At 68.0% G+C, this 113781-nt stretch carries 113 protein-coding genes and 1 pseudogene (2 of these 114 only partly in view); 44 read left to right on the forward strand and 70 right to left on the reverse strand.

Annotated elements, in window-relative coordinates; genetic code table 11:
• From VMT65_RS14270 to VMT65_RS14280, 3 genes are all read right to left on the reverse strand, one after another.
• Positions 1-449: the 5' portion of a Crp/Fnr family transcriptional regulator gene (locus tag VMT65_RS14270; protein WP_326308670.1), read on the reverse strand. It extends 214 nt beyond the left edge of the window; only the first 449 of its 663 coding nucleotides appear in the window; its start codon is at positions 447-449; its stop codon lies beyond the left edge, outside the window.
• The gene (locus tag VMT65_RS14275; protein ID WP_326308671.1) at positions 446-2080 is read right to left on the reverse strand and encodes an adenylate/guanylate cyclase domain-containing protein; all 1635 of its coding nucleotides are present in this window, start codon (positions 2078-2080) and stop codon (positions 446-448) included. The genes VMT65_RS14270 and VMT65_RS14275 overlap by 4 nt, the downstream gene beginning before the upstream one ends.
• Before the next feature lie 124 nt (positions 2081-2204).
• Entirely contained in the window at positions 2205-2636 is a 432-nt protein-coding gene (locus tag VMT65_RS14280) for a hypothetical protein (RefSeq protein WP_326308672.1), read from the reverse strand.
• Between the two features lie 233 nt (positions 2637-2869).
• Here VMT65_RS14280 and VMT65_RS14285 point away from each other — a divergent pair, with 233 nt between their 5' ends.
• Entirely contained in the window at positions 2870-3760 is an 891-nt protein-coding gene (locus VMT65_RS14285) for a DUF5995 family protein (protein ID WP_326308673.1), read from the forward strand.
• A gap of 5 nt (positions 3761-3765) precedes the next feature.
• On the opposite strand, the gene VMT65_RS14290 is transcribed toward VMT65_RS14285, so the two are convergent.
• Together VMT65_RS14290 and VMT65_RS14295 are read right to left on the reverse strand one after the other, a co-directional pair.
• On the reverse strand, positions 3766-4986 hold the full coding sequence (locus VMT65_RS14290) for an acyl-CoA dehydrogenase family protein (RefSeq protein WP_326308674.1): 1221 nt from the start codon (positions 4984-4986) through the stop codon (positions 3766-3768).
• Positions 4987-5040: 54 nt separating this feature from the next.
• Positions 5041-5283 (reverse strand): annotated as a pseudogene (locus VMT65_RS14295) (lysine 2,3-aminomutase); the annotation flags it as partial.
• A 522-nt stretch (positions 5284-5805) separates the two neighbouring features.
• Here VMT65_RS14295 and VMT65_RS14300 point away from each other — a divergent pair.
• Positions 5806-6684, forward strand: coding sequence for an ABC transporter ATP-binding protein (locus tag VMT65_RS14300; RefSeq protein WP_326308675.1), 879 nt, complete (start codon positions 5806-5808; stop codon positions 6682-6684).
• The gene (locus VMT65_RS14305) at positions 6681-7883 is read left to right on the forward strand and encodes an ABC transporter permease (protein WP_326308676.1); all 1203 of its coding nucleotides are present in this window, start codon (positions 6681-6683) and stop codon (positions 7881-7883) included. The genes VMT65_RS14300 and VMT65_RS14305 overlap by 4 nt, the downstream gene beginning before the upstream one ends.
• Before the next feature lie 3 nt (positions 7884-7886).
• Here VMT65_RS14305 and VMT65_RS14310 read toward each other — a convergent pair whose 3' ends face one another.
• The 3 genes from VMT65_RS14310 to VMT65_RS14320 form a co-directional block, all read right to left on the reverse strand.
• Positions 7887-10502, reverse strand: a complete 2616-nt coding sequence (locus VMT65_RS14310) for a DNA translocase FtsK (RefSeq protein WP_326308677.1) — start codon at positions 10500-10502, stop codon at positions 7887-7889.
• A gap of 187 nt (positions 10503-10689) precedes the next feature.
• The gene (locus VMT65_RS14315; protein WP_326308678.1) at positions 10690-13551 is read right to left on the reverse strand and encodes an AfsR/SARP family transcriptional regulator; all 2862 of its coding nucleotides are present in this window, start codon (positions 13549-13551) and stop codon (positions 10690-10692) included.
• Between the two features lie 126 nt (positions 13552-13677).
• A complete protein-coding gene (locus VMT65_RS14320; RefSeq protein WP_326308679.1) occupies positions 13678-14295 on the reverse strand; it encodes a TIGR03085 family metal-binding protein in 618 nt (205 codons plus the stop codon).
• Between the two features lie 188 nt (positions 14296-14483).
• On the opposite strand from VMT65_RS14320, the gene VMT65_RS14325 reads away from it, so the two are divergent.
• Positions 14484-14873 carry a DUF4189 domain-containing protein gene (locus tag VMT65_RS14325; RefSeq protein WP_326308680.1) on the forward strand — a complete coding sequence of 130 codons (390 nt, stop codon included), beginning with the start codon at positions 14484-14486 and terminating at the stop codon, positions 14871-14873.
• 13 nt (positions 14874-14886) lie between these two features.
• Entirely contained in the window at positions 14887-15450 is a 564-nt protein-coding gene (locus VMT65_RS14330; protein ID WP_326308681.1) for a hypothetical protein, read from the forward strand.
• Between the two features lie 64 nt (positions 15451-15514).
• Here the strand turns inward: VMT65_RS14330 and VMT65_RS14335 are convergent, their stop codons facing one another.
• Positions 15515-17569 (reverse strand): ribonuclease J, encoded by a 2055-nt coding sequence (locus tag VMT65_RS14335; protein ID WP_326308682.1) that lies wholly within the window; start codon positions 17567-17569, stop codon positions 15515-15517.
• The gene (gene dapA / locus VMT65_RS14340) at positions 17566-18474 is read right to left on the reverse strand and encodes a 4-hydroxy-tetrahydrodipicolinate synthase (RefSeq protein WP_326308683.1); all 909 of its coding nucleotides are present in this window, start codon (positions 18472-18474) and stop codon (positions 17566-17568) included. Before dapA ends, VMT65_RS14335 begins: the two co-directional genes overlap by 4 nt.
• Positions 18475-18621: 147 nt before the next feature.
• On the opposite strand from dapA, the gene VMT65_RS14345 reads away from it, so the two are divergent.
• Positions 18622-19071 carry a hypothetical protein gene (locus tag VMT65_RS14345; RefSeq protein ID WP_326308684.1) on the forward strand — a complete coding sequence of 150 codons (450 nt, stop codon included), beginning with the start codon at positions 18622-18624 and terminating at the stop codon, positions 19069-19071.
• Positions 19072-19083: 12 nt separating this feature from the next.
• Here the strand turns inward: VMT65_RS14345 and VMT65_RS14350 are convergent, their stop codons facing one another.
• The 4 genes from VMT65_RS14350 to VMT65_RS14365 form a co-directional block, all read right to left on the reverse strand.
• Entirely contained in the window at positions 19084-20133 is a 1050-nt protein-coding gene (locus VMT65_RS14350; protein ID WP_326308685.1) for a hypothetical protein, read from the reverse strand.
• A complete protein-coding gene (locus tag VMT65_RS14355; protein WP_326308686.1) occupies positions 20120-21406 on the reverse strand; it encodes a sensor histidine kinase in 1287 nt (428 codons plus the stop codon). The genes VMT65_RS14350 and VMT65_RS14355 overlap by 14 nt, the downstream gene beginning before the upstream one ends.
• The gene (locus VMT65_RS14360; protein WP_326308687.1) at positions 21403-22071 is read right to left on the reverse strand and encodes a response regulator transcription factor; all 669 of its coding nucleotides are present in this window, start codon (positions 22069-22071) and stop codon (positions 21403-21405) included. The genes VMT65_RS14355 and VMT65_RS14360 overlap by 4 nt, the downstream gene beginning before the upstream one ends.
• A 115-nt stretch (positions 22072-22186) precedes the next feature.
• Positions 22187-22639 carry a flavodoxin family protein gene (locus VMT65_RS14365; protein WP_326308688.1) on the reverse strand — a complete coding sequence of 151 codons (453 nt, stop codon included), beginning with the start codon at positions 22637-22639 and terminating at the stop codon, positions 22187-22189.
• A gap of 188 nt (positions 22640-22827) precedes the next feature.
• Between VMT65_RS14365 and VMT65_RS14370 the strand changes: the two genes are divergently transcribed.
• Positions 22828-24051: an alpha/beta hydrolase gene (locus tag VMT65_RS14370; RefSeq protein ID WP_326308689.1), complete on the forward strand. Its 1224-nt coding sequence runs from the start codon at positions 22828-22830 to the stop codon at positions 24049-24051.
• 575 nt (positions 24052-24626) lie between these two features.
• Positions 24627-24914 carry a MerR family transcriptional regulator gene (locus VMT65_RS14375; protein ID WP_326309177.1) on the forward strand — a complete coding sequence of 96 codons (288 nt, stop codon included), beginning with the start codon at positions 24627-24629 and terminating at the stop codon, positions 24912-24914.
• Between the two features lie 303 nt (positions 24915-25217).
• Here VMT65_RS14375 and VMT65_RS14380 read toward each other — a convergent pair whose 3' ends face one another.
• The gene (locus VMT65_RS14380; protein ID WP_326308690.1) at positions 25218-25421 is read right to left on the reverse strand and encodes a hypothetical protein; all 204 of its coding nucleotides are present in this window, start codon (positions 25419-25421) and stop codon (positions 25218-25220) included.
• A gap of 74 nt (positions 25422-25495) precedes the next feature.
• On the opposite strand from VMT65_RS14380, the gene VMT65_RS14385 reads away from it, so the two are divergent.
• Positions 25496-27085 (forward strand): alpha-amylase family glycosyl hydrolase, encoded by a 1590-nt coding sequence (locus VMT65_RS14385; RefSeq protein WP_326308691.1) that lies wholly within the window; start codon positions 25496-25498, stop codon positions 27083-27085.
• A gap of 13 nt (positions 27086-27098) precedes the next feature.
• Here the strand turns inward: VMT65_RS14385 and VMT65_RS14390 are convergent, their stop codons facing one another.
• Positions 27099-27935: an enoyl-CoA hydratase/isomerase family protein gene (locus VMT65_RS14390; RefSeq protein ID WP_326308692.1), complete on the reverse strand. Its 837-nt coding sequence runs from the start codon at positions 27933-27935 to the stop codon at positions 27099-27101.
• Positions 27936-28370: 435 nt separating this feature from the next.
• Between VMT65_RS14390 and VMT65_RS14395 the strand changes: the two genes are divergently transcribed.
• Entirely contained in the window at positions 28371-29726 is a 1356-nt protein-coding gene (locus VMT65_RS14395; protein ID WP_326308693.1) for an MFS transporter, read from the forward strand.
• On the opposite strand, the gene VMT65_RS14400 is transcribed toward VMT65_RS14395, so the two are convergent.
• Genes VMT65_RS14400 through VMT65_RS14415 form a run of 4 tightly spaced genes read right to left on the reverse strand, consistent with a single transcriptional unit; the run spans position 29683 to position 32615 of the window.
• Positions 29683-30177: a J-domain-containing protein gene (locus tag VMT65_RS14400; protein ID WP_326308694.1), complete on the reverse strand. Its 495-nt coding sequence runs from the start codon at positions 30175-30177 to the stop codon at positions 29683-29685. The two genes, VMT65_RS14395 and VMT65_RS14400, sit on opposite strands and share 44 nt — an antisense overlap.
• The gene (locus VMT65_RS14405) at positions 30174-30548 is read right to left on the reverse strand and encodes a hypothetical protein (RefSeq protein ID WP_326308695.1); all 375 of its coding nucleotides are present in this window, start codon (positions 30546-30548) and stop codon (positions 30174-30176) included. Before VMT65_RS14405 ends, VMT65_RS14400 begins: the two co-directional genes overlap by 4 nt.
• On the reverse strand, positions 30545-31114 hold the full coding sequence (locus VMT65_RS14410) for a DUF6817 domain-containing protein (protein WP_326308696.1): 570 nt from the start codon (positions 31112-31114) through the stop codon (positions 30545-30547). The genes VMT65_RS14405 and VMT65_RS14410 overlap by 4 nt, the downstream gene beginning before the upstream one ends.
• Positions 31115-31166: 52 nt before the next feature.
• Positions 31167-32615 carry an MDR family MFS transporter gene (locus VMT65_RS14415; RefSeq protein WP_326308697.1) on the reverse strand — a complete coding sequence of 483 codons (1449 nt, stop codon included), beginning with the start codon at positions 32613-32615 and terminating at the stop codon, positions 31167-31169.
• A gap of 85 nt (positions 32616-32700) precedes the next feature.
• On the opposite strand from VMT65_RS14415, the gene VMT65_RS14420 reads away from it, so the two are divergent.
• The 6 genes from VMT65_RS14420 to puuE all read left to right on the forward strand — a co-directional run bounded on the left by VMT65_RS14420 (position 32701) and on the right by puuE (position 37936).
• Positions 32701-33150, forward strand: a complete 450-nt coding sequence (locus VMT65_RS14420) for a MarR family winged helix-turn-helix transcriptional regulator (RefSeq protein ID WP_326308698.1) — start codon at positions 32701-32703, stop codon at positions 33148-33150.
• 76 nt (positions 33151-33226) lie between these two features.
• Entirely contained in the window at positions 33227-33961 is a 735-nt protein-coding gene (locus tag VMT65_RS14425; protein WP_442790222.1) for a GntR family transcriptional regulator, read from the forward strand.
• Positions 33962-34036: 75 nt separating this feature from the next.
• Positions 34037-34783: an aspartate/glutamate racemase family protein gene (locus tag VMT65_RS14430; protein ID WP_326308699.1), complete on the forward strand. Its 747-nt coding sequence runs from the start codon at positions 34037-34039 to the stop codon at positions 34781-34783.
• The gene (locus tag VMT65_RS14435; RefSeq protein WP_326308700.1) at positions 34780-35994 is read left to right on the forward strand and encodes a DUF6986 family protein; all 1215 of its coding nucleotides are present in this window, start codon (positions 34780-34782) and stop codon (positions 35992-35994) included. Before VMT65_RS14430 ends, VMT65_RS14435 begins: the two co-directional genes overlap by 4 nt.
• Positions 35991-37019 (forward strand): allantoicase, encoded by a 1029-nt coding sequence (gene alc / locus VMT65_RS14440; RefSeq protein WP_326308701.1) that lies wholly within the window; start codon positions 35991-35993, stop codon positions 37017-37019. The genes VMT65_RS14435 and alc overlap by 4 nt, the downstream gene beginning before the upstream one ends.
• Positions 37016-37936 (forward strand): allantoinase PuuE, encoded by a 921-nt coding sequence (puuE, locus tag VMT65_RS14445; RefSeq protein WP_326308702.1) that lies wholly within the window; start codon positions 37016-37018, stop codon positions 37934-37936. The genes alc and puuE overlap by 4 nt, the downstream gene beginning before the upstream one ends.
• Positions 37937-38207: 271 nt before the next feature.
• Here puuE and VMT65_RS14450 read toward each other — a convergent pair whose 3' ends face one another.
• The 3 genes from VMT65_RS14450 to dapB all read right to left on the reverse strand — a co-directional run bounded on the left by VMT65_RS14450 (position 38208) and on the right by dapB (position 40201).
• Positions 38208-38876, reverse strand: a complete 669-nt coding sequence (locus tag VMT65_RS14450) for a hypothetical protein (protein ID WP_326308703.1) — start codon at positions 38874-38876, stop codon at positions 38208-38210.
• 75 nt (positions 38877-38951) lie between these two features.
• Entirely contained in the window at positions 38952-39449 is a 498-nt protein-coding gene (locus VMT65_RS14455; protein WP_326308704.1) for a hypothetical protein, read from the reverse strand.
• Positions 39446-40201 carry a 4-hydroxy-tetrahydrodipicolinate reductase gene (dapB, locus tag VMT65_RS14460; RefSeq protein WP_442790223.1) on the reverse strand — a complete coding sequence of 252 codons (756 nt, stop codon included), beginning with the start codon at positions 40199-40201 and terminating at the stop codon, positions 39446-39448. The genes VMT65_RS14455 and dapB overlap by 4 nt, the downstream gene beginning before the upstream one ends.
• Before the next feature lie 196 nt (positions 40202-40397).
• Between dapB and VMT65_RS14465 the strand changes: the two genes are divergently transcribed.
• Positions 40398-41996 carry a peptide ABC transporter substrate-binding protein gene (locus VMT65_RS14465; RefSeq protein ID WP_326308705.1) on the forward strand — a complete coding sequence of 533 codons (1599 nt, stop codon included), beginning with the start codon at positions 40398-40400 and terminating at the stop codon, positions 41994-41996.
• Positions 41997-42057: 61 nt separating this feature from the next.
• On the opposite strand, the gene VMT65_RS14470 is transcribed toward VMT65_RS14465, so the two are convergent.
• From VMT65_RS14470 to VMT65_RS14490, 5 genes are all read right to left on the reverse strand, one after another.
• Entirely contained in the window at positions 42058-42714 is a 657-nt protein-coding gene (locus tag VMT65_RS14470; protein WP_326308706.1) for a maleylpyruvate isomerase N-terminal domain-containing protein, read from the reverse strand.
• Between the two features lie 62 nt (positions 42715-42776).
• On the reverse strand, positions 42777-44705 hold the full coding sequence (locus VMT65_RS14475) for a M3 family metallopeptidase (protein ID WP_326308707.1): 1929 nt from the start codon (positions 44703-44705) through the stop codon (positions 42777-42779).
• Positions 44706-44772: 67 nt separating this feature from the next.
• The gene (locus VMT65_RS14480; RefSeq protein ID WP_326308708.1) at positions 44773-45222 is read right to left on the reverse strand and encodes a type II toxin-antitoxin system VapC family toxin; all 450 of its coding nucleotides are present in this window, start codon (positions 45220-45222) and stop codon (positions 44773-44775) included.
• Positions 45212-45481: a type II toxin-antitoxin system Phd/YefM family antitoxin gene (locus tag VMT65_RS14485; protein ID WP_326308709.1), complete on the reverse strand. Its 270-nt coding sequence runs from the start codon at positions 45479-45481 to the stop codon at positions 45212-45214. The genes VMT65_RS14480 and VMT65_RS14485 overlap by 11 nt, the downstream gene beginning before the upstream one ends.
• A 98-nt stretch (positions 45482-45579) precedes the next feature.
• Positions 45580-45903, reverse strand: a complete 324-nt coding sequence (locus tag VMT65_RS14490; RefSeq protein WP_326308710.1) for an ArsR/SmtB family transcription factor — start codon at positions 45901-45903, stop codon at positions 45580-45582.
• A 93-nt stretch (positions 45904-45996) separates the two neighbouring features.
• Between VMT65_RS14490 and VMT65_RS14495 the strand changes: the two genes are divergently transcribed.
• Positions 45997-47235: an MFS transporter gene (locus tag VMT65_RS14495; RefSeq protein WP_326308711.1), complete on the forward strand. Its 1239-nt coding sequence runs from the start codon at positions 45997-45999 to the stop codon at positions 47233-47235.
• 168 nt (positions 47236-47403) lie between these two features.
• The gene (locus VMT65_RS14500) at positions 47404-48846 is read left to right on the forward strand and encodes a pentapeptide repeat-containing protein (RefSeq protein WP_326308712.1); all 1443 of its coding nucleotides are present in this window, start codon (positions 47404-47406) and stop codon (positions 48844-48846) included.
• Between the two features lie 34 nt (positions 48847-48880).
• On the opposite strand, the gene VMT65_RS14505 is transcribed toward VMT65_RS14500, so the two are convergent.
• Complete coding sequence (locus VMT65_RS14505) at positions 48881-49657, reverse strand: VOC family protein (RefSeq protein WP_326308713.1); 777 nt, start codon at positions 49655-49657, stop codon at positions 48881-48883.
• A 158-nt stretch (positions 49658-49815) separates the two neighbouring features.
• On the opposite strand from VMT65_RS14505, the gene VMT65_RS14510 reads away from it, so the two are divergent.
• On the forward strand, positions 49816-50565 hold the full coding sequence (locus tag VMT65_RS14510; protein ID WP_326308714.1) for a hypothetical protein: 750 nt from the start codon (positions 49816-49818) through the stop codon (positions 50563-50565).
• Here VMT65_RS14510 and VMT65_RS14515 read toward each other — a convergent pair whose 3' ends face one another.
• Positions 50566-51219, reverse strand: coding sequence for a class I SAM-dependent methyltransferase (locus VMT65_RS14515; RefSeq protein ID WP_326308715.1), 654 nt, complete (start codon positions 51217-51219; stop codon positions 50566-50568).
• 76 nt (positions 51220-51295) lie between these two features.
• On the opposite strand from VMT65_RS14515, the gene VMT65_RS14520 reads away from it, so the two are divergent.
• On the forward strand, positions 51296-52411 hold the full coding sequence (locus tag VMT65_RS14520) for an alcohol dehydrogenase catalytic domain-containing protein (protein ID WP_326308716.1): 1116 nt from the start codon (positions 51296-51298) through the stop codon (positions 52409-52411).
• A 37-nt stretch (positions 52412-52448) separates the two neighbouring features.
• Here VMT65_RS14520 and VMT65_RS14525 read toward each other — a convergent pair whose 3' ends face one another.
• The 6 genes from VMT65_RS14525 to VMT65_RS14550 form a co-directional block, all read right to left on the reverse strand.
• Positions 52449-53126: a pyridoxamine 5'-phosphate oxidase family protein gene (locus VMT65_RS14525; RefSeq protein ID WP_326308717.1), complete on the reverse strand. Its 678-nt coding sequence runs from the start codon at positions 53124-53126 to the stop codon at positions 52449-52451.
• A 75-nt stretch (positions 53127-53201) separates the two neighbouring features.
• The gene (locus VMT65_RS14530) at positions 53202-54920 is read right to left on the reverse strand and encodes a serine/threonine-protein kinase (RefSeq protein ID WP_326308718.1); all 1719 of its coding nucleotides are present in this window, start codon (positions 54918-54920) and stop codon (positions 53202-53204) included.
• A 107-nt stretch (positions 54921-55027) separates the two neighbouring features.
• Entirely contained in the window at positions 55028-56368 is a 1341-nt protein-coding gene (locus VMT65_RS14535) for a M16 family metallopeptidase (RefSeq protein ID WP_442790249.1), read from the reverse strand.
• Positions 56369-56453: 85 nt separating this feature from the next.
• The gene (locus tag VMT65_RS14540; protein WP_326308719.1) at positions 56454-58715 is read right to left on the reverse strand and encodes a polyribonucleotide nucleotidyltransferase; all 2262 of its coding nucleotides are present in this window, start codon (positions 58713-58715) and stop codon (positions 56454-56456) included.
• Between the two features lie 444 nt (positions 58716-59159).
• The gene (gene rpsO / locus VMT65_RS14545; protein ID WP_326308720.1) at positions 59160-59429 is read right to left on the reverse strand and encodes a 30S ribosomal protein S15; all 270 of its coding nucleotides are present in this window, start codon (positions 59427-59429) and stop codon (positions 59160-59162) included.
• A 138-nt stretch (positions 59430-59567) separates the two neighbouring features.
• On the reverse strand, positions 59568-60524 hold the full coding sequence (locus VMT65_RS14550; RefSeq protein ID WP_326308721.1) for a bifunctional riboflavin kinase/FAD synthetase: 957 nt from the start codon (positions 60522-60524) through the stop codon (positions 59568-59570).
• Positions 60525-60680: 156 nt separating this feature from the next.
• On the opposite strand from VMT65_RS14550, the gene VMT65_RS14555 reads away from it, so the two are divergent.
• A complete protein-coding gene (locus VMT65_RS14555) occupies positions 60681-61451 on the forward strand; it encodes a metal-dependent transcriptional regulator (protein WP_442790224.1) in 771 nt (256 codons plus the stop codon).
• 1 nt (position 61452) lies between these two features.
• On the opposite strand, the gene VMT65_RS14560 is transcribed toward VMT65_RS14555, so the two are convergent.
• Positions 61453-62352: an alpha/beta fold hydrolase gene (locus VMT65_RS14560; RefSeq protein ID WP_326308723.1), complete on the reverse strand. Its 900-nt coding sequence runs from the start codon at positions 62350-62352 to the stop codon at positions 61453-61455.
• A 102-nt stretch (positions 62353-62454) separates the two neighbouring features.
• Entirely contained in the window at positions 62455-63186 is a 732-nt protein-coding gene (locus tag VMT65_RS14565; protein ID WP_326308724.1) for an SDR family oxidoreductase, read from the reverse strand.
• 234 nt (positions 63187-63420) lie between these two features.
• Here VMT65_RS14565 and VMT65_RS14570 point away from each other — a divergent pair, with 234 nt between their 5' ends.
• From VMT65_RS14570 to VMT65_RS14615, 10 genes are all read left to right on the forward strand, one after another.
• Positions 63421-64611, forward strand: coding sequence for an ROK family transcriptional regulator (locus VMT65_RS14570; protein ID WP_326308725.1), 1191 nt, complete (start codon positions 63421-63423; stop codon positions 64609-64611).
• Positions 64612-64682: 71 nt separating this feature from the next.
• On the forward strand, positions 64683-66023 hold the full coding sequence (locus tag VMT65_RS14575; protein ID WP_326308726.1) for an extracellular solute-binding protein: 1341 nt from the start codon (positions 64683-64685) through the stop codon (positions 66021-66023).
• Positions 66020-66976, forward strand: a complete 957-nt coding sequence (locus VMT65_RS14580; RefSeq protein WP_326308727.1) for a carbohydrate ABC transporter permease — start codon at positions 66020-66022, stop codon at positions 66974-66976. Before VMT65_RS14575 ends, VMT65_RS14580 begins: the two co-directional genes overlap by 4 nt.
• A 2-nt stretch (positions 66977-66978) precedes the next feature.
• Positions 66979-67869: a carbohydrate ABC transporter permease gene (locus VMT65_RS14585; protein WP_326308728.1), complete on the forward strand. Its 891-nt coding sequence runs from the start codon at positions 66979-66981 to the stop codon at positions 67867-67869.
• Between the two features lie 20 nt (positions 67870-67889).
• Positions 67890-69155 (forward strand): 6-phospho-beta-glucosidase, encoded by a 1266-nt coding sequence (locus tag VMT65_RS14590; RefSeq protein ID WP_326308729.1) that lies wholly within the window; start codon positions 67890-67892, stop codon positions 69153-69155.
• The gene (locus VMT65_RS14595) at positions 69152-70228 is read left to right on the forward strand and encodes an N-acetylglucosamine kinase (protein WP_326308730.1); all 1077 of its coding nucleotides are present in this window, start codon (positions 69152-69154) and stop codon (positions 70226-70228) included. The genes VMT65_RS14590 and VMT65_RS14595 overlap by 4 nt, the downstream gene beginning before the upstream one ends.
• 99 nt (positions 70229-70327) lie before the next feature.
• Entirely contained in the window at positions 70328-71002 is a 675-nt protein-coding gene (gene npt, locus VMT65_RS14600; RefSeq protein ID WP_326309181.1) for a 4'-phosphopantetheinyl transferase Npt, read from the forward strand.
• Positions 71002-72030 carry a tRNA pseudouridine(55) synthase TruB gene (truB, locus tag VMT65_RS14605; protein WP_326308731.1) on the forward strand — a complete coding sequence of 343 codons (1029 nt, stop codon included), beginning with the start codon at positions 71002-71004 and terminating at the stop codon, positions 72028-72030. The genes npt and truB overlap by 1 nt, the downstream gene beginning before the upstream one ends.
• Positions 72031-72124: 94 nt before the next feature.
• Entirely contained in the window at positions 72125-72520 is a 396-nt protein-coding gene (locus VMT65_RS14610) for an ester cyclase (RefSeq protein WP_326308732.1), read from the forward strand.
• Between the two features lie 64 nt (positions 72521-72584).
• Entirely contained in the window at positions 72585-73478 is an 894-nt protein-coding gene (locus tag VMT65_RS14615) for a LysR substrate-binding domain-containing protein (protein WP_326308733.1), read from the forward strand.
• A 6-nt stretch (positions 73479-73484) separates the two neighbouring features.
• Here VMT65_RS14615 and VMT65_RS14620 read toward each other — a convergent pair whose 3' ends face one another.
• On the reverse strand, positions 73485-74660 hold the full coding sequence (locus VMT65_RS14620) for a family 1 glycosylhydrolase (protein ID WP_326308734.1): 1176 nt from the start codon (positions 74658-74660) through the stop codon (positions 73485-73487).
• On the opposite strand from VMT65_RS14620, the gene VMT65_RS14625 reads away from it, so the two are divergent.
• Positions 74659-74889 carry a hypothetical protein gene (locus VMT65_RS14625; RefSeq protein WP_326308735.1) on the forward strand — a complete coding sequence of 77 codons (231 nt, stop codon included), beginning with the start codon at positions 74659-74661 and terminating at the stop codon, positions 74887-74889. The two genes, VMT65_RS14620 and VMT65_RS14625, sit on opposite strands and share 2 nt — an antisense overlap.
• A gap of 90 nt (positions 74890-74979) precedes the next feature.
• Here VMT65_RS14625 and VMT65_RS14630 read toward each other — a convergent pair whose 3' ends face one another.
• From VMT65_RS14630 to VMT65_RS14645, 4 genes are all read right to left on the reverse strand, one after another.
• Positions 74980-75681, reverse strand: a complete 702-nt coding sequence (locus VMT65_RS14630; RefSeq protein ID WP_326308736.1) for an LmeA family phospholipid-binding protein — start codon at positions 75679-75681, stop codon at positions 74980-74982.
• A 104-nt stretch (positions 75682-75785) separates the two neighbouring features.
• On the reverse strand, positions 75786-76727 hold the full coding sequence (locus tag VMT65_RS14635; RefSeq protein ID WP_442790250.1) for a metallophosphoesterase family protein: 942 nt from the start codon (positions 76725-76727) through the stop codon (positions 75786-75788).
• Between the two features lie 239 nt (positions 76728-76966).
• Positions 76967-79144 (reverse strand): Ig-like domain repeat protein, encoded by a 2178-nt coding sequence (locus VMT65_RS14640; RefSeq protein WP_326308738.1) that lies wholly within the window; start codon positions 79142-79144, stop codon positions 76967-76969.
• Between the two features lie 26 nt (positions 79145-79170).
• Positions 79171-80853 carry an Hsp70 family protein gene (locus tag VMT65_RS14645; protein ID WP_326308739.1) on the reverse strand — a complete coding sequence of 561 codons (1683 nt, stop codon included), beginning with the start codon at positions 80851-80853 and terminating at the stop codon, positions 79171-79173.
• 49 nt (positions 80854-80902) lie between these two features.
• Between VMT65_RS14645 and grpE the strand changes: the two genes are divergently transcribed.
• Entirely contained in the window at positions 80903-81418 is a 516-nt protein-coding gene (gene grpE / locus VMT65_RS14650; protein WP_326308740.1) for a nucleotide exchange factor GrpE, read from the forward strand.
• An 87-nt stretch (positions 81419-81505) separates the two neighbouring features.
• The gene (locus tag VMT65_RS14655) at positions 81506-82651 is read left to right on the forward strand and encodes a Rieske 2Fe-2S domain-containing protein (protein ID WP_326308741.1); all 1146 of its coding nucleotides are present in this window, start codon (positions 81506-81508) and stop codon (positions 82649-82651) included.
• Here the strand turns inward: VMT65_RS14655 and VMT65_RS14660 are convergent.
• Together VMT65_RS14660 and VMT65_RS14665 are read right to left on the reverse strand one after the other, a co-directional pair.
• Entirely contained in the window at positions 82641-83342 is a 702-nt protein-coding gene (locus VMT65_RS14660) for an alpha/beta fold hydrolase (RefSeq protein ID WP_326308742.1), read from the reverse strand. The two genes, VMT65_RS14655 and VMT65_RS14660, sit on opposite strands and share 11 nt — an antisense overlap.
• Before the next feature lie 108 nt (positions 83343-83450).
• Positions 83451-84884: an MATE family efflux transporter gene (locus VMT65_RS14665; protein ID WP_326308743.1), complete on the reverse strand. Its 1434-nt coding sequence runs from the start codon at positions 84882-84884 to the stop codon at positions 83451-83453.
• A gap of 207 nt (positions 84885-85091) precedes the next feature.
• Between VMT65_RS14665 and VMT65_RS14670 the strand changes: the two genes are divergently transcribed.
• Complete coding sequence (locus VMT65_RS14670; protein WP_326308744.1) at positions 85092-86657, forward strand: mucoidy inhibitor MuiA family protein; 1566 nt, start codon at positions 85092-85094, stop codon at positions 86655-86657.
• 16 nt (positions 86658-86673) lie between these two features.
• On the opposite strand, the gene VMT65_RS14675 is transcribed toward VMT65_RS14670, so the two are convergent.
• The 8 genes from VMT65_RS14675 to rimP form a co-directional block, all read right to left on the reverse strand.
• On the reverse strand, positions 86674-87564 hold the full coding sequence (locus VMT65_RS14675; RefSeq protein WP_326308745.1) for a DUF5995 family protein: 891 nt from the start codon (positions 87562-87564) through the stop codon (positions 86674-86676).
• 199 nt (positions 87565-87763) lie between these two features.
• On the reverse strand, positions 87764-88753 hold the full coding sequence (locus VMT65_RS14680) for a DHH family phosphoesterase (protein ID WP_326308746.1): 990 nt from the start codon (positions 88751-88753) through the stop codon (positions 87764-87766).
• A gap of 6 nt (positions 88754-88759) precedes the next feature.
• A complete protein-coding gene (gene rbfA / locus VMT65_RS14685; RefSeq protein WP_326308747.1) occupies positions 88760-89212 on the reverse strand; it encodes a 30S ribosome-binding factor RbfA in 453 nt (150 codons plus the stop codon).
• A gap of 20 nt (positions 89213-89232) precedes the next feature.
• The gene (locus VMT65_RS14690; protein WP_326309182.1) at positions 89233-89523 is read right to left on the reverse strand and encodes a DUF503 domain-containing protein; all 291 of its coding nucleotides are present in this window, start codon (positions 89521-89523) and stop codon (positions 89233-89235) included.
• Positions 89524-89634: 111 nt separating this feature from the next.
• Positions 89635-92691, reverse strand: coding sequence for a translation initiation factor IF-2 (gene infB / locus VMT65_RS14695; RefSeq protein ID WP_326308748.1), 3057 nt, complete (start codon positions 92689-92691; stop codon positions 89635-89637).
• A 108-nt stretch (positions 92692-92799) separates the two neighbouring features.
• Positions 92800-93045, reverse strand: a complete 246-nt coding sequence (locus VMT65_RS14700) for a YlxR family protein (RefSeq protein ID WP_326308749.1) — start codon at positions 93043-93045, stop codon at positions 92800-92802.
• A 236-nt stretch (positions 93046-93281) separates the two neighbouring features.
• Positions 93282-94385: a transcription termination factor NusA gene (gene nusA / locus VMT65_RS14705; protein WP_326308750.1), complete on the reverse strand. Its 1104-nt coding sequence runs from the start codon at positions 94383-94385 to the stop codon at positions 93282-93284.
• Positions 94382-95014: a ribosome maturation factor RimP gene (rimP, locus tag VMT65_RS14710; protein ID WP_326308751.1), complete on the reverse strand. Its 633-nt coding sequence runs from the start codon at positions 95012-95014 to the stop codon at positions 94382-94384. The genes nusA and rimP overlap by 4 nt, the downstream gene beginning before the upstream one ends.
• A 259-nt stretch (positions 95015-95273) precedes the next feature.
• Here rimP and VMT65_RS14715 point away from each other — a divergent pair, with 259 nt between their 5' ends.
• The 3 genes from VMT65_RS14715 (at position 95274) to VMT65_RS14725 (ending at position 97861) form a co-directional block, all read left to right on the forward strand.
• A complete protein-coding gene (locus VMT65_RS14715; protein WP_326308752.1) occupies positions 95274-95846 on the forward strand; it encodes a hypothetical protein in 573 nt (190 codons plus the stop codon).
• On the forward strand, positions 95843-96277 hold the full coding sequence (locus tag VMT65_RS14720) for a ferritin-like domain-containing protein (RefSeq protein WP_326308753.1): 435 nt from the start codon (positions 95843-95845) through the stop codon (positions 96275-96277). The genes VMT65_RS14715 and VMT65_RS14720 overlap by 4 nt, the downstream gene beginning before the upstream one ends.
• 153 nt (positions 96278-96430) lie before the next feature.
• Complete coding sequence (locus VMT65_RS14725; protein ID WP_326308754.1) at positions 96431-97861, forward strand: three-helix bundle dimerization domain-containing protein; 1431 nt, start codon at positions 96431-96433, stop codon at positions 97859-97861.
• Here VMT65_RS14725 and VMT65_RS14730 read toward each other — a convergent pair.
• Both VMT65_RS14730 and VMT65_RS14735 read right to left on the reverse strand, forming a co-directional pair.
• Entirely contained in the window at positions 97852-98736 is an 885-nt protein-coding gene (locus VMT65_RS14730; protein ID WP_326308755.1) for an alpha/beta hydrolase, read from the reverse strand. The genes VMT65_RS14725 and VMT65_RS14730 overlap by 10 nt on opposite strands.
• A gap of 28 nt (positions 98737-98764) precedes the next feature.
• Positions 98765-99553: a TetR/AcrR family transcriptional regulator gene (locus tag VMT65_RS14735; RefSeq protein WP_326308756.1), complete on the reverse strand. Its 789-nt coding sequence runs from the start codon at positions 99551-99553 to the stop codon at positions 98765-98767.
• A gap of 116 nt (positions 99554-99669) precedes the next feature.
• Between VMT65_RS14735 and VMT65_RS14740 the strand changes: the two genes are divergently transcribed.
• Positions 99670-100218, forward strand: coding sequence for an anthrone oxygenase family protein (locus VMT65_RS14740; protein WP_326308757.1), 549 nt, complete (start codon positions 99670-99672; stop codon positions 100216-100218).
• An 83-nt stretch (positions 100219-100301) separates the two neighbouring features.
• Here VMT65_RS14740 and VMT65_RS14745 read toward each other — a convergent pair whose 3' ends face one another.
• Both VMT65_RS14745 and VMT65_RS14750 read right to left on the reverse strand, forming a co-directional pair.
• Positions 100302-100544 carry an Rdx family protein gene (locus VMT65_RS14745; RefSeq protein ID WP_326308758.1) on the reverse strand — a complete coding sequence of 81 codons (243 nt, stop codon included), beginning with the start codon at positions 100542-100544 and terminating at the stop codon, positions 100302-100304.
• A 35-nt stretch (positions 100545-100579) separates the two neighbouring features.
• Positions 100580-101065, reverse strand: coding sequence for a carboxymuconolactone decarboxylase family protein (locus tag VMT65_RS14750; protein WP_326308759.1), 486 nt, complete (start codon positions 101063-101065; stop codon positions 100580-100582).
• A 46-nt stretch (positions 101066-101111) separates the two neighbouring features.
• Here VMT65_RS14750 and pdxR point away from each other — a divergent pair, with 46 nt between their 5' ends.
• Positions 101112-102533, forward strand: a complete 1422-nt coding sequence (gene pdxR, locus VMT65_RS14755) for a MocR-like pyridoxine biosynthesis transcription factor PdxR (RefSeq protein WP_326308760.1) — start codon at positions 101112-101114, stop codon at positions 102531-102533.
• Between the two features lie 302 nt (positions 102534-102835).
• On the opposite strand, the gene VMT65_RS14760 is transcribed toward pdxR, so the two are convergent.
• Together VMT65_RS14760 and VMT65_RS14765 are read right to left on the reverse strand one after the other, a co-directional pair.
• Positions 102836-103648: a PIG-L family deacetylase gene (locus VMT65_RS14760; RefSeq protein ID WP_326308761.1), complete on the reverse strand. Its 813-nt coding sequence runs from the start codon at positions 103646-103648 to the stop codon at positions 102836-102838.
• Between the two features lie 79 nt (positions 103649-103727).
• A complete protein-coding gene (locus VMT65_RS14765; protein ID WP_326308762.1) occupies positions 103728-104111 on the reverse strand; it encodes a hypothetical protein in 384 nt (127 codons plus the stop codon).
• A 74-nt stretch (positions 104112-104185) separates the two neighbouring features.
• Between VMT65_RS14765 and VMT65_RS14770 the strand changes: the two genes are divergently transcribed.
• Positions 104186-104584: a VOC family protein gene (locus VMT65_RS14770; protein WP_326308763.1), complete on the forward strand. Its 399-nt coding sequence runs from the start codon at positions 104186-104188 to the stop codon at positions 104582-104584.
• A 99-nt stretch (positions 104585-104683) separates the two neighbouring features.
• Here the strand turns inward: VMT65_RS14770 and VMT65_RS14775 are convergent, their stop codons facing one another.
• The 3 genes from VMT65_RS14775 to VMT65_RS14780 form a co-directional block, all read right to left on the reverse strand.
• Complete coding sequence (locus VMT65_RS14775) at positions 104684-105010, reverse strand: hypothetical protein (RefSeq protein ID WP_326308764.1); 327 nt, start codon at positions 105008-105010, stop codon at positions 104684-104686.
• Positions 105011-105110: 100 nt separating this feature from the next.
• Positions 105111-105275, reverse strand: coding sequence for a DUF397 domain-containing protein (locus tag VMT65_RS38445; RefSeq protein ID WP_442790225.1), 165 nt, complete (start codon positions 105273-105275; stop codon positions 105111-105113).
• 23 nt (positions 105276-105298) lie between these two features.
• Positions 105299-107047, reverse strand: coding sequence for a proline--tRNA ligase (locus tag VMT65_RS14780; RefSeq protein WP_326308765.1), 1749 nt, complete (start codon positions 107045-107047; stop codon positions 105299-105301).
• Positions 107048-107105: 58 nt separating this feature from the next.
• Between VMT65_RS14780 and yaaA the strand changes: the two genes are divergently transcribed.
• Both yaaA and VMT65_RS14790 read left to right on the forward strand, forming a co-directional pair.
• Positions 107106-107852 (forward strand): peroxide stress protein YaaA, encoded by a 747-nt coding sequence (gene yaaA, locus VMT65_RS14785; protein WP_326308766.1) that lies wholly within the window; start codon positions 107106-107108, stop codon positions 107850-107852.
• Positions 107853-107915: 63 nt separating this feature from the next.
• On the forward strand, positions 107916-108308 hold the full coding sequence (locus tag VMT65_RS14790) for an ankyrin repeat domain-containing protein (RefSeq protein WP_326308767.1): 393 nt from the start codon (positions 107916-107918) through the stop codon (positions 108306-108308).
• A gap of 10 nt (positions 108309-108318) precedes the next feature.
• On the opposite strand, the gene VMT65_RS14795 is transcribed toward VMT65_RS14790, so the two are convergent.
• From VMT65_RS14795 to VMT65_RS14830, 8 genes are all read right to left on the reverse strand, one after another.
• Entirely contained in the window at positions 108319-108537 is a 219-nt protein-coding gene (locus tag VMT65_RS14795) for a hypothetical protein (RefSeq protein WP_326308768.1), read from the reverse strand.
• Positions 108538-108557: 20 nt separating this feature from the next.
• Positions 108558-109301, reverse strand: coding sequence for an SDR family NAD(P)-dependent oxidoreductase (locus VMT65_RS14800; RefSeq protein WP_326308769.1), 744 nt, complete (start codon positions 109299-109301; stop codon positions 108558-108560).
• Between the two features lie 183 nt (positions 109302-109484).
• On the reverse strand, positions 109485-110138 hold the full coding sequence (locus VMT65_RS14805) for a Uma2 family endonuclease (protein WP_326308770.1): 654 nt from the start codon (positions 110136-110138) through the stop codon (positions 109485-109487).
• Positions 110139-110327: 189 nt separating this feature from the next.
• The gene (locus VMT65_RS14810) at positions 110328-111146 is read right to left on the reverse strand and encodes an ABC transporter permease (protein WP_326308771.1); all 819 of its coding nucleotides are present in this window, start codon (positions 111144-111146) and stop codon (positions 110328-110330) included.
• Positions 111143-112165 (reverse strand): ABC transporter ATP-binding protein, encoded by a 1023-nt coding sequence (locus VMT65_RS14815; protein ID WP_326308772.1) that lies wholly within the window; start codon positions 112163-112165, stop codon positions 111143-111145. Before VMT65_RS14815 ends, VMT65_RS14810 begins: the two co-directional genes overlap by 4 nt.
• A 159-nt stretch (positions 112166-112324) precedes the next feature.
• Entirely contained in the window at positions 112325-113008 is a 684-nt protein-coding gene (locus VMT65_RS14820) for a PadR family transcriptional regulator (protein WP_326308773.1), read from the reverse strand.
• A 149-nt stretch (positions 113009-113157) separates the two neighbouring features.
• Positions 113158-113646, reverse strand: a complete 489-nt coding sequence (locus VMT65_RS14825) for a carboxymuconolactone decarboxylase family protein (RefSeq protein WP_326308774.1) — start codon at positions 113644-113646, stop codon at positions 113158-113160.
• 19 nt (positions 113647-113665) lie between these two features.
• Positions 113666-113781 carry the final stretch of an NAD(P)H-dependent amine dehydrogenase family protein gene (locus VMT65_RS14830; protein ID WP_326308775.1) on the reverse strand. It continues 952 nt past the right edge of the window, so only the last 116 of its 1068 coding nucleotides appear in the window; its start codon lies off the right edge, out of view — the gene reads right to left on this strand; it ends in the stop codon at positions 113666-113668.

Genomic DNA, 113781 nt, shown 5'->3' on the forward strand with positions numbered 1-113781 from the left:
CGGCGCACCACCCGCGTCTCGACCGGCAGATAGAGCGCCTCGAGCACGGTCGCCGAGAGCCGTCGGATCTGCTCGACCAGGGTCGTGGTGAGCATCTGGTCGATGCCCGGATTGGCGGCGCGCAGGGCCTGCAGGCGATCCCTGGTGATGCTGAGGGTTTCGGCGTTCTCGGCCGCCGCCACGGTCGCGGTCCGCCGCGCGTCGGGGCTGAGCACCGCGAGCTCGCCGAAGGAGTCGCCGGGCCCGATCATGGTCAGGGTGGCGGTGGAGCCGAGCGGGGTCGTGACCCGGATCAGCAGCAGACCCGACCGCACCAGATGCAGGGTGTCCCCGGGATCTCCCTCGTGGCACAGGATTTCGCGGCGTTTGAACCGGCGCAGCACGCACGAGGCGATGACCTCGCGGCGCTCGTCGGGCGTGAGACTGGCCAGTAGGGCGTATTCGGTCACCGCACACCTCGCAGGACGAAGCAGTTCACCGGCTCCCGGCGGCCCTTCACCGGGATCGCGTGCAGCGGTTGCACGAACGCGAGGGGCCCGAGCTGCGCGCGGGTCAGCGGCCCGATCACCACGTCGCCGGGCTGTGCGACGCCCTGCAATCGGGCGGCGGTATTCGTGGTGTCGCCGATGGCCGTGTAGTTGCGCATCTGTGCCGCACCGATATTCCCGACGAGGGCCGGACCGGTATTCACGCCGACCCGGAATCGCGGCCAGTCCGGTCGCCCCGCCGCGATGTGCGCGACGGCCTGCTGCAATCGCAACCCGGTCCGGGAGGCGCGCAGGGCGTGATCGGGTTGCGGTGTGGGCGCGTTGAACACCGCCATCACCGCGTCCCCGACGAACTGCACCACCACGCCGCCCTCCTCCAGAATCACCGGCACGATCGCGCCGTAGTAGGTGTTCAACATCTGCACCACCAGTGCCGGGTCGGTGCGTTCGGCGAAGGGCGTGAAACCGCTCAGATCCGCCATCAGCACACTGACTTCCGCGATCCGCCCGCCCAGGTCGGCCTCGGCCGGATTGGCGATCAACGCCGTCGCGACCTGCGGCGACATATACGAGCGGAACAACTGGTCGAGCTGACGGTACAGCCGCGCGTTCTGTTCCAGCACCGCGAGCTGACGTTCGGTGAGCCCGAATCGTTTCGACAACTCCACCCCGACCGCACCCAGCGGCTCGTCCACCGGCACGCCCACGGCCGCCCGCTGCCGCAGCACCTCCACCATCTCGGTGAGCGCCCGCGTGTAATCGCGCTCGAGCGTGGCCATGGTCTGATTCAGCGTGACGCTGTCGAACAGCCCCAGCGAGGAACCCTCTCGCCGGAACTGCACGTGACTGCTCACCGCGATCAACGCGAAGGCCGCCACCATCAGCGCATGCCATTCCCACCACGACGCCTGCCAGCTGCGCCCGTACCCGACGGCCAGTAGCGCCTCGATCAGCAGCAGGAACGCGGAAAGCACACTGAGCAGCAGCAATCCGCGACGGCGGTAGAACTGGCGGGCGTAGACGACCGCCGCGCCCAGATACGACAGCGACCCCGCGTAGGCGACCACGACCAGCGAGCGCGAGGTCTCGGTCGCGCTGGGCATGGCGTCGAAGGGCGGTAATCCGGTGAGCGACAGCATCGCCCACCCGAGCAGCAAGGTGACCGGCAGCGCCGAGAGCAGCCCGATGAGCCGGTTCATGCGTGCCGCGCCGACGGGACCGTATTCGAAAGCCGAGGCCAGGGCGGCGAAGCCACCCAAGGTCAAACCGACCGGCACCGCGTAGACGAATCCGGCATTGGGCATCTGGATGATGACACCGGGCGTGGCGAGGGCGTGCAGGCCCAGGAATCCGGCCGCGAACTGGAACATCAACGACACCAGGACAAGTCGCAGATCGTGGCGGGCGCGCGCGGCGCGGTAGAGCACGATCCCCAACGCCATGGCCAGCGCCGCCGCGGCCAGCACCAGCCAGAAATGCTCGGGATGATGCTCGTAGTGAACGTCCAACCGCGGATGCGAGAGCAGCAGCCACAGCCCGGCCACCGGCAGGCTGATCGCGGCGGCCCAGGTGAGGACGCTCAATTTCGACACTATTGAACCCTACCGACGCCATCGGGCGTCCGGGGGTCGCAAGCCCGGCCGGAGGATGCGTTCCGGCCGGGCGCGGTACTGGATGCTCAGTGCGCCACTGGATGCTCAGTGCCCCATTGGATGCTCAGTGCGCCGAGAGGCTGCTGAGCAGACCGGCCAGCGGGTTGGCGGCGGACGAGCCGGTGCCCCCGCCGCCACCGGTCGGGGTGCAGTCGACCACGGTCACGGTGGTGGACTTGGTGCTGATGATCTCCTGGACCGCCTTGAGGGTGTGCGAACCCGTGGTGGTCGGGGTCCAGGAGAAGGTGGCCACGCCGCTCGACGGCTTGGTGCTGCCGATCTGAGTGTCGTTGTCGCTCAGGCTGACATCGAACAGGAAGGACGTGGCGGTCACATTGACCGCGACGGTGTAGGTCGAATTGGCGCAGTACTTGTCGCTATTGGTCACGCTGATGCCCGTGACCAGCGCGCTGGCATCGGGTGCGGTCAGCAGCGCGACCGCCGCCGCGGCGCCGATCGCGGTCGCGCCGATACCGGCCCGCCGGGTGGTGTTCATGAATGTGCTCCTCTCGTGCCCACGTCAGCCGTGAGCGAAGAGAAACGATAATGCTTCACTGTCGCACTCGGAGGAAATTCACAGGAAAAGGCAGCGATGGTCGGTGCGGTGGCATATGGCGACCATCACAGTGTGTCGAATCACCCTCGCGGACAGCGCATTCCGAGCCGTTGCGCGCCCTCGAAGCCGCCGCCCGATCGGCGATCTTCGATCACTCCTGCTACCAATACATCGTGCTCGATGTATTCAGCCGTGCTGCCGTCGCGTTGTCGCTCACCGCCGCGGCCGTCTCCACACCGGCGACCGCACTCGCGGCACCCGCGCCGACTCCCGCCTGCGCGACAACGCTTTCCGCCGCCGAGAACGACGAGATCGCCCGACTATCGGATACGAGCACGCTCGCCGATACCGATGCGCTGGCCACGCTCGCGGACGCGGTGTCGCGCGAGCACGGCATCACCGAGATCTTCGAGCGGCACGCGGATCGCCGCGGCTCGTTCGCCACCGGGCTCGATATTGTCGAGGCCGCCGCGGTCATGCCATTGCAGCGCGATGCGGGTGCCTTCGCCGATCCGGAGTACGCGCACCGGCTCAGCTTCGATCTGCTGCGCCGCTTTCTCGACAATGTGCACGCCGAATTCAGCGGCGGCACACCGGAACCGCACTGGGTGAACTATTTCGCGCTGGCCGCCGATTGCGCGGTGTCCCCCGGCCGGGTCGCGCTCGCGGGCTACAACGCGCACCTCGTGGTCGATCTGCCGCGCGCGGTCGCCGCGGCGGGATCCACCCCGGCCGATGCCGGCGACTACTTCGAGATCGTCGCCAGCATCGCCCAGACCGGCGATCAGATCACCGAGCGCACCGACCGGATCTATCGCGCGAAAATGGGTCCGCTGTGGCGGTTCTACTTCTTCGGCGAGGGCCTCGATCGCGTGCTGGGCCAGGGCGTCGCCACCAAACCACTGCTGACGGGCGCGGATCTCACCGCCAATGTCACCATCTTCGCCAATGGCCTGGCCCTCGAGAATCCCGCGCTCGCCGACGCCACCGCCGCCGAAATCGGCTGGGAGCACGACACCGCCGAACGCGCCTTCGACATCCTGGCCCGCCTCGACGGAATCTGAGCGGGTCAGCCGCCGAGCAGTCCCTTGGCGATGTGGGTGACCTGGATTTCATTGCTGCCCGCGTAGATCATGAGCGATTTGGCGTCGCGCGCCAGCTGCTCGACCTTGTACTCGGCCATATAGCCATTGCCGCCGAAGAGCTGCACCGCCTCCATGGCCACCTCGGTCGCGGCGCGCGAGGAGTACAGCTTCATGGCCGACGCCTCGGCGAGCGAGACTTGCTCCCCCGCGGCCGTGCGCTCGATGGCGTTGAACACCATGTTCTGCACATTGATTCGCGCGATCTCCATCTCGGCCAGCTTCAGCTGGATGAGCTGGAACTGCGCGATCTCCTTACCCCACAGCTTGCGCGACTTGGCGTACTCGACGCTGAGCCGATGGCATTCATTGATGATGCCCAGCGCCAGCGACGCGATCCCGATCCGCTCGGCCGCGAAAGACTCCTTGGCGCTGTCCTTTCCATCGCCCTTGGCGGGATTCTCGGTCTCGCCCAGCAGCCGGTCCGGCGTGATGCGGACATTGTCGAAGAACAGCTCACCGGTCGGCGACGAGTTCATGCCCATCTTCTTGAACGGCGCGCTCTGCGTGAACCCCGGCATCCCCTTGTCGAGTACGAAGGTCAGCACCTTCCGATCGCGGCGATCGGTCCCGTCCTCCTCGTCGAGCTTGGCGTAGACGACGGTGACATCGGCGTACGGACCATTGGTAATGAACGTCTTCCGTCCATTGAGGAGGTAATCCTCCCCGTCCCGCCGGACATAGGACTTCATCCCGCCGAAAGCGTCCGAGCCCGAATCGGGTTCGGTGATGGCCCACGCCCCCACCTTCTCGAAGGTGACCAGTTCCGGCAGCCACCGCTTCTTCTGCGCGAGGGTGCCGCGACTGCGAATCGTGCCCACGGTCAGCCCGAGACTGACGCCCATCGAGGCCACCAAACCCAGACTGACCCCCGCCAGCTCGCTGTTGAGAATCACCCCCATGCTCCCCGACCCGCTGAATCCGCCACCCGACTTCCCGCTCGTCCCCCCTTCCTCCCGCGCGAGGGCCTTCTCCAGCCCCTCCTTCGCCATCTCATCCAGCCCGAAGGTGGCATACAGCTTCCGAATAATGTCGAACGGCGGCAGCGCCCCACTCTCCAACCGCTCGACATTGGGCGTGATCTCCTTGGCGATGAACCCACGCAGGGCATCGCGGAACATCAGGTCTTCCTCGGACCACTGGTACATGTCGTGCTCTCCCTGGGGCTCGCCGGATCGGTCACCCAAAATATAGAACACGTTCTAATGCGGCCGGTCCGCGGTCAACCGGGAACTCTCGTGCGCAAAGGTCGGCGCGAACGCCGGGGTGAGATCGTCGAGCCAGCGCGCGGTCTCGCTGTAATTCGCGAAGAACGGTGTGCCGACCAAGGATTCGTCGCGGGCCTGCAGGAAACGCAGGGCGAAGACGCGGCGCTCGGCGATGGTGGTGATGCCGTCGATGACGATCTTGCCCGGTGTCGCGGACATGACGGGTCCGCGCAGTGTAGAACGAAATCAGACATCGGTCGTCGGACCGATGCATGGTGACGGCGGGACCCGAATAGTAGAGCCGGACCTGGAAGTCCCCGCGCGACCCGCGCCCACCGTGGGTGCGCGCGAGTTCGCCCATCTCCCTGAACCGCCCGTAGTCGAGTTCCCGGTGCTCGCGCACCCGCGACTCCCCCACCCGCTGGATGATCGGCGTCAGCAGAAAGATGGTGAACACCGCGCCGATCAGGTCGGCCGCGGTGTTCAGTTCGAAATTCCGCCAGTAGTCCGGCAATCCGCGCGCCAGCGTCGACAGCACCAACACCGTCGCGACACCGCCCCCCAAGCCTGCGACCCACCGCGGCTCCGGCCACCGCCACCGCCGCATCCGCCGCCGCCACGAAACTCCCCCGCCTGCCACAGATTCAGGGTAAAGGCAGGCCCGCACACCTTCAAAGCCCGACCAAGGCACCACGTTCCGGCCGATACGGGTCCGGCAAGATGGGCGGTGCATGTGTCGGAGACAGTAGGGAGGGAACGATGCTCGAAGTCGCGCGATTACTACGAAGATTCGGCGACAAGGTTGCCGTGGACGAGGTGTCGTTCAGCGTGCCGCAGGGGACGCTGACGGGGTTCGTCGGCGGAAACGGAGCTGGGAAGACCACCACCATGCGGATGATCATGGGGGTGTTGGGGGCGCACGGTGGCGAGGTGCGCTGGGATGGACGCGGCGTGACGGCGGCCGATCGACGGCGATTCGGGTACATGCCCGAGGAACGCGGGCTCTACCCGAAGCAGCCGATCTTCGATCAGCTCGTCTACTTGGCGCGACTGCGCGGAATGCGTGCCGCCGCAGCGGCTTCGCGGGCCGACGGGCTGCTCGAGCGGTTCGACCTGGGCGCACGGCGCAAGGACAAGTTGGAGTCGCTGTCGCTGGGCAATCAGCAGCGGGTGCAGATCGCGGCGGCGGTGATCGCCGAGCCGGTCGCGCTGGTATTGGACGAGCCGTTCTCTGGATTGGATCCGGTGGCGGTGGATTCGATGGCCGCGCTGCTGCAGGAGTATGCGGCGCAAGGGGTTCCGATCCTGTTCTCGTCCCATCAGCTGGATCTGGTGGAGCGGCTGTGTGATCGGCTGGTCATTGTCGCGGACGGGCGGGTGGTGGCCGAGGGGTCGGCGGCGGAGCTGACCGAGGCGGGGCCGACGCGGCATCGACTGGTTCTGGGGTCCGACGCGGCATGGCTGCGCGACGTCACCGGGGTGACGGTGGTCGAAATCGACGGGGGAACAGCGATTGTGGAGTTGACCGACATGACGACGGACACGCTGCTCGGGGAGGCCCTGGCGCGCGGGTCCGTGCGGGAGCTGACCGAAGTGCGGGCCTCGGTGTCCGATATCTATCGGGAGGCGGTGGCATGACCGTCGATTCGAGGCCGACGGCGGTCGATCCGGCACCGCGCGGGGTCTGGCGGCTGGTCGCGCGGCGGGAGATCGCGGTGAAGCTGCGGGACCGGAATTTCCTGATCTCGACCGCGGTCACCATCATCGCCATTGTCGCCTCGCTGGCGATCAGCGGATTCCTCAGCGGCCGTAGCGAAACCATCGACGTGGCGACCGGGCCGGGCGCGAGCGAGGTGGTCGATCTGGCCGGGCAGCTGGCGCACGCCGCGAACGCCAAGGTCGATTTCGTCGCGCACGAGGCCGCCGACGCGACCGCGGTCGAGCAACGGGTGCGCGACGGCGGCGTGGACGCGGGCCTGGTGCCGCAACCGGGCGGGTGGCGGCTGGTCGGCAAGACCGCCAAGAACGACAAGGCCGCGACCTATGTCGCGGCGGCGGCGCAGCAGCTCGCGATCCAGCGAAACGCCGCTGCCGCAGGGATTTCCCCGCAACAGCTGGCCAGCGGCGGCGCGGTCACCGAAACCGTGCTCGAACCGGATGCCGTCGATCCCGGACTGGCCAAGGCGGCGGGATTCGTGATCGCGTTCCTGTTCTACCTCTCCTCGGTGCTGTTCGGACTCTCGATCGCCCAGAGCGTCGTAGAGGAGAAGCAGAATCGCATTGTCGAGATCCTGGCCAGCGCGATTCCCCTGCGGCAGTTGCTGATCGGGAAGGTGATCGGCAATACCGCCATGGCCCTGGCCCAACTCGCGCTGTTCGTGGGCGCGGGACTGATCGGGCTGGCGGCCATCGGCAAGGGCGATCAGATAGCCCGAATCGGCGGGGCCGCAGGCTGGTTCATCGTGTTCTTCGTCGTCGGCTTCCTGGCCCTGGCCAGCCTGTGGGCGGTGGCCGGTGCCCTCGCCACCCGCACCGAGGATCTGCAGGCCACCTCGACGCCGCTCACCATGACCATCATGATCGTGCTGTTCGCCGGAATCTTCCTGTCCGGTACCGCGCTTCGCATCGCGTCGTTCGTGCCGCTGGTGTCGGTGGTGGCCATGCCGGGTCGGCTGGCCGCCGGGAGCGCCGCGTGGTGGGAGCCGATCGTCGCCCTGGTGATCATGGCGTGCGCCGCCTACGGCACGGTCGTGGGCGCCGAGACGATCTACCGGCGCTCACTGCTGCAGACCCAGGGCAGGCTCACCATTCGGCAAGCCCTGGCCCTGGAGGACTGACCCTCAGAAGTCCTGCGGCTCGGCGTCATCCGAGGCGGGCGGTTCGCCACCGCCGCCTCGGATGGTCCAGAGGACGCCGTCGAGTTCGTCGGGCTTGATGAGGACGTCGCGGGCCTTGGAGCCCTCGGAGGGGCCGACCACTCCCCGGGTTTCCATCAGATCCATGAGGCGGCCCGCCTTGGCGAAGCCGACGCGGAGCTTGCGCTGCAGCATGGAGGTCGAACCGAATTGGGAGGTGACGACCAGTTCGATGGCCTGCACCAGCAGGTCCAGGTCGTCGCCGATATCGGGATCGACGTCCTTCTTCTCCCCGGCCTTGGCGGCGGTCACGCCCTCCTGGTAGTCGGGTTCGGCCTGCGTCTTGGCGAAGTCGACGACGCCCGCGATCTCCTCGTCGGAGATGAATGCGCCCTGCAGACGAGTCGGTTTGCTCGCCCCCATGGGCAGGAACAGACCGTCGCCCATGCCGATGAGCTTCTCCGCGCCCGGCTGATCGAGGATGACCCGGGAGTCGGTGAGCGAGGAGGTCGCGAAGGCCAGGCGGGACGGGACATTCGTCTTGATCAGACCCGTCACCACGTCCACCGACGGGCGCTGGGTGGCCAGCACCAGGTGAATGCCCGCGGCCCGGGCCTTCTGGGTGATGCGGACGATGGCGTCCTCGACATCGCGCGGGGCCGTCATCATGAGGTCGGCGAGCTCGTCGACGATCGCGAGAATGTACGGGTAAGGGCGATACACCCTTTCGCTGCCCAGCGGCGCGGTGATCTGCCCGGACTTCACCTTTCGGTTGAAGTCGTCGATGTGGCGGACCTTGTTGGCCTGCATGTCCTGATAGCGCTGCTCCATCTCCTCCACCAGCCAGGCCAGCGCGGCGGCGGCCTTCTTGGGCTGGGTGATGATGGGCGTGATCAGGTGCGGAATGCCCTCGTAGGGCGTCAGTTCCACCATCTTGGGGTCGATGAGGATCATGCGAACCTCTTCGGGGGTGGCCCGGCACAGCAGCGAGACCAGCATCGAGTTGACGAAGCTGGACTTACCCGAACCGGTGGAACCGGCCACCAGCAGGTGCGGCATCTTGGCCAGGTTCGCGGCCAGGTACTCGCCCTCGATGTTCTTGCCCAGACCGATCACCAGCGGGTGATGGTCGTTGCGGGTGCTCGGGGCCTTCAAAACGTCGGCCAGGCGCACCAATTCGCGGTCCGCGTTCGGCACCTCGATGCCGACCGCCGACTTGCCCGGAATCGGAGCCAGCAGGCGCACGTTCTCGGTGGCCACCGCGTAGGCGATATTGCGGGCCAGCGCGGTGATCTTCTCGACCTTCACGCCCGGACCCAGCTCGACCTCGTAGCGGGTGACCGTCGGGCCGCGCACGAAACCGGTGACCGCGGCGTCGATCTTGAACTGGACCAGGACCTCGGTAATGGCCTCGATCATGGATTCATTGGCCGCACTGCGCTTCTTGGGCGGATCGCCGTCGGTGAGCAGCGACAGCGACGGCAGCGTGTAATCGCCGTCGACCTCGCGGTCGGTGACGAACTCCAGCTGCTGCGGTTCCGGGGGCGGCGGAGTCTGGTCGACGACCTTCGGAGCGGGCTTGCGCGGCTTGGTCTTCTCCGCCGCGCCCGCCTTCGGCTTCTCCTCGGGCGCGGCGATGTCCTTGGCGTCCTGCAGCGGCGGCTCGCCGATGATCTCGGTGACGGCGTCCGAACCCCCGAACTCATCGGGCGGGTAATTCTCCGACGGCGTCTTGCCGCGGCGCTTGCGCACCTCGGGCCGGTGCAGCGGGAAGCCATCCGCGTCATAGTTGGCCGGGTCGTAGAGGCCGTGTTCCTCGGAGTAGCTCTCGTATTCGTCGCCGCCCGCGTCGGTGCCGAAGATCTCCCGCATGCGGGTGGGGATGTCCCGCACCTGGGTGCCGGTGAGCAGCAGGACACCGAAACCGATGGCCAGCATGAGCAATGGCACCGCCAGGAACGCGCTCAGCCCGTCCTGCAGCGGACCGCCGACCACATAGCCGACGAATCCCGCACCGTGCGCACGGCCGTGGTAGTCGGTCGGCGAACCCGCCGCCATGTGCCACAGGCCCAGAATCGGCAGACCCACCAGCAGTCCGCCCAGCACCAGCCGGGGGCGGATCTCCGGATTCGGTTCGGTCCGCATGAGAATCACCGCGACGGTCACCGCCACGAACGGCAGTCCCGCCGACGCGGATCCGGCCACCCAGCGCACCACGGCGTCGACCCAGTGCCCGACCGGCCCGCCCGCCGAGAGCCATACCGCCGCCGCGATGACGAAGGCGAAAGCGACCAGCCCCAGCGCGATTCCATCGCGCCGGTGCCCGTGCTCGATATCCCCCGCCCGACTCACCGCCCGCGTCGTGGCCCCGAGCCCGCGCGCGGTCATGGTCCAGGCGCTGGTGACGCCGCGGCGAACCACGGCCAGCGGCGCGGTATTCGACTGCCGCCGCACCGGCCGCCGCGCGGGCGCCTTCCGCGCCGGGGCTTTCCGGGCCCGCGTGGCCGTGCGCGGCCCGCGAGCGCGGGACTGCGCGGGGGCCTGACCCCGCGTGGTCCCGGCTCTCGTACGTGACGTTCCGCTGCGGGCCTTCCCTGCCATGCGTCCCAGGCTAGCCGCTCCCGCCCCACCCAGACCATCCGCAACACCCGACCCACCCATATCAGACATGTGGCGCTCACTACCCGAAACCGCCGCGTCACCGGCCGGAGTGGGGCCATTCAGGGCGCAGTCGGCGACCAACCACACCCGGCGCACCCCTCCGTGGCTGGCCGGAATGACGGAGTGGTCAGCGGCCCGCTCGGACTTGGGATTCGGGGGTCCAGGCCGTCAAGGCGGTGTCGAAGTCGGGGATCTGTGTGGTGGCGGTGCGATAACACTCGGCGGCGTCGAGGGTGCGGCCGAGGCGGCGGAGGGCGGTGTAGCGCACCAGGAGGTTGTGGGAATGAGACGCGGAACCGGAGGAGATTCGGGTGGATTCGGCGAGTTCGGCGTGCTCGACGGCCTGCGCGAAGTGCCCGGCGTCGAGGTGGGCGCGGGCGGCGCGGGCGTGGATGGCCGATTCGAAGCGGGTATTGCCGAAGCGGCGGGCCGTGACCAGAGCCGCCTCGAACAGGCGGGTGCTGCGGTCGGCGTCGCCTTCCCGGCTGAGGATCCAGGCGGCCTCGGTGAGACCCCAGACGATATTGCGGCGCACCCCGGACTGGTCGTCGCCCACGACCGCTCGGGCCGCGGCGGCCAGTGAGTCACGATTGCGACCGGCGGCCGAATAGGCGCGGGCGAGCAGGGAATACGCGACCCGCACGCATTCGGAACTGTCGGCGCGCCGGTAATAGGTGAGCGCCGTCGCGAAATGCGCTGTGGCCCGAGCCGGATCGCCATCGTGCAGGGCGAGCATGCCCGCGAAACCCTGAATGGCACCCGAGGTCCACGGGTCGATGTCCGGATCGTCGTCGGCGAGCAGCCCGCGCACGTGCACCGCCGCCTCGAGTGGTTGCTCCAATTCCGCGGCGAGCGCGAAGACCAGGGCCAACCGCGCGCGCCGCGCGACGACGATATCGCCGTCGGATTCGATGGCCCGCACCAATTCCTCGAGCACCTTGACCAGGTCGACGGTGGCGTCACAGGCCAAACCGGTCTCGGCGACCGTCAGCGCCAGATCCGCCGCCAACACCCGGTGCCGCGGCGATCCCGCGATCGCCAGCCGATACACGGCGGCCAGATTGCGCCGTTCGATCGCGAGGAAATCGCGGGTCGAATCCAGGTCCGACAGGCGTGTACCGGGATGCCCGGTCGCGGCGAGCCGCAGGCGCAACCCCGGATGACGCACGCGCAGTACCGTTTTCATGGTGGCCAGGTAGTAATCGAGCAGCCGTGCCGTCACGTCGGGTTCGTGCTCGCGGTCCGGGCAGCCGAGCGCGAACAGACGCATGAGGTCGTGATAGTGGTAGCGCCCGCGGCCGACGGATTCGAGCATGCCGCGATCCACCAGTTCCTCGCACAGGTCCTCGGCCACCGACTCGACGGTGTCGAGCACGGCGGCGGTGGCCGCCAGCGACAGGTCGGGCAGGTCGGCGACGGCGAGCAGGCGGAAGGCACGGGCGGCGTCCAACGGGAGTTGCTCGTAGCCCGCCCGGAAGGCAGCGGTCAAGGCCAGGTCGCCGACCCGAAACCGGTCCAGGTCATGGCGTTCGGCGGCGAGCCGGTCCGCCTCGGACACCACCGTCCAGCGCGGACGAGCGGCCACCCGGGCCGCGACAATGCGCACCGCCATGGGCAGCAGACCGCACAGTTCGACAATGCGGCGGGCCGCCTCCGGTTCCGCCGACACCCGCGCCGAACCCACGATCCGAGTGAAAAGGGTGACGGCCTCTTCCGGTTCGAGCACCTCGAGCGCCGCGGATCGCACGCCGGGCAGCGCGGTGAGCGGGCGGCGGGCCGTGATCAGCACGGCACAGCTGGACTCACCCGGCAGCAGCGGCGCGACTTGCGCGGCGTCACTGGCATTGTCGAGCACCATCAGCATCCGGCGACCACTGATCGCCGACCGGAACAGCGCCGCCCGCTCGGCGAGCCCGACCGGAATCTCCTTCTGCGCCACGCCAAGAGCGCGCAGGAACGCGCCCAATACGTGCCCGGGTTCCGCGGGCGTCGCACCCGCGCCGAAGAGGTCGACGTACAGCTGGCCGTCGGGGTAGATATCCCGAATCCGGTGCGCGACATGCAGTGCCAGCGCCGTCTTGCCGACACCGCCCATCCCGGAGATCGCCACGATCGTCCGACTCGCGCCGAGCACCCCGCACAACTCCCGCACCAGCTCCTCACGCCCGGTGAAATCGGCCGTGTCGGGCGGCAATTGGGCCGGGCGCGGGGCGACCACGGTGATCGGGGTGGTCGGGGCCTCCGCGGCGGGCATCTCGTCGGAGAGGATCTGGCGGTGCAGTTCGGCCAGGGCCGGGCCGGGTTCGATGCCCTGTTCGGAGACCAGCAGCTTGCGGATGCGCTGGTATTCGTCGAGGGCCTCGGTGCGGCGGCCCGCGCGGTAGAGGGCGGTCATCATGAGTCCGCGCAGGCGCTCGCTGTGCGGGTCGCCGGTGATCAGGGCCTCGAGATCGGCCATGGCATGGGAGAAATCGCCGCGCTGCACGGTGATCTCGATGAGGTCTTCCTCGAGCACCCGGTGCAGTCGCCGCAGGCGGGCGCGCTCGGCGGCGGCCCACGGGCCCGGCACACCGGTCAGCGGATCACCGCGCCACGCGCCCAGGGCGGTGCGCAGCGCGCGATCGGCGGTATCGAGGCAGCCGCCCGCGCGGGCGGCGTTCACCTCGGCGCGCAGTCGGTCGACGGCGTCGATATCCAATTCCATGGGGCCGTCGAGCCGGTATCCGCGCGATTCCGAGGACAGCAGCACGCTCTCCTGCGCCGACAGGTGTTTACGCAGCGACCACGCGTAATTGCGCAGCGCGCCCACCGCCGAGGACGGCCGGTCGGCACCCCAGATGCCGTCCACGAGTTCCTCGACCGACACCGTGCGCCCGCGCGCACACGCCAACATGACCAGCGCCGCCTGCTGTTTGGGTGGCATGGGTGGAATCGGCACGCCGTCGGACATCAACTCGACCGGTCCGAGAACCGCCAGTTGCCAAGACATTGCCTACCACCTCATCACACACGGGCCGCTGCCGAATACGGAAGCTACCGGCCACCGCGTGATCGTTTCATGACCGATGTGCGAGGTGCCAGTCCAGCCGACACACCGGTCCCAGCGGGTGGGACGTCACACACTGCGGTCGAGGGCGTGGACCAGCGCCACGTCCTCCGGCGCACCCGTCGCCTCGAGCCGAACGGCATTGCGGCCGAAGGCATGCAGCAGCAGCTCCGAGGGCGGACCGGCCAGCACGACCGTGCGATCACCGGCCTGGCGGGCGACGGTGCGGCGACCGTCGGGTGTGGTGAGCGCGACAGTAACCGGCGATTTGCGATAAGCCATGCGCGCCAAGCCCTGCAGCACCTTCCAGAGGCTGTCCTCGTCCTCGGCGGACAGGGTGCGCGGCTCCCAGCCGGGCGCACCGCGGCGCACGTCCTCGTGGTGGACGAACATCTCGGTGGTGTTCATCAGGGAGTCGACCGGGCGCAGGTAGAAGGGCGGGCCGCCGCGCACCTGGTCGAGCAGCTCGGCGAAGGGGCGGCGGGCGACCTTGGCCTGCACGCGCTCGAGGTACGGCGCGAAGGGCTTCAGCATGATGCCCGGGGCCGCGTCGGGACGGCGTTCGCGGACGATCAAGTGCGCGGCCAGATCTCGGGTGGTCCACTCCCCGCACAGGGTCGGGGCGTCCGGGCCCGCCTCGGCCATCGCCCGCACCAGCGCCTGGCGTTCCCGCTGAGCCAAAGTCATAAGGGCGACCTTAGTCGGCTATGTCCGGATGCGTATAGGGCGTTAAGCGAAACACCTGGTCCTTCGTAAGCGGGCTCGTTGATCTTTGACCACAGATCCGGGGGATTGGCGTCAACGTTTCCGCATCGGTAGCTTGATCGCTTGGTCCATAAGGGTCGTGGACTCGAAAGCACAAGAAGGGCAACACCTTGAAGAAGATCGTCAGCGGCGCAGCCGTGATGGTCGCGGCCGCCGGTTCCCTGCTGGTGGGTACCGCGGCTCCGGCCAATGCCTACCAGGACTACTACTACGGCGCGATCGCGCTGTCGGTGTCCACGGGCCATATCGGCTACTCCTACGACTACGACGACAGCCCCTCGGCGCAGAACGCCGCCATGAGCTCGTGCACCTACAACGACTGCAAGATCGTGGCCAAGTTCGCCAACGGCTGCGGCGCCATCGCCTACTCGAGCCGCAGCGGCTACTACACCTTCGGTGCGGCCTCCTCGCGGATCGCGGCCAAGAATCAGGCGCTGAGCCGGAACTCCGGCGACGCCACCATCATTCACTGGAACTGCACCACCGGCTACGAGCTGTAACGGGGAGAATTCGTTGAAGCACAACATCTTTCGCGCCACCGCCGCGCTGATGCTGGCCACCTCGGCGCTGGGCCTGGTGGCCTGCAGCAAGTCCGATGACTCGAGCAAGGCCGCCACCACCACGTCGGCCGCCGCCAAGCCCGCGGGTAAGTTCGACGGCAGCACCGACGGCGACGGCAAGCTCACCGGCGCGGCCCCGGCCCCCACCACCGTGGCCGATATCGCCAAGCCGTCGGTGGCCGACCTGAACGACAAGGTCGCCAAGGCCTTCGACCCGTCCATCGACTCCAAGACCAAGACCGATTGGATCGAGGACGCGGCCCTGGACCCGCAGCTGGCCCAGAAGCTGGTGGACGCGGCCAAGGCCAACAACGTCAAGATCAAGATCACCAATGTGGGCGACCCGTCCGACGGCAAGCTCAAGGCCGACGCCGACGTCACCATCGACGGCAAGCCGGTGCAGAACGCCACGGTCTCCTTCGTCGCCGACGGCAACGACTGGAAGATCGACCACAACTACGCCTGCTCGATCGTCAAGGCCGCCAAGCTGGATTCGGCCGCCTGCCAGGACAAGTAGGGCCACTGGGCAGAACGAAAACCGCCCGAACAGCGAAAGCTGTTCGGGCGGTTTCCTTTTGGTCTCAGACGCCGATGACCGTCGGGACGATCATCGGGCGGCGGCGGTAGGTCTCGGCGACCCAGCGACCGACCACCCGGCGCACCGACTGCGCGATGCGGTGGGTGTCGGTGACGCCCTCCACCGCCAGGCGGTGCAGTTCGGACTCGACGAGTTCCTGTGCGCCGGTGAGGGCTTCGGGATCGTCGGAGAAACCGCGGCCGGTGACCTCGGGGGTCGAGACGGCCTTGCCGGTGGCGGAGTCGATGGCGACATTGATGGAGATGAAGCCGCCCTCGCCCAGGACCAGACGATCCGAGAGGGTGGATTCGCCGACGTCGCCGACGGACAGGCCGTCGACATAGACCTGACCCACCGGCACCCGGCCGGTGATCGAGGCGATGCCGTCGACCAGATCGACCACAACGCCGTTCTCCGCCAGGATGACTCGATCCTCGGGCACCCCGGTCGCCACCGCCAGCGCGCCGTTCGCGCGCAGGTGCCGCCATTCGCCGTGCACCGGCATGGCATTGGTGGGCCGCACCGCGTTGTAGAGGTACAGCAGCTCACCGGCCGAAGCATGGCCCGAGACATGGACCTTCGCGTTCTGCTGGGTGACGACCGTCGCGCCCAGGCGGGCCAGGCCGTTCACGACCGCGAAGACCGCGTTCTCATTGCCCGGGATCAGCGAGGAGGCCAGCACGACCAGATCGTCGGCACGAATATTGATCTGGCGGTGATCGCCGCGCGCCATGCGCGACAGCGCCGAGAGCGGCTCGCCCTGCGAACCCGTCGAGATCAAGACCAGCTTGTGCACCGGCAGATTCGCGGCCTGATCCAGATCGACCACGATATTGTCCGGGATATCCAGGTAGCCGAGATCCTGGGCGATCTGCATATTGCGGACCATGGACCGGCCCACGAAGCACACCCGGCGGTCGTAGCGCTGCGCCACATCCACCACCTGCTGAATGCGGTGCACGTGAGAGGCGAAGGACGCCACGATGACTCGGCCTTTGGCCTTGCCGATGACGTTGTCGAGCACCGGGCCGATCTCGCGCTCGGGCGTCACGAAGCCCGGCACCTCGGCATTGGTGGAGTCGACCAGGAACAGGTCCACGCCCTCGTCACCCAGGCGGGAGAACCCGGCCAGGTCGGTGAGGCGGCCGTCGAGCGGCAGCTGATCCAGCTTGATGTCGCCGGTGTGCAGCGCGATGCCCGCGGGCGTGCGAATGGCCACCGCGATGGCGTCCGGAATCGAGTGGTTGACCGCGAAGTACTCGCAGCCGAACGGGCCGTGCGTGGTGTGCTCGCCCTCGGTCACCTCGATGAGGTGGGGTTGCAGGCGGTGTTCGCGGCACTTGGCCGCCACCAGCGCGAGGGTGAACTTGGCGCCGACGACCGGGATGTCGCGGCGCAGGCGCAGCAGGAACGGCACCGCGCCGATGTGGTCCTCGTGTCCGTGGGTCAGGATGACCGCGGCGATATCGTCCATGCGGTCCTCGATGGGACCGAAGTCGGGCAGGATCAGATCCACGCCGGGCTGCTGATCCTCCGGGAACAGCACACCGCAGTCGACGATGAGCAGACTGCCGTCGTACTCGAAAACCGTCATATTGCGGCCGATTTCGCCGATGCCGCCGAGCGCGAACACGCGCAGGCCGCCCTTGGGGGCCTTGGGCGGGGTGCCCATGGCGTGCGGGTCGCGCGGGGCGGGTGCCGGTTCGCGATCGCGGCCACCCTGGCGGGAACGACCGCCGCCGCGGCGGTTGCGGTCACCGCGGGAACGCGAATCGTCCTGGCGGGAGCGGGAATCGTCCTGGCGCGACTCCGCCGGTTTGCTCGCCGCGACCTTGGCGCGCTCGGTCGAGGCGGCGCGGCCGCGGCCATTGCGCTCGCGAACCGGTTCGGCCGCAACGGGTTCGGCGGCACTCACCTCGGTCCGCGCGGCAGCCGGAGCAGCGGATTCCGGCTGGGCCGCGGGCTGGGTCGGCTGGGCGGGCGGCTCGGGAGCCGGGGCGGGCGCACCGGCGGCACGGCTGGCACCGCGGCGCGGGCGACGAGCGACGGGGCCGCTCATGCAAGCACCCCGGCGGCGCGCAGGTCCACCGCTAGCGCATCGAGTTGGTCTTGGGAAGGCATGAGTTGTGGCAAACGGGGTTCTCCGGTCTCGACGCCCAGCAGTCGCAGAGCGCCCTTGGTCATGGCGACACCGCCGAGGCGGGCCATGGCCCGATTCAGCGGGGCCATGCTGACATTGATCTCGCGCGCCCGCTGTACGTCACCGGCGCGGTAGGCGTCGACGAGGGCACGCAGGCGGTCCGGCACCAGATGGCCGATGACGCTGATGAATCCGGTCGCACCGACCGACAGCCACGGCAGGTTGAGCACATCGTCACCGGAGTAGAAGTCCAGACCCGTCTCGGCGATGAGTTCCGCGCCCGCGCCCAGATCACCCTTGGCGTCCTTCACCGCGACGATGCGCGGGTGCTCGGCGAGACGGCGAATGGTGTCGGTGGCAATGGGCACCACCGAGCGCGGCGGAATGTCGTACAGCGTGATCGGCAGGTCGGTCGCGTCGGCGATCGCGGTGAAGTGCGCGAACAGCCCGTCCTGGTTGGGCTTCGAGTAGTACGGCGTCACCACCAGCAGCCCGTGCGCGCCCGCGCGCTGGGCATTGCGCGACAGCTCGATGCTGTGCGCGGTGTCGTAGGTGCCGGTGCCGGCGATGATGGTGGCGCGGTCACCGACGGCGTCCACGACGGCACGCAGCAGATCGAACTTCTCGGACTCGGTGGTGGTCGGCGATTCTCCGGTGGTGCCGGAGATCGCGAGCAAATCGACGCCACCGTCGATCAGACGGGCGGCGAGGGCGACACCGGCATCGACGTCGAGCTTGCCTTCGGCGGTAAAGGGGGTCACCATCGCGACACCTACTGTGCCGGACGCGCGCAGCTCGATTCGCGTCGATTCACCGTTCGTCATAGTCAGAAAGGCTACAGCCTCCCCCGAACGGGATTCGCATCGTTATACCCGAACCGCGCCCGGTGCGATGGCGATTCGTGTCAAGCGCCCGATTCTGGCGTCAAAACTCTCCTTGTATGACGTCACCGGTGACATCACACTGGTGTCATGGATCTCAATAAATACACCGCTCAGCTGCGCGAGAACCTGATCGCCGCGGCCGCCCTGGGCGATGAGAAGACACAGGCCACCGCCGCCGCCCTGGCCGCCGCGACCGAGAACTCCGCGCGGCTGGTCCTGCTGGCCGCGCTGTCCGAGCTGGCCGCCGAGGTGAGCGTGACGCTGCCCGATCGGACCGTGCACGTGTCCGTCGACGGGACGGACGCGCACATCGATGTGCGCAAGACCGCGAGCGAGGACGAGCCGCCCAGCTTCGAGGAGGTCACCGGGGATATCAGCCGGGTGACCCTGCGATTGGTCGAGCAGATCAAGGCGCGCGCCGAGGAGGCCGCCGCACAGAGCGGACAGTCGTTGAACGGTTGGCTCTCCTCGACCGTCCAGTCCGCGCTGCGGGACCAGATGAAGAAGGGCGGCCCGGGCCGCTGCGACAACCCGTAGTTACGGCTGCGACTAATCGTCGATGACGGTCACGTGGCCGTCGATGTCGACCTCGGTGCGGCGGTCCTGATCCGGGGCCGTGGCCAGCACCGTGGCCAGCACGTGACGACCCAGGGGTAGCACGCGGACCGTGATGCGGCCGGAGTTGATGGCGTCGAGTTCCCTTGTGGCCGCGTCGATCACGCGTTTGCGAACCCATTCGGGGACGCCCGCGAAACCGCCGTCGTCGAGGAGGATGACCTCCACCCCGCGCGCTCGGGCACCACGCGCCGCGCCGCTCAATTCGTCGGTGACGAGTTGCGGTGCGCGCAGGCCGTCACGCAATTCCGCTTCCAGCAGGCGGCATTCCTCGCGTTCGGCGGCGCTGAGTTCGGCGCCCTCGGCAATGCGTTCCAGGATCGGGCGGGCCACGCGGTCGAGTTTGGACAGCTGGCGGGTGCGTTCGCTGTCGGCGGCGGCCATGGTGGCCTCGGCGGCCGCGCGCATCATGGCGTCCTCGCGCAGGATGCGCAGGGAGCGCTGCATGGGTCGCATGACGGCGGTGAAAACCGAGATGGCGGTGACCGTTCCGACCGGGACCAGGGAGCCGACCAGGGTGCCGGGTTGCAGGTGGCCGCCGAGGAGTCCGAGCGCCACCAGGACCGCGGCGACGGCGGAGACGCCGACCCAGGCGGTGCGAATCCGGCCGCGCAGCACCAGGACCGCGAGCACATAGGACGAGGCGAACGCCGACCACACGGTCTCGTGCACCAGGTCGTGCTCGGGCGTCATGACGGTCAATGCGGTGGCCACCGGCGGTGCGGCGGCCGCGTACAGCGCCACCGGAATCGGCAGCGGGTCAACGGGAATCGCGGTGACCAGCGCGCCCGCGCTGAGCATGAGCACCATGCTGGCGAACGCCGCCCACAGCGGCGACTGGCCGAAGTTGCGCATCATGTAGAGCGCGATCACGGCTTCCAGGATCAGCAGGAACAGCCAGGCCGCGCTGCCGCGCAGACCGAGCAGGTCGCGCAGGCCGAAGCGCGGGTCGAGATCGAGCAGGCGGTCGTCAGCGGGAACCATCGCCACCCCACACGAGCGTCACCGTGGTGCCTTCCCCCGGTTGGGATTCCACGAAGGCCGAACCGCCCGCCAGCTGGCGCATGCGGCCCAGAATGCTCATGGACAGGCCCAGGCGATCGGCGGAGACGGCCGACAGGTCGAAACCCGCGCCGTCATCGGTGAAGACGATGCGAATGCTGCCCGCGCTGACCGTGGCGGTGACCGTGCGGCGCACCTCGCGACCGGGAACCGCGGCGTGGCGCAGGCTGTTTCGCACGGCCTCGGACAGGGCGGCGGCAATGGTGCTCGCCGAATGCACCGGCATGCGCAGATCGTCGTAGCCGGGCCAGGTGCGGGTGGCGAAGCGGACGCTCGGATTGATCTCGTGCACGGCCGCTCTCAGGAACAGCACGGCCGAGCGGGCGTCGAGCAGATCGGGATCGCGTTCCTCGCCGCGGTATTCCTCGAGCTGTTCGAGGGTGCGCTCGGCCTGCCGCTGCAGCACATCGGATTGCGTTCCGGCGCGGGAGGCTTCGAGCAGGGTGGAGAGCACGGCGTCGTGAATGAGCGCGGCGAACCGGGAGCGCTCGCGGTCGCGGGCCACGGCGGCGGCCTGGGCGGCGGCGCGGCGGCTGGCGATGGCCGATTCGCGGTCGACGCGGGCGGCGGCACCGGTGGCGGCGGTGCCGCACCACACGAACAGGGCCGCCAAACCCGCTGAGCGCAGGAAGTTCTCGGCCACGTGCTGGGTGGTGAGCGCGGGCACCGTGTACACCGTGGCGGCGGCGGCCGAGGTCGCCGCGACCAGCAGGTAGGCGACGGTCAGCCGGGTCGGCCAGGCCAGCACGGCCGCGGTCACCGCCAGCGCGGTCACCCGATAGGGCCAGACCGTCGTGGAATCGACCGTGTGCAGGTGCAGCCCGAACGGGATCGAGGCCAGCGCGCCGAGGAAACTCACCGCAGCGCAACCGCACACGAAGCGAATCGCGCGCGGCCCCGAGACCGCTGACACCACCGAGATGATCGGATACCAGCCGAAGGCCAGCACCACCGCCAGCACCGTCCACCACGCCGGGTTGGATCGACCCTGCTCGGCCACCTCCGGCAGTTCGACGCCGCCCACGATCACGCCCGCGATGCCGATGGAGATGCCCAGTCGCCGCATGATGCGGTCGTAGGCGGCGGTGGCCGGATCGTCGTTCATCATGCTGCCGCGCACCCGCTGCGTGAATGCCGCGAGGGAAGGCATCGGCCGGGCGGCGGCCGTGGATTCGAGGGTGCCCGACGCGGTCATGCCCGCGGATTCCGTTCGGGGACGGGCAGCCACCCGTCCTCGACGGCCCGCTTGTAGAGGTCGGTCTTGGTGGGGGCCGGGCGTCCGGCATCGGCGTACTTCTGGCGGATGCGGCCGAGATAATCGTTGACCGTCTGCTCGGACAGGCCCGTCATGCGCGCCACGCGCGAGGCCTTCTCCCCCGAGGCGTACAGCTGCAACACCTGCTGTTGACGCGGGCTCAGACCCACATCCGACAGCTGCGGGTCGCCGTCGATGGCGGCCGCCCAGTCGGTGGTCACCACCTGTTCGCCGTGCGCGGCGCGGCGCACCGCGGCCACCACGGTCGGCACGTCCTCGGACTTGCGGACCACACCGAGCACACCCGCCCGGGCCGCGGCCCGCACCATGAACGGATTGTCGGCGCCGGTGAACACCAGCACCTCGATCCCCCGCGCCCGCAAGGCCCGCACATTGTCTTCCGGCGAAGAACCGTCCGCCAGGCGCAGATCCAACACCACCAGATCCACCTTCGACCCCGAGGCCAGCAATTCGGCCACGGTCCCCGCGGTGATCACCAACTCCAGATCGGCCTCCGGGGCCAACATCGCCGACAGTCCGATCGCCACCGACTCATGGTCTTCGACCAGCCCGATCCGGCGTATCCCCGACTCTTGCGCCTCCACGGCGGCCGTCACCTCTTCCCACACTCCACTTCGACGTCCAGCGCGAACGTCCCATCGAGTATGACGGCACAGCCACCTGATGTGTCAGCCACCAGAATTCGGGGGAAGCCTCCCCTCATCCCATGAGCCGCGCGGCGACCGTGGCACCCAGCTCCCAGCAGCGCTCGATATCGGCCTTCTCCGGCTTGCCCGAAATGATCACCGGCGCAGCCGCTTTCTCCCACCCCAGCCCGGTCACCACGCTCTCGACACTGCGCTCCGCGCCCTCGGTGCCCTGATTGCCGTGGATATAGAGGCCGTACGGGCGGCCCTTCGTCGAATCCAGGCACGGGTAGTAGATGGTGTCGAAGGCGTGCTTGAGCGCCCCACTCATATAACCGAGATTGGCCGGGGTGCCGAGGACATAGCCGTCGGCTTCGAGGACATCGGTCGGCGTCACCGCCAGGGCTGCCCGCCGCACCACGTCCACACCCTCGATCTCCGGATCGGTGGCTCCGGCCAACACCGCCTCGAACATCTCCTGCAGGAAGGGCGACGGCGTGTGATGAATGATCAACAGCTTCGGCACCGCCCGAGCCTAACGCGCACGCCCCCGACAACCCCGCGTCCCAACGCGCCGCAAGTCCGCAAGGAGCGGAGCCCGGCGGGGCTCCGGGCCGGTCCGGAACGAAACGTCCACTCCCGCTTCATTGTTCGCGTCGGCACGGATATTTTCTGTTGGACCGAACGGTTGGATCGGTGATAAGACAGGACTCCATGAGTTCGACACCTCCTCTCTCTACCCCGCTACCTCACGAAGAACTGGACCGGCGGCTGGCCGCGCTTCCCATCGGCTATCACGACCTGCATCCCGATGCGAGTGTCAACTACCAGATGAACCGCTTCTACAGCTGGGTCGGTGACCCCACCATGCTGTCGGAGATGCGCGAGGCGGTCACGGACGTGGACGACTACCCGACCTTCGCCCGCATCTTCTTGGATCTGGGCGAGAAGGCCCTGTCGGCGGGCGAAAACCTGAAGGGGGCCGCCTACATCCGCATCGCGGAGTTCTTTCTCCCCACCGGCGATGATCGAAAACTTCCGACTCGTAACCGGTTCGTCCGGACCGTACTCGACCACTACGAGGTGCCCGCCGAGAGCCACAGCCGCATCCCGTTCCAGCAAGGCTGGCTGTCGGCCTACCGGTTCACTCCGGCCGAGCCGCTCGGCGCCATCGTGGTATTCGGCGGATTCGACTCCTATATCGAGGAGTGGCTGGCGGCCGGCTTGGCCCTGCGCGCCGCGGGTTACGACGTCGTGCTGTTCGAAGGGCCCGGCCAGGGCGCGACGCTCGAGGAGGCCCACCTGCCGTTCCGGGCCGACTGGCAGACACCGGTCGGGGCCGTGCTGGACTTCTACGATCTCGACGACGTCACCTTGATGGGCTTCTCGATGGGCGGCGGGCTCGTCCTGCGCGCCGCCGCGCACGAACCCCGCGTCCGCCGCACCATCAGCTACGGCGTGATGACCTCGTTCCTGGATGTCAATCTGCACATCTTCCCGGAATCGGTGCGCGCGCAGCTGCTCTCGTGGCTCGACAACGGCGACGCCGCTGAACTCGACGATTTCCTGGGCAAGGCCGCCGCGCAGAGCCTGCTGTTGGAATGGGCGATCGAGCAGGGCAAGCACACCACCGCCACCGACACCGCCTTCGAGATGTTCCAGGCCTACCGCGACTATGAGACGGCATCGGTCTCGGCGCGGGTGACCCAGGACGTACTGCTGTTGCACGGCAACGAGGACCACTACATCCCGAACCAGCACTTCGTCGACCAGGTCGCGCTGCTCACCGCCCCCAATTCGCTCACCACCCGCGTCTTCACCCGCCACGAGCAGGCCCAGAACCACTGCCAGGTAGGCAATTTCGGGCTCGCTCTGCGCACTATCGTCGACTGGCTCGACGGCCTGCGCCGACGGGACGACGCACTGGCGGCATCCTGAGCCAAGTCGGATTCCGCCGCATGCCGCGCTGACCGCCCGCGGCCGCACCGATTCCAGGAGGGATGGCTACGGGAAGACCGCAGGCCGCTGCTCCAAAAAATCTGTAGTGACTACTCTAGACATTCCGCGTGCGGGTGTGTAATTTCACTGTCGTTCAAGTGAGAGATCGAGAGACTGGGCAGGTGAACTGCCTGGTGTGCGGTACCCCCGCCCCCGCCGGGGCAGGCGAGAATCCGGCTGGCCCTCTGGCTGCCCGACCGCCGTCGGCAGGGGCGGGGCACAGCAAGACCTCACAGGTAGACGCGTAGACACGGAGGTGGTGGCCCACTGAGCAGTCGATATTCGGTTCCGCGACCCGAGCGGTTACGGGCGCGGTGTACGCCATCGGCCTTCGGAGGCCGGTGAACAGTCAGACCCTTTCGTATACGTAAGTCTCAGGCCCCGGCGCACCCGCGCCGGGGCCTCCCGTCGTTGGAAAATCCCTGAGAGGTGTTGTGCAGCAATCGGATATGACTCCCCCACCCGCCACGGGCGGCGTGGACCGACTCGATGACGAGGATTTCCCCGCCTACAGCATGGGCCGGGCCGCCGAGCTGCTCGGTGTCACCCAGGCGTTCCTGCGCAGCCTCGACGCCGCGCGCCTGCTGACCCCGCAGCGCTCCGACGGCGGCCACCGCCGCTACTCCCGCTACCAACTGCGGATCGCCGCCCGCGTGCGCGAGCTGATCGACGCCGGCAACTCCCTCGAAGGCGCCTGCCGCATCGTGATCCTGGAAGACCAACTCGCCGAGGCCCAGGCCCTCAACGCGACACTGCAGGACGCGCTCGACGCGCACGAAGCCCACGACTCGCAGCGCCCGTAATCACCGCACGAACTTCGCCGCCGACTACCGCCACCGGCCCGAGGCGCGATTGTCGCGCCGAACAGTGACCATCGGTGTCATGATCGGCGGCACCGAGCAGCGCGGGTGCGGGGAGGACGCCTTCGCGAATCGAGACCGGGTCGGTGAGGTTGGCGTCGTTGCCGATGACCAGCGACAGCTCGGCCAGTCTGGGCAGGCGGGCGAGTCGCTCGGTCAGCATCGTGTGCAGCGGTAGCGGTCCCCACCCGAGATGCATTGGCGCGAAAGCGAATCCATCGCTGCGCCGTACCGGCGAGGGCACCGCTACACCCGGCGTTTCGGCGGGTCGCCCGGTCGACGGTGATGACGCCCCGTGGTCAACTCGGCGAGCAGAAAGCCCATCACGCTGCGTCCGCAGCCGAGCCGTTCGGTGAGGGCGGCGCGGCTGGCGGTGCCACCGAGCAGATGCGGGTGGGTGATCAGCGCGGCAAGCGAATCTCGGCCACTGTCTTGCCGTTTCGGTGCCATGCGCCTAACCTACTTTGTGCAGTAGCTGTACAAATCGGGGAGGTCCGGTGGCCGGCCACAGTGAGGGAAACGCCGTGCCCCCTGCATCGGCCTGGTGGCAGCAGGCCATCGGATACGAGGTCTATCTACCGTCCTTCGCCGACGGCAATGGCGACGGCTGGGGCGACCTGCCCGGCTTGATCGACCATCTGGACCATCTGAGCTGGCTGGGAGTGGATCTGCTCTGGGTCAGTCCGTTCTTCGTCTCCCCGATGGCCGACCACGGATACGACATCGCCGACTACCTGAACGTCGACCCGAGCTTCGGCACTCTGGCCGACGTCGACCGACTGATCGCCACCGCGCGCTCACACGGCATCCGGGTCATCGCCGACCTCGTCGTCAACCACACCTCCAGCCGCCATCCGTGGTTCACCGCGTCGCGCGCCGATCGGAACAATCCCTATCGCGACTATTACCTGTGGCGTCCGGGTCGAGGAGACGCCCCGCCGAACAACTGGGTCGCCACCTTCGGCGGACCGGCCTGGACTCACGACCCGGCCACGGACGAGTGGTATCTACACCTGTTCACGCCCGACCAACCCGACCTCAACTGGTCCAATCCCAAAGTGGCCGACGAGATCGACGCCATCATGCGGTTCTGGCTGGACCGCGGTCTCGCGGGCTTCCGCGTGGACACCGCACATTATCTCGCCAAACATCCTGAGCTCCTGGACAATCCGCTGCTACCCGAGGACGAGGTGCCCGAAATGGGTGGCGCGGTGGCCGACTGGTATCGCTACGACCACCGGCACGACATCGGCCAGCCACAGCTGCGGGACATCCACCGCCGGTGGCGGACGCTGGCCGACGACTACGACGCCTTCCTGGTCGGCGAGACACATGTCCTGGATCCGCATCGGCTCGCCGAACACTTGAACGACCAGAGTGGTCTGCATTCGATCTTCTATTTCGGACTGGTGCAACAGGATCCGGCTCGGGCGGCCGAGCTGATTCGCACCGCGACGACCGCCAGCACCCGGCTGTCGTGGCCGCAGGGCAGCCACGACTGGTCCCGACCCGTCACCCGCTACGGGGGCGGCCCGACGGCGCAGCGGCGAGCGCTGGCGCTGACCGCGCTGACTCTCGGCCTGCCGGGCACGCCGTTTCTGTATCAGGGCGAAGAACTCGGACTCCCGGACGGTGTCGTCCCGCTCGCGGCCGCACGCGACCCGATGGTTCGCATCGGCGGCGCCGTGCACGCGTCCCGCGACCCGGTGCGCACCCCGATGCCGTGGCGGCCCGGTCCCGGCCTCGGGTTCACCACCGCGGCGGCGGGCTGGCTACCGGACGGCGAGCGGCTGCCCACCGATACCGTCGCGGTACAGCGCACCGACCCGAACTCACCCCTGCACGCCTACCGTCGGATGCTGCACCTGGCCCGGGACCTGCGCCGGACCGTGCGCGGCGAACCCGAATGGCTCGAAACCGGTGCCGAGGTCGTGGCCTACCGGCGTGACGATTTGCTGGTCGCCGCGAACCTCGGCACGACCGAAACAGCGCTTCCCACCGCCGATATGACGCCGCGGGTGTCCACCGTCCGGCCGTCGGTGTCCGGCCACACCGACACCCTGCTACCGGGCGAAGCGGTGATCTGCACCCCCAAGATCGCCATGCCGCGGTGAGGCGTGCGGCTGCTCACCCGGCGGTGCCGATGCCGAACATCTCGTGCGCCACGCCGAAGCCGAGATCTTGGACCAGGCGGCGTTTCCACGGCCGGACAGCGATGGCGTGGGTCAGCCGCCGAGTCGTGCGCGGTTGCTTCATGATCGTCTCGGCCAGTTCCCATGCCCGGGGAAGCAGTTCCGCCGCGGGAAGAACCTCGTTGACCAGGCCGAGTTGGAATGCCTGCCGGGCACCGATGGTCTGACCCGTGTAGAGGTGATAGGACGCGCGCTTGGTGCCGAGGACCTCCTGCAGGGTCAACTGCTGGCCGTCGCCGGGCGCGGTTCCCGCCAGGAAGTGCGGGTCGGTGATGGTCGCGGTCTCCGCCGCCAGGGTGATGTCGCACAGCAGCGCGAATTCGGTGTGCGCGATGCTGGGGCCGTTGATCGCCGAGATCGTCGGGATATCGATGCCGAATACGAAGTTCTCCACCAGCTTGGTCACGTCGTGATAGCCGTGCTCGTAACCGAACTGCGGCGGGAACGGTCCGGAGGTCATCCGTCGCGCCGACTCGGCGGGGTCCGCCGGGGCCGTGCCCGCGGCGCCGAGCCACCGGTCTCCGGTTCCGGTGAGGATCAGCACCTCGTTCTCCGGGTCGTTGCCGATCTCGAGCCACGCCTGCGCCCAGGCATTGTGGACCGCGAAATCGAACTGCGCGGGACCGCCATCGGTATGCATCCGCAGCTCGAGAATGCCGTCCCGGCGCCGCATGACGAAATATTTCGAGTACTTCTCCGCATAGTCGTCGAAGTCGGGCCGGGAGACGAAACCACCTGTGCGCGTATGCCACTCGTCCAGTTCTCGGGGCATGATAGGGACCTTTCCACAGAATCCGGGTTGGACAACCCGCAAACCGAGGCTACGAGTCCCCCACCCGGTCCGCCAGGTCCCCAAGCGGGTGGCAGTAACGAAACAGCCACCGCCACAACCGATATTCGCCTGAGCGCGGCTTGTCGCCGCCCGCCGCGAACGGATGCGCCCGAAACGAAATGATGGTCGAACCGCTTCATAGACCGTAACGAAAATGATGACGAAACCGCATTCACGAAGACCGCTGCCGCTGACCGTCGGTAGCGCGCGCCCATGCGAACAGCGCGCGGGCGTTCCCCGAGCCTGCCTCCGGCGAGAAATTCGTTTGTGATCACGATCACGAGGTGGGTTTAGGTACTGGTCGGGGCGGGCGTTGGTGCGGGGCCCGGAAGCGCTGCCGTTTGCGGATGGTGAGCGTGGGTATCGATTTCTGTCATGCAGGATTCGACGGAAACAAACCGGTCTGACTTCCCGCTGCGGCGGTCGGTCGCCGCGAGTGCCCTGGGCAATGCCACCGAGTGGTTCGACTACGGGGTGTACGCGGCCACGGCCGGGTACCTGACCTCGGCGTTCTTTCCGGGGCAGTGGGGGACGTTGGGCACGATGCTGGGTTTCGCGGTGTCGTTCGTGCTGCGGCCGCTGGGCGGGATGGTGTGGGGGCCGCTGGGTGACCGCATCGGGCGGAAGGCCGTGTTGGCGACCACGATTCTGCTCATGTCGGCGGCGACCGGGGCCATCGGCATTCTGCCGACCCACGCCAGTGCGGGGATGCTCGCGCCGATCCTGTTGATCCTGTTGCGGGTTGTGCAGGGGTTCTCCACCGGCGGCGAATACGGTGGTGCGGCAACCTATCTCGCGGAATGCGCGGCGGATCGCAAGCGCGGGTTCCTGGGCAGCTTCCTCGAATTCGGTACGCTCGCGGGCTTTGTCGGCGGTTCGGCGGTGGTACTGGCGTGTCAGGTGGCGCTGGGTTCGGACGCCATGCACGCCTGGGGCTGGCGCGTCCCATTCCTGTTGGCGGTGCCGCTGGGGCTGACCGGCTGGTATCTGCGCGCCAAACTCGATGAGTCGCCGGTGTTCACCGAGCTGTCGGAGCAGGATGATCGGGACACTCCGCCGGGCGGGTTGCGCGAGGTGCTCACCACCTATCGCCGTGAGCTGCTCACCCTCATCGGGCTGGTCGTGGCGCTCAATGTGGTGAACTACACGCTGCTCACCTATCAGCCCACCTACCTGCGCCACACCCTGGATCTGGGCGAATCCACCACCACCGCAATGATGTTGATCGGCCAGCTGGTGATGATGGTGTCGCTGCCGTTCTTCGGCCGTCTCTCCGACCGCGTCGGCCGCCGCCCGCTCTGGCTGGTCTCCCTGACCGGCCTCACCGTCCTGGCGGTCCCCATGTACTGGCTCATGGGCCGCGGCATCGTCTGGGCCGTCCTCGGATTCATCGTCCTGGGTCTGCTCTACGTCCCCCAGCTCTCGACGATCAGCTCGACCTTCCCGGCCATCTTCCCCACCCACGTCCGCTACGCGGGATTCGCCTTGGGCTACAACGTCTCCACCGCCATCTTCGGCGGCACCGCACCCCTGGTGAACGAGGCGGTCATCGAACGCACCGACTGGTCCCTGTTCCCCGCCGTCTACATGGTCGCCGCCTCCCTCATCGGCCTGGTCGCCTGCGCCTACCTCCGCGAGACGGCCGGAACCTCGCTGCACGGCACCGAGATTCCCGAGTCCCAGGTGTTCACGCCCCGAAAAGTCGACGCCACCAAGGCCGTTCAGGCGTAGTCCGAGCGACCGGAGTCGTTACCGCCGTGCCCGGGCTGCGCGCCGCGCGAGCGGCCGCACGCTCGGCACGCCAGGTTTCGACAACGTCCTCGACCTTCAGCGGCCCGATCGGCACATGAGGTTCGGTCGGCATGCGCAGCCATTGCACGATCCGGTCGTTGAGTTCCGACACCGCGGCGCGAACTTCCGCTTCGGAGACCATCTCCCGCACGGTCTCCGGCATGCGTTCCCGTTCTCGACGCAGCACGATCGATTCCGGCAGCAACGCGTCCGCGGAAGCCCCCTCCCGCTTCAAATACCCACGGATCCACCAATTCTCATCGGCCGCACCGGCCGGAATCGGCTTCCCCGCCCCCGGAAGATTGTCGAATTCGCCCCGCTCGGTCGCCTCCCGAACCTGTTTGTCGATCCAGGATTCGAAGGAGAGGCCGGGCGTTTTGCGCTCGGTCATGACTCCGAGTTTACCCGAGCATTACTTAGCGGGAAGGTGACGAGCAGAGCCGCCAGGGAGAGTGCGGTGAAGGCGATTTGGTGGATGTGGTCCTTGCCGGGCGGGAGGTTGGAGAAGAGGTGGGTGAGCCAGAAGATCGGGTAGAACCAGTGGGCCCACCAGGACCAGGTCTGGCGTTGTCGGAAGGCGAAGACGGTGATCAGGAGGCCGAACAGGCCGGTCCCGAGGGTGGCCAGGGAGTCGGCTCGCCAGAGAAGGCGGTCGCCGGCGGGTGGGGCGATCAGGGTGATGAGGCCGAAGGCGAGGATTGCGATGCCGTTGGCGGCCAGGGCTATCCAGGCCGCGCGGAAGAGTGGGGCGGGGGTGGTCATGGTTGGCGCAGTGGGGAGAGTTGGGCGTGGCAGGCGGACCACGCGGCGGGGGTCAGGTGGGGGCGGACTCGGGCGAAGAGGTCGTAGAGAGCCGCGCCGTGTTTGGTTGCCAGGTCGTCATTGTGGGCCATGACGTCGAGTTCGTTGGCGACCGTTAGTTCCAGGAAAGCTTGGAAATCGGATGGGGCGGGCTCGAATTCGTGGCCGGTGAAGCGGTCGCGGAAGAGGACCGGGGCGGCGTCGATTCGGGGGTAGACGGCCGAGCGGTCGCAGGAGGCGTACAGGTAGATGAGGGATTCGGTGTGGGGGCCGAGTAGGTCGACGACCGTTGGGCGGTCGGATAATTCGACCAGCCAGCGGTCGAAGCCGTCGGTGCCGTAGACGGCGTGGGCCAGACCCGCGAGTTGGAGGTCGGGGCCGTGGCCCCAGGCGGCGAGGGTGTCGGCCACTCGCCCGAGGTGGGCGAGGAGGGTGCCGCCGGGGTGCGGGATGGTGTCCGCGCCGCGATCCCGCAGGAAGCGCTCGACGCGGGTCCTGCGGGATGCGAGGGAGTCGGAAGCGTTCACCGTTCCAGTGTCACTCGGGAATCCCCGGTTGGAGCGGTTCCGTTGGCCACCTTCAGGGCTGGCGCTGATGGTTGCGCAGCACCGTGGAGAGCGCGGACGCCACGAGCGACATGGCGGCCAGACCCGCGAAGGCGAGGTGGTAGCCGGAGACCGGGGCCCACCCGGATGCCGTCGCGCGGGAGAGGATCACGGCCACCAGGGCCACGCCGACCGCACCGCCGACGCGCTGCAGGATATTGACGAAGGCGGTGGCGTCGGGCAGCTGCGCGCGCTCGACCGAGGCGTACGCGGCCGACACCAACGGCATGGCACCCACGCCGGTCGCCATTCCCGCCGCGAAGAGCAGGAATTGGATGAGGATGCCGTTCGCGTCGGCGGGCAGGAAGGCCAGCGGCAGCACCGCCGCGGCGATGAGCAGATTCCCGAGGACGGCGACCCGCCCGCCACCGAAGCGATCGGTCAGCCGCCCACCCAACGGCAGCATGACGATCCCGCCGAGCCCGTAGGCGAGCAGATCCACACCGGTGCGGATCAGCCCCGTGCCGTGCAGCACCTGAAAGTACAAGGGCAGCAACACCATCACCCCGAACATGGCCCCGCCGGCGAAGAAGCTCGCGGTGTTGGCGGCCCGGAAAGCCGGATTGGCGAAGAGCCGGATGTCGAGCAGCGGGCGCTCGGTTCGCAAGGCGCGGAACAGGAATCCGGCCAGTCCGGCGATTCCGAGCACGACCGGCAGCCACACCGACAGCGCGGCCACCGACCCGGTCACGCCGATCTCGGAGAGCCCGTACACGATCGCGGACACCCCGCCCCCGGCGAGCGCCACCCCGAGCACATCCAGCCGCGGCATCGGCACCCCCGCGGTCCGCGGCAGATACCGCAGCCCGAGCCCCAATCCGATCAGCCCGAACGGAATATTGATCAGGAACAGCCATTCCCAGCTCCAGTGCGCCAGCATGAGCCCGCCGATGGTCGGTCCAATGGCAGGCGCGCCCACCACCGCGATGCCGACCACGCCCATGACCCGCCCCATGCGCTGCGGCCCGGCCGCCTGCCCCAGGATGGTCTGCCCGGCCGGAATCATGAGCCCGGCCGCGAGCCCCTGTAGCACGCGCATGCCGATCAGCCATCCGGCCGTCGGCGCGAAGGCGCATGCCGTCGAGGTGAGGGTGAAGGCGACCAGCGCCCCCATCCACAGCCGGGTCACGCCGATCCGGCGGGCCAGCCACCCGCACACGGTCAGCGACACCCCGAGGGCCAGCAGATACGCGCTGGCCACCCATTGAATCGTGGCCAGCGAGGCCCCCAGGTCGGTCCCGATCGTGCGCAGCCCGATGTTCACCAGCGAGGTGTCGAGCATGCCCATGATCGCGCCGAACACGACCACCCCGGCGGTGCGCCAGACATGCGCGGGGATCTTGTCGGATTCGGCGGGTGGGGGCGAACCGGTGGCGACTCCCCCGGCATCGGATGTCCGTGTGTCCGAACGCATCCGCGTCATCGGACTCTCCTTCGATAGTTGATGAGCAACTCAATTGCAGAGAGTAACAATGATTGAGCTACTCAACAATAGATATAATCAGCAGGTGACCGACGAACCCTGTGCCGCACCGGGCGACATCCACCCCGCGGGCTTGCTGCGCCACCCCACCTACGCCCTGGGCAAGCTGCACAAGGCCATGCACGCCAAGCTCGAAACCCCCCTGCGCGAGCACTGGGTGCTCACCTATCTCGCCGAGCGCAGCGAGATCTCCCAGCAGGACATGGCCAAGGCCATGGACATCGACCGCAGTGAGGTCGTCCGGATCATCGACGGCATGGAGAAGGCGGGACTGGTCACCCGCAATCGCGATCCCGAGGACCGTCGGAAATACCGATTGACTATCACCGCCGCGGGCAATCGACTGCGCGCGGAGACCGACGCGAAGATCTTCGAAGCCACCGATGTCCTGCTCGCCCGCCTCACCCCGGCGGAACGCGAAACGCTGCACCGGCTTTCGCTCAAGGCCCTCGGCTACGACACCGACGAGAGCTGACCCACACCGCGCCGACCGAGCGGCCCCGACGGGTACGGTGTACGCACCACGGGGGCGACCAGCTACGATCGACCCCGTGCCTTCTCGCCCGCGCCTACCCCGCCTGCCCCAGCTCAACCCTCCGCTGGATGCCCGCCGCGGCTACTCCCAGCAGGAGATCCTCGGCGAACTGCGCCGCCTGATCCTGGAGGGGAACCTGCCGCCGGGCACCGGCCTACCCCTGGGCGAGATCGCGCGCATGTTCACGGTGAGCGCGATCCCGGTGCGCGAGTCGCTGCAGACCCTGATCGGCGAGGGCTTGGTCGAGCATCGCCCCAACTTCGGCTACCAGGTCACCATGCTGACCTCCGACGAGCTGCGCGAGCTCTACGTGGTGCGCGAGCGTCTGGAGTCGGTGGCCATGGCCGCGGCCGTGCACAATGCCACCGAGGCCGATCACGAGCAGGCCCGCGAGATCCACGCCCGCCTCGAGCAGGCGGTGCTGAGCGAGGACGCGGTGGCCTATCACCGCGAGACCCGCAACTTCCACCTCGCCCTGGTGCGCCCCTCGGGCATGCCGCGCGTGGTGCACATGCTCGAATACGCTTGGAACATCACCGAACCCGTGCAGCCCATGGTGCACGTGTCGACCATGGACCGCGTGGTGCTGCACGCCGACCACAGCAAGCAGCTGCAGGCCTTCCTCGCCAGGGATGCCGAAGGTTTGCTGGCGGCCAGCGAGGGACATCACGCACGCCTCAGCGGTGTTCTGGAACACCTGCCCACCGACACCGGTTTGTTCGCCGAACCCGCAGGTGAAGAAGATATATAACCCGTGAGCCAGGGGCTTTCGAACATATACGGTTCCAGCAACCCCGGAACCATTTCTGTTCGATAGCGTGGACCCATGCGGATCCGGGTCATCAATCCCAACACCACCGCCGCGATGACGGCCCTCATCGGGGAGAGCGCGCGTCTGGTCGCGGCCCCCGACACGGTGATCGAGGCCGTCAACCCCGAGATGGGCCCGGCGTCCATCGAGAGCCACTACGACGAGGCGCTGTCGGTGCCCGGCCTGCTCGCCGAGATCGCCAAGGGCGAGGCCGAGGGCGTGGACGGCTACGTCATCGCCTGCTTCGGCGATCCGGGCCTGGACGCGGCGCGCGAGCTGGCGCGCGGACCGGTCATCGGCATCGCCGAGGCGGCCATGCAGTACGCCAGCCACCTGGGCCGCAGCTTCAGCGTCGTCACCACCCTGGCCCGCACCGCGGGCCGCGCCTGGGAACTGGCGGAACGCTATGGCATGCAACGGTTTTGCGCCGACGTGCACGCCTGCGAGATCCCGGTGCTGGAGCTGGAGGATCCCAAGGCGCGCCAGGTGATCGCCGACGCCTGCCGCGAGGCGGTGGCCGCCGACAACTCCGATGCCATCGTGCTCGGCTGCGCCGGGATGGCGGATCTGTGTGAATTCCTGACCGACGAGGTCGGGGTACCCGTGGTCGACGGTGTCGCCGCCGCCACGCTGACCGTGCAATCGCTGGTCACCATGAAGTTGCGTAAGTCCGGCCGCGGGGAATTCGCGGCCCCACTACCGAAGAAGTACGTGGGATTGCTCGCCGATTTCGGCATCGAGGAACAGGAGGCCCAGGCGTGACGCTGCCACCGGAGACATGGAACGGGATCGAATCCCGTTTGCAGGCAATCGATTCGGAGCTGCTGCGGCGCTACCCGGGCGACCGTCCGGGCCAGCCGATTCACACCGCGTACGTGTCCGGCGCGGACGCCTCCGTCGACACCCCGCGCGAATGGGGTTCGGCCGCACTGGAACTCGCCGAGAGCCAGCGTGAGCTGCTGGTCGAACTGGCCGGGGAAGAGGTCGTGAACCGGGTCTTCGAGACCCTGCGCGAGCGCCCCATCCAGGACCTGCGCTTCGATTTCGAGGACGGCTACGGCACCCGCCCCGACGACGTCGAGGACGCCGCCGCCCTCAATGCCGGTGCGGTGCTCAAAGCCCTTCCGGCCGAGGTCCGTTCGCGCGGCATCCGCACCAAGGGCCTGACCACCCTGGAGTGGGCGCGCGCCGTGCGCACCCTGGAGAAGGTCCTCGAGGGCGCAGGCGGCGTGCCCGAGGGCTTCGTGTTCACCGTGCCGAAGATCCGCCACGTCGAGCAGGCCGATCTGACCGTGCGCGTGTGCGAGGCCATCGAGGCCGCGCACGGGCTGCCCGCCGGATCGCTGAAGTTCGAGCTGCAGATCGAGTCCCCGCAGGCCATCATCGCCGCCGACGGCAGCTCCCCGGTGTCGCAGCTGATCCAGCGTTCGGCCGGACGCGCCACCGGATTGCACTACGGCACTTACGATTACAGCGCAGCGCTGGGTATCGCCCCGAAGTTCCAGTCGCTCGAGCACCCGGTGGCCGATCACGCCAAGGCCGTCATGCAGGCCGCCGCGGCCACCACCGGCGTGTGGGTGTGCGACGGCTCCACCCAGGTCCTGCCGATCGGCACCGAAGCGGAAGTGCGCGCGGCGGTTTCGCGGCACTTCCGCCTGGTCACCCGGTCGCTCGAGCGCGGCTACTACCAGGGCTGGGACATGGGTGCGGGCCACCTGGTCACCCGCTGGCTGGCCACCTTCGCCTTCTTCCGCGAGGGCTTGGGCGTGGCGGCGCCGCGCATCGGCCGCTACCTGGATCGCCAGGGCGGCGCGGTGATGGACGAGCCCGCCACCGCGCAGGCGCTGGCGACCGTGGTGCTGCGCGGATTGGAGTGCGGCGCCTTCGATCCCGCCGACGTCACCGCCATCGCCCCCAAAGCCTCCGTCGACGTACTGCATCAACTGCGAGAAAGGAAGATTCCGGCGCTATGAGCGACGACTTCACGCTGCTTCCGGACCTGGCCGTGCGCACCCTGGGTGGCGCGGTGCTGTGGGCCAACGACGAGTCCTTCGCCGAGCGGGAGAACCTGATCCGCCCGCAGGCGGCGACCTACTCCCCCGCCACCTTCGGCCACAAGGGTCAGGTGTACGACGGCTGGGAGACCCGCCGTCGCCGCGGCGAGAACGGCGATCACCCCGCCGGTGACGACTGCGATTCGGCCATCATCCGCCTGGGCGTGCCCGGCGTGATCAAGGGCGTGGTCGTGGACACCGCCTGGTTCAAGGGCAACTACCCGCCCGAGGTTTCGGTGGAAGCCATTGCGGTGGAAGGCCATCCGTCGACCGAGGAGCTGGTCGCCGCCGAGGGCTGGACCACCATCGTGGAGCGCGCCAAGGTCAACGGCGATTCCAAGAACCCCTTCGCGGTGGACTCGCCCAAGCGCTGGACCCACGTGCGGCTGCGCATGTTCCCCGACGGCGGCATCGCCCGCCTGCGCGTGCACGGCATCGCCAAGCCGGATCTGGCGTGGCTGGAGTCGGGCCCGTTCGACCTGGCCGCGATCGAGAACGGCGGCCTGGTCGCCGACTGCTCGAACATCTTCTTCTCGCACCCGCAGAACATCCTGATGCCGGGCCGTGCCGCCAGCATGGGCGACGGCTGGGAGACCGCGCGCGGTCGCGACAAGTCCGTCAACGACTGGGTGCTGGTGCAGCTGGCCGCCGAGGGCGTCGTCACCGCCGCGGAGATCGACACCTCGTACTTCCTGTTCAACGCCCCGGGCGCGGGCGCGCTGACCGGTATCCGCGCCGACGGCTCCGAGGTGGAGCTGCTGCCGCGCACCCGCTTGCAGCCCGACACCCGACACCGCTTCCTCATCGATTCCGCCGAGGCGGTCGTGCGGGTGCGCTTCGACGCCTTCCCCGATGGCGGCATGGCGCGGCTGCGGCTGTTCGGCACCCTGACCGACGAGTCTCGCGCGCGCCTGCGCGCCGAGCTGGAAAATGAACTGGCATGAGTGATTTCGACCTGAACTACCCGCGGGACATGGTTGGGTACGGCCCCAACCCGCCGCATCCCCACTGGCCCGGCGAGGCGAACATCGCCATCAACTTCGTGCTCAACTACGAAGAGGGCGGCGAGAACAATCCGCTCGACGGCGACGAGGGCTCCGAGGCGTTCCTGACCCCGGATATCGTTCCGGGCGCGGCGTTCCCGAACCGCCACCAGAGCGTGGAGACCATGTACGAGTACGGCTCCCGGGCCGGACTGTGGCGGATCCTGCGGCTGTTCGAACAGCGCGACATCCCGCTCACCATCTTCGGTGTGGCGCGTGCGCTCGAGCGCAACCCGGAGGCCGTGGCGGCTTTCAAGCGCCTGGGCTACGACATCTGTTCGCACGGGCTGCGCTGGTTCACCTATCAGCTGGTGGACAAGGAGACCGAGCGCGCGCACATGGAAGAGGCCGTGCGCATCATCACCAAGCTCTTCGGTGAAGCGCCGAAGGGCTGGTACACCGGCCGAGACTCGCCCAACACCCGCGACCTGGTCGTGGAGCACGGCGGGTTCGTCTACGACTCGGACTCCTACGGCGACGACCTGCCCTACTGGGTGAAGGTCGGCGACAAGGACCAGCTGGTGCTGCCGTACACCCTGGAAACCAACGACATGCGGTTCGCGTCCCCCGCCGGGTTCGCCAACGGCGAGGAGTTCTTCTCCTACCTCAAGGACGCCTTCGACGTGCTCTACGCCGAGGGCGCCGCGGGTGCGCCGAAGATGCTGTCGATCGGCCTGCACAACCGCATCATCGGCAAGCCCGCCCGTTTCAAGTCCCTGGAACGCTTCGTGGACTACGTGCAGTCGCACGACAAGGTGTGGCTGGCGCGGCGCATCGATATCGCCGAGCACTGGGCCCGGGTACACCCCGCACCCTGAACCACCACCCCCGTCATTCCGGCGCGCTTCTTGGCCGGAATCCCGCCGGACCGCAATGGATCCCGGCCAAAAGCATGCCGGGATGACAGGGGTTGGGGCTGCCGGTTCATATGCCGCCTCTCGACCGGGTGCCATCCGTCACGCAGGCACCCGGGATTACCCTCCTAGGCGTGTGCCCCACCGGCAGCACGACTGTGGCCCGGAACCAGTAGGTTGGTTCCGGGCCACGGTCATGTCCGGGGGCAAGTCATGCCAGTATGGCGAAATCGCCTCAGAGATCGCCGTTTTCGATGTCGCGCTTGACGCCCTGCTGCGAGGCCAGGTGCGCGGCAACGCCATTGGTGGTCGTGAAGTCGATGAGGGTCTGGTCGGCCACGAAGGTCAGGTGCTCGTCGACCGTGGTGGTGCCGTCGCCGTTGTCGGTGAACGTGATCACCTGGTGCGTGGTGACATTGGGAACGTCCCAGCTCTCGGTGGTGTAGTAGTGCTCGTCCGGGTGCAGCCGGGTCTCGGCCTGGGTGTGACCCGGGAAGGTCCCCGAGCCCATCGGAATGTCTTCCAGCGCCGTGAAGTCGGTGATGGTCACCCCGTCCTCGTCGCAGGTGCGGTGCACGATGACGTCCTTGAGGAACGAGTGCCGTCCGATGCCGTTGCGGACATCGGTGTAGACCGACCACACCTTCTCCAGCGGGGCCGCGATGGTGATCGGCAGATCCACCTCGGTCACCGCGCGCCCGTCGTCCGGATTCCGCTGCTCGGCCTCGTAGATCGCCCAGCTGGCCTGCCACTCCAGCTTGTAGTCGTTCTCCGACTCCACACACGAGGGCGCGATATCCGCTCGCGCCACCGGGGAATCCGCCCGTGCCACAGCCGATCCCGGCGCGGGTGACCCCATTGTCGCGCAGGCGATGGCCAGCGCGTAACCCACCATGAACTTCACCGGGCGGACTTTACTCCCGCTAAGAGTTACCGGCCGGTTTCCCGCGAAAGCCGGGCCACCGGTCGCCCGACCCGCCTACCGCTGGTCGCCGGATCGCTCCGCGCGCTCCAATTCCACTGCGCGCTTCATCATTTCGCGCGCCCGTGACCGGTCCCCCGCGTAATCGTAGGCGCGGGCGGCGCGGTAGTTGCTGCGCCAGTTCTCCGGGTCGGCCTCGAACTCCTGCTTCACCTGCTCGAAAAGCCGGTCGGCGGCGGCCTTCTCGATGCGGCCGGAGGGGCGGCGCGGCAGCTCGGAGACATCCAGTTCGCCGCCCTCCTCGTGCATGCGGCGGGCCAGGCGCTGATGCGCGAGGGCGGCGCGGACGCTGCTCACGACCAGCCAGACGCCCAGCAGCGGCAGAATGAGCACGCCGATGCCGAGCCCGATGGCCGCCCCCTTGCCGGAGGCGATCAGATCGATCGCGATGCGGCCCAGCAACACGAAATAGAACCCGAGGACCAGCACCAGCGCGGCGATGAAGCCGACGCGCTTGTAGACCTCGCGCGAGTTGTTCTCGGCCGGGGTGCTCACAGGTCCAGCAGCGGGTCGATGCCCACGGTCAAGCCGGGACGCAGCGGCGTCTTGCGCACGCCCAGCAGCACACCCGGGACGAACGAGGTCCGATCCAGGGAGTCGTGGCGAATGGTGAGGGTCTCGCCCTGGGTGCCGAACAGCACCTCCTGGTGCGCGACCAGACCGGCGAGGCGGATCGAGTGCACGCGCACGCCGTCCACGTCCGCGCCGCGCGCGCCCTCGAGTTCCTGGCTGGTGGCGTCGGGGCTGCGGCCGACACCGGCCTTCTCCCGCGCGGCGGCGATGAGTCCGGCGGTGCGGAAGGCGGTGCCCGAGGGCGCGTCCGCCTTGTTCGGGTGGTGCAGCTCGATGACCTCGACCGAGTCGAAGAAGCGCGCGGCCTGCTCGGCGAATCGCATGCTCAGCACCGCGCCGATGGCGAAGTTCGGCGCGATCAGCACTCCGACCTCCGGCTTGGCCGCGAGCCAGCCCTTCACCTGATCGAGCCGCTCGGCGTCGAATCCGGTGGTGCCGACCACGGCGTGAATGCCGTTCTCCACCAGCCACTTCAGATTGGGCATCACCACATCGGGGTGGGTGAAGTCGACGACCACCTCGGTTCCGGCGGCGGTGAACGCCTCGAGCGAGTCGCCCTTGTCGACCTGCGCCACCAGCTCCAGATCCGCGGCCGCCTCGACACCCGCGCAGATGGCCTGCCCGACCTTGCCGCGCGCCCCGAGCACACCCACCCGGATCCGGTTCGTGGTCACCTGGTCTCCTTCACTACGCCTAGCTGGACTGCCTGTCTGGACTCTGGTCGAGCCTATCGGGTCGGCGAAACGCCAGGACAAAGGGCTGGCGTATCCGGCGGGACCGGTGGTTTCTCTTTAAATTCTTGTGTCAAACCCACTGGGGGAGAACAATTTCCCGTTACGCTCTGCCGACACGCTGGATTCGGGAGAGATCATGAAGAGACGGACGCTCACCGCCCTGTGTTTCGCGGCCCTATTGGCCGCCGGACCCGCCCTGGCGGGGTGCTCCTCCGGTGACGGAGGAGGAGACGACTATGTCGTCGTGAATGCCGGTGAACCGCAGAATCCGCTGGTTCCGACCAATACCAACGAGAATCAGGGTGGGCGGGTCGTCGACCGGCTGTTCGCGGGGTTGAAGTATTACGACGTCGACGGGAAGGCGTACAACGAGCTCGCGCAGTCCATCGAGTCGCCGGATCGCCAGCATTACAAGATCACGATCAAGCCGGACTGGACCTTCACCGATGGGACGGCGGTGACGGCGAAGTCGTTCGTGGACGCGTGGAACTTCGGGGCGCTGGGCACCAACGGGCAGCTGAGCAGCTGGGTGTTCTCCCCGATCGTCGGCTACGACGACGTCTCGGCGAATCCGCCGAAGGCGCAGACCATGAGTGGGCTGAAGGTCGTCGACGATCACACGTTCACCGTCGATCTCACCCAGCCGTCGATGGATTTCGAACTGTCCCTGGGCTTCTCGCCGTTCTATCCGCTACCCGAGGTGGCCTACAAGGACATCAAGGCATTCGGGGAACATCCGGTCGGCAACGGCCCCTACCAGCTGACCAGCTGGGAACACAATGTCAAGATCGAGGTGAAGCCGAATCCCGGCTATCACGGCGGGCGGCCCGCGAAGAACAAGGGGCTGCGGTTCATGATGTACCAGACCTTCGAGACCGCCTACGCCGATCTGCTCGCCGGTCATCTCGACGCCCTCGACACCGTGCCCGACGGCTCGCTCGCGCTCTACAAGAAGGAGCTCGGCGACCGCGCCATCGACCACCCCACCGCGCAGAACCTGCACATCGGTTTCCCGAAGGACCTGCCGCACTTCGGCGGCGCGGAGGGCGTGCTGCGCCGCAAGGCCATCTCCATGTCGATCAACCGGGAACAGATCTGCGCCAACATCTTCCACGGCGCGCGCCTGCCCGCCCGTGACTTCACCGCCTCCACCCTGCCCGGGTTCCGCGGCGATCTGCCCGGCGTGCAATGGCTGTCCTACAACCCCGACGAGGCCAAGAAGCTGTGGGCCCAGGCCGACGCCATGTCCCCGTGGTCGGGCGCACTGCAGATCGCCTACAACTCCGACGGCGGCCACCAGGCCGTCATCGAGGCCATCGCCAACAGCGTGAAGAACACCCTGGGCATCTCCGCCGAGCCCTTCCCGTACCCGACCTTCAAGAATCTGCGCGACGAGATCACCCATCGCACCGTCGGCAAGGCCTTCCGCTATGCCTGGCAGGGCGACTACCCGTCGATGTTCGAATTCCTCACCTCGCAGTATCTGACCGGTTCGGAAACCAACGACATCGATTACGCCAATCCGGAATTCGACCGCCTGCTCAAGGCCGCCCTGGCCGCCCCCTCCCCCGACCAGGCCTGGGCCCTGCTCGCCCAGGCCCAAACCCTGCTGCTCGCCGATATGGCCGACGTCCCGGTCCTGGAATACAACGCCGCCTCGGCCCGCTCGGACCGGGTCAAGGCGCAGGTCACCTGGGCCGGCCTGTTCGACTTCGAGAACATCGAGGTGAAATAGCGGCTGTGGTCAAGTGACACAACGGGGTTCGCGCCTGCCAGGCGCGGGCCCCGTTGCTCGTTCAGCCCAGCACGAACGGGAGTCTTCCGGCCAGGTCACCCAGCTCGTCCACCTGTGCGTCAGAGGGATCGCGCCGCCCGGTGCTGATCAAGAGGGCGTCCTCATCGGTCCACGAGGCGGGGAATGGATGTCCGGCAATGGTTTCCAGCATCGCGCGGGCGTGGGCGAGGCTCTCGGCGGGCGGGCGGTGGGCACCGGGGAGGTGGGCGATCAGATCGAGGTGGTGCAGGGTCCATTCCAGAACGTAGGCGGTGAGGTAGTCGTCGGCGGTGAGGACCTGGTCGCGGGTGCTGACGTGCATGGTGCGGTCGCATAGTCGGGCGGCGCGGCCCGCGGCCGAGCCGACGTCGTCGAGGTGGAACTCGAGGAGGCGGGGTTCGCCGTAGGCGCTGGCCAGGCGGACGATGAGGGCATCCAGGGGGTCGTCGCCGGTGGGTGGGGTGTCGGAGACCTGCCAGTAGGTCACGGCATTGCGGGTCGTCGGCACGTCGACGGGGGTGACGAGGGTGATCAGGACGTCCTGGGCGTCGATGATCAAGTGGCACACCAGATCCCGCACCAGCCAGCCGGTGCAGCCCGAGGGGCGCGCGAAGTCCTCGTCGGAGAGTTCGGCGACCGCCTCGAGCAATGCCGTCCACGACTGTGAGAAGAGATCCACGGTCGCAGGTTAATCGCAGGATGGGCCTGAACCCGCACCGGGACAGCGGAATTCCATCGAGCCTAGGATCGGGCTCGCGCCGGCAGCTCGTCGAGCCAGGCGGCGAAGGCGTCGAAGGTGAAGGGTCGGCCCAGGAATCCGGTGACGAGGTCCGCGGCGTCGCGGGAGCCGCCGGGGGCGAGGATGTGGTCGCGATAGCGTTGCGCCACAACCGGATCGAACAGATCGTCGGGATCGAAGGCGGAGAACAGGTCCTTGGCGATGACCAAACTCCACATATAGGTGTAGTAGGCTGAGGTATAGCCCGCCAGGTGCCCGAACGAGGTTTGGAAGTGGGTGCCCGGCAAGGCCCCGATCAGGCCGTAGTGATCCATCGCGGCGTGCACCGCCGCGGTGTGGTCGGCGGGACGGTCGCGGTGCAGCAGATAGGACACCGCGGAATAGGCGACCTGGGTCCGCACCCCGATGCCCTGGGCGAACAGCCGTGCGTCGCGCATGCGCTCGACGAGTTCCGCCGGGATGGCCGCACCGGTCTCGTCGATGGCGAAGGTGCCCAGAATGGTGGCGTCCCAAGCCCATTCCTCGAGCATCTGCGAGGGCGCTTCGACGAAATCCCATTCGGTGGCGACACCGGAGAACCGCGCCCACCGCTGTTGGCCGCCCAGGACGTGATGCAGCAGATGCCCGAACTCGTGGAACAGCGTGACGACGTCGCGGTGCTCCATGAGCCCGCGCGGGAAGTTGCAGACCAGCACGCCCTCGGGCAGCAGGCGGTCGGTGATCCCGCCGACCAGATCGAATTGCGCGGCGTGCTTGTACTTTCCGTCGCGCGGATGCAGATCGAGGTAGATCCGGCTGCAGCGCTCGTCCCCGGAGTACACGTCGTAGGCGGTGACGTCCTCGTGCCAGCGCGGCACCTCGACCGGCCGATAGTCGAGGCCGAACAGTCGACCGGTGACCTCGAGCAGTCCGGCCCGCACCCGCGTGAAGTCGAAGTAGCGGCGGACCTCTCGCGCGTCGACGTCGAATTGCTCGCCGCGCACCACCTCGGTGTAGTAGCCGATCTCGGAGCGGTCGATGCCGGTGGCGTCCGGATCGTCCGCGCGGCGGCGTGCCAGCAGGATCTCGAGATCGCGGCGGCCCGCGGCATCGGCGGCGACCGCGATCCGATCGATGAATTCGGCTATGGCCGAACCGGATCCGATCATCTTGACGTCGGCGTCGTAGTCCGGCCAGCTCTCGAACCCGAGCAGCCGCGCCTTCTCCGCCCGCAAGTCGAGCATCTCGTGCAGGACGGCGTCATTGGCGGGCCAGCCGCGCGTCTCGAACTCGACGGTCAGCGCCCGGCGGGCCTCGGCATCGCGGGCATAGGTCCGGAACGGGAGATAGTCCGGGTAATCGGTGTTGACCGTGACGGTGCCGTCCTCGCCGACCGGGTGCGCGGCAATGAAGTCGGCGGGCAGCCCCGCCAATTGCTCCGGCGTGAGCCGCAATTCGCGAACGTCCTCGCGAATGGCCCGTCCGAAGTCCTGATCCAAGACGACGAGCCGTTCGGAGATCTCCCGCAGCCGCTCCCGCGTCGCCTCGTCACGGTCCACACCGGTACGCCGGAAGTCGCGCAACACGTGCGCACGCATGCGCAGCGCCTGCTCGTCCAACCCGTCCGTCTCGGTCGCCGCCACAATGTCGTAGAGCGCACGGTCGAGATCACGATCGGTCCTGGCCCGGTCGATCCGCTGCGCCAACTCATCGGCCAGCGTCCGCACCTCGGAATCGGGATGCACCTCCGCGAACAGCCCGGCCACCGAGCCCGCGCCCCGCAGCGCGATATCGGCGTCGTTCCACGCCCCGAGCACCGCGACCGCATCCCCGCCCGGCCCCGCCTTCAACCCCGCCAAAGTGGCTGCGGCAGTGTGCAATCGCTCCTGCACATACCCGGACAACCAATCGGACCAGTCGGCCGAGGGCAGGGCAAGCGGTTCGAGACTCATCCCTCGACCCTAGCCCGCTGTCGATCGGACCTCGAGAGCACTTGTCAGTCGAAAACGAGCACCTAGCTCAGATGTTCGGACGGCGGACCGGAACGACGGTCAGCAGCCTGTCGAGACCGACGTAATCGTCAGGGTTGGTAGTGAATAGCGGGAGATCCTGGGCGATCGCGGTCGCGGCGATCATCAAGTCGGCGACCCGTCGACGTGGTTTGCGGCCGACGGCAATGACCGCTGCCGACACTCTGCCGTAGATGCGGGCAGCCTCCGCGTCAAATGGGATCGGATCGAACTCGCTTTCCGCTCGCTGCAGAGTCTCGAGTCTGCGGGCCCGCTCTTCGTACTCGTCGTAGGCGCTCTGTTCGACTTTGCTACGGACCTCATGGGGCCCAGAGGACAATTCAGCGAGCGTTATCGCGCTGATTGCCATCTGAGCGGGGAGTTCTGCCGGATCGATATGTCTGCGCAATATCAGGATGTTCGTGTCGAGCAACCCTGATTCGTGCCGCTCATCGGTCATACGGACTGCTCATCTCGGTGTCGACCGCCGCGTCCTGATCAGCCCGGAATGCCGCAAGGTCCATTGTGGGAGCGTTGCGAGACATGGCCACGAACTGGTCCCGGCTGACGAAGCGGCGTCGCCTGCGAAGCGGGATCAATTCCGCGATCTGGTGGCCATCGCGGACAACCGTAAACGACTGACCGTCCTGGACCGCATCCATGATCTCTTTCGACCTGTTGCGTAGGTCGCGCTGATTGATCTCGGGCTGACCGGTCATGTGTCCGAGGATACAGGCGTTGTGCCACATGGTGCTACATAGTGCTACGCCGTGTACGGGTTGGCGTGGAAACGGATCAAATTCTCGACTCGGCGCGGCTACTCGGGCGTGTCCGCGTCTGCGTTCGCCGCTCGCAACACGGCGTCGAGGAGGCCGGGGAATTCGGCGTTGAGGGCCTCCTCGCAGAGGCGGAGGTGGACGTTGCCGTCGATGGTGACACGTTCGGTGACGCCTGCTTCGCGGAGGATTTTGAAGTGGTGGGCGGCGGTGGATTTGCTGATGCCGTCGTAGGTGAGGGCGCAGCGCAGGGGCTGGCCGGCGTTGGCAAGGCGGCGGACCACCTCGAGGCGGACCGGGTCCTGGAGCGCGCCGAGGACCGTCGGCAGGGCGGCCACGGGCGCTGCGGCGTCGGTGTCGGACATGAGCTACCTCACTCGGTCGGCAGGTTTGATGATTATCGAACCTGATGTATCGTCAGGTTCGATAGTAGTCAAACTTACCTGATGGAGGGTTCGATGGTATCGGCAACGGCAGTTGCGACTCGAGCCGAGCAGGGCAGCCAGACCTGGGCGTACGCGCTCATTCTCGCGGCCAGCGGGGTCGCGCTGGGGGTGTCCGGCGCGCCCGCGCCGCTGTATGGGATTTATCAGCAGAGCTGGCATTTCTCGCCGCTCACAACGACTTTCGTGTTCGCCGCCTACGCGGTGGCGGCGCTGGGTGCGGTGCTCGTCTCTGGGCGCATCTCCGATGTGGTGGGGCGCAAGCCGGTGTTGCTGGGCGCTTTCGCGACCATGATCGTCGGGCTGGTGGTGTTCCTGCTGGCCGACAATGTGGCGATGTTGCTGGTCGCGCGGGCGCTGCACGGGGCGGCGGTCGGGGCGACCGTGGTGGCGGGCGCGGCGGCGCTGCTGGATCTGCGGCCGCAGCACGGCGCGCGGTCGGGGCAGCTGTCCGGGGTCGCCTTCAATGTCGGTATGGCCGTGGCGATTCTGGGTTCCGCGGTGCTGGCGCAGTACGCGCCGCATCCGCTCCGGACGCCGTACGTGGTGATCACGGTGGTGTGCGCGCTCATCGCGGCCGGTGTGCTGGCGCTGCGGGAGCCGCACGGGGCACGCAAGAAGCAGCGCATCACCATCGCGAAACCGGCTGTGCCGCAGGAGATCCGCAGTGACTTCTGGTTCTCGGCGCTGGGTGTGATGGCGGCCTGGTCGGTGCTGGGCGTGCTGCTGTCGCTGTACCCGTCGCTGGCCTCGGCCAAGACCGGGATCCACAATCTGGTGTTCGGCGGCGCGGTGGTGGCCTCCACCGCGACAGCCGGTGCGCTCGCCCAGGCCGTCGCCGGGGGGATTCCGGCGCGCCGGGCCGCCATCATCGGCGATATCGGCATGGCCATCGCGCTGGTGCTCACCATTCCGGCGCTGAACACCGGCAACTGGGTGTTGGTGCTGCTGGCCGGGTTCGCGCTGGGCGGCACCTTCGGGCTCGGCTTCGGCGGGTCGCTGCGGCACCTGTCCAATGTTGTGCCGCAACACAAGCGGGGCGAGACCATGTCGGCCTACTACCTGCTGGCCTACTCGGCCATGGCGATTCCGACGGTCGTCGCGGGCTGGGCCGCCACCACCTGGGGGCTGAGCACGGTGTTCCCGTGGTTCGTGGTCGTGGTGGCGCTGGCCTGCGTGGGTGCCGCGGCCATCGGCCTGCGGCGCGAGCAGGCTCCGGCCGAGGCGGCCGAGGCGGCCGTGGAGACCGTCTGATTCCTCCCGGATAGCCCGAATCGCGTCCGCCCGGTGATAGCGCGTCACCGGGCGGACCTGTCATTTCGGGCGAAAGGGATTGGTGTTACGCCGATTTCGGGGGTGCGAAGTCGCGGCGGAATTGCCGCATCCGATGCGTGACCGGGCGCGGGTCGCTATTGTTCGGCTATGCGGCGGTGGAGGTTCGGTGGGGTGGTGAGCCGGACGGTCCACCGGTCGGGTCTGATGTGGTCGGTGCTGGCGGCGGTCATCGGTGGGCTCGCGATCGCGGGGCTCACCTGGTGGGGGCTGTGGCATTTTCTCGGGGTCACGGCCGAGACGCCGAATCGGCTGGATCTGGGCAAGGTCGCACTGGCCGTGACGGCGGGCGTCGGCGGTGCGGTGGCGCTGGTGGTCGCCTACCGGCGGCAGCGCGATTCCGAACGCGGGCGCTTCGCCGATGTCTTCGGGGCCGCCGCGCGCCAGCTCGGCGATCCGGATGTGGCGGTCCGCCTGGCGGGCGTCTACGCCATGGCCGGGGTGGCCGACGAATTCTCCTCGCGCTGGCGGCGGCAGCAGTGCGTGGACGTGCTGTGCGGGTACCTGCGCCTGCCGTATCACCCCGAGGAGGGCAATAGCCACCTCGTCTCCAAGACCCAGCGCATCGAGGACCACGGCACCGCCGTCGAGCGTGTGTTCAACTACCGGCAGAACGACCGGCAGGTGCGCGACACCATTGTGCGGGTGATCGCCGAGCATCTCCGGCGCACCGCCGAAACCTCCTGGTCCGCCTGCGATTTCGACTTCTCCGACGCGGTGTTCGAGGATGTCGACTTCCGCCACGCGATCTTCGCGGGTCGCACCGTCCGCTTCACCAACACCCAGTTCCTCAGCGGCCGCACGGTCAGCTTCGAGGGGGCGCGCTTCCTCGGCGGGGAGGTCACCTTCCAGGGCGCGATGTTCCGCACCCCCGCCTCCTTCGACCGGGCCGTCTTCGCGCACACCGCCGCGGACAAGTCCGATCGAGTGGGCGCGCGGACCGTCTTCACCGAGGCCACCTTCGGCGGCGGCGTCAGCTTCGAGGGTGCGCGATTCCAGGGCGCGCGAACGGCTTTCGACCGCACCACCTTCGCCGGTGAGCGCGCCAGCTTCGCCAATGCCGAATTCGCCGCCGTCCTGACCAGCTTCGAGCGCGCGGTCTTCGACGGGGAGCGGGTCACCTTCACCGGGGCCGAATTCACCGGCGCGCGAGTCACCTTCGCCGATTCCCGCTTCTACACCGAGTCCAGCTCCTTCGACTGCGCCCAACTCGGCGCGCAGGTCCGCTGGCGCACCGGCCGCACCCAGGAGGTGTCCTTCGCCCGCGCCGAGTACCACGGCCGCGTCTCCTTCGCCGACGCCGTGTTCTCCGGACGTTCGGTGAGCTTCACCAATGGCGACTTCTTCGGCGACATCTCCTTCCGCCGAGCCGCTTTCGACGCCCGCGCCGTCAGCTTCGAACGACCCCGGGCGTGGGTGGGCGTCCACTTCGACTGGGACGCCAGCCCGAACACCAAACCGGCCAACATCACCCCGACGATGTGGCCGCCCGTATTGGCCGAATCCGAAACCGTGAAGGATCCGGCCGCCTGAGCGTCGCCCGCCGGGGTGACGTGACCGCCGGATGTCAGGCGGGCAGCTCCGGCTTCAGCATCGCGAACTGCGCCCCGAACGGATCGGCGAGAATGGCGAACCGGCCGACGGAGGGAATGTCCATGGGCGGCACGATGATCGAGCCGGAGGCGGAGGTGACCGCCGCCGCCCGGTCGTCGACATCCTCGACGCCGAAGTAGGGGAGCCAGTGCGGGCTCGGGCCCTCCATCAGCGGCATGATGCCGCCGAAGCTGGTGGCGTCCAGGTCGCCCTCGCTGGTGGACAGAATGGTGTAGGGCATGTCGGGCATGTCGGATTGGGCCGTCCGCCACCCGAATTGCGCGCTGTAGAACGCGGCCGCGGCCGCCGGATCGGCGACATGCAACTCCACCCAGCCCAGGGCGTTGGGCGCGCTGGCCAGTTCGAAGCCGACGAAGTCACCCGGCTGCCACACTGCGTACTGCGCGCCCTGCGGATCGGTCAGATTCGCCATCCGGCCCGCGCCCATGACATCGAAGGCGTCGGTGCGAATGGTCGCCCCGGCCTGTTCGGCCGCCTTGGCGGCAGCGTCGGCGTCGGGGGTTCGGAAGTACACCGTCCACGCCGAGCTCGCGCCCTCCTCGGTGAGCTGCCCGAGCCCGGCCACCGTCTTGCCCTCCACCTGCAGGAACCCGTAACCACCGGCGTCCGGTCCCGCCGACTGGAACTGCCAGCCGAAGACCGCCGCGTAGAAGGCGGCGGCCGCGCCCGGCTCGGGGCTGCCGAGGTCGAGCCAGTTGGGGGAGCCCGTGACGAATTCGGTTGTGAGCACTGGATATTCCTTTGCGAATAGGGATTGGCCGCCGGGAACGCCCCGGCGGCTCCAGCATTCCACCGCGCGCCCGGGTGGGTTGTCGGATTGCCCGGTTGTCGTCGGGTGCGATAGCTTGCAAACGATCGAGGTCTGGGTTGGTGGAGGGGACGCGGGGCGTGTGGGCTGTGGTCGGGATGGCGGTCGTGCTGCTGTCCGTGGCGGCCGCGCTCGGCATGCGGGCGGTCTCGCGTCAGGAGCGCGCGCCGCGGGAACCGATCGGACGGCGGCGGCGGATGGTGATCGTGGCGCTGGCGCTCACGGGCTGGTTTCTGGTCTACTCCGCGGTCGCCTCGACCCTGCCGTTCGTGCATCGCGACACGGTCGCGGGCACGGCCGTTGCCGCACCGCCGGAATTGGTGCAGGCCGGACAGCCCACCACCACTTCGGCGAAACCGCACGCCGACCCTATGGCGTCATTGAAGGTCGGCGATTGCGTCGAGGTGCCGATCCAGCAGGCCAAGGACGCCTCGGGCGCACCCAGCTGGAAGGCGGGCTCGCCGGAACCGTCGACCTGTAATTCCATCGACGCGAATTACCGTGTGCTGCAGGTCGGCCCGGAGCCGTGCACCGGTCCGCTCTACACCCTGGACTCCGCGCCGCGCGACAAGACCGGCAAGGTCCGCTACCACGTGTGCATGACCTTCGATTGGCGCGTCGGCGTCTGCTACGACACCACCAATATGGATGTCCCGTCGAAGGTGGACTGCGGTACGCCCGGTGAGCACATCGTCCAGGCGACCGCGGTGTTCGAGAACTCCACCTCGGGGGCGGGGTGTCCCCGGGACGGTCGCGGCGCGGTGTGGGTGGTCTGGAGTCAACTCCAGCTCACCGTGTGCTTCCGCGGCAGCGACAGTCCCGGGAAGTGATCAGCGGCTGCGGCCGACGGTAATGACGTCCGGAATCAGCCAGGACGGCAGCGGGCGGCTGATCTTGCGCTGATCGACCACCTCGAAACCGGCGTCTTCCAGCAGTTTTCGGATCTCGCGCGGGGAGGGCGCGTGCGCCGGGAACAGCGGGCTGCGAGTCAGCCGCTGAATCGGGCGCGCGGTCGGGCCCGAGGGGTGCACGGTCGCGATGGCCACCAGGCCGCCGGGGGACAGCACCCGGTGGAACTCGCGCAACGCCACCGGATGGTCGAAGAAGTGGAAGGCGCTGGTGGAGACGACCGCATCCAGCTCGCCGTCGCCGAAGGGCAGATGCTCGGCGGCCGACTGCCGCCACTGCACGGCCGCGGAGCGGGCGCGGGCCTGGGCCAGCATGCCCTCGGAGGCATCCACGCCGTACACCGCGTCCGGGTGCAGCTCACGCTGAATGCGAGAGGTGAGAATGCCGGTGCCGCAGCCGATATCGGCGATCCGGCGCGACCCGGCCCGGCGCAGCTCGGCCAGGACCTGATCCTGCGGCGGACGGTAGACGACCAGCTGCAGCGCGGCAGTGTCATAGGCACGGGCGACATTGCCGAAGAACTGCGTCACCACGTGGTTGAAGGCTCGGTTGCCGGTGGTCAGCGAAGTGCTCATGGATGCTCCTTGTCTGTCACCCATCGAAGCAGATATCCAGCTGTCTGGGAAGGTTGCGTGGAGTACCGTCTGGCTCATGAGGATTCGTGGTGCCGTCCTGGAAGTCATCGGAGCGCAGACCCCGTTCGCGGAGTCGAAGCCGATCACCGTCGATGAGCTGGAGCTGGGTGAACCCGGTCCCGGTGAGCTGCTGGTCAAGATCGAGGCCGCCGGGCTGTGCCATTCGGATCTGTCCGTGGTCGACGGCAACCGGGTGCGGCCGGTGCCCATGCTGCTCGGGCACGAGGCCGCGGGCCGCATCGAGGCCATCGGCCCGGGGGACAGCGATCTGCGGGTGGGGCAGCGCGTGGTCATGACCTTCCTGCCCCGCTGCGGGCAGTGCGCGGGCTGCGCCACCGACGGGCGCACCCCCTGCGAACCCGGCAGCCTGTCCAACAACGCGGGCGAATTGCTCAGCGGCGGACGGCGATTGCTGCGTGACGGCGCGGAAGTCCATCACCACCTGGGTGTTTCGGCCTTCGCCACCCACGCGGTGGTGGATCGCCGCTCGGTCGTTCCCGTCGACGACGATGTGCCGCCGGAGGTCGCCGCCGTACTCGGCTGCGCGGTGCTGACCGGCGGTGGGGCACTGTTGAATTCGGCGAAACCCGGTCCGGACGACCGCATCATGGTGGTCGGTCTGGGCGGTGTCGGCATGGCCGCGGTGCTGGTGGCGGCCGCGCTGCGGTCCGGCACCGACCGCGAGGTGATCGCCGTCGACACCGTGCCCGAGAAGCTGAAGATCGCCACGGAACTGGGCGCGACCGCCGCCTACACCCCGCAGGAGATCGCCGCCGAGAACATCCAGGCCGAGGCCGTCATCGAAGCCGCGGGCAATATCCGCGCCTTCGAAACGGCGGTCGCCGCGACCGCCCCGGGCGGCGTGACGGTTACCGTCGGCCTCCCGGCCCCCGATGCCCGCGCCAGCATTTCGCCGCTGGCCCTGGTCGCGCAGGGCCGGGCCATCATCGGCAGTTACCTCGGCTCCGCCGTCCCCTCCCGCGACATCCCCGAATTCGTCCGCATGTGGCGCGAGGGCAAACTTCCCGTCGAACGCCTCGTCTCCTCTCATATCCAGCTCGAGGACATCAACGCGGCCATGGACGAGCTCGCCGCCGGTCACGCCCTGCGCCAGGTGATCGTCTTCGACTGACAAGACTCCGCGAGTACCACGGGCTCGAGCGGGAGGGCTAGCGGGCCGCCATTTCGTCCAGTCGCGCTCGCAGCGCCTCGTTCTCGCGGCGCAGTTGGTCGATCTCGGCGGTGAGGCGGTCGTGGTCGGTGGCGGCGGTGCGGCGCTCGAGGGCTACGGCCTCGTCGAGGCGGGCCTTGGTGAAGCGGGGGCGGATGTATTTGACGCAGTTCCAGTTGGTGGCTTCGACGGTGATGAGGATGGCGCGTTCGGCGATCTTCTGGATCGCGCCGGTGTAGGCGCTGGCGACCCGGTCGACCAGGTCCGGGTCATCGGCGCGTTCGACCATGCGGGCGCGGCCGTAGAGCTTGAGGCGTTCGCGGAGCGGGTAGTCGATGAAGAAGAGGGTGACGCGGTCGTTGGTGGTGAGGTTACCGACGGTGACGTATTGCTGATTGCCGGACAGGTCGGCGAAGGCGATGGTCCGGTCGTCGAGAACCTGGACGAAACCCGGTGGGCCGCCACGGTGTTGGATGTAGGGCCAGCCGTCGGGTGTGGTGGTGCCGAGGAAGAAGGAGTCGGCGGCTCGAATGAATCCCCGCTCGCGCAGCTCGAGCTCCTGGGGCTCATCGCGACCGTTCTCGAGCTGCGCACCGTAGTCCCGATAGCTCCCCGCGATTCGCTGTCGCTCCCGCGCCGCCTCCGAGAAGGCGATCCGCGCATACCGATTCGACATTGCGCTCCCTTCCACATCCCCTGCGAACGCGTTTTACAGTACGCCCGTACTGGATGGGAGGAGGTGCGGCGTTCGTCACTGCGGAGTGAGCGGCAGGGTTTTCCACCAGTCGACGATGCCGCTGGGGGTGGTGGGGTTGCCTCGGGTGTAGAGGAGGAATTTCTCGCGGGCCGGATCGTCGAAGAAGGAGGTGGCGAAGGCGGTGGAGGGAACGTCGATGGGGGCGTCGAAGCGGTGGTTGGTGTATTGCTTTGCGCCGCAGAACTCCTTGAAGGCGAGGTCCTCCAAAGTGGTTCCGGCGGGACGGATTCGGTGCGTCGCCGCGCGGGCGACGGCGGCGGAGCTGTAGGCGAACACGATGTATTCACGGACGTCGTGGTCGGCCGAGTATTGGCAGTCCCAGGCCGCGGACCAGCCCTCGAAGGCGATGGGCGGCAGGAAATCCCGGGTGTCGTGGTCGACCACGCGGCAGCTGGCGGCCGCGTAGCCCGAACCCAGTTCGGGGTTGCGGGGAACCAATCCCGGAAAGGCCGCACTGATTTCGCCGATCTCGGCGGCGGGCGACTTGGGTTTGGCGGTATTGCCGGACGGCGTCACCAGAAACACCGCGAGCCCCAGTGCGGCCGCGAGACACACACCCAGCAGCACCACGGCCCGTAACCCCAGGATCCACCGCCGACCGGTCGACGGCCGCGTTTTCGATTCCGAGACAGTCGCTTTCGGAAACCGATCACTGGGCGGACCCATGAGCGCCGGAATATCGGTGAGCCGACCCGAGCGCAACGCCACCGACTGCTGCGCGGACCGGCGCTGGACATGGGCACCCGACTGCAACGCTCGCGGATCCTGCCGAGGCCGCGGCCCCGTCGCGGTCCCCCGCCGATTCGCCGCGGCCGAATCCGCCCGGCGCACCGGCTTGTCCGGGGTTCGCTCCCGAATCGAGATGGTCGCCGAACCCACCGGATCCCCGACCGTCAAGGCCCGCCGCGCCGCCGCCGCGAATTCCGAACACGACGGGTACCGCGCATCCGGATCCTTGGCCAGCGCCCGCGCGAACACCGGGTCCAGCGCCGCGGGCAACCCCGGCCGCCGACTCCGCACCGGCGGCGGATTGTCGTAGAGGTGCGATTTCACGATCGCACCGAGATCCGATGCCGGAAACAGCGTGAATCCGGTCAACAATCGAAACAGCGTGCAGGCCAACGAATATTGATCCGACCGCGGCCCCACCGGATAATTCTGCAATTGCTCGGGCGAGGCGTAGGCCAGCGTCGCCATCACCGAACCGGACCCGGTGAGTCCCCCGGTGTCCTCCTGTAATCGGGCGATTCCGAAGTCGGTGAGCAGCACTCCCTCCTGCTGTTCCCGCGTCTCGCGCGCCAGCAGGATATTGGCGGGCTTCACATCCCGGTGCAGCACGCCCACCCGGTGCGCGTAATCGAGCGCGTCGGCCGTGGCGGCGACGATTTCCACGGCCTGCTCGGCCGTCATATCCGTCACCGCCTCGGCCTCGACGCCGTCGACGTATTGCATGGCGATCCATAGTCGCCCGTCCTCGACCCCCCGGTCGTAGACGGTGACCACGCCCGGGTGATTCAACCGCGCCGCCAGATCGGCCTCGCGCTCGAATCGCGCGTGAGTCTGGTTGTCGCCGTGGAATTCCGCGTTCAATACCTTGAGCGCGATCCATCGCGGCAGCCTGGGATGACGCGCCAAGTACACGGCGCCCATTCCGCCACGCCCGAGCTCGCGTTCGATCACATACCCGGCGAAGTTCTCACCTGGAGAAAGCACTGACCCCTCCCATTCCGGCGAGGTGATCATAGCCACAAACGGGCATACCTCACCGGCAACGGAAAACTACCGCCGGGTAGCGAATTCGCGGGCGGACCCGCGAATTCTCAGGGAACCAAACGACGTACGGCGACCGGCAGGTCACGCGTGCGCCGATACGGGCCCGCCACCGCGACGCCGAACGGGCGGGCGAGGAGGGTCGCGGCGATCTTGGAGACCTCGTCGGTGGTGACCTCGTCGATGCGGAGCAGGGTGTCGGAAACACTGCGGTGATTGCCGTAGCTGAGTTCCGAGCGGCCGATGCGGTTCATGCGCGAGCCGGAATCCTCGAGACCGAGCACCAGGCCGCCGCGCAGCGACCCCTTGGCACGGGCGCATTCGGCATCGGTGATGCCGTTGGCCGCGACGTCCTCGAGCACCCCGCGCGCCAAAGTGGCGACGTGGCCGAGGTTTTCGGGCTGGCAGCCGATGTAGACCGAGAACGCGCCGGTGTCGGCGAAGGTGTCGACGCTGGAGTACACCGAGTACGCCAGGCCGCGCTCCTCCCGAATCCGCTGGAACAGCCGCGAGCTCAGGCCGCCGCCCAGCACGGTGTTGAGCACCGACAGCGGCCAGCGCTTCTCACCCTCGTGGCGGCCGAAGGCCCGGGTGCCGAAGACCAGATGCGCCTGCTCGCTGTCGCGCTGCATGCGCAGCAGCTCCGGATTGCCGCGCGGCCGGAACTTGCCCTCGCGCCGGGGCGCGGGCTCGAGCCCGGGTTCGAGGCGATCGGCGAAGGCGCGGTACACCAATTCGACCACGTGGTCGTGCTCGATATTGCCCGCCACGGCCACCACCATGCGGTCGGGGCGGTAGCGGCGCAGATGGAACGAACGCAGCTGGTTGGCCTGCATGGACTCGATGGTCTCGATGCTGCCGATCACCGGACGCCCCACCGGATGATCGCCGAACAGCGCGGTGAGGAAGGCGTCGCCGACCATGTCCTCGGCGTCGTCGTCGCGCATGGAGATCTCCTCCAGCACCACCTGACGCTCGACCGCGACATCCTCGGCCCGGCACAGGCCGTTGAGCACCACGTCGGAGACGAGATCCACCGCCAGCGGCAGATCCTCGTCCAGCACGTGCGCGTAGTAGCAGGTCTGCTCCTTGGCGGTGAACGCGTTCAGTTCGCCGCCAACGGCATCCATGGCCTGCGCGATGTCCAGGGCCGAACGCGTGGGCGTCGCCTTGAACAGCAGATGCTCGAGGAAGTGCGCGGCACCGGCGACCGTCGGCCCCTCGTCGCGCGAGCCGACCCCGACCCACACGCCGACCGACGCCGACCGCACGCCCGGCACATGTTCGGTGACCACTCGTAGGCCGCCCGGCAGTACCGTGCGGCGGACGCCGATGTCCGTGGCGGGTGCCTCTTTTCGGTCGATCACCAGTGAAGAGCCCCCTTGCTCCAGATTCCGGAGCAAGGGGGCGGTGTCTGTCGCGGTGCGCGCGGACCCCGCGCGCACCGCGGACTGCTTCTTCGTCACAGAGAAATAATTACTCTGCGTTGGCCTCGACCGCAGCCGAGGCTTCGGAGTTGTCCGAATCCTCGTCGATCGGCACCAGCGAGATCTTGCCGCGGTTGTCGATATCGGCGATCTCGACGCGGATCTTGTCGCCCACGTTGACCACATCCTCGACCTTGGCGACGCGCTTGCCGTTGCCCAGCTTCGAGATGTGGACCAGACCGTCGCGGCCCGGCAGCAGCGAGACGAACGCGCCGAAGGCGGTGGTCTTGACGACCGTGCCCAGGAAGCGCTCGCCGACCTTCGGCAGCTGCGGGTTGGCGATGGCGTTGATCGCGTCGATCGCGGCCTGCGCCGACGGGCCGTCGGTCGCGCCGACGAACACGGTGCCGTCGTCCTCGATGGAGATGTTGGCGCCGGTGTCCTCGGTGATCTGGTTGATGACCTTGCCCTTGGGCCCGATCACCTCGCCGATCTTGTCGACCGGGATCTTGATGGCGGTGACACGCGGAGCGTAGGGGCTCATCTCGTCCGGGGTGGCGATGGCCTCGGCCATCACGTCCAGGATGGTGTAGCGAGCGTCCTTGGCCTGGTTCAGCGCACCGGCCAGCACCTGCGACGGGATGCCGTCGAGCTTGGTGTCCAGCTGCAGCGCGGTCACGAACTCGCGGGTGCCGGCGACCTTGAAGTCCATGTCGCCGAAGGCATCCTCGGCGCCCAGGATGTCGGTGAGGGCCACGTAGCGGACCTCGTCCTCACCCTTGTCGTTCTTCACGGTGTCGGACACCAGGCCCATGGCGATACCGGCGACGGGGGCCTTGAGCGGCACACCGGCGTTCAGCAGCGACAGGGTCGAGGCGCAGACCGAGCCCATCGAGGTGGAACCGTTGGAGCCCAACGCCTCCGAGACCTGACGGATGGCGTAGGGGAACTCCTCCTGCGACGGCAGCACCGGCACCAGCGCACGCTCGGCGAGCGCGCCGTGGCCGATCTCGCGGCGCTTGGGCGAGCCCACGCGGCCGGTCTCACCGGTGGAGAACGGCGGGAAGTTGTAGTGGTGCATGTAGCGCTTGGAGGTCTCCGGGCCGAGCGAGTCGACCTGCTGCGCCATCTTCACCATGTCGAGGGTGGTGACGCCCAGGATCTGGGTCTCGCCACGCTCGAACAGCGCCGAACCGTGGGCGCGGGGAACCACCGCGACCTCGGCGGACAGCGCGCGAATGTCGGCCAGGCCGCGGCCGTCGATGCGGAAGCTGTCGGTCAGAATGCGCTGGCGCACCAGCTTCTTGGTGACCGAGCGGAAGGCCGCGCCGATCTCCTTCTCGCGGCCCTCGAAGGACTCCGCGAGCTCGGAGAGCACCGAGAGCTTGATCTCGTCGATCTTCGCCTCGCGCTCCTGCTTGTCGGCGATGGACAGCGCCTCGTTCAGCTCACGCTTGGCGGTGCCCTCGACGGTCTCGTAGGCGTCCTGCTGGTACGGCAGGAAGATCGGGAACTCCTCGGTCGGCTTGGCGGCCAGGGTCGCCAGGTCCGACTGCGCCTTGCACAGGCGGGCGATGAACGGCTTGGCGGCCTCGAGGCCCTGCGCCACAACGGCTTCGGTCGGGGCCTGGGCGCCGTCGGCGACCAGCTCGATGACCTTCTCGGTGGCCTCGGCCTCGACCATCATGATGGCGACGTCACCGTCGACCACGCGGCCCGCGACGACCATGTCGAAGACAGCTCCTTCGAGCTGCTCGACGGTCGGGAACGCGACCCACTGGCCCTCGATCAGCGCGACGCGCACGCCGCCGACCGGGCCGGAGAACGGCAGACCCGCGATCTGGGTGGACGCCGAGGCGGCGTTGATCGCGACCACGTCGTAGAGATCCTTGGGATCCAGCGACATGACGGTCACGACGACCTGGATCTCGTTGCGCAGACCGTCGACGAACGACGGGCGCAGCGGCCGGTCGATCAGGCGGCAGGTCAGGATGGCGTCGGTGGAGGGGCGGCCCTCGCGACGGAAGAACGAGCCGGGGATGCGGCCCGCGGCGTACATGCGCTCTTCGACATCCACCGTGAGCGGGAAGAAGTCGAACTGGTCCTTGGGCTGCTTGGAGGCGGTGGTCGCCGACAGCAGCATGGTCTCGTCATCGAGGTAGGCGACCACGGAACCCGCGGCCTGCTTGGCCAGACGGCCGGTCTCGAAACGGATGGTGCGAGTTCCGTAGCTGCCGTTGTCGATCAGGGCGACGGACTCGAAAACGCCGGGCTCGACCTCGGCGGCGGAACTGGTCTGGGTGTCAGACATGTGTTTTATCTCAACCTCTCGTCTTCGCCGGTTGCTCGCACATTCCTCTCGTGCGATCCGGCTCGTCGGCCGTACCCGGCATGGGCGCGCGACAGCCCTCGTGGCTGCGGCACGCACACCCGGCCGGTACCCCCTTGGGTACGGCGACGCGGAGGCGGTCATCGATCGAAGCCCTCCGGGCGCGCATGGTTCATCTCAATCTCGCGCCCCGAAAAGCCACTACCGAAGACCGACGCCACGCGACGGGTGCATACGGCTTCTGTTGGCGTATACACGTCTCGACCTCCCCCTCGTGGGGATTTCGGACACATATACGAAAGGCCAACGAGGAGATTCTATGCCTCCTCGTTGGCCGGTTCGTCAACTACCTCTGCTGTACGAGGTGTGTCACCTCGGTCACTGAGGTTCCCGCGCCCTCTGCTGGCAGAGGTTTCGGCACTGAAATCAGCGACGCAGGCCGAGACGCTCGATCAGCGAACGGTAACGCTCGATGTCCTTCTCCTGGAGGTACTTCGAGAGCCGCTTGCGACGACCGATCAGCGCCATCAGACCGTGGCGGGTGTGGTGGTCGTGCTTGTGCTTCTTGAGGTGCTCGGTGATGTCGGCGATGCGCTTGGACAGCAGCGCGATCTGGGCCTCCGGGGAACCGGTGTCCTTCTCGTGCACGCCGTACTCGGCGAGGATCGCCTTCTTCTGCTCAGTGGTCAGAGCCACGAATCACTCCTGTGTTTCAGTCCGCGCTCCAAAAGGTGGGTCCCAACTCTCGGGACTCTCAGGGGCAAGCCCCTGAAACCCCGAATGAGAGGTTGGGATGGGCGCCGCCGCGGACCGCAGCAAACCCGACGGACCAGCTTACAGGTCCTCGGAGGTGAGGACTTTTCGGGCCTGGTCCACGTCCTTGCCGATGGCCTCGACCAGGTCGTCGATGGATTCGAATTTGCGCATGCCGCGCAGCTGTTCGACGAAGTCGACGGCCACCCGCTTGCCGTAGAGGTCGCCGTCGAAATCGAGCAGGTGCGGCTCGACGGTGCGGTTGCGGCCGTCGAAGGTGGGGTTGGTGCCGACGGAGATGGCGGCCATATGGCGCTGGCCGGTGAATTCGTCGCCGGGTTCGAGGACGGTGAACCAGCCCGCGTAGACGCCGTCGGCGGGAATCGCGGCGTGCATGGTCGGGGCCACATTGGCGGTCGGGAAGCCCAGGCCCTTGCCGCGGCCGTCGCCGTGTACGACCACGCCCTCGACGCGGTGCGGGCGGCCCAGCGCCTCGGCGGCCGCGCTCACATCGCCCTCGCTCAGGCAGCCGCGAATATAGGTGGAGGAGAAGGTGACGGCGTGCTCGCCGAGCAGCTGCACACCGTCGACGTCGAAGCCGTACTGGGCGCCGAGCTCGCGCATGGTGTCGAGGGTGCCCGCGGCCTGCTTGCCGAAGGTGAAGTTGTCGCCGACGACGACCTCGGACACGTGCAGGCGGTCGACGAGCAGGTTCTGGACGTATTCCTCGGGGGTGAGCTTCATGAACTCGCGCGTGAACGGCATGACCACGAACACGTCGATGCCGAGTTCCTCGACCAGTTCCGCGCGCCGGTCCAGCGTGGACAGCTGGGCGGGATGCGAACCCGGCCGCACCACCTCGAGCGGGTGCGGGTCGAAGGTCATGAGCACCGACGGAACACCGCGCACCGCAGCCGATTTCACCGCGCGGCTGATCAGCTGGGCATGCCCGCGGTGCACGCCGTCGAACACCCCGATCGTGAGGACACACCGGCCCCAGTCCGCGGGCATCTCCTCGAGGCTTCGCCATCTCTGCACACCGGAAGCCTACTGAAAGCGCGGATCGGACAATATTCGGCGGTGCGGATCTTCACGGGCGGAAGCACGCCCGTCACCGTGCGTTCACCGGGCCACCGCCCTTGGGTCCGGCGGCCCCTACCAGCGAGCGCGCCGATGTGTGAAACCGCGACAGGTGTGCCTAAGCTCGGGTACGTGCCCGGAAAACGAGACATCGCCACCCGCCGCGAGCTGGCCGATCCGTCCGCACCTTCCGAGACCGTTGGCAAGACCGCGACTGTCGCCCCGGTGCTCTCCTCGGTCGCCCAGGACTATTTGAAAGTGATCTGGACCGCGCAGGAGTGGTCGCAGGAGAAGGTGTCGACCAAGCTGCTGGCGGAGAAGATCGGCGTGTCGGCGTCGACGGTGTCCGAGGCGGTGCGCAAGCTCGCCGATCAGGGGTTGGTCGAGCACGCGCGGTACGGGGCCATCACATTGACCGAGGACGGCCGCCGCGCCGCCATCGCCATGGTGCGCCGGCATCGGCTCATCGAGACCTTCCTGGTCAATGAGCTCGGCTACGGCTGGGACGAGGTGCACGACGAGGCCGAGGTGCTCGAGCACGCGGTCTCCGAGACGCTGGTGGAGCGCATCGACGCCAAACTCGGCCACCCCGACCGGGATCCGCACGGGGACCCGATTCCGTCGGTGGACGGCGCGGTACCGACTCCCCCGGCCCGGCAGCTCAGTGATTTCGACGCGGGCGAAGCCGGGCGGGTGGCAAGGATTTCCGACTCCGATCCGGCCATGCTGCGCTACTTCGATTCCCTCGGCATCGCCCTGGACACCCCGATCGCGGTGATCGAGCGCCGCGACTTCGCGGGGACGATCGCGGTGCGGGTGCAGGAGCGGACCATCGACCTCGGCAGCATTGCCGCCGAGGCCATCTGGTTGAGCGACGCGCACTAGCTCAGGCGCGGTTCTGCTCCGCCTCGGCGACGAGCGCGGCGATCTCATCGGCGAACGCGGAGAACAACTCCGGGGGCAGGCTGTGGCCGAGGCCCGGGTAGGTGACCAGGCGCGCGCCCGGAATCGCCGCGGCGGTGGCCCGGCCGCCGCTGACGTCGATCATCGGATCGTCGAGTCCGTGGATCACCAGGGTCGGCACGCGCAGGGTCGCGAGCTGGTCCGTGCGGTCGGTCTCCGAGGCCAGCACCGCCAGGAAATGGCGCATCATCGCCGACTCGTCCACGCCCCGGTCGTAGGCGCGGCCCGCCCGGTCGGCCACCGCGGCCTCGTCGAACGCGAAGCCGGGTGAACCGACCGCCCGGATATTGCGGACCTGCCAGGCGATATAGCCGTCGCGATCCCGCGGCCACCGGCCCGCCGACCCGAGTACGCCCGGTTTCGGTTGTCCCACAGCGGGATTGCCCGTCGTGGCGGACATCGAGGTCAGCGAGCGCACCCGGTCCGGATATTCGATGGCGACGGTCTGGGCGATCATCCCGCCCATGGACAGTCCGACCAGGTGCGCGCCGCCGATCTCGAGCGCGTCCAGCAGCCCGACCGTGTCGGCGGCCATATCGGAGAGGTTGTAGGCGGCCGAGGACGCGTCCCCGGCCATGGCCGCGACGACATCGGGCTCCGGCGCATCGGACATCCACGTCGAGCGCCCGGTGTCGCGGGAGTCGAAGCGGATGACCCGCAGTCCGCGCCCGGCCAATTCGGCACAGAACTCCTCGGGCCAATGGATCATCTGCGCCGCCCCGCCCATGATCAGCAGCACCGGCGGGTCGCCGGGCTCGCCGAATTCCTCGTATGCGATGTCCAGCCGCGCCGGTCCAACCCCGGATGCCATTCGCTCGGTCATGACTCCCCTTCCACAGTCCGCTTCGACCAGCGATTATGGGTCCGCTCCGGGGTCTTGCGGCAAGTGCCCACACCCGATATACGTTGAAGTGGGGGAAGGACTTCAGACCAGGCGGTGGCCGCCGTCCACGTGCAGCACCGTGCCGGTGACGAACTCGCTGCGCAGGAGTGAGAGCACCACCGTCGCAACATCTTCCGGCCGCCCCAGGCGACGGGCGGGCAGCTTCTCGGCCATGGCGGCCAGCCGCTGCTCCTTGTCCTCCCACGGCATGTTGTCCCAGATCCCGGTCAGCACCCAGCCCGGTGAGACGGCGTTGACGCGAATCGGGGCCAATTCCACCGCAAGTGCCCTTGCCAGGCCCTCGAGCGCGGCATTGATCGAGGCGACCATGGCCCCGCCCGCCGCCGGTCGGTAGGCCGCGATTCCGGAGATGAAGGTCAGTGAACCGGTGGGCGCGAGCCGTGCGTGCTTGGCCAGCAGCATGTTTCCGATCAGTTTGGTCTGCAGGAAGCCGCTGGCGTGGCTGAAGTCGAATTCGGTGATGGGCCCGTAGGACCCGGCCAGATCCGCCGCCGTGGAGATGACGTGGTCGACCGTCCCTACCGTCTCGAACAGCCGCGACACCTGTTCCTCATCGGTGATATCCGCCGCGATGGCCGTCAGTTTCCCATCCCCGAGCTCCCGCACCGCATCGGCCAGCCGCTGCTCCGACCGCCCGACAATGATCACCTCGTAACCCGCACCGAGCAGCGCGTCCGCAATGGCCTGCCCCATCCCGGAGCCGCCACCTACCACTACCGCACGTCCAGCCTGCGCAATTCCGTTGTCTGTCATGCCATTCAGCCAACCGCCCCCGTGGCTCGCGGTCCACGACGCACGGCCTAAGGCCCATGAGGCCCGGCCTAACAGCCCATGCCAGGGTGCCAATGAACAGTAAAGTTTCCTAACCTGACCCCAAAGCGTTGACGGCTCAACGCAAGCGGACCTACAGTCCTCCCAACAATTGGAAACACTCCTAACAGTTCGCGTGCGGGGCATTTGGAGCTGCCAGGGAGGGAGGATCTGCCCATGACTACCAGTCGCCGCCCTGTCGCGGGCACACCCAGTCTGTTGCGAGCCATCAACGACCGGGCCGCATTCGATCTGCTGTTGGCCAACGGGCCGCTCTCGCGCACCCGGATAGGCACGCTCACCGGGCTTTCCAAGCCGACCGCCTCACAGATGCTGGCCCGCTTGGAGGATGGCGGACTGGTCGTTCCGGTCGGCACCTCGGTGGGCGGTCCGGGCCCGAATGCGCAGCTGTACCAGGTGAATCCGGCGGCGGGCTACGTGGCCGGACTGGACGCGACCCCGAGCACCCTGCGGGTGGCGATCGCCGACATCGTCGGCACCACACTGGTCGAACACGAGATCGCCACCCGCGGATGGACTGCCGCGCAGACGATCACGAACGTCGCCGCGGAGGTGTCCGCCGCCACCACCCGCGCCGGACTCGCGCCGGACTCGCTGCGCCGGGTCGTGATCGGCATCGGGGGTGCACTCGATCCGGCCACCGGTCGGCTGCGCTACGCCACCCATCTGCCGGGGTGGCACTCCCCCAGACTGGTCGGCGAGCTGGAAGACGCTCTGGGCGTTCCGGTTTCGATCGAGAACGACGTCAACCTCGCCGCCGTCGCCGAACGGATCCACGGGGTGGCGCGCGAGTGCGAGGACTTCGTGCTGCTGTGGGTCGGCGAGGGCATCGGCGCCGCGATCATGATCGGCGGCCGGCTGCACCGCGGCTTCACCGGCGGCGCGGGCGAAGTCGGTTACATGCCGCTGCCCGGCGCGCCGATCGTCCGCAACGTCCGCCGCAAGAATTCCGGCGGCTTCCAAGAACTCGCCGGGGCGCCGGCGGTCCGGGTCCTGGCCCGGCAGCACGGCATCGGCGGACCGACCGCCGCGCGCGCCGTCGCCAAGGCCGTGGAAAAACCCGAAAACCCGGCGGGAGAGGCGTTTCTGGCCGAGTTCGCGGGGCGACTGGCCCTCGGACTGGCCACGATCGTCGCGGTACTCGATCCGCAGCTGCTCATCCTGGCGGGTGACGTGCCGCGCGCCGGGGGCGAGCGGTTGCGCGCCCTGGTCGAAGACGCGCTGGGCGAGCTCATCTTCACGCGGCCGGAGGTCCGCACCAGCAGCCTGTCCGGTTCACCGGTCCTGCGCGGCGCGCTCGAACGCGCCCTGGCCGCCGCCCGCGACGACGTCTTCGCCACCTACTGACAACTGAATACAGCGCTACACCAGGTAATTCGGCAGTACCCGACGGGTGCCGCACCCCTTCAGGAGAACCCATGCGCAGTCTCACGCGCCGCACCCTCACCGCCCTCACCGCCACGGCGGTGGTCGCGCTGCTCGGCACCGCCTGTACCGGCCAGAGTCCCAGCGGCAGTGACGGTTCCGACTCCGGCAAGGATGTGACCATCACCTTCTGGCACGGCTGGAGTCAGGACAACGAGGTCAAGGCCATCAAGGCCAATGTGGCCGCGTTCGAGAAGCTGCACCCCAACATCCACGTCAACGTGGTCGGCAACATCTCCGACGACAAGAGCGAACAGGCGCTGCGCGCGGGCGGTTCCGACGCCCCGGACGTGGTGTCCTCCTTCACCACCGACAATGTCGGCAAGTTCTGCTCCGCGAACGTGTGGGCCGATCTGAATCCGTTGTTGCGCAAGGACAATATCGATCCGGCCGCCACCTTCCCGGCGCCGATGCTCAATTACAGCCAGTTCCACGGCAATCAGTGTTCTCTGCCGTTGCTCGGTGACGCGTACGGGTTGTACTACAACAAGACGGCGTTCGCCGCGGCCGGAATCACCGCGCCGCCCAAGACCTTCAGCGAATTCGCCGCCGACGCGGTGAAATTGACGGTGCCCGACGGTGCGGGCTACAAGCAGCTCGGCTTCATGCCGACCTTCCACGGCTACGAGACCCTGCCCGCGCACTACCTGGGCCAGTACGGCAGCACGTATTTCGGGCCCGACGGCAAGTCCAATATCGCCTCCGATCCCACGGTCGCGGCCATGTTCACCTGGCAGAAGGACCTGATCGCCAAGCTCGGTGGCTACGACCGGCTCGAGCGCTACCGCAGCGGATTCGGCGACGAGTTCAGCGCGAAGAACCCGTTCGAGACTGGCCAGGTGGCCATGTCGCTGGACGGCGAGTGGCGCACCGCCGCGCTGGCCGACGATCACGTGAGCTTCGACTGGGCCACCGCGCCGTTCCCGGTGCCCGACGACCAGGCCGCCACCTATGGGCGCGGCTACCAGACCGGCACCATCATCGGCATCGCCAAGTCCAGCAGCAAGCAGACCGCCGCGTGGGAATTCGTGAAGTATCTGACCACCAACACCGACGCGGTGGTCAGCTTCGCCAACGCCATCCACAATGTGCCGAGCACGCTCGCCGCGCTGGCCTCCCCCGCGGTGATCGCGGACCCGGCGTTCAAGACGTTCCTCGACATCGCCAAGAACCCGAATTCGTCGACCACCCCGGCCAGCATCAACGGCGGCGCCTATCAGCTGTCGATCCAGAACTTCGGCTACGACTTCGAAGCCGGCCGCGCCACCGATCTGCAGGCCGGGCTGCGGGCCACGGCCCAGGAGATCGACACGGCCATAGATCAGGCGAAATGACCGTGACCGCACGCGCTTCCACCCGGGCGGCGCTGCGCCGCAAGCGCCGCCGGGGTGCCGTGCGCACGCTGCTGTTCTTGTCGCCGTGGCTGATCGGGTTCAGCGTCTTCTTTCTGTACCCGTTGGTGTCGACCGTCTACTTCTCGTTCATGCGGTACGACGGGTTCACCGCGCCGAGCTTTGTGGGCCTGCGCAATTGGCGCTATGTGATCGACAAGTACCCGTATTTCTGGCCGGGACTGCGCAATACGGTCTGGCTGGTGGTCGTGATGGTGACGCTGCGGGTGATCTTCGGGCTGGGCATCGGCATGCTGGTCACCAAGCTCAAGACCGGCGCGGGGTTCTTCCGGACCGTGTTCTATCTGCCGTATCTGGCCCCGCCGGTGGCGGCCACGATCGCGTTCGCGTTCCTGCTCAATCCCGGCACCGGGCCGGTGAACCATCTACTCGGTGATCTCGGGCTGCCGCGGCCGGGCTGGTTCACCGACCCGGCCTGGTCCAAGCCCGCGCTGACCATGTTGGCGCTGTGGGGAATCGGCGATCTGATGGTCATCTTCACCGCCGCCCTGCTGGACGTGCCTCGCGAGCAGTACGAAGCGGCGCTGCTCGACGGCGCCGGGGGCTGGCAGCGGTTCCGGTACATCACGCTGCCGACCATCCGGCCGGTCGTGTTGTTCGCGGTGGTGACCGGCGTGATCCAGACCATGCAGTACTACACCCAGGCCATCGTCGCCGGAAAGGTGGCCAGCGGGGTCATCGGCGGATCGGGCCAGCAGTGGGAGCCCGGTTATCCGCACGCCTCGACCTGGACGCTGCCGCAAATGGTCTACAACCTCGGCTTCCAGCGCTTCGACACCGGCTCGGCGTGTGTGGTCGCGGTGATCCTGTTCACCGTGTCGATGGCATGCACCGCGCTGCTGCTGCGGCGCCGAGCCGGATTCCTGGAGGACTGATCATGGCCACGACAACCGCTGTGCGCGTGCCGGTTCCGGCCGCGCGGGTACCGGTGCGCGCGCCACGGCGCCGGGTCGCGCTGGAGTGGATCGCCGTGCACGCGCTGGCGATCGCGGGCGCGCTGCTGTTCGTGCTGCCCTTCGTGTTCGTCTTCCTCACCTCGGTGATGTCGGACCGGCAGGCGCTGACGTCGGATCTGTGGCCCGGTGAATGGCATTGGGGGAACTACCTTCACGTGTGGCGGACGCCGGGATTCCTGACCTGGTGGCGCAATACGCTGTGCTACGCCGCGGGCGGCACGGCGCTGACGCTGCTGTCGAGCACACCGGTCGCCTACGCGCTGGCCAAGTTCCGCTTCCGCGGCCGCAATCTGGCGCTGATGGCGGTGGTGTCGATGATGATGCTGCCACCGCAGGTCACCGTCATCCCGATGTATCTGTTGTGGGCCAAGCAGTTTCATCTCACCGGATCGCTGTGGCCGCTGATCGTGCCGATGGCGTTCGGGGACGCGTTCACCATCTTCCTGCTGCGGCAGTTCCTGCTGACCATTCCGAACGAGTATCTGGAGGCGGCACGGATCGACGGCTGCGGGGAGCTGCGCATCCTGCTGCGGATCGTGGTCCCCATGGCGCGGCCCGCGCTGGCCGCGGCGGGCCTGTTCCAGTTCTTCTATTGCTGGAACGACTATTTCGGCCCGCAGATCTACGCCAGTGAGAACCCGGGCGCCTGGACCCTGAGCTACGGCCTGGAGTCGTTCAAGAGCGCCCACCACACCAACTGGAATCTCACCATGGCCGCCACCCTGCTGGTGATGGCGCCGGTGATCATCGTTTTCTTCTTCGCCCAGCGAGCCTTCGTCGAAGGCGTGACATTGACAGGGGTCAAAGGCTGATGGTCAGGGGTCAAAGGCTGATGCCGTCCTCGAGAGTGGCGATCGTCGGCGCCGGTTCCACCTACACACCGGAACTGATCGACGGGTTCGCCCGGTTGCGCGACACCCTGCCGATCGATGAGCTGGTGCTCATCGATCCGGCGGCGGACCGGCTGCGACCGATCGCCGCGCTGGCGCGGCGAATCTTCGCCAAACAAGGCCACAGCGCGCGGATTTCGACCGCCGCCACGGTCGCCGACGGCGCCGTGGACGCCGACGCGGTACTGATCCAGTTGCGGGTGGGCGGGCAGACCACCCGGCGCGACGACGAGACCTGGCCGTTGCAGTGTGGTTGTGTCGGACAGGAAACCACCGGGGCGGGAGGTCTGGCCAAGGCGCTGCGCACCGTGCCGGTGGTGCTCGAGATCGCCGAGCAGGTGCGCCGGGCCAATCCGGACGCGTGGATCGTGGATTTCACCAACCCGGTCGGAATCGTCACGCGCGCACTGCAATCCGCCGGGCACAAGGCGGTCGGACTGTGCAATGTCGCCATCCACCTGCAGCGGAAGTTCGCCGACAGTCTCGGTGTGCCGCCGGAATCGGTTCGGCTCGAGCATGTCGGTCTCAACCATCTCACCTGGGAGCGCGGGGTCACGGTGGGCGGGCGGGACGTGCTGCCCGAGCTGCTGGATCGATTCGGTGCGAAAATCGCCGAGGACGTGGAGATTCCGCTGGCACTGATCCGGCATCTGGGTGCGGTTCCGTCGTACTACCTGAAGTACTACTACCGGCACGACGCGGTGGTCGAGGAGCTGCAGGCCAGTGGTCCGCGCGCGGACCAGGTCGCCGAGATCGAGCGGCGGCTGCTGGACATGTACGCCGATCCGGCGCTGGACACCAAGCCCGCGCTGCTCGGCGAACGCGGCGGGGCGTACTACTCCGAGGCCGCGGTCCAGCTCGTCGCCGCGCTGCTGGGTACCGGCGGTGGCAGTGTGCAGGTGGTCAATACCCGCAATGACGGTGTGCTGCCCTTCCTTCCGGACGACGCCGTGATCGAGGTGCCCGCGCAGGTCGACCCCGAGGGGGTGCGCCCGCTGCCGCAGCGCCCGGTCGAATCGCGGTACTCGGGGCTGATCGCCCATGTCACCGCCTACGAGCACCTCGCGCTCGAGGCCGCGCTCCGTGGCGGTCGCGGACGGGTTTTCGATGCGCTGCTGGCCCATCCGCTGGTTGGTCAGTACGAGCTCGCCGAGCGGCTGACCGATGAGCTGGTGCTGCACAATCGCGCCTATCTGAGCTGGGCATGAGCAGGCCCCCGACCGTGGATCGAGATGAGGGGATCGCCGGCGTCCTGGCCATCGACGCGGGCAACAGCAAAACCGATGCGACGCTGGTCGCCAGGGATGGCACCGTGCTCGGCAGTGGACGCGGCGGCGGGTTCCGGCCGCACAGTGACGGCGCCGATGCCGCCGTCGGCCACGTGGCGGCGGCGGTCGAGGAGGCGGCCGTGCGGGCGGGCCTGTCGCCGGGGCGGACGCTCGCGTTGCGGGTGAGCGCGTGTATGGCGAATGTCGATCTGCCCGTGGAGGAACGGCGGTTCGAGGACGCCCTGTCCGCTCGGGGCTGGGGTATGAGCGTTGCCGTCGCGAACGACACGTTCGCGGTGTTGCGCGCCGGGACGGATGGGCCACGCGGGGTGGCGGTGGTGTGCGGCGCCGGAATCAATTGTGTGGGAATGCTTCCCGACGGTCGCACGGCGCGGTTTCCGGCGCTGGGCATGCTCACCGGCGACTGGGGCGGGGGCGGGCATATCGCCGCCGAGGCCATGTGGCACGCGGCGCGCGCCGAGGATGGGCGGGGTGAACCCACCGCCCTGTCGGCGGCGATCGGCGCGCATTTCGGGCTCGACGGGGCCCACGCGGTGGCCGAGGCGATCCATCTGGGCTGTCTGCCGGCGGATCGGTTGCACGAGTTGGTGCAGGTGCTGTTCGCCACGGCCGAGGCGGGTGATCCGACCGCCCTCGGGCTCATCGACCGGCAGGCCGACGAGATCGCCCGGTTGGCGGTCGTGGCCCTGCGCCGACTCGGATTGCTCACCGAGCCGACGCCGGTCGTGCTGGGCGGTGGTGTGCTGGCGGCCGGTCAGCCGCTGCTGATCGACAATGTGATTTCCCGGCTCGCGCAGGCCGCTCCCCTGGCCGAGCCTCGGCTCGTGGTGGCGCCCCCGGTGTTCGGGGCCGCGCTGCTCGGCCTGGACTATCTCGACGCGGGAGCCGCCGCCGAACAGCGGCTGCGGTCGGTCTATCCGACCGCCCTCGCGCTGGATGCCATCACGAACCGGGCGGCTTCCCCGGTCGGGCCGGCACGCGGGGCCCGGTAGGCTCGATTCGGCAGTGCAGGACGTGAGCAGGAGGCGGTCATCGAGGAGCGGGCAGTCGCGGCGAATCACGGTCCCTCGGGAAATACGGGGTCGGCGCGCATTCTCGGCAGAATCCTCCCCAACGGGGTGGCCGCGGCCGAGCTGACGGTGTACCCGGAGGATCTGAAACCGCATCCCGGCGAGGAGCATTTGATCGCCCGCGCGGTGGAGAAGCGGCGGCGCGATTTCATCGGGGCGCGCTACTGCGCCCGCGAGGCGCTGAGCCAGCTGGGCGAGCCCGCGGTCGCCATCGGCAAGACCGAGGGAGGGGCGCCCGCCTGGCCGCGCGGCATTGTCGGCAGCCTCACCCACTGCGACGGCTACCGGGCCGCGGCTCTGGCGCACCGGCTGCGGTTCCGTTCCATCGGCATCGACGCCGAACCCCATGCGCAACTGCCCGACGGCGTGCTGGATTCGGTGAGCCTGCCCGCCGAACGCGAATGGCTGACCGCGGTGCTGCCCGGCACCGGCCTGCACCTGGATCGACTGTTGTTCTGCGCCAAGGAGGCCACCTACAAGGCGTGGAATCCGCTGACCGGCCGCTGGCTGGGCTTCGAGGACGCCCACATCACCTTCACCGTGGATCGGGAGTCCGAATCCGGCGGCGAGGGCACCTTCCACAGCGACCTCCTCATCCCCGGCCACACCACCGACGGCGGCTCCCCCCTGACCTCCTTCGACGGCCGCTGGCTGATCTCCGACGGCCTCATCCTGACCGCGATCGTGGAGGCCTGATGACCGACGAATCCGGCACCACCCGAACCGAATCCGGCACGGTGCAGACCCACGAGCGCACCAAGACCAAGCGCGACAAGCAGAACGCGCCGCGGCGGGAGAAGCTGCCGCCTCGGGTGGATGCGTTCGGCGGGCTGGTGATCGTCGACAAGGACGGCGGGTGGACCAGTCACGACGTGGTCGCCAAGTGCCGAGGTCTGTTGCGCACCAAGAAGGTTGGGCATGCGGGCACGCTCGATCCGATGGCGACCGGCGTGCTGGTGCTGGGCGTGGAGCGTGCCACGAAACTGCTCGGGCAGCTCATCCTGACCACGAAGGCGTACACCGCCACGATTCGGCTGGGTCAGTCCACGATCACCGACGACGCCGAGGGCGAGGTCACCGCTACGACGGCGGCCGGGCATCTCACCGATGCCGAGATCGCTTCGCGCATAGCCGAATTGACCGGAGACATTCAGCAGGTGCCCGCCACCGTCAGCGCCATCAAGATCAATGGTGAGCGTGCCTACGCCCGTGCCCGCGCGGGCGAGGAGGTGGAGTTGGCCGCGCGCCCGGTCACGGTGAGTCGCTTCGATGTGCTGGCGCGCCGCGATATCGATACCGGCACAACCCAATTCGTGGATCTGGATGTCGAGGTGGAGTGCTCCTCGGGTACCTATATTCGGGCCCTGGCCCGCGATCTCGGCGAGAAGCTCGGTGTCGGCGGCCATCTCACCGCTCTGCGCCGCACCCGGGTGGGCCCCTTCACCCTCGAGCACGCCCGCACCCTGGACGAGTTGTCCGCGGCCGCCGCGGCCGACGAGCCGATGCTGAGCCTGGACATCGACGCCGCCGTCCGCACCGCCTTCCCGACCCGCGACATCACCGACGCCCAGGCCGAATACCTCCGCAACGGCCGCTGGCTGGAACCGATTGGTCTGGAAGGCGTCTACGCCGCGATCGACCCCACCGGCCAGGCCATCGCCCTGGTCAAGGAATCCGGCAAACGCGCCTCCTCGCTCCTGGTCATCCGCCCCGCCAACCTCTGACGATCGGCTGCCCTATCGCTGCCCAAAGCGATACGGGCGGCGGGGAATCGGCGCACCATGGAAAGGTCGTACGACCGTTTCAGAGGAGGCGATCATGGCCACCGATCTGTCCCTGGATTCCATGAAGCAGTTCGTCGCCGACCATTTCGAGGAGTTCGTCAATCGGCGCAATGCCGCGGTCATTCACCGCAATATGACCCCGGATTTCCTCGACCACGACGGGCCCGGCGGCCAACCCACCGACCTCACCGGCGACGAGAAGATGATGCTCGGCATGTACGAGGCCATGCCCGACCTGCACGTCAGCGTCCTGGACATGCTCGCCGAGGGCGACAAGGTCATGTGCCGCAACGTCTGGCACTGGACCGACCGCGCCACCGGCCAACCCATGACCTTCCAGGGCTTCGTCCTGTGGCGCTTCCAGGGCCGCCGCATCGCCGAACGCTGGGCCACCGTCACCCAGCCCTCCTCCAACCCCGGTTGGGCATAGGACTCCATCCACCCCGTTGTCGGCGGGTTCTCCCAACGCGGGTGGGGCCGCCTACAGTTCAAGGGTGGAGTTGCGGCAGTTGCGGTACTTCGTTGCGGTGGCCGAGGAGCTGCATTTTCGGCGGGCGGCGGAGCGATTGTTCATATCGACTCCGACGCTGAGTCAGCAGATCCGGGCCATCGAGCGGGAGGTGGGTGGGCCGCTGCTGATTCGGGGGAACCACGGGGTGGAGTTGACCGCGGCGGGGGAAGTGCTACTCAAGACCGCGCGGAATGTGCTGGATGCGGCGGAGGTCGCGCTGCGCGAGACGCGGGCGGTGGCTCAGCCGGGGAACGCGGTGTTCCGGTTGGGGATCGTGAACGGTGCGCCGCAGTGGTTGCCGGGGCGGATCGAGGCGCTGTTGAAGGCGCGGCAGCCGGGGGTGCGGGTGACACTGACCACCGGGACGAGCGGGGATCAGGCGCGGCTGTTGGATCGCGACGAGGTGGACCTCGCGGTCTTGCGGCTGCCGGTTCGGTTGGCCGAGCATCTCACCTACACGCCCATCGCCGAGGAGCAGCTCGGGATCGTCATGTCCCGCGAAAACCCCTTGGCCGCAGAGGTTTCGGTGGAACCGGCCCGCATCGGCGACCACGAGCTCATCATGTTCCCGCGCGACACCGCGCCCGAGGTCCACGATGCGGTCCTCGACCAACTCCGCGAGCGCGGCGCGTCGGTGGTCCTCAGCGACAGCGCCATGAGCCACGCCCAAATGCTGCAACTACTCCCCTTGCGTCCCAAGGCCATCGGCGTCGGCTCCGCCCGCACCGCCACCGTCCCCGGCCTGGTCTGGCGGCCCCTCCACCCGCGCCCGCTGGTCATCACCTACGCCGCCGCCTGGCGCGCCACCACCCGAAACCCCTTGCTCCACACCATGGCCGACGCCCTCGCGGGCGGCCTGCGCCTCTCCTCCGACTGACAGGACCTACGGCACCGAGACCGGGCGGAGGCAGCTCTCCAGTGGCGTGACGATCGAGCACAGGGCGGGTTTGCGGGTGGGGCGGTAGTCGGCGGGGACGCCGTTGTGGGTGGTGATGGCGCGGAAGGCGGGGACGGCGCCGGTGGGGTGACGGGTGAGGGTGGGGTCGGATTTGGCGTCGACGGTGTAGAGGCCGAAACGCGGTGAGTAGCTGCCCCATTCGTAGTTGTCGGTGAGGCTCCAGTAGTTGTAGCCGATCACATCGATGCCGTCGGCCTTCGCCCGTTGGAGCCAATAGACGGTGTCGCGCAGGTGGTCGGCGCGGTCGTAGCCGTCGCTACGCGGGGCGGCATTGTCGGTGGGGAGGCCGTTCTCGACCACGTAGATCGGCAGGCCGGGGAATTTCTCGGTGTAGGTGCGCAGGTCGTAGTAGATGCCCTCGGGTTCGATGGCGTTGTTCCACAGGTCCTCGCCGACCAGGGCGGTGGTCGGCGGATGCTGCAGCGAGACACCGTAATAGAAGTCGATGCCGATGTAGTCGAGCTTGCCGCGGATGCGATCGGCGAACAGCAGGTCCGTCAGATTCTGGATGATCGGATACTGGGCGATATTGCTGGTCACCCGTGCCCCGGGCTGGCGCTGGTGGATGTAGTCGTAGATCCCGTTGTGCGCCTGCACCAGTCGGTCGAACATCGGCAGGGCGTCGAGCAGACCGATATCACCGATCTGAATCTCTTGCGCCACATACCCCATCGGCTCGTTGATGGTCACCCACATCGGATCGTACGACGCGTACCGATCGACCACCCGTCGCATATTCGTGAGCCAGTCCGCCACAATGCCCTGGTTCTTCCACCCGCCGCGATCCAACTCCCACCCCGGAATCACCCAGTGGTCGAGGGTGAGCATCGGCCGCATCCCGGCGGCTCGAATCTTCTGAATCACGGTGTCGTAGAACTGGAATCCGCGCTCGTCCCACACTCCCGGCTGCGGCTGCACCCGCGCCCATTCGATGCTGAGCCGGAACACCTTCAAGCCCATTCCGGCCGCGAGGTCGATGTCCTCGGCGTATCGGTCGAAGAAGTCGACCGAGTCACCGTAGCGGTCGTGCGCCTTCCCCGAGTTCGCGTACCGGCTCCAATTGCTGTCCGACGCATGCCCTTCGGATTGGAAGCCCGCCATGGCCACACCCCACAGAAAGTCCGACCCGAGCGACGGCACGCTCGTCGGCGCGCCCGAGCTGCCCGTGCCGGATCCGCTGGCGCTCCCCGATCCCGACCCGCTCGCGCTGCCGGATCCCCCTCCCGCGATATCCGCCGGTGCCGCTGCCACCGTGGCCGACCCGCTCGCAAGTATCGCCAGCGTCGACAGTATCGAGCACAGCATTCGTGAGCGTCTCATGTCCGAATAATCTCCCAGACCAGTCCGTTTGCGGCCCAACCACGCCCGGTAGGCGACCGCCCCAGGACTTTACTGGTCATTCGTCCAAAATGGCGACGATTCAGGGTTTCGGCAGGTCCGAGAAGTGCACGGACTTGGCCACGGCCGTAACGTGAATGCCATCGGAAGCGGCCTTGATCGTGGTCAGATGCGCGCCGAGCGGCAGCTGCTTCAACGGCACGGTGAAGGCGAGAGATTCGCTCACCAGCGCCAAGGGAATCGCGGGCCCGCCCGCCGCGGGACGCACCGATACCGGCGTGATCTTGATGCCGTCATCGGTGGCCGCGACGGTCGCGACCACCTTGGCGGGCACCTTGATGCCCTGCACCGAGAACTTCCCACTGGCTTCCATGCCGTCGGGACCATAGGTGATCGACTCGATGCCGTCGGGCGCGTAATGCTGCACGGTGTCGTAGGCGACCACGCCGTTCGCGGTGGCGGACGCCGCGACCAGATTCGTGATGCGGCCGTTGAGAATATCGTCCAGCGGCGCGGCGACATCGGTGAGCTTCACATCGAGACCGTGGACGGAGACATCCTTGTCGTTCCAGTCGCCGACGCGGATATCGATATCGTGATAGGTGCCGTCGACGGCCTGGGTGAGGAACGGGAAGCCCCCGATGCGCACGCTCGGCTGCTGCGGCAAGTTGTACTCGCTGGCGATGCGGCGGGCAATCTCGTTCTGCGCCATGACGACCGCGACCCGGTCCCCCACGATCACCGCCGCCACCAGCACGACGATCAAAATCAGCAATGTACGCATGCGCTCACCCGCTCAACCATCCCACCATCATGCTGGGAAATACGGCCGAACCGGCGGCGCGGGCGCACCGCGGCCGAAGTTCACGGTGTTTTCTCAGCGGCGGGTCACGCGAGGCCGCGGCGGCGCTCGATGGACTCCTTCATTTTCAGCGCGGCGGCACGCATTTCGGGGGTGATCTTGAAGTGGCCGCCCCACTCGTTGAGGGTGTCGCCGTAGTCCGGCACGGGCAGGATCTGCCGCAGCAGCCGGTCGGGCAGGCCGCGGCGCTGCCACTCGCGGGGGTAGCCGAGCGAGACCTCTTCGAAGCGGACGCCGTCGTACCAGGTGGTGCGGGGAATGTGCAGGTGACCGTAGACGGCGCAGACCACGTTGTAGGTGGTGTGCCAGTCGGCGGTGAGGTCGGTGCCGCACCAGAGCGCGAACTCCGGGTACCACATCATGTCGACGGGCTGGCGGACCAGCGGCCAGTGGTTGATCAGGACCAGCGGGGTGTCGGCGGGCAGGGCGTCGAGGCGGCGCTGGCTGTACTGGACGCGGGCGTGACACCAGGCGTCGCGGGTCAGATACGGCTCGGCGGAGAGCAGGTATTCGTCGGTGGCGACCACATTGCGGTCCTTGGCGATGGCCAGGCCCTCGGCCTTGGTCTTCGCGCCCGCCGGGAGCCAGGAGTAGTCGTAGAGCAGGAACAGCGGCGCGAGGGTCACCTGGCCGCCGTAGTGCTCCGCGCCCGCGCCCTCCCACACCGGGAACGGGTCCTCGGGGGTGAGCACGTCCTGATCGCGGCACAGCGAGACCAGGTAGTCGTAGCGGGCCGCGCCGTGCATCTGCACGGGATCCTTTGAGGTGGTCCACAATTCGTGATTGCCCGGCACCCAGATGACCTTGGCGAAGCGGCCCCGCAGGGTCTCGAGGGCCCACCGGATGTCATCGGTCTTCTCCCCGACGTCACCGGCCAGGATCAGCCAGTCCTCGGGAGAATCCGCGCGGATCGCCTCGACCACCGGCTTGTTGCCCTGATGACCGACATGGATGTCGCTCACCGCCATCAACTTCGGATTCACCCAGCTCCGCCTCTCTGATCACGACCGGTACTGACCAACAGCCCCGACCCCCACCAGATTCCCACGCCCCCGCGCGGCCGATCGCCACCGACCCGGCGAATCGCGCGGCGAATGGGCTCAACCGACCCAGCGGATGCCGGGCGGTGGGGGCGCACGCGGCCTGCTCGACGGCCTGTCCGCGGCGGTGAGGGGCCCCGAAGATCGCGGCGGTACCAGGCGATCGCTCAGCCGACCCAGCGAATTCTGGCGGTGGGGGCGAATCCGGTGGCGACGGTGAGCATTCCGGAGGGGTCGCGGCGGCAGGAGGCGACGGCCACGTGGCAGGGGCGGGGGATTTCGGGTGGGATGCGGACGCCGCCGTCGATTTCGTAGCGCATATTGGTGACCTTCCAGCGACGCGCGTGGGGATCCTCGGGGTCGACGGGTGGGGCGTCGGGGCGGGCCACCACCATGACCTCGGTGAGGCCGGTGGGCCATTCGAAGACCAGCAGGCCGCGTTGGGCGGTGAGGCCGCGCACGGTCGGCATGCCGCTGGGCTGGGGGTCCATATCCTCGGCTGCGGCCTCGTTCGCCGAATTGCCGTCGGAGCGAGTCATTTCCGAGGTCTGCCCGCCGACGGCGGCGACCACCCCGTACACGGGCACCGGCCCGGGCGCCGCCCCGCCGTCCTCGAGTTCCGTCCCCCGGGTTCGGCCCACCACCCGCCAGGCCCCGTCGCCCTGCAACCGCTTGACCCGGTACTCGACCTGCTCGGTCACCGACGCGGTCCACGCGATCACCACGGTCCCGTCCGGCTGGCGGCGGGCGGTCACCTGCCCGGGCGCACCCACCTGCAATTCGGCCAGCGCCGCCAGCGCCTCCGGATGATCGGCGCACACCCCGAGCACGTCCAACACCGCCCGCAACCGCGCCTGCGGCGGCCCACCGGGCACCTCCTCGAACATCCGCCCGGCCTCGATCACCGCCGCCCGGGCCCGTCCGATCAACAGCTCCCGACTGTCCCCCCGCGCATCGGGATTGGGCACATCGTTCGCCCGCCGATCCAGAAAATCCAGATGCTCGGCCAGCGCCTCCACGAATCGCTTTCCGGCGCAACAGGACACGGCCCCACGCCAATGCACGACCGCCTCGGCCAACACCCGCTCGATCTCCTCGGCAACCGCCCGGACCGAGGTCGCCCCGACACTGTCGTCCCCAATATTCCGCCGCGCATCCGCCACGAACACGGACGCCTCGTTCACCCGCCCACCCCGCAACGCGGCCCGCGCCGCCCGCAACGCCGCCTCCCAAGGCCGCCCACCCGAATAGGGAATCTCCTGCCACCGCTCCGGCGCAGGAGCTCCCGCCCCACCCTGCCCCGCGCTCGACCCGGTCGAATAGTCGCGCGCGCCGCCGCTTTTCGGTTGGGCCGCGAGATGTTCGCGGCCCTCGACGACGGTGCCGAGTTCGTCGGTGAGGGTGATCAGGACGCGTTCGGCGGTGGGGTGGTCGAGGCCCGCGCGGATGGCTTCGCGGACGAGGTAGTCGAAATCGGCTGCCACCAGGAGGTCTTCGACGAGGACGGCGGCGCGGACCTTCGGGCGGAGGTCGTCGGTGACGGTCTCGACGATGACCAGCAGGTAGGCGTCGACGATGTCGCCGCCGGGTTCGAGGATGTCGCGGACGTGGACGAGGAGTTCGTCGAGCACCACGCGGACGCGGCCGGGTGGGAGTTCGCGGGTGCGGGCGCGCAAGGCCTCCGCGCGCAGGCGGATCTCGGAGGTGCGGTGGGCGGCGGAGTAGTCCAGGCCGAGCAGCGAAAGCAGGGTGGGCACCGGGTCGCCGGGGAGCAGGCGCTCGTATTCGGCGAGCAGCTTGCGAATCTGTTGCCGCCGTTCGGGACTCAGCTCGACGGTCGGGGGCGGCGTCGCCGTCGGGCCGTCGTCGATGATGCGATGGCGGCGAATGTGCGCGGCGATCTCGGCCAGCGACAGCCCACCCATGCGGCCGATGTCCTCGAGCCCGGGAATCTTGGCGGCGGGAATTCCCCCGTGCCGCTGCACCAGTCGCTCGATGGCGACATCGAGCATCTCGTAGCGTTCGGCCTCGCGGCGCGAACGCAACTGCCGCACCCGATCAGCCTCGATGAGCCGAGACCCGGTCTGCAGCAACGGTTCCGAGAGTTCCCGGTGCGCGTCCACCAGCAGCCCGACCAGCACCCGATACTTGGGATGGTCGCGCTGCTTCTGCCAGAACGCCCACACTTCGGCGACCCGCGCCGCCACCTCGGCATCGCCGAGCCGCGCGGCCTCCTCGAGCGGAATGTCGTACAGCTCGAACGCATCCGATTCCTCGACGCCGCCCCGACGCTCCACGGCGGCGAGTACTCGTTTGCGATAGTCGTTGGGGTCGAAGGCGTGCATGGGTTTCCGGGGTCCGGCGGGTCGATTCAAGATTCGCGGCGGCGCGTGCGCTGCAGCTGATCCAGTTCGCGCTCGACATCCGCCTGCGAGAGAGTGGCGCCGGTCTGCACCGACAGCGTCAACGGCATGTCGGCGTCCACGTGGTAGGCGGTGACGTGCAGCACGCCGTCGAATCCCATCTCGAAGGTCACCCGGACTTCACTGCCTTCCGGATACCCGGGAGGGATATCACGAATCCTGCCCTCCACCAATACCTTCGTGTCCTCGGGCCGGGTGGAGGCCGCCTGCCCCTGCTGCTCGACAATGGTCAGCTCGATCTGATCCTGATCGGCGCGCACCGTGCCGTAGGAGCGCCGCACCTTGATGGGCAGCGTCTGATTGCGATGCACCAGCCAGCTGGCCGCCAGCCCATTGAACGGATCCAGCGCCAGCACCCCGAAGCCCCGCGACACCACGGTGTCGACCTGGATCTCGATCATGCGGCGCACCAAGGCAACCGGCTGCCCGAAGGAGTCGGCCACCCGCTTGAGCGCGGCCTCCAGATCGGCGGGCGCGGCCTCGCTCAGCTCGGCATGATCGCGGAGCCGCCCGCGGGTCACCAGATCGGCGGTGACGAGCCGTTCCATCTCCAGCTTCTCGCCGTAGAGCGCGGCACCGCGCGCCACCGACAGATCCGGATCGCGCAGCTCCCCGGACAGCCCGAATTCCTTGTGCAGCTGCTCGGCCACCATCGGCATGCGCGAGGAGCCGCCGACCAGCAGCAGCCGATCCACGTGCCGCACCCCGCGCTGTTCGGCCGCGGCCAGCACCGCCTTGGTCAGATCGAGGGTGCGGCGCATGAGCGAGGCCGTCATGGTCTCGAGCTCATCGCGGGTCACCTCGATGACCGCCCGCGCGCCGTCGTGGGCGATCACGACTTCGGTGCGCTCGGCGGTGGTGAGTTCGCGCTTGGCCTGCTCGGCCGCCAGCACCAGCAGCTGCGATCCGACCGAATCATCCAGGGGGTCTTCGGCATCCGGGTTCGCCGCGCAGAACTTCTGGGACAGATGCAGCGCCAGCCGCTCGTCCCAGTCCGCGCCGCCGAGCTGGTGATCGCCCTCCACGGCCAGCACCGAGATGCGTCGATCGGCCAGTTCGATGACGGTGGCGTCGAAGGTGCCGCCGCCGAGGTCGTAGACCAGCACGGTTTCCCGGGCCGGGCCCTTGTCGATCTCGATGCCGCCGTCCAGCCGCCCGAACCCGTAGGACAGCGCCGCCGCGATGGGTTCGGACAGCACGCCCGCCACATCGAATCCGGCATACGTCCCGGCCTGCATGGTGGCGCGGCGCTCCTCGTCACCGAAGTAGGCGGGCACCGTGATGACCACGCGCCGCACCGGTTCGCCGCCGGAGAATTCGGCATCGGCGGCAAGGCTTTTCAGAATCAGCGCCGACACCGCGGGCGCGGACCACAGCTGCCCGTGCGCCCCGAACCGCCATTCCGCATCCCCCATGCGGCGTTTCACCAGCGTGCACACGTGCTCGGGATCCAGGCGGGCCTGTCGCCGCGCGCCCTCGCCCACCACGTGGTCGGTGGCCGAGGCGAACAAGACCACAGAGGGAACGGTTGGTTCGCCCTTCAGCCCGATCAGCACCTCGGGTCGGCCGTATGCGTCGATTGCCGCGATTGCCGAATTCGTTGTGCCAAGATCGATTCCGTAGACCCCCACGTGGGCGATGGTAGCAGTCAGCGCCGACCGCTGGGTCTATGGTTCGAGCATGACCGATCCAGCCCCGGCGGCCGCTGTTACCGAGGTCCCCACTACCACCGAGGTGTCCTCGACGTCCCTCGACCGCATCACCGAACGCATCGACGACCTCGCGCGGGTCATCGCCAGACAGGCCGCCACCATCGAGCGACTAGCCGATGAGGCGAAGGTGAAGATCCGCGACGAGCGCGCCGAGGCCGACGCGCCCCTGATTCGCGATCTGTTCGCCCTGCACGGCCTGGCCCAGACCTTCGCCTCCACCTCCAATTCCGAGGCCGACCGCCCCGGTTTCGAGGCCATCAGCCGCCGCGTCGAGCGCATGCTCACCGAGCGCGGCGGCCAGTTGGTGACGCCGTTCCGCGGCGCGGCCTTCGATCCGGATGTCATGGAGGCCGCCGAACTCACCGACACCGACGACAAGGACGCCGACCGCACCGTCGAGTCGGTGATACAGCCGGGTCTGACCGTCGGTGATCGCTCCATTCGCCCCGCGAAAGTCGTTGTGCGCCGCTATCGCAGGTCCTGATCCCGGAGCTCCGATAAACTGACACTTGTTCTACCAAGCACCAGTGCTTAGCCTCGGCGAGGGGAACCTCGAGCACGGAGGACGCGCATGAGTCAGCACTATCGGAGCATCGATGTCGGCGAGCCGATGACGAGGTTCGCCCGCGGCTGGCACTGCCTCGGGCTCGCCGAGACCTTCCGGGACGGGCAACCGCACTCGATCAACGCCTTCGGCACCAAACTGGTGATCTGGTCCGACAGCAAGGGCGAGATACACGCCCTCGACGGCTACTGCCGCCACATGGGCGCGGATCTGTCCTACGGCAGCGTCAAGGACGACAATATCGCCTGCCCGTTCCACGATTGGCGGTGGCGCGGCGACGGCAAATGCGCCGCCATTCCGTACGCCCGCCGCGTTCCGCCCTTGGCGCGCACCAGATCCTGGATCACCTGCGAGGAGAACGGGCAGTTCTTCGTCTGGAACGATCCCGAGGGCAATCCGCCGCCGCCCGAGGTCGCGATCCCCCACATCGAGGGCATCGAGACCGACGAGTGGAGCGACTGGGACTGGAACAGCCTCCTCATCGAGGGCGCGCACTGCCGCGAAATCATCGACAACAACGTCGATATGGCGCACTTCTTCTACATTCACTTCGCGTACCCGGTGTACTTCAAGAATGTGTTCGAAGGGCACGTGGCCACCCAGTACCTGCATTCCAAGGGCCGCCCCGACATTCACGCGAAGTCCAACTACTCGCAGGAGATGTCGCTCCTGCGTTCGGAGGCTTCGTATTTCGGCCCCTCCTACATGATCAACTACCTGCACAACGACTTCGGCGACAACACCGTCGAGGTGGCGCTCATCAACTGCCACTACCCGGTCACCCACAACTCCTTCGTCCTGCAATGGGGCGTGAGCGTCCAACGCATCAAGGGCCTGCCGCCGGAGAAATCCGAAAAACTCGCCAAGGCCTTCGGCAAGAGCTTCGGCGTCGGCTTCCTCCAAGACGTCGAGATCTGGAAACACAAAACCCGCATCGACAACCCCCTCCTCACCCAGGAAGACGGCCCCGTCTACCAACACCGCCGCTGGTACGAACAGTTCTACGTCGACGTCGCCGACATCAAACCCGAAATGACCGACCGCTTCGAATACGAGGTCGACACCACCCACGCCAACAAGAACTGGCAAGCCGAGGTCGCCGAGAACCTCGCCAAACAGGCCGCCGCACAGGCGAACGGCGCTACCGACTGATCGCCGGTTCCTGCGAACGAGCGGGCGTGCCCGCCAGGATCGCCGCGACGGCCCGCGGGTCCTCACGCATGGCGTTGTGGACGGTGGGCAGATCGTGGACCTGCCAGCCGGGATCGGCCAGCAGCCGGTCGCGTTGCGCGGTGAACGGCGTCGCGTCCTCCCATCCGGAGCAGTAGACGAACTCGCGGCGGGGCACCTCGTCGAACGCGCCCGTCAACCGGACCGTCTGCACGAGCGAGGCGAACGGATGGGGACGGCGACGAGGATCGCCGCCCTCCGGTGGCCGCACGGCATAGCCGATGCCCGCCGCGCCCGCGATGAACCGCTGCCGGTAGATGTCGTTCGTTGCGGACCAGCATGATTCGCCGTCGTGCGGGACGTAGGCGTCGAGGTGCACCAGGCGGGTGACCCGGCCGCGAGCGCGGTCGGCCGCGGCGGCGATGACCATCCCGCCGTAGCTGTGACCGACCAGCGTCACGTCGGTGAGCCGGGCTCGATCGAACAGCCGCAGCACATCGTCGGCGTGGGTGTCCAGATTGGCGGTCGCGACGGTCACCTCATCGTCGTCCGGCCCCAGACCGGACAGGGTGAGCGCGTGCACGGTATGCCCGGCCCGCTCCAGCAACGGCACCACCCCGTCGTAGCACCAGGAACCGTGCCAGCCGCCGGGCACCAGAACGAATGTCGCCATCGTATTGTCTCCATTTCTCGAAAACCGCTTGGAGACAGTGTCATCGGCGGCAGCCGTGGCTTGCTACCGATGGAATGCCATGTGATGCCCCTACGCCGCCAACCCTGATTACGCCGTCCGTCCTGGGATCTCGGCCCCGACTCGCGCCCACCGGCCCGACAGCGCCCGCCAGCCCACGGCGATCAGGCGAAGCAGCATGAAGGCGACCAGGCCGGTCCAGATGCCGCCGATGCCCCAGTCGTAGGCGAGGGAGAGCCAGATCAGGGGGAGGAAGCCGATCAGGGCGGAGCCGAGGGTGGCGTTGCGGAGGAAGGCGGCGTCGCCCGCGCCGAGCAGGACACCGTCGAGGGCGAAGACGACGCCCGCGACCGGGATCATGGCGACGAAATACCACCAGACCACATGGGTTCGGTCGAGGACCGAGGGGTCGGTGGTGAACAGCTGAGGGATGACGGCGTATCCGGCCGCGAAGATCGCGGCCAGGGCGAGGGAGAAGGTGGTCGACCAGGCGGTGATGCGGCGGGCCAAACCCTGTGCGCCGCGCGCGTTTCCGGCACCCAGGGCCGCGCCCACCAGGGTTTGCGCGGCAATGGCGAGCGAATCCAGGGTCAGGGCAAGGAAATTCCAGATCTGCAAGACCAGCTGGTGGGCGGCGACCGAGGCCGCGCCGAAGCGAGAGGCCACCGCTGCCGCCGACACGAACGACGCCTGGAAGGCGAGGCTGCGCACGATCAGGTCGCGGCCGAGTACCAACTGCGCCTTCATGATTTCGAGGTGCGGTGCGAGCGGCACCTTGGCCCGCCACAGCGCGCTCACGAAAAGGCCACCGGAAATGGCCTGCCCCACCAGATTCGCGACCGCCGACCCCTCCAAGGCCAGGCGCGGCGCACCCAACAAACCGTGCACCAGCGTCGGGCAGAGAATCCCCGAAACCACCAGCCCCGCAAGCACATACATCAAGGGCCGCCGTGTCTGCTGCACCCCGCGCATCCACCCGTTCCCCGCCATCGACAACAGGATCAACGGCACCCCGAACAAGGCGATCCGCACCCACGACTCGGCCGCCCGGGCAATATCGTCCCCACCCGCGATGGCCCGCGTAATCGGACCCGCGAACACCTGCACCACCAGCACGATCGCCAGCCCCACCCCGACGGCGATCCAACTGGCCTGCACCCCCTCGATCACGGCCCCACGCTCATCCCCCGCCCCATGCCGCCGCGAGGCCCGCGCCGTCGTCCCATAGCTCAAGAACGTCAACTGCGAACTGACCTGCGCCAGAATCAACCCGCCCACCGCGAGCCCCGCCAACGCCAACGCCCCCAGCCGCCCCACGACAGCCATATCGAACAGCAGATAAATCGGCTCCGCGACCAGCACCCCCAACGTCGGAATCGCGATCCCCAAAATTCGCCCCGGCCCCGCCGCCGCAGCCTCCGCCCCACGCGCGACCCGCGAACCCTGGGACTCCCCGACCCCCTGACCCGCGTCGATAGATCCGGGATCCTCGCCCGCATCGCCGAAAACCTCGGTGCTGCTCATCCGCTCACCATCCCATACGCCCCCGACACCCCCACTCAGCCGCCAACCGGCCGGTCGGAATTCATGGCCGGGTAGACATATGTCCGTGTCCACGTTGGGGAGCGGGTCCCTCGCGACCCGCGGTGTTCGTGGCGACTCTCCGGTGTGGGGGTGGCGGTGGGCGGATTTTCGTCGACTCGGGGCGGGGGCTCGGGCAGGCTGGTCCGCATGGTGGATCTCGAGACAGCGATTGCGGCGGTGACGGTGTATCCGGATCGGGCGCGGGTGACCCGGTCGGGGAAGGCGATGCTGGAGGCGGGTGAGCATCGGGTGCGGGTTTCGCCGCTGCCGTTGGAGCTACTGCGGGATTCGATTCGGGTGGCCGGGCGCGGGGAGGTGACGGTGCTCGGGGTGGATATCGTCACCGAGCGGCAGCCGGAGCCCAGTGATGAGCAGGTGACGGAGCTGACCGCGCGCCGCGATGCGGTCGATGCGGAGTTGACCGAGCTCGCGGATGCGGACAAGGCCGCGGACGCCCGTGTCGAATTCCTGCAGCGGCTCGTCCACAAGTCGGCCGGGTCGTTGGCGAAGGCGTCGGATGAGCGGGTGGCCGCGTTCGGCGACAGCCTCGAGGCGCAGTACGCCGCGATTCACGCCGGACGCCGCGATCGAGCGCGCCTGCGGCAGGACAAGATTCGCGAGAAGAACTCGCTCGAACGGCAGCTGGCGGACCTGGGTCGCAAGAACCGGCCCGATATCCGCGCCGCGATCATCACCGTCGACGCCGCCGCACCGACGACCGCCGAACTGGAACTCTCCTACGTGGTCCCGGGCGCGACCTGGTCGAGCACCTACGACCTGCGCATCGACGACAAGGGCCTGTCGCTGCGCTGGTTCGGCCTGGTCAGTCAGCGGACCGGCGAGGACTGGCCCGAATGCCGCCTCGAACTCTCGACCGCCCGCCCGGCCGTCGCCCTCGACATCCCCGAACTCGACCCCTGGTACCTGAGCACCACCCCGCCCGAGCCGAAACGCCGTGCGCGACGGTCCATCTCGGACGATCTCGACGGTGCCGCTCCCCCGCAGATGCTCGCCGCGGCCGCCCCCGCCGGCGCCCCGCCACTGCCTCCGCCCGCACCCAAGGTCCGCGAGGCCGTCACCACCGTCGACCACGGCGCCACCGCCGCGACCTACGCACCGCAGCGTCCGGTGGCCATCGCCGCCGACGGCACCGAACACCGCACCCTGATCACGGCCCTCGATCTCGAGGCCGACCTGGATCACGTCACCGCCCCCACCCGCTCCCCCGAGGCCATCCTGCGCGCCACCGCCCGCAACACCTCCGAGCACACCCTCCCCCGCGGCCGCGCCTCCCTGTTCAACGACAGCGAATACGTCGGCGCCACCACCCTCGACATCTGGGCCCCCGGCGAGGAACGCGAGCTCGCCCTCGGCGTCGACGACCGCATCCGCGTCGAGCGAGAACTGGTGCGCCGCAATGTCTCCAAGGCCACCCTCGGCTCGTCCCGCCGCATCGAGATGGAGTACACGATCACCGTCGCCAACCACGGCGCGCGCCCCACCACGGTCACCGTCCTGGACCGCCTCCCGGTAGCCCACGACACCAATGTCACCGTCAAGGAAACGGTTCTGAAGCCGCCCCCGGCCAACCGGGACGACCTCGGAATCCTCACCTGGAAACAGGATCTTGCCCCGCAGGCCACCACCACCATCAACCTCGGCTACCGGGTGGAGACCCCCAAGGGGGTCACCGTCTTCGGCCTGCCGGACTGAAACCCCTTCCGGCGGTTCAGATCTGGCCGACGGCTTCCAGTCCGTTGAACACCGATTCGGCCAGGTTGTACAGCTCCCGCATGCTCGCCTCGGCGGGACGTCGGGTCGCGGCGTCCCGCATGGCGATACCGGAGGCCAGCGCGATCCCGCGCACGCTCTGGAACATGACGTAGCTGGTATTGCCCTGCCCGAGAACCACATCCGCCGCGCGTCCGACGAAGTACAGGTGGAAGAACCCCGCCAGTTTCGCCCCGTAGAGCGCGCTCAACTCGTCGGTAATGTGATCGGTGGTGTTGATCAGCGAATCGCCGATGGTGAAGAAGTCCCGGGTGTGATCGACCCCGGTATCGGTGGCGGCAATGGCCTTGGGGAAGTCGACGAGCAGATGCGCGTCCAACGCGGCGGCGGCCACCCGCCCCGCCGACCGCGTCGGATCCGCGGCCATGGCGTAGTAGCGCTGCCAGCCCGGCGTGACCGGACCGCCGGTCAGATGCCCGTGCAGGTTCTCCAGATACGTCCGGAAGAACTCGAAGCTCACCGCGCGCGCCCACTGCGGATCGTCGAAGTCACCCGCGTCCAACAGCGGATTCGCATCACGCAGGATATTGCGATAGAAGACCGCGAAGATGCCGCGCCGATCCTTGGCCCCGGTGAGGATGTCGGTGATCCGCTCCATCCGCCGCTGCCCCTCGTGCAGGTCCGTCAGGGTGTCGGGGTCGGACAGGGCGACCAGTTCGGCGTTTTCGGCCGGGGTGAGGGCCCGCGCGACGCTCGGTGCGGCGGGCGCAGTGACGCCGACGGAACCGCTGGACGCGGCCGGATCGGCGGTGGCGGCAGCGGTGGCGGTGGAGGCGGCGATCGCGGTGGCGATCGCCAGCACGAGGGCGAGGCGGGTGGCTCGGACCATGACTGTTGTGACTCCCAAGGACGAAAATGTTCCCCGGGAGTCTGCCGACCCCGTTATTTCATAGCAAATCGCGATGATCGCTGATCACAGCGCCGCTCGGGCCCGAACCACGCGGCGGCGCAACGAGATCCGCCGACCGTGTCACCGTGCCGCGGGTGCCCGCCGGTGCGGTGATTCACGCTCGACCCCGACGGTGGGCTCAGTCACTCAGGCGCGCTTTGAGCGCCTCGACCAGGACGTCCAGCTCGCCAACGGTGGAATAGCCCGCGGCATACCGATGTCCGCCGCCGCCGAGCGCGGTGGCCACGCAGGCGACATCGATACCCGGGCTGCCGTCGGCATTGGCGTGGGAACGCAGCGAGACCGTCCAGTGGTCGGCCTCGGCACGCGATTCCTTGAAGACCGCGGCGACCTGCGCCTCGGCGGTGGTGCGGATCAAGTCGATGACGGATTCGACCTCCTCGGAGCGGACGGCGTCGGTGTCCTCGCGGCGCACCACCGCGTACACCAGGCCCGCACCGTGCGCGGCGTCGCGAATCAGCTGCGCCGAGGCCAGAACTCGCGACAGCATGCGCAGCCACGCGAAGGGATGGGTGTCCATGAGCGTCCGGGTGATGGCCGCACCGTCGATACCGGTGGCCAGCAACCGTTCGGCCAGCGTGTGCGAGCCGGGCCGGGCCCACTTGAACGAGCCCGTGTCGGTGACCAATCCGGCGAAAAGGCAATGTGCGATATCGCGGTCGATGGGTTCGCCCCAGGCATCCAGGATGCGGGCGATCACCCCCGCCGTGGATTCGGCGGCCTCGTCCACCACGTTGACCTGCCCGAAGCGGGTATTGGACCGATGGTGGTCGATCACCAAAGTCGTTGCGGCACCGTCGATTCGGTCCCGCAACGCGCCGAGCCGCCCGACGCTGCCGCAGTCCACGGACACCAGCACATCGACCGCGCGCGGCACCTGATCCGCCCGCACCAACAGCTCGGTGCCGGGCAGCGACCGCATGGACACCGGCAGCTCGGCCGGTTCGGCGAAGGAGACGACGACCGGGACCCCGCGTCGACGCAGCACCTGCGCCAGCGCCAGCCCACTGCCGATGGTGTCGGCGTCGGGCTGGACGTGGCAGAGAATCGTCACCGATTTCGCGGCATCGAGAACCTCGACGGCAGGGGTGACATCGACGGGGGTCACGGCGGGTCAGGCTTCGTCGTCTTCTTCGTCCTCGTCCGACTTGTATGGGTTCGCGTCACCGGCGTAGTTCGCGCCGACGGCCACCTGCGCCACGCGCGAGTCGGCGGCGCGGGCCTTGGCCAGCAGTTCCTCCATCTCACGCGCCGCATCCGGCACGGTGTCGAGCTTGAACGCCAGGGTCGGGGTGAACTTCACCCCGGTGCCCGCGCCGACCTTGGACCGCAGAATGCCCGCGGCCTTCTTCAGTCCGGCCGCGGCCTCCGCGTAATCGGGCTCGGCGTCGATGGTCTCGCCCATGACGGTGTAGTAAATGGTCGCCTCACGCAGATCACCGGTCACCTTGGCATCGGTGACGGTGACGAACCGCAGTCGCGGATCCTTGATCTCGTATTCGATCGCCGTGGCGACGATGGACGAGATGCGTTTTGCGAGTCGGCGTGCTCGGGCCTGATCAGCCATTGCGAGCCCTCCTCACTTCTTCAGTCTTCGGGTCCGAAGATGCGACGGCGCACCGACAGCAACTCTAACTCCGGACGATTGGCGACGTGCCGTTCACACTTGTCCAGCACCTCGGTCAGGTGATTCATGCCGTAGCTGACCATTGCCACACCGAGCAATGATCGCCGATACCGGTCATGATCTCCGCCCTCGGTCACACTCACGTCGAACCGTTTCAGGTCCGCGATTATCGGGCGGATGACAGAGCGCTTCTCCTTCAGTGAATGCACATCACCGAGCAAGATATCGAACTCGAGCGCTCCGAAAAACATCTTTTCAGTCATATGAACGCGCCCCGGGGAATGCGCGCACGGTTACCCGGAAAGGGAAGGGGCACAACCCCGCCGGACCACGACGGGTCCGGCGGGATCGTGTACTGCTTCCTAGTCGCGCGGCTTCTCCCGCAGCTCGTAGGCCTCGATGATGTCGCCATCCTTGATGTCGTTGAAGCCCACGGTCATACCGCACTCGTAGCCTTCGCGAACCTCGGTGACGTCGTCCTTCTCGCGGCGCAGCGACTGGATGGTGGTCTCGGCGACCACCACGTTGTCGCGGATCAGGCGCGCCTTGGCGTTGCGCTTGACCGAGCCCGAGAGCACCCAGCAACCCGCGATATTGCCGAACTTGGAGGACCGGAAGATCTGGCGGATCTCCGCCCGACCCAGCTCGTGCTCCTCGTAGATCGGCTTGAGCAGACCCTTGAGGGCCTTCTCGATCTCGTCGATCGCCTGGTAGATGACCGAGTAGTAGCGGATGTCCACGCCTTCGCGGTTCGCCAGCTCGGTCGCCTTGCCCTCGGCACGGACGTTGAAGCCGATGATGATCGCGTTGGAGGCCGACGCCAGGTTGACGTTGGTCTCGGTGACGCCACCGACACCGCGGTCGATGACGCGCAGGCGCACCTCGTCGCCGACGTCGATACCGAGCAGCGCCTCTTCGAGGGCCTCGACGGTACCGGAGTTGTCGCCCTTGAGGATCAGGTTCAGCTCCGAGGTCTCCTTCAGAGCGGCATCCAGATCTTCCAGGGAGATCCGCTTGCGGCTGCGCGCGGCCAGGGCGTTGCGCTTGCGAGCGTTGCGGCGGTCGGCGATCTGACGCGCGATGCGGTCTTCCTCGACCACGAGCAGGTTGTCACCCGCGCCCGGCACCGAGGTGAAGCCGATGACCTGGACGGGCCGCGACGGCAGGGCCGCCTCGACGTCGTCGCCGTGCTCGTCGACCATGCGGCGCACGCGACCGTAGGCGTCGCCCGCCACGATCGAGTCGCCGACGCGCAGCGTGCCGCGCTGGACGAGAACGGTGGCCACCGGGCCGCGGCCGCGGTCGAGGTGGGCCTCGATGGCCACACCCTGCGCGTCCATGTCCGGGTTGGCCCGCAGATCCAGGGCGGCGTCCGCGGTCAGGACGACGGCCTCGAGCAGCTGCTCGATGTTCGTGCCCTGCTTGGCGGAGATGTCGACGAACATGGTGTCGCCACCGTATTCCTCGGCCACCAGACCGTATTCGGTCAGCTGCTGGCGAATCTTCTGCGGGTTCGCGCCTTCCTTGTCGATCTTGTTGACCGCCACCACGATCGGCACATCGGCCGCCTGCGCGTGGTTGATGGCCTCCACCGTCTGCGGCATGACGCCGTCGTCGGCCGCGACCACGAGGATCGCGATGTCGGTGGCCTTCGCACCACGGGCACGCATGGCGGTGAACGCCTCGTGACCGGGGGTGTCGATGAAGGTGATCAGTCGGTCGTCGCCGTTGACATTGGCCTCGACCTGGTAGGCGCCGATGTGCTGGGTGATGCCGCCGGCCTCGCCCTCGCGGACGTTGGCCTTGCGGATGGTGTCCAGCAGTCGGGTCTTACCGTGGTCGACGTGACCCATGACGGTCACGACCGGCGGACGGACCTGCAGGTCGTCCTCGTCGCCGTCGTCCTCGCCGTAGGTGAGGTCGAAGTTGGCGAGCAGCTCGCGGTCCTCGTCCTCCGGGGAGACCACGTTCACGACGTAGTTCATCTCCGAACCCAGCAGCTCGAGGGTCTCCTCGTTCACCGACTGGGTAGCGGTGACCATCTCGCCGAGGTTGAACAGCGCCTGGACCAGAGCGGCCGGGTTGGCGCCGATCTTCTCCGCGAAGTCGGACAGCGAGGCGCCGCGGGCGAGGCGAACGATCTCGCCGTTGCCGCGGGGCAGCCGCACGCCACCGGCGATCGGAGCCTGCTGGTTCTCGTACTCGGCGCGCTTGGCCCGCTTCGACTTACGACCCTTGCGGGGGGCGCCACCCGGACGGCCGAAGGCACCCGCGGCACCGCCGCGACCACCACCGGAACCGGGACGGCCACCGCCGCCACCACCGGGACGACCCCGGAAACCACCGGGAGCGCCACCGGTACCCGGGGCACCGGCACCGGCGCCGGGAGCGCCGCCACCGCGGTAGCCGCCGCCACCGCCACCGGGACGCGGACCACCCTGGCCGGGCCCACCCGGACGCGGCGGACGACCCGCGCCGCCACCCGGACCGGCCGGGCGCTGAGCGCGCGCGGGCATGGCACCCGGGTTCGGGCGGGGAGGCATCGAGCCGGGGCTGGGACGCGGACCGCCGGGACGGGGACCGCCCTGACCGGCAGCGGCCGGACGCGGAGCGCCCTGACCCGGACCGGGACGGGGGCCGCGATCCTGACCGGGACCCGGACGCGGGCCACGATCCTGACCCGGACGGGGACCGCGATCCTGCGGACCCGGACGCGGGCCGCCCTGGGCGGGACCGGGACGCGGTCCACCCTGCTGCTGACCCGGGCGGGGTGCCGGACGCGGAGCGGGACGCTCCGGAGCCGACGAGAAGGGGTTGTTGCCGACGCGCGGCGGCTTCGGGCCCGGCTTCGGACCGGCCGGACGCGGCGCGGCCGACGGGCTCGGGGCCGCGGCGTTCGGCTGCGGAGCCGCCGACGGACGCGGGCCGGGCGCGGCCGGACGCGGGGTGTCGGTGCGCGGCTGCGCGGGGGTCGCCGGGGCGGAAGACGCTGCGGGAGCGGCGTTTTCGCGCACGGCGGGCTTGGGCGCGGGGGCCGGGCGGGCCGCCGACGCGGGGCTGGGCGCTTCAGCGCGGGCGGCCGGGGCCGCCTCGGCGGCGGGTGCCGCCGCGGGCTTGGGCGCGGGGCTCGGCGCGGGGGCCGAGGGACGGGGTCCGGGGCGCGGGCCACCGGACGCCGGGGACGGCTTCGCCGCCGGACGCTCAGACGTGCTGGGTCCGGGCTTGGCCGTCTTGGCGGAACCGTTCGCCGGGGCGCTCTTCGCCTGGAACGACTCCCGCAGCCGGCGCGCGACGGGTGCTTCCACCGTCGAGCTCGCCGACTTCACGAACTCGCCCTGCTCCTTGAGCCGCGCGAGTAGTTCTTTGCTCGTGACACCGAGTTCTTTAGCCAACTCGTGCACGCGGGCCTTGCCTGCCACTGCTCTCCTCACTCAGAGGTCGAGCGCGGCAGCCCGTTTCACGACGGGACGCGCGCACGACCTCGACTAATTTCGAAGGCCGATCATTTCTGGGACTTCACGGTGTGCTCATGAGTGCTCGTGCCTGTTCTCTACGTAATGCTCCAGGGCTGAGATATCCAGATGTCCGGACACTCGTAGTGCTCTGCCGATTGCTCGGCGCCGAACTGCTTGGCTCAGACAAGCCGACGAGGGGTGCAACCACGCACCCCTCCCGGGAAGTCTGCGCCGCGGATCCGGAACGACCACAACTGTCTGCCCACTGTCGACAGACCCCTGTCCACTTTCGACAGGACGTTGCGCCACGACCCGCATCAGATCGGCAGCCAGCTCGCGCCTTCGGCATCCAATGCAGGTCCGGACGGGTTCTGATCTTGAAGAAACCCGTTCGGCGCGCAGAGAAGCCGACGACTCGTGCTGAGCCTGCGTCCACTCTACCGCTGTCACGTCCCGATCTCCGCATCCGTACCCCTTGGAAGTTACCAACCTGTCATCCCAGGGGTCTGTTTCACAAATCTCGGGACCGACCGGGCCGGATGCCTCCGGCAAGATCAACCCCGATGGGCTGCGGCGTCACCCCGATGCGATGCCGCGTCACCACGAGCCGATCCGGCGTCGCCGCGATGCGCATCGGCCCCGGCCGCCGGGCGCACGCCGCCCTGGTTGTCGGGTGCGGCGTCGGAGCGAATGTCGATCCGCCAGCCGGTGAGCCGGGCCGCCAGGCGGGCATTCTGGCCCTCCTTGCCGATGGCGAGGGAGAGCTGGAAGTCCGGGACCACCACCCGCGCCGCGCGGGCCTCGGGATCCACGATCGTGACGGAGACAACCTTCGAGGGCGACAAAGCATTCCCGACGAAGGCGGCCGGGTCCTCGGCGTAGTCGATGATGTCGATCTTCTCGCCCGCCAGCTCGCTCATCACATTGCGCACGCGCTGGCCCATCGGGCCGATGCACGCGCCCTTGGCGTTGACGCCGGGGACGGTGGAGCGCACCGCGATCTTGGAGCGGTGTCCGGCCTCGCGGGCCACGGCCACGATCTCGACCGAGCCGTCGGCGATCTCGGGGACCTCGAGCGCGAACAGCCGCCGCACCAGGTTCGGGTGGGTGCGCGAGAGGGTGATCTGCGGGCCGCGCGGGCCGCGGGAGACGCCGACCACGTAGCACTTGATGCGGTCGCCGTGCTCGTAGGTCTCGCCGGGCACCTGCTCGGCGGGCGGGATGACCCCTTCCGCGCCATGGGCTTCCGAGCCGATGCGGACCACGACGGTGCCGCGGGCGTTCATGCGGGCGTCGCGCTGCACGACGCCGCCGACGATATCGCCCTCGTGGGTGGAGAATTCGCCGAAGGACTTCTCGTTCTCGGCGTCGCGCAGCCGCTGCAGCACGACCTGGCGGGCGGTGGTGGCGGCGATGCGACCGAAACCCTCGGGGGTGTCGTCCCATTCGGAGATGACATTGCCGTCGGCGTCGAGCTCGCGGGCCATCACACGCACGACACCGGTCTTCTGGTTGATGTCGATGCGGGCGTTGGGCTGGTGGCCCTCGGTGTGCCGGTAGGCGGTGAGTAGGGCGGACTCGATCGCGGAGATCACGGTCTCCATCGAGATCCCCTTGTCGGCGACAATCGCGCGCAGGGCTTCGATTTCGATGTTCATTCCACGATCCCTTCGGTCGGTGAATCGGACGCTGCTGCTTCGTTTTCGATTTCGGTGTCGGATACCTCCTGAGCGCCGGGCTGGGGACGGCCCGGTGCTACTCCCCCTGCGAGTTCCAGTTCGGCCGCGCCGGGTGGATTGAATTCCACTTGGACGACGGCGGATTGGATGTCGGCCCGCGGCACCGTCACCCGGTGTGGCTTCCGCTTGCCGCCGAGGACCAGGGCGACATCGCTGTCGGTGGCGACGCCCACCCGGGCCTCGAACGTGGTCTTGCCCTTCTCCTCCGGTGATTCGACGCCGGGGCGTAGGACGATCTTCACCTTGCGGCCCTGGGCGCGCTGCCAGTGGCGTAGTTCGGTGAGGGGCCGGTCGATGCCGGGGGTGGTGATCTCGAGCAGGTACGGGGTTTCGCCGAAGTCTCCGGCGTCGTCGAGGGCCTGCGAGATCTCGGTGCTCAATTCCGCGACGGTGTCCAGGTCGGCGGTGCCGTCGCTGTCGACGGTGACGGTGACCTTCGAATGCGCTGTCCCCGCAGCCGAGATCGCGACGCCTTCGAGGTCGAATCCTCGGCGTTCGACGAGCTCAGCAACTAGCTGGCTCACCCTTTCCTCGGTCGGCATCGGCATGTGGGGCGGCTCCTGGTTCAGTTGTCACGGGTTGAGTTGTCGGGGTTCGGCGAAATACCGGGCCGAAGGTCTAGCGTAACGCGCGGAAAGAGTGTAAAGGACCAGCGAACTCGCTCGAGTTCGGCATGGTCGGCCCTGCGGTGCGGGCGGCGTGTCAGTGTGCGACGCGCCCATGACGGTTACCCGTCGTTCCTGATCACAGCCTATCCGACGGCCCTGGCGCAGCAAGCGGTCGGCGACGGCTGGCACCATGTATTCCGTGCCCAGCAGTCAGAGCGGCCATCCGGCCGATGTCGTCGGTCTCACGGTCCCGCCGGACCGATTCGGATCCCCGTCTCCCCTCGCCCCCGTGAACCGTCGTGCCGCGCTGCGGCTGGCCGGTGGGGGTGTGTTCGCCGTGGCGGCCGTGGGCGCGCTGGCCGCGTGCGGCACCGACGACAAGCCCTCGGCGCCGGATCCGTTGATCGCCCAGGAGACCGCGGCGCGCACCGATGCCGCCGCCGCGACCGCGGCCATCGCGACGTCTCCGGACAAGGCCGGCGCACTGCAGACCATCGCCACCCAGCGCACCGCGCACGCCGATGCGCTGCGCACCGAAATCGACCGCGCCATAGGCGTTTACGGTGATGGCAGCACGCCCAGCCGCCGCATCCCGCCGGTCATCCCGACCGCGCCGGTGCCGCCTCCGCCGGTGGCCACCCTGCGCACCCAGTTGCAGCAGTCGCAGCGGTCGGCCGCCGATCTGGCCACCCAATTGTCCGGCTACCGTGCCGGTTTGCTCGCTTCCATCAGCGCGTCCTGCGCCACGCACGCGGGGGTTCTCCTGGCATGACCACGACCGACGAACAGGCGCTCATCGATGCGTTGAGCGCCGAGTACGCCGCTGTCTACGCCTATGGCGTGATCGCCGCCTACGCCAATCACGACCGCGACAAGCTGGTGGCCGAGTACACCGCGGCCCACCGCGCCCGCCGCGACGCCACCATCGACGCGCTGAAGGCCTCCGGCGCAACGGTTCCCGAACCGGCCGCGGCCTACACCTCGCCGATTCCGGTGAACGATCCGATTCCGTCGGCGAAGCTGGCGGTCATCGTCGAGTCCGATACGGCCGCCGCCTGGCGTTCGGTGGTGGAGCGTGCCGACAATCCGGACCTGCGCCGGACCGGTGTCGAGGCGCTCACCGAATGCGCTGTGCGCCTGGCGACCTGGCAGTCCATCCTGGGCACCAATCCCGCGACGGTGGCCCTGCCCGGCCAGCCCTGAGCAACCCTCGTCACCGAAAGTTCGCCCGGGCGTAGGGGACGTTTCCGTTCCCGACCGTGGCCGGGCACCCTGGCTGGCTAGGGTCCTGGCGGCGCGGCTTCTCGTATTTTTCTGCCGCGCAATCACATTCGGTGCTAGGTCGAGGGAGATGTGGTGGCGGTCGATGCTGCGCGTGAGGAGAAGGCACTCCGTGAGGTGACCAGCCGACTGGTCGAGGACTACGGCGAGGCGCATCCGGCGGAGCGGGTGGAGGCCGTGGTGGGGGCGGTTCGCAAGCGGTTCGAGGGGCATGCGGTGCGCGAGTTCGTACCGATTCTCGTCGAGCGGATTGCGCGGCGGGAATTGGATCCGAAGCGGGGGAAGAACGCCGCGGGACAGGTGGATTTGTCGAAGGCGTCCGACGGGGCGGTGGGGGGTGCCGCGGAGAGTCCGGCGGAGACCACGAGTGTTTTCGCGGCGGTGGCGGGGCGGTTCGTGCCCGTGCGGTTGGTGGAGAACAAGCGGGCGTTGGGTGCGGTGGCGGCGGGTGTGGCCGTGGTGTTGGCCGCCGGGGCGGTTTTGGCGGTGCAGCACTCGGATTCGCCGTCCGCGACATCCGCCGCGACCGCGTTGACGACCGTGCGCGGGGTGGTGGGGTCGGAGAAGTCGGCGTTCTTCGATGATCCGCGGGTGGCCGATGTGCTGGCCAAGCACGGGTTGAAGGTGGAGATCGAGCCCGCCGGGTCGCGGCAGATCGCCACCTCGGTGGATTTGGGCACCTACGATTTCGCGTTTCCGTCGAGTTCGGCCGCGGCCGAGCGGATTCAGCGGCAGCGCGGGGTGAGCGGCAAGTACGTGCCGTTCTCCTCCCCCATGGCGATCGCGACGTTCAAGCCGATCGCGGATCTGCTGGGACAGTCCGGCATCGTGCAGACCGGCGCGACAACGACTTTCGACATCGAGAAGTATCTGGCGCTGGCCGAGAAGGGCGTCCAGTGGAATCAGCTCGACGGCAACTCGACCTATCCGGTGTCGAAGAACGTGCTGGTCTCCACCACCGACCCGCGCACCTCCAACTCGGCGGCCATGTACCTGGCGGTGACCGCCTACGTCGCCAATGACAACACCATCGTGCGCGGCACCAAGGCCGAAGACTATGCGGTATCCCGTGTTTCGCGCCTGTTCACCCGGCAGGGCTTCACCGAGTCCAGCAGCGACGGCCCGTTCAAGGACTACCTGGCCAACGGCATGGGCACGGTCCCCATGGCGTGGATCTACGAGGCCCAGTACGTCGACGCCGCCGCCCACGATCAGCTCAGGCCCGACATGGTGCTGATGTACCCGAGCCCGACCGTCATGTCCCAGCACACGGTGGTGCCGCTGAACGACAAGGGCGACCAGATCGGCAAGCTCCTCACCACCGACCCCGACCTCCAGCGCCTGGCCGCCGAGCACGGCTTCCGCCCCACCGACGTGAGCCTGTTCACGAAAGTCACCACCGCACACCAGATCCCAGTCGATGTGAATCTCATCAACCAGGTCACCCCACCCGACTACGACACCCTCGAACACCTCCTCGACGGCGTCGCCAAGTCCTACAACTGACCCAGCCCACCGAGAATGCCCGCCAACTCCCGAGCCTGCAGCACGACGCCCACATGCCCGGCCGCCAGGCTGTGCACGTCGAATGGATTGTCGGGGGTGAGCCGGTCGGCATCCTCGATCATCTTGGCGGCCAACGCCGGAGAGATGACATTGTCCCGGGTCAGTCGGATGAAGCTGCGCGGAATGCGCCCCCACGTCTCGGCCTCGACCCGGGCGTCGGCGAAACTCGTCTGCGCGCCATCCTCGGGTTGCATGCCGAAATTGATGACAGTGAGCATCTGCTCGAGGGTGGCCTCCGGCATATTGGTGAGCCGAAAGTCCTCCAGCGCCGCGGGATCGGCCGACCGCAGATTGAAGCGGATGAGGCCGCGGGTGACCGGTTCCATGCCCAGGAACAGCGAGTGGTCCTGGTTCGGGACGGGGACGTCTTTCAGTGCTTCTGGTGTCTGGCTCAACGCCATGGCGCTGGGAGCCTCCGCAGTGGAGGGGCAGAACGCCGAGACGTAGACGAGGCGATCGATCATCTCGGGGATCGCATTGCCGACCAACCCGATCGTGATGCCGCCGAGGCTGTGGCCGACGAGGGTCACCGGGCCATGGCGGCGCACCTGTCGCACCACATCGATGACGTGAGAGACGTTGTCCTGCACGGAGATTGCCGAGAGCGGTGACGGACTTGCGGCGAAGGCCGCAATGTCCTGCGACTGATAGGACAGCGGTATCGAGGCGTCCAGCCCGTGTCCGGGTAGATCCACCGGCAGGCTGCGATGTCCGAGCAGGGCCAGCTCGCGGACCACGGGAGCCCAGTAGAAGCTATTGCTGGCCAGGCCGTGGACGAGGACGAATGTGGGTGCGGCGGCTGCGTTTTCGGTCACACAGCCTTTTACCCGGGCTGGGGTGTCGTCAACCCTCGGCGGGGTTCAGGGAGGCCGTTGTGGCCTCTATGCCGCGGATGAGGACTTCCAGGCCGAAGACGAAGTTGGATTCGGCGGGGTCGGCGGGGGTTGTGGTGGCGGGGCCGGCGGCGGATTCGAAGGTGCCGGACGAGAAGATTTGGGCCGCATCGGGATACCGGTCGGAGGTGGCCAGTTGGGCCATTTCGCGGCCGTACTGTTGGGCGGCCACGGCCGGGTCTACGCGACCGGACTGACGCCAGCTCTGTTCCAGTTGTTGGGCCATGCGGGCCGAGGTATTGACGTAGCCGCTGACCAGGGTGAGGATGCCCACCTTGGTCATGGGATCGAGGGGCAGGGGGCGCATGGCGCGCAGGCCCGCGTCCATCCAGGCGATGGCGTTCGGGCCGCGCGGGGGGCCGGAGGTCGGGAGGTCGGCCAGCCAGCGGTGGGCCTGGTAGGCCCGCCACAGGCCGCGAGCCCACTGTTCGATGCCGTCCTGCCAGGACTCGACGGCGTCGACGCCGATGTACTCGGTGGCGAATGCGGTGTCGCCCATGAGGACCAATAGTTCGTCCTTGGATCCGACGTAGCGGTACAACGACATTCCGGTGACGCCGAGCTCCTCGCCGAGCTTGGGGAGGGTGACGCCCGCCAGGCCCTGCCGATCGGCGAGGGCGACGGCCGTCCGCACGACCCGGTCGACATCGAGGGCGGCGGGGCGGCCCATGCGGGAGCCGGATCCGGTGGGTCGTCGCCACAGTCGCGCCAGGTCTTCGGGCAGCTCCGCGTCGGCCATCCCGTGGGCCCTCCAGACTTCTCTCAGTTGTCGTACCGGCGGATTCATACTATACAACGACATACTTTGTCTTCTATAGTTTGTCTGTCATACAAACTCGGTCAGAGAGAACCGCCATGACGACAACATCCACCACCGCCGCCGGACCTCGCCACTCCCTGGTCACCATGCCCGGTGTCATCGCACTCCTGGTCGCCCTGATCTCCACCGCGCTTTTGGCGGGCACCTACTACGCCTACGCGACGTCGGTCATGCTCGCGTTTCACCGCCTGGACGACAAGACCTTCGTCGAGGTCTTCAACAAGATCAATGTCGTGATCGTCAACCCGATCTTCATGCTCAGCTTCCTCGGGTCGGTCGTCTTCTCGATCGTCGCGGCGCTGTTCTTCTTTCGCGCCGACTACCGCCCGATCCTGCTGTGGATCCTCGCGGCCGTCGTGCTCAATATCCTGAGCCTGGCCATCAGCGGAATCTTCAACATCCCCTTGAACAATCACCTCGCCACCGCCGATACCGCCACCGGCCCCATCGATTACGCAGGCCTGCGCCACGACTTCGAAACCCCTTGGGTGGCTTGGAATGTCGTCCGGGGCCTGGTCAATACCGCCGCGGTCGGCGTGCTCGGCTGGGCGCTCGTGCAATACGGGCGGATCACCGCGAGCTGACCGCACACCATTACGGCTAGGGCACTGCGAGACCCGCAGCGCCCTAGCCGTGAATTCGTCGAGGTCCCCGCACGAGGCGGGCGCTAGGCGAGAGATTTCGAGGTGATGGATTCGGAGACGGCGTGGACGATTTCGTCTGGGCCGGGAAAGCCCTGGCGGGACTTCGCGGCTACGACGGTGCCGTCCACAGCTACCCGGAAGACTCCGCCGCCGCCCGCGACCAGTTCGGGGGTGATGCCGAGTTCGGATTCGAGGGCGGTGGCGGCGGCCTGGGCTCGTTTCAGGTAGCCGCACGGCTTGCAGTAGGTGATGACGACGGCGGGCATGGCGGGCTCCTTTGGGGTGGAAGGGGTTTGGGGGGTTACGAGTTCGCGTCGCCCGAGAGGGTCCAGGGGCGGGCGGTGGCGCCGAGGCGGGTCCAGGTGTTGATGATGGCGATGTGCCAGACCAGGTCGGAGAGTTCCTTTTCCTCGAAGTGGGCGGCGGCCTCGGCCCAGATCTGGTCGGGGACTTCGCTGTCGGCGAGTCGGGTCATTGACTCGGCGAGGGCGAAGGCGGCCCGCTCGCGCGGGGTGAAGAAGGGGGATTCGCGCCAGACGGGGAGCAGGCTGATGCGACGCCAGGTCTCGCCGCCCGCCACCGCGTCGCGGGAGTGCATGTCGACGCAGTAGACGCAGCCGTTGATCTGGGCGACGCGCAGCTTCACCAGTTCACGCAGCGGCGCTTCGAGGGTGGTGTGTTGAGCGGCGCGCTCGAGGCCGTTCATGGCGCGGGCGATCTCGGGGCTCAGGTCGTCGATGGCCAGGCGGGTGGTGGGCAGTACGTAGGCTTCGGTGTTCGTTGTCATGCTTCGACCGTAACGACATAATGGCCTTACTTTAGGAGCCAATTACATGTCTGATTATTGGTCCACTTTGGACATCGACCTGCATCTGCCGGTGAACTCCGGCGCTGGTCGGCGCAATGGTTTGGAGCACGCGCTGCGGGACGCGATTCGCGATGGGCGGCTCGGCGCGGGGACGCGGCTGCCGTCGACGCGGACCCTCGCGGCGGAGCTCGGGCTCTCGCGCGGGACGGTCAGCGCCGCGTATGACCAGTTGATCGCCGAAGGGCATCTGGTGGCGCAGCAGGGGTCGGGGACTCGCGTGGCGGATACGGTGAGCACGCTGGCGGCGACGGCTCCGAAACCGAAACCCGATGTGTCACTGCGGCATAACTTGCGGCCGGGCACCCCGGATCTGAGTCGGTTCCCGGTCTCGGCGTGGCTGCGCGCCTCCCGCCAAGCCCTCGGCCGCGCACCTGGTGACGCCTTCGGATACGGCGATCCGCGCGGCCGGATCGAATTGCGTTCCGCGCTGGTCGAATACCTGGGCCGCACGCGCGGTGTACTGGCCAGCCCCGACCAGATCGTCATCACCACCGGCGTGCAGCAGGCATTGAGCCTGCTCGGGACGGTTCAGGCCGCGTCGAGCACGCCGGTGATCGCGATGGAGGACCCTTACATTCGACAATTCCACGAGGCCGTAAAGGCCACCGGGCCAAAGGTTGTCACCCTGCCGGTCGATGACGACGGCGCGCGAGTCGATCTGCTGACCACGCCCGAATTCGACGGCGTCGGTGCCGCGGTGGTCACCCCGAGCCACCAATTCCCGATCGGCTCGACATTGAGCCCGTCGCGGCGAAAGGCATTGGCCGCGTGGGCGCGGGCCGGACACCTGGTGATCGAGGACGACTACGACGGCGAGTTCCGCTACGACCGGCAGCCGATCGGCGCGATCCAGGGCATAGCCCCCGACCACGTCGTCTACCTGGGTAGCGCCTCAAAGACGCTCGGCCCCGGTCTCCGCCTGGGTTGGATGGTCCTCCCGCCGCGCCTGGTCGGCCCGGTCACCGAGGCAAAGCGGCTGGCCGACAATCACTCCGAGACGCTCGGCCAGCTGACGCTGGCGGAGATGATCACCTCGCACGCCTACGACCGCCACATCCGCTCGTGCCGCCTGCGCTACCGCAAACGCCGAGACCTTCTCGCCGACCGTCTCAAGCCGCGGGCGGGCCGCCCTCTCACCGGTTTCGCGCTCAGTGGCATCTCCGCCGGGCTACATGCCCTCATCCGCCTCGAACCCGCCGGTCTCACCGAGGCCGAAGTTCTTTCCCGCGCAGCCGCTTACGGCCTCGCGATCGACGGCCTCTCCGGCATGTTCATCGCCCCCGAGGAACACGCGCGACAGGGCATAGTCATCGGCTTCGGCTCACCGAGCGATGGGGCCTACCCCGCCGCGCTCGACGCCCTGGTGCGAACCCTGTCAAGTTCCTGATCAGCGGCGGCCCCGGGAGACCTCGATCTCCTCGGCGGGCATGGACGCGCCACGGTTGGCGCGACGCACGAGACCCAATCGGCCCACGACCTCGAGCTCGGAATGCCGAGCGAGGAGGCGTGCCCGGCCGCGCGCGACGCCCTGGTTCGAAGGTCGTCCAGTTCGTGATCAGCAGTGGGGACGTCGTGGTCCGTGCGGAGGACGAATGGGCCTGAGCATCCCCGGGAGAGGCAGGATTGGCGGAAACCTGCCCGTCGTCGATGGGTTGGGGGCGAATAGGCCCATTCGGGTCGGCGGTGCGGTCAGCGCAGGCCCGCGAAAAGGTCGGTCTCCTGGTCGGGGGCGGCGGCCACCCGGTTGAAGTAGCGCACGTAGGTCTCGGTCGCGAACATCGCGTCGCGGATTTCAGCGGGCATTCGGAGGAACGGCACGCTGTCGCCCTGGCTGGCGTGCGCCTGGAGCGCCTCGAATTTGCGTTGGGCGAAGGGTGCGACCTCGAGGACCGTGGTGATCTGCTCCTCGGGGGTGCCGAAGTCCTCCGGCGGGTCGAAGTCGATGAGGCCTTGTGCCCGTAGGTTTTTGAACATCTCGAGGGAGCGCTCGCGCGGAATCACGGCGTAGTAGAGCTTGTCCGGGATGTCGGTGGACGCGGTGGCGGCCAAGGCGATGCGGTTGGCCTGGATGTGGTCGGGGTGGCCGTAGTTGCCGTTCTCGTCGTAGGTGACGACCACTTGCGGCCGGTACTGCCGCATGAGCTCGGCCAGCCGCTCGGCGGCCTGGTCGACGGGTGTGTTCCAGAAGGCCTCCGGGTCCTGATTGGCATCCCACCCGACCATCCCGGAGTCGCGGTAGCCCAGCAGCTCGACATGCTCGATGCCCAGCACCGCCGCCGATTCCTTCAGCTCGGCCAGCCGCAGCGCCCGCACGGCATTCGGATCGTGGCCCGGCTCACCGGGCTTGATCCCGCCCGGCGCATCGCCCTGCTCGCCATTGGTGCAGGTCACCAGGACGGTGCGAATACCTTCGGCGGCGTACTTGGCGAACATTCCGCCGGTACCGAGGACCTCGTCGTCCGGATGGGCGTGGACAGCCATGATCGTCAATTCGTCGGCCATAATTCCCTAACTTCGAGCGGTCGGTACTCCCCTACTCCACGACTCAACACCGCGCACCGCGGCCCTGATTCCGCCCAGTTCAGCCGTCGGAGTCCAGCGGTTGCCAGGGCAGCAGCTCCGGCAGCCGGGGATCATCGGACTGCCAGGCGCGATACACAGTGTGCACGAGATCCATTCCGGCGAATCCGTGCGCACCGGAGATTCGGGCGCGGAAGTGCCGGTCCGGCCCGCCGTCGCGGAATTCGACGTCGTAGTCGACATCGATCGCTTCGTCGTGGTCGCCGACGTAGTCGAGGTGGATCTGGAAGAAGAATTCGCCACTCGGTTCGCGATCGAGCCTTTCGACGATCGCGAAGGGCCAGCGCGCGTTCAGATCCGCGAACAGGTCGTGCACCTCGGTGTCGGTCGGATCGTCGAGCGTCCGCCCGCTCGCATCGGACGCTCGCAATGTCGTGGCAGCCACGGGCACGATCGTAGGGCGTTCACCGGCACAACGACATCGGTGGATTGGGACCCGGGTGTCGGTACGCTCGGGGCGTGCGGCTGGAGCTGATCACCCTCATCGTCGAGGAGTACGACGCTGCCATCGAATTCTTCGTCGGCACCCTGGGATTCGACCTGGTCGAGGACTCGCCCTCGTTCACCAACGACGGGCGGCCCAAACGCTGGGTGGTGGTGCGCCCACCCGAAAGCTCGACGGGGATCCTGCTCGCCCGCGCCGACGGTGAGCGACAGCGCAATGCCATCGGTGATCAAGTGGCCGGGCGCGTCGGGTTCTTCCTGCGCGTCAACGACTTCGCGAGCGCCTACCGCCGAATGGCCGATGCGGGAGTCGAATTCGTCACCGAACCGCGGATGGAATCCTACGGCGAGGTCGCGGTGTTCCTCGATATCGCCGGGAACAGATGGGATTTGCTTGGCCCGCCGGTGGGCTGAGAGGTTGGGAAATGGGCCGAAACCTGCACTATCACAGCGAATCTGACAGGAATCTGCCATCAGACGCAAGATTGTGCAGGAATCGGCCCATCACACCCCTCACGGATACGCCTGGATGACTTCCACATTCACCAAGGCGTTGAACGAGTCGCAGCTGGCCCAGGATTGGTTCTGGCCATACTGGATGGGTCCGTACTTCCAGTAGGTGAACGGGATCGGCCAGGCGATACAGGTGAGCTTCACCTGATGCCAGGTCGGCAGTTCACAGGTGGACATCCCGCCGGTATTGAAAATGTTGTACACATGGCAGTTGGCCTGCCACACCGGCACATCATCAGCGTGAGCGACACCGCCACCAACCAGCATGGTGCCCGTGGTAGCGGCGACAACAACAGCGCCCGCAGCAAGCCGCTTAGCAGAGAGCATTCCGACCTCCTGAATAGGTGTTGCCAGAAACATCGCGCCCAGTTCCCGCGCGTTACTTCCCGGCAAATACCCCGGTCGCCGCCGAATTAACTACTCCGCGTCAGCGCGCATAGATGCCACTTTCAATAAATGCCGCCCACATATCGGCAGGAAACTCCAGCACCGGCCCCCGGCCGCCGTCCTTGGTATCGCGGACCAACGTTTGGCGTGCGGGCGAATCCGTCACGCGCCCAGGTGGCGCATCACCTGGGAAGTGATGCGCCACCTGCGGTTTCGCGAAAAGGGCTGTCAGCCGCGGATCTTGGCGGCGACGGTGGCCACGGCGGTGTCGGCGGGGAGTTCCTCGGCGGTGCCGGCGAAGCGGTCGCGGAGTTCGATCTTGCCTTCGGCCCAGCCGCGGCCGACGACGACGATGTAGGGCATGCCCAGGAGTTCGGCGTCCTTGAACTTCACGCCCGGGGAGGCGGTGCGGTCGTCGAGGAGGACCTCGAAGCCGAGCGAATCGAGTTCGGCGGCAACCTGTTCCGCGCCCGCGCGGGCACCCTCGTCCTTGTTGGCGATGACCACGTGGACGTCGAAGGGGGCGACCTCGCGGGGCCAGCGCAGGCCCTTGTCGTCGTGCATCTGCTCGGCCAGCACCGCGACCATGCGGGAGACGCCGATGCCGTAGGAGCCCATGGTGAGGCGGACCGGCTTGCCGTTCTCGCCCAGCACGTCGACTTCGAAGGCGTCGGTGTACTTCTGGCCGAGCTGGAAGATGTGGCCGATCTCGATGCCGCGCGCCGCCTCGAGCACGCCGCGGCCGTCGGGCGAGGGGTCGCCGTCGCGGACCTCGGCGGCCTCGATGGTGCCGTCGGGGGTGAAATCACGACCGGCGACCAGGCCGACGTAGTGCTTGCCGGGCTCGTCCGCGCCGGTGATCCAGGCGGTGCCGGAGACCACGCGGGGGTCGACCAGGTAGCGAACGCCGTTGGCCTGCAGGGCCTTCGGGCCGATGTAGCCCTTCACCAGGAAGGGGTTGGCCTTGAAGTCGGCCTCGTCGAGCAGTTCGACGGCGGCGGGCTCGACCGACGCCTCCAGGCGCTTCTCGTCGACCTCGCGATCGCCGGGGATGCCGACGCCGAGGATCTCGGTCTTGCCGTCCGGGTAGACCAGCTTGACCAGGATGTTCTTGAGGGTGTCGGCGGCGGTGACCTCGCGGCCCAGCACGTTCTCGGCATTGGCCCAGGCGACCAGGGTGTCGATGGTCGGGGTGTTGGGGGTGTCGTGGACGACGGCCTCGGCCTGACCCTCGAGGGGGATCTCCGGCGGGGCGGCGGTGACCACGGCCTCCACGTTCGCGGCATAACTGGATTCGCGGCAGATGACGTAGGTGTCCTCGCCGACGGGGCTGTCGGCCAGGAACTCCTCCGACGCCGAACCGCCCATCGCGCCCGAGGTGGCGGCGACGATCACGTACTTCACGCCGAGGCGGTCGAAGATCTTCTGGTAGGCCTCGCGGTGGGCGCTGTAGCTGTTCTTCAGGCCGTCTTCGTCGAGGTCGAAGGAGTACGAGTCCTTCATGATGAACTCGCGGCCGCGCAGGATGCCCGCGCGGGGGCGGCCTTCGTCGCGGTACTTGGTCTGGATCTGGTACAGCGTGACGGGCAGGTCCTTGTAGGAGTTGTACTCGCCCTTCACGGTGAGGGCGAACAGCTCCTCGTGGGTGGGGCCGAGCAGGTAGTCCTGGCCCTTGCGGTCCTTCAGGCGGAACAGGCCGTCGCCGTATTCGGTCCAGCGGTTGGTGGTCTCGTAGGGCTCGCGCGGCAGCAGGGCCGGGAGCGAGATCTCCTGAGCGCCGATGGCGTTCATCTCCGAGCGCACCACATCCTCGACCTTGCGCAGCGTGCGCAGGCCGAGCGGCAGCCACGAGTAGACGCCGGGCGCGATGCGACGCACGTATCCGGCGCGCACCAGCAGCTTGTGGCTGGGCACCTCGGCGTCGGCGGGATCGTCACGCAGGGTACGCAGGAACAGGTGGGAGAGGCGGGTGATCACGGCTCAACACAGTAGCCGCTGCTCATGCGATGCCGCGAAGGCATTACCGTGTTGGCTCGTGCTGGTGCTGCTGCCTCCCTCAGAAACCAAGTCCGACGGTGGTTCGGGCGGTCCCCTGGACCTGGATTCCCTCGCGATGCCGCAGCTCACGGCGGTGCGCGACAAACTCGTCACGCAGGTGATCGAGTTGGCCGCCGACGCGGACGCCGCGCGCGCCGCGCTCGGACTGGGCAAGGGGGCTGACGCGGAAATCGCGCGCAATGCCGCGCTGCGCACCTCGGCGACACGCCCGGCGCTGGACCGGTACACGGGTGTGCTCTACGACGCGCTCGACGCGCCCGGGTTCACGAAGGCCCAGCGCGCCAAGGCCGAAGCGCGCCTGGGCATCGGGTCGGCGCTGTTCGGCGTGATCCGCGCGGGCGACCCGATCCCCGCCTACCGCCTCTCCGGCGGCTCCAAACTCCCCGGCCTGCCCACCTTGCAGTCCCTGTGGAAGCCGGTACTGCCGGACGCCCTGCGCGCGGAGGCCGCGGGTCAACTGGTCGTGGACCTGCGCTCGGGCACCTACATGAATCTGGGCCGCGTCCCGGGCGCGGTGACCGCCACCGTCCTCACCGAGCGACCGGACGGCAAGCGAACCGTGGTGAGCCACTTCAACAAACACCACAAGGGCCTGCTGGCCCGGGCCCTGGTGCTCTCGCGCACCGAACCCTCCGATATCGACGGCCTGGCCCGCATCGCCGAGAAGTCGGGCCTCCGCACCGAGATCGCCTCCCCCACCGAACTGCTCATCATCACCTCCTGAGCAGTGATCACATATATGGAAACCGTGATCGGCCGGGCCGCTTTCGCTCGATAGAGTGGCCTGGTGGAACCCAACGATCTGGACCCGGAAGTGCTCGAACTGGCGAGCAAGATCTTCGACCTCGCCCGCAGCGGCGATGCCGCCGCCCTGGCCGCGTACCTGGACGCCGGGGTGCCGGTGAACCTCACCAACGACAATGGCGACACCCTGCTCATGCTGGCCGCCTACTACTCCCACCCCGAAGCCGTGAGCGCCCTGCTGGAACGCAAGGCCGACCCCAACTTCGGCAACGACAAGGGCCAGACCCCGCTCTCCGGCGCAGTCTTCAAGGGCTCCGACGAAATCGTCCAGGCCCTCCTGGCCGCAGGCGCGGACCCCAACGCGGGCAGCCCCTCGGCCCGCGACGCCGCCGAAATGTTCGGCCAGACAAAGTATCTGAAGCTCTTCGACCGGTAGTGCCCGCACCTCATGCGGGGCGGTCACCCTGCCCCGCATCGTCCAATGAGTCCGGTAGCCGCAGCCCGCGCCGACGCACTTCCTCCCGAACCCGTTCCTCCATGGCATCGAAAACCGTATGAAGTTTCGCCAACACGTCCGGATCGACTGGGCACCCTTCCTTCACGAGGCGCTCGAGGTGGGCCTGAATCGTATCCATGGCGGCGAACAGTTCTTCGGAGTCGGCCACCAGCGGAACCCTACTCCGATTCAGAGGAAGCTGCCGCCGCCATTGACGGCGATGGTCTGGCCGGTGAGGAAGGCGTTGCCGATCACCATGAGGACGGCCTGGCCGATTTCGTCGGGGGTGCCGATGCGGCCCACCGGGAGGCGGTCGGCCACGCCCGATTCCTTGAGCGGCGCAGCCATTTCCGTGTCGATCAGGCCGGGGGCGATGGCGTTGACGGTGATGCCTTCGGGGGCGAGGCGGGCGGCGTAGCCACGGGTCAGGCCCTCCAGGCCCGCCTTGGAGGCGTTGTAGTGGACGCCGACCGCGCCGCCGCCGCGGGCGGCCACCGAGGAGACGTTCACGATCCGCCCCCAGCCGCGCTTGCGCATCCCTGGCAGGACGGCCTGGGTGCAGAGGAAGGCGGACTTCAGATTGATCGCCAGAGTCTGGTCGAAGTCTTCCTCGGTGATGTCGTCCACGCCGCGCATGGTCGCGATCCCGGCATTGTTCACCAGCACGTCGATGGTCCCGAGCTCCGCCGCGACCCCCTCGACCATCGCCTCGACCTCGTCCCGCACGGCAACATCCGCCCGCACCGCGATGACCCGACCCCCGGCCTGCTCGATCTCGGCGACCGTAGCTGCGGCCTCCTCGGCACGCGAACAATAGTTCACGGCAACGGCCGCCCCGGCACGCGCCAGCGTCCGAGCGATACCGCGTCCGATGCCCCGCGTCCCACCGGTGACCAGCACGACACGATCCACGAGTTCGCTGCGTTCATCCATACCCTCGAACCTACGACTTCGAGTGCACTCCGAGTCAAGTCCGATCCACCTGGCGAAACAGCACGTGGACCGGAACTTTCGCAAAATCGGCTACCGTGTGCGCTGGAGCTGCGCCAGGTGGAAACCGCCCACCAGAGCGACAGCGCGGCAAGCACTCCGAGGTAGCCGGCCGATGTCGACGACTCAGAATTCGAGTTCGGACCAGGGGATGTGAATCGGGAAGGGGTGGTCGAAGTCGATGCCGTTGTGAACGTTGGCCAGCCATTCACCCGCGAGCAGGTAGTTGGTGGAATGCAAAGGTGCTACGCCGTCGGGCAGCGTGCCATGGCCGGTTTCGAGGGCGAAGGCGCGGACGCTCGCGATGTGACGGGGATTGCGTCCCAGTGTGACCTCCCAATACCAGGGGATTCCACCCGCCGCGTACTTGGCTCGCTTCGCGTCGATGTCCCGCTCGGTGTTGGAGGGTGAGAGCACTTCGCCCGCGATCAGCACATCGGAGGCGTGGATGAGTTGGTATTCGTGCTCGAGGCACCGGTAGACCAGGAAATCCGGGGTCACGAAGTCGGATTTGACTGCGGTATCGAAGAAGACATTGGTCTCCACCGATACTCGCCAGCAGCGCTCCGGCTCACCCGACATGTCCTCGCGAGCACATCGACGCAACGAGTTCCGGAACTCCACCGAGTAGTCCTGATGTTCGGCAGGCCCCTTGCGAACCCATACGACGCGGCCCTCCCACAGCTCGATCTCCCCGGCGATCTCGTCGGGCAGTTGTTCGAACTCCTCCCACGTCATGTATTCCGGCAGGTCAGGTCGCTCGACGGGTGGGGTCGGCATACCGGTCATGGTACCGGGCACACCGCTCGATTCCTCCCATCGTTCGCAGCTCATCCGCATTCCCCTCGTCGCTTCGTTCCGGCCGTCCGAGGGAAGCCGGACCTACGGTAGGCGTGGGATGGAATGCGTACCTGACAGTCCGGTCCGCGTGGCGAAAACGCCTCGTGGACCGGACTTTTGGGGGATGGGCTACTGGGTGCGCTGGTAGCCGCGGAAGGCGGAGACTGCCCACCAGAAGGACAGTGCGGCGAGGGCTGCGAGGTAGCCGAGGTGTTCGGAGGTGAAGGGCCAGTCGGTGTTTCCGGCCAGGGCGCTGCGGCCGATGTCGACGGCCCAGGAGACCGGGTTGTACTTCGAGATGGTTTGGACCCAGCCGGGCATGAGGTTGGGGGCCATCATGCCCGAGGACAGGAACGTTGCCGGGAGGATGATCATCTGTGACAGGCCGATCAGGGCGATTTGGCTGCGGGTGGTGAGGGCGATCGCCACCGAACCGGCGCAGAAGATGATTGCCAGCAATGTGGCGGCGGCCAGGGCCAGCAGCACGCCGGTGACGCCGCCGGGGTAGCGGGCACCGCCCAGGTAACCGATGACCAGGACCAGGCCGGACTGAACCAGGCCGAGGGTGAGTTGGACCCCCAGTTGGCCCGCCACCACCGCACTGCGCGAAATCGGTGCGGTCAATGTCTGATTCATGACGCCGTTGTCGATATCCTCGATGTAGCTGGTCCCGGCCCACACCCCGGAGTAGAGCACGGTCATCATCAGAATGCCGGGGGCCAGGAAGGTGATGTAGCTGCCGGATCCGAAACCCGGGATGCTGCCCACCGATTTGAAGACCTGGCCGAACAGCAGAATCCACACCACCGGCTGCAGCAGGCCGACGCCGATGCCCCACGCCTCGCGCACATTGTTGACCGCCCAGCGGCGGTAGATCTGTCCCGCGGCGACCAGCCAACCGGCCGAAGGGGTTTCGCGGGGCAGGTCGTAGGTCGTGATCGCGGTCATGCCGCCACCTCCACTCGGTCGCTGTGGTTGTCGGCCCGGTACGAGCGGCCCGCGTAGTGCAGGTACACGTCGTCCAGGGTCGGTCGGGAGATGGATACCGCGCCGAAACTGATGGCGGCGGCGTCGAATTCGGCGATGACCTTGCCGACCACGCCGGACGCGTCGTCGGTGCGGGCGATGAGCTTGCCCTTGGGTCCGTCCTGCTCGACGACGATGTCACGCAGCGCCGGAATGGATGCGCCGACCGCGCGCACGGCGGCCACATCGGGTTCGATGAGCTCGACGGTGAGGGTGTCGCCGTCGAGTGTCGACTTCAGTTGCGCCGGTGTGCCTTCGATGACGGTGCGGCCGTGATCGATGATGACCAGGCGGTCGGCCAACTCGTCGGCCTCCTCCAAGTAGTGGGTGGTGAGCACGACGGTCAACGCCGCCTCGGCGGCCAATCGCCGGATCTCCGACCACATTTCGGCCCGGGCCTGCGGGTCCAGGCCGGTGGTTGGCTCGTCCAGGAACAGCACCGATGGGGTGTGCACCAACCCGACCGCGACATCGAGCTTGCGCCGCATACCACCGGACAGCTTGGCCACCTTACGATTCCGCGCATCGGTGAGCTGGAACTGATCCAGCAGTCCGTCGGCGCGCAGCATCGCGTCGTGCCGGGACAGCCCGTGCAGGCGAGCCGCCATGACCAGATTCTCGAAGGGCGTCTGCCGCGGATCCGCGCCGGACCCCTGCGAGACATAGCCGATGCGATGCCGGATGGCGGCCGCGTCGGTGGTGACGTCGAATCCGGCCACCCGCGCGGTGCCGGAATCGGCCCGCGACAAGGTGGTGCAGATCTTGGTCGTGGTGGACTTGCCCGCGCCATTGGGCCCGAGCATCCCGTAGACGGTGCCAGCGGCAATGCTGAAGCTCAGGCCGTCCAGGGCCCGCACATCGGGTTTGCGGCGGCCACCGGGATAGGTTTTCACCAGGTCATGAACCTCGACCGCGGCCGAGGGCATGGGTGTGACAGACATGGTTCGTCTCCTCGTACAGGGAGTGGAGAACGACCACGGCACCGATGGATATGCTGTGAATGCGGTTCGAGCATCCGGCGGTTCGCCGTCGGTCGTTCGGATTCGGCGGAGGCTCGGGTGTTGGCGCACCCGGGCTTCCGTTGTTTTCGAGCGGATTGCTCACTCGGGTGGTTTCGGCATCCCCCAATCCTCGAAGAATTTGTCGCTGACTTCCGGCGGCACACCGCCGTCGGGGTACCGCGCGGACAACTCGGTCAGTTGCCGCCAGGCGTCGAGGCCGCCCAGCACACCGGATTCGATGCGCTCGGCCAGTTCGGTGACGAAGTCCCGTTCGGCCTCGAGCATGCGCGTCTCGTAGTTGCTCTCGACGAGCAGCACCTCGGGCAGCCACGGGCGCGCGGGCGCGACCAACTCCTCGAGTTCGGCGATCTGCTTGTCCAGCATGGCGACTCGATGCCGCAGCAGCGCGATGGCCTCCTCCGGACCGACCGCGGGCAGAAACGACAGCGCGGCCATGAACCGCGGGTACTCCTTCTGCGGTTCGGACAGCCACTCGCGCATCCAGTCCCGAGCCTCCGCGGCCCCGGCCCCGGTGATCCGGTACACCGTGCGCGCGGGCCGATTGCCGTCCTGCTCGGCACCCACGACCTCGATGAACCCCTGCTTGAGCAGCGACTCGACCACCGGATACAGCGCGCCGAAGTTGATCCGGACGCTGCCCTCCTTGCCGCGCTGCTTGAGGGTCTGCGAGATCTGGTACGGGTGCATCGGCCGCTCCCAGAGCACCATCAGCACGGCCAAGGCCAAGGGATTGACCCGCCGAAATGCCCGCTGCGCGGCCACACCCACCTCCAATTACTCTGTCCAGAGTATGGTCGATTACTCTGGTCAGAGTACTCCCGGGGGCGACCCCGGACAAGACTCGGCCCCGTGACCGGAAATACTCCGGTCACGGGGCCGCGGGCGGAACGCTGTGGGCGGTGTGGCTCGGACTATGAGGCGCTGTGACCCGGCAGGACACACACGGCGTCGAGTCCGAGCACGTGGTTGAGGCGACCGAAGGCCAGCCAGGAACCCAGGCACATGGACAGTTCGACGATCTCCTTGTCGCTGTAGAGCTTCTTCATGCGGTCGAAGAACTCCTCGTCGAGCGCGTGATGGTCGAGGGCGTACACCTCGGCGTACTCGGCGGCCATGCGGGTGCGGTCGTCGAAGTTCTCCGTTGTGCGCCACTGGGTTACGTCGTCGGCGAAGGACTCCTCGACCTTCTCGCCATTGCGATCCGTGCGCCAGTCCAGACAGAACAGGCAGCCGTTGATCTGGGCGATGCGCAAGCGCGCGGCCTCGAATTCGCGTAGGCCCAAGGTGGAGTGGGAGTAGACGGCCAGCGAGAAGTTGGAGGCGGCCACACCGATGCCGGGAACCATTTCGCCCCAGACGTAGCCGATGGGGTCCTTGCCCTCGGGGATGTCGATGATCATGCCGTACTCCTTGTGAGTGTTACTGCTTCCCGAGCGTGCCGAAGGGCAACGGGACGTCGAGGGCGTCGTAGAGTCCGGGCTCGGCGGCGGCCAGCCACGGGATGGCGTTCACCAATCTGCCCACGGCCGTGGCGT

It is taken from the genome of Nocardia sp. CDC153, from assembly GCF_035818515.1.
GTDB lineage: Bacteria > Actinomycetota > Actinomycetes > Mycobacteriales > Mycobacteriaceae > Nocardia.

Bases quoted from the DNA above. Each gene is read 5' to 3' on its own strand.
- VMT65_RS14280 (WP_326308672.1), bottom strand. From the start codon at position 2,636: ATGAACACCACCCGGCGGGCCGGTATCGGCGCGACCGCGATCGGCGCC.
- VMT65_RS14290 (WP_326308674.1), bottom strand. From the start codon at position 4,986: ATGTACCAGTGGTCCGAGGAAGACCTGATGTTCCGCGATGCCCTGCGT.
- VMT65_RS14300 (WP_326308675.1), top strand. From the start codon at position 5,806: ATGCTCGAAGTCGCGCGATTACTACGAAGATTCGGCGACAAGGTTGCC.
- VMT65_RS14305 (WP_326308676.1), top strand. From the start codon at position 6,681: ATGACCGTCGATTCGAGGCCGACGGCGGTCGATCCGGCACCGCGCGGG.
- VMT65_RS14310 (WP_326308677.1), bottom strand. From the start codon at position 10,502: ATGGCAGGGAAGGCCCGCAGCGGAACGTCACGTACGAGAGCCGGGACC.
- VMT65_RS14315 (WP_326308678.1), bottom strand. From the start codon at position 13,551: ATGTCTTGGCAACTGGCGGTTCTCGGACCGGTCGAGTTGATGTCCGAC.
- VMT65_RS14320 (WP_326308679.1), bottom strand. From the start codon at position 14,295: ATGACTTTGGCTCAGCGGGAACGCCAGGCGCTGGTGCGGGCGATGGCC.
- VMT65_RS14335 (WP_326308682.1), bottom strand. From the start codon at position 17,569: ATGAGCGGCCCCGTCGCTCGTCGCCCGCGCCGCGGTGCCAGCCGTGCC.
- dapA (WP_326308683.1), bottom strand. From the start codon at position 18,474: ATGACGAACGGTGAATCGACGCGAATCGAGCTGCGCGCGTCCGGCACA.
- VMT65_RS14345 (WP_326308684.1), top strand. From the start codon at position 18,622: ATGGATCTCAATAAATACACCGCTCAGCTGCGCGAGAACCTGATCGCC.
- VMT65_RS14350 (WP_326308685.1), bottom strand. From the start codon at position 20,133: ATGGTTCCCGCTGACGACCGCCTGCTCGATCTCGACCCGCGCTTCGGC.
- VMT65_RS14355 (WP_326308686.1), bottom strand. From the start codon at position 21,406: ATGACCGCGTCGGGCACCCTCGAATCCACGGCCGCCGCCCGGCCGATG.
- VMT65_RS14370 (WP_326308689.1), top strand. From the start codon at position 22,828: ATGAGTTCGACACCTCCTCTCTCTACCCCGCTACCTCACGAAGAACTG.
- VMT65_RS14375 (WP_326309177.1), top strand. From the start codon at position 24,627: ATGGGCCGGGCCGCCGAGCTGCTCGGTGTCACCCAGGCGTTCCTGCGC.
- VMT65_RS14380 (WP_326308690.1), bottom strand. From the start codon at position 25,421: ATGGCACCGAAACGGCAAGACAGTGGCCGAGATTCGCTTGCCGCGCTG.
- VMT65_RS14390 (WP_326308692.1), bottom strand. From the start codon at position 27,935: ATGCCCCGAGAACTGGACGAGTGGCATACGCGCACAGGTGGTTTCGTC.
- VMT65_RS14395 (WP_326308693.1), top strand. From the start codon at position 28,371: ATGCAGGATTCGACGGAAACAAACCGGTCTGACTTCCCGCTGCGGCGG.
- VMT65_RS14400 (WP_326308694.1), bottom strand. From the start codon at position 30,177: ATGACCGAGCGCAAAACGCCCGGCCTCTCCTTCGAATCCTGGATCGAC.
- VMT65_RS14405 (WP_326308695.1), bottom strand. From the start codon at position 30,548: ATGACCACCCCCGCCCCACTCTTCCGCGCGGCCTGGATAGCCCTGGCC.
- VMT65_RS14415 (WP_326308697.1), bottom strand. From the start codon at position 32,615: ATGACGCGGATGCGTTCGGACACACGGACATCCGATGCCGGGGGAGTC.
- VMT65_RS14430 (WP_326308699.1), top strand. From the start codon at position 34,037: ATGCGGATCCGGGTCATCAATCCCAACACCACCGCCGCGATGACGGCC.
- alc (WP_326308701.1), top strand. From the start codon at position 35,991: ATGAGCGACGACTTCACGCTGCTTCCGGACCTGGCCGTGCGCACCCTG.
- puuE (WP_326308702.1), top strand. From the start codon at position 37,016: ATGAGTGATTTCGACCTGAACTACCCGCGGGACATGGTTGGGTACGGC.
- VMT65_RS14465 (WP_326308705.1), top strand. From the start codon at position 40,398: ATGAAGAGACGGACGCTCACCGCCCTGTGTTTCGCGGCCCTATTGGCC.
- VMT65_RS14475 (WP_326308707.1), bottom strand. From the start codon at position 44,705: ATGAGTCTCGAACCGCTTGCCCTGCCCTCGGCCGACTGGTCCGATTGG.
- VMT65_RS14480 (WP_326308708.1), bottom strand. From the start codon at position 45,222: ATGACCGATGAGCGGCACGAATCAGGGTTGCTCGACACGAACATCCTG.
- VMT65_RS14485 (WP_326308709.1), bottom strand. From the start codon at position 45,481: ATGACCGGTCAGCCCGAGATCAATCAGCGCGACCTACGCAACAGGTCG.
- VMT65_RS14490 (WP_326308710.1), bottom strand. From the start codon at position 45,903: ATGTCCGACACCGACGCCGCAGCGCCCGTGGCCGCCCTGCCGACGGTC.
- VMT65_RS14495 (WP_326308711.1), top strand. From the start codon at position 45,997: ATGGTATCGGCAACGGCAGTTGCGACTCGAGCCGAGCAGGGCAGCCAG.
- VMT65_RS14500 (WP_326308712.1), top strand. From the start codon at position 47,404: ATGCGGCGGTGGAGGTTCGGTGGGGTGGTGAGCCGGACGGTCCACCGG.
- VMT65_RS14515 (WP_326308715.1), bottom strand. From the start codon at position 51,219: ATGAGCACTTCGCTGACCACCGGCAACCGAGCCTTCAACCACGTGGTG.
- VMT65_RS14520 (WP_326308716.1), top strand. From the start codon at position 51,296: ATGAGGATTCGTGGTGCCGTCCTGGAAGTCATCGGAGCGCAGACCCCG.
- VMT65_RS14525 (WP_326308717.1), bottom strand. From the start codon at position 53,126: ATGTCGAATCGGTATGCGCGGATCGCCTTCTCGGAGGCGGCGCGGGAG.
- VMT65_RS14540 (WP_326308719.1), bottom strand. From the start codon at position 58,715: ATGTCTGACACCCAGACCAGTTCCGCCGCCGAGGTCGAGCCCGGCGTT.
- VMT65_RS14560 (WP_326308723.1), bottom strand. From the start codon at position 62,352: ATGACCGAGCGAATGGCATCCGGGGTTGGACCGGCGCGGCTGGACATC.
- VMT65_RS14565 (WP_326308724.1), bottom strand. From the start codon at position 63,186: ATGACAGACAACGGAATTGCGCAGGCTGGACGTGCGGTAGTGGTAGGT.
- VMT65_RS14570 (WP_326308725.1), top strand. From the start codon at position 63,421: ATGACTACCAGTCGCCGCCCTGTCGCGGGCACACCCAGTCTGTTGCGA.
- VMT65_RS14575 (WP_326308726.1), top strand. From the start codon at position 64,683: ATGCGCAGTCTCACGCGCCGCACCCTCACCGCCCTCACCGCCACGGCG.
- VMT65_RS14580 (WP_326308727.1), top strand. From the start codon at position 66,020: ATGACCGTGACCGCACGCGCTTCCACCCGGGCGGCGCTGCGCCGCAAG.
- VMT65_RS14585 (WP_326308728.1), top strand. From the start codon at position 66,979: ATGGCCACGACAACCGCTGTGCGCGTGCCGGTTCCGGCCGCGCGGGTA.
- VMT65_RS14590 (WP_326308729.1), top strand. From the start codon at position 67,890: ATGCCGTCCTCGAGAGTGGCGATCGTCGGCGCCGGTTCCACCTACACA.
- VMT65_RS14595 (WP_326308730.1), top strand. From the start codon at position 69,152: ATGAGCAGGCCCCCGACCGTGGATCGAGATGAGGGGATCGCCGGCGTC.
- truB (WP_326308731.1), top strand. From the start codon at position 71,002: ATGACCGACGAATCCGGCACCACCCGAACCGAATCCGGCACGGTGCAG.
- VMT65_RS14610 (WP_326308732.1), top strand. From the start codon at position 72,125: ATGGCCACCGATCTGTCCCTGGATTCCATGAAGCAGTTCGTCGCCGAC.
- VMT65_RS14625 (WP_326308735.1), top strand. From the start codon at position 74,659: ATGGCCACACCCCACAGAAAGTCCGACCCGAGCGACGGCACGCTCGTC.
- VMT65_RS14620 (WP_326308734.1), bottom strand. From the start codon at position 74,660: ATGGCGGGCTTCCAATCCGAAGGGCATGCGTCGGACAGCAATTGGAGC.
- VMT65_RS14630 (WP_326308736.1), bottom strand. From the start codon at position 75,681: ATGCGTACATTGCTGATTTTGATCGTCGTGCTGGTGGCGGCGGTGATC.
- VMT65_RS14635 (WP_442790250.1), bottom strand. From the start codon at position 76,727: ATGGCGGTGAGCGACATCCATGTCGGTCATCAGGGCAACAAGCCGGTG.
- VMT65_RS14640 (WP_326308738.1), bottom strand. From the start codon at position 79,144: ATGCACGCCTTCGACCCCAACGACTATCGCAAACGAGTACTCGCCGCC.
- grpE (WP_326308740.1), top strand. From the start codon at position 80,903: ATGACCGATCCAGCCCCGGCGGCCGCTGTTACCGAGGTCCCCACTACC.
- VMT65_RS14655 (WP_326308741.1), top strand. From the start codon at position 81,506: ATGAGTCAGCACTATCGGAGCATCGATGTCGGCGAGCCGATGACGAGG.
- VMT65_RS14660 (WP_326308742.1), bottom strand. From the start codon at position 83,342: ATGGCGACATTCGTTCTGGTGCCCGGCGGCTGGCACGGTTCCTGGTGC.
- VMT65_RS14665 (WP_326308743.1), bottom strand. From the start codon at position 84,884: ATGAGCAGCACCGAGGTTTTCGGCGATGCGGGCGAGGATCCCGGATCT.
- VMT65_RS14670 (WP_326308744.1), top strand. From the start codon at position 85,092: ATGGTGGATCTCGAGACAGCGATTGCGGCGGTGACGGTGTATCCGGAT.
- VMT65_RS14675 (WP_326308745.1), bottom strand. From the start codon at position 87,564: ATGGTCCGAGCCACCCGCCTCGCCCTCGTGCTGGCGATCGCCACCGCG.
- rbfA (WP_326308747.1), bottom strand. From the start codon at position 89,212: ATGGCTGATCAGGCCCGAGCACGCCGACTCGCAAAACGCATCTCGTCC.
- VMT65_RS14690 (WP_326309182.1), bottom strand. From the start codon at position 89,523: ATGTTTTTCGGAGCGCTCGAGTTCGATATCTTGCTCGGTGATGTGCAT.
- VMT65_RS14700 (WP_326308749.1), bottom strand. From the start codon at position 93,045: ATGCGGGTCGTGGCGCAACGTCCTGTCGAAAGTGGACAGGGGTCTGTC.
- nusA (WP_326308750.1), bottom strand. From the start codon at position 94,385: ATGAACATCGAAATCGAAGCCCTGCGCGCGATTGTCGCCGACAAGGGG.
- rimP (WP_326308751.1), bottom strand. From the start codon at position 95,014: ATGCCGATGCCGACCGAGGAAAGGGTGAGCCAGCTAGTTGCTGAGCTC.
- VMT65_RS14720 (WP_326308753.1), top strand. From the start codon at position 95,843: ATGACCACGACCGACGAACAGGCGCTCATCGATGCGTTGAGCGCCGAG.
- VMT65_RS14735 (WP_326308756.1), bottom strand. From the start codon at position 99,553: ATGGCCGACGCGGAGCTGCCCGAAGACCTGGCGCGACTGTGGCGACGA.
- VMT65_RS14740 (WP_326308757.1), top strand. From the start codon at position 99,670: ATGACGACAACATCCACCACCGCCGCCGGACCTCGCCACTCCCTGGTC.
- VMT65_RS14745 (WP_326308758.1), bottom strand. From the start codon at position 100,544: ATGCCCGCCGTCGTCATCACCTACTGCAAGCCGTGCGGCTACCTGAAA.
- VMT65_RS14750 (WP_326308759.1), bottom strand. From the start codon at position 101,065: ATGACAACGAACACCGAAGCCTACGTACTGCCCACCACCCGCCTGGCC.
- pdxR (WP_326308760.1), top strand. From the start codon at position 101,112: ATGTCTGATTATTGGTCCACTTTGGACATCGACCTGCATCTGCCGGTG.
- VMT65_RS14760 (WP_326308761.1), bottom strand. From the start codon at position 103,648: ATGGCCGACGAATTGACGATCATGGCTGTCCACGCCCATCCGGACGAC.
- VMT65_RS14775 (WP_326308764.1), bottom strand. From the start codon at position 105,010: ATGCTCTCTGCTAAGCGGCTTGCTGCGGGCGCTGTTGTTGTCGCCGCT.
- VMT65_RS14800 (WP_326308769.1), bottom strand. From the start codon at position 109,301: ATGGATGAACGCAGCGAACTCGTGGATCGTGTCGTGCTGGTCACCGGT.
- VMT65_RS14805 (WP_326308770.1), bottom strand. From the start codon at position 110,138: ATGCCGACCCCACCCGTCGAGCGACCTGACCTGCCGGAATACATGACG.
- VMT65_RS14810 (WP_326308771.1), bottom strand. From the start codon at position 111,146: ATGACCGCGATCACGACCTACGACCTGCCCCGCGAAACCCCTTCGGCC.
- VMT65_RS14815 (WP_326308772.1), bottom strand. From the start codon at position 112,165: ATGTCTGTCACACCCATGCCCTCGGCCGCGGTCGAGGTTCATGACCTG.
- VMT65_RS14825 (WP_326308774.1), bottom strand. From the start codon at position 113,646: ATGATCATCGACATCCCCGAGGGCAAGGACCCCATCGGCTACGTCTGG.